This window comes from Halodesulfurarchaeum formicicum (assembly GCF_001886955.1).
Lineage (GTDB): Archaea > Halobacteriota > Halobacteria > Halobacteriales > Halobacteriaceae > Halodesulfurarchaeum > Halodesulfurarchaeum formicicum.
This window is the reverse complement of the sequence record NZ_CP016804.1, coordinates 769,945-881,120: the sequence shown is the minus strand read 5'-3', so window position 1 is coordinate 881,120 and position 111,176 is coordinate 769,945. Positions and strand designations below refer to the sequence as shown.

The 111,176-nt window shown below is 60.6% G+C and carries 110 protein-coding genes, 2 tRNA genes and 5 pseudogenes (2 of these 117 only partly in view); 53 read left to right on the top strand and 64 right to left on the bottom strand.

Features of this window, described 5'->3' with window-relative positions:
* The 4 genes in view from HSR6_RS04610 to HSR6_RS04595 are tightly spaced (at most 5 nt apart) and all read right to left on the bottom strand, a layout consistent with a single transcriptional unit that may run on beyond the window.
* Nucleotides 1-707 carry the 5' portion of an ABC transporter ATP-binding protein gene (locus HSR6_RS04610; protein ID WP_071932954.1) on the bottom strand. Its footprint begins 94 nt before the window's first position, so only the first 707 of its 801 coding nucleotides appear in the window; it begins with the start codon at nt 705-707; its stop codon lies beyond the left edge, outside the window.
* The gene (locus HSR6_RS04605; protein ID WP_083426101.1) at nt 704-1,540 is read right to left on the bottom strand and encodes an ABC transporter permease; all 837 of its coding nucleotides are present in this window, start codon (nt 1,538-1,540) and stop codon (nt 704-706) included. The genes HSR6_RS04610 and HSR6_RS04605 overlap by 4 nt, the downstream gene beginning before the upstream one ends.
* Nucleotides 1,533-1,787, bottom strand: coding sequence for a DUF2061 domain-containing protein (locus HSR6_RS04600; RefSeq protein WP_083426100.1), 255 nt, complete (start codon nt 1,785-1,787; stop codon nt 1,533-1,535). The genes HSR6_RS04605 and HSR6_RS04600 overlap by 8 nt, the downstream gene beginning before the upstream one ends.
* Before the next feature lie 5 nt (nt 1,788-1,792).
* The gene (locus HSR6_RS04595) at nt 1,793-2,821 is read right to left on the bottom strand and encodes an ABC transporter substrate-binding protein (RefSeq protein WP_071932953.1); all 1,029 of its coding nucleotides are present in this window, start codon (nt 2,819-2,821) and stop codon (nt 1,793-1,795) included.
* Between the two features lie 198 nt (nt 2,822-3,019).
* Here HSR6_RS04595 and HSR6_RS04590 point away from each other — a divergent pair, with 198 nt between their 5' ends.
* Entirely contained in the window at nt 3,020-3,787 is a 768-nt protein-coding gene (locus HSR6_RS04590; protein ID WP_070364819.1) for a GTP cyclohydrolase III, read from the top strand.
* Between the two features lie 47 nt (nt 3,788-3,834).
* Nucleotides 3,835-5,058, top strand: a complete 1,224-nt coding sequence (dinB, locus tag HSR6_RS04585) for a DNA polymerase IV (RefSeq protein ID WP_071932952.1) — start codon at nt 3,835-3,837, stop codon at nt 5,056-5,058.
* Here the strand turns inward: dinB and tpiA are convergent.
* From tpiA to hisC, 5 genes are read right to left on the bottom strand one after another with little or no spacing between them, the layout of a single operon-like run.
* A complete protein-coding gene (tpiA, locus tag HSR6_RS04580) occupies nt 5,048-5,686 on the bottom strand; it encodes a triose-phosphate isomerase (RefSeq protein ID WP_071932951.1) in 639 nt (212 codons plus the stop codon). The two genes, dinB and tpiA, sit on opposite strands and share 11 nt — an antisense overlap.
* Before the next feature lie 43 nt (nt 5,687-5,729).
* Entirely contained in the window at nt 5,730-6,251 is a 522-nt protein-coding gene (locus HSR6_RS04575) for a multiprotein bridging factor aMBF1 (protein ID WP_071932950.1), read from the bottom strand.
* 42 nt (nt 6,252-6,293) lie between these two features.
* Nucleotides 6,294-6,893: a CDP-alcohol phosphatidyltransferase family protein gene (locus HSR6_RS04570; RefSeq protein ID WP_071932949.1), complete on the bottom strand. Its 600-nt coding sequence runs from the start codon at nt 6,891-6,893 to the stop codon at nt 6,294-6,296.
* The gene (locus tag HSR6_RS04565; protein ID WP_071932948.1) at nt 6,890-7,396 is read right to left on the bottom strand and encodes an adenylate kinase family protein; all 507 of its coding nucleotides are present in this window, start codon (nt 7,394-7,396) and stop codon (nt 6,890-6,892) included. Before HSR6_RS04565 ends, HSR6_RS04570 begins: the two co-directional genes overlap by 4 nt.
* On the bottom strand, nt 7,393-8,463 hold the full coding sequence (gene hisC / locus HSR6_RS04560) for a histidinol-phosphate transaminase (RefSeq protein WP_071932947.1): 1,071 nt from the start codon (nt 8,461-8,463) through the stop codon (nt 7,393-7,395). Before hisC ends, HSR6_RS04565 begins: the two co-directional genes overlap by 4 nt.
* 426 nt (nt 8,464-8,889) lie before the next feature.
* On the opposite strand from hisC, the gene HSR6_RS04555 reads away from it, so the two are divergent.
* Nucleotides 8,890-9,492 (top strand): DUF7344 domain-containing protein, encoded by a 603-nt coding sequence (locus HSR6_RS04555; RefSeq protein ID WP_071932946.1) that lies wholly within the window; start codon nt 8,890-8,892, stop codon nt 9,490-9,492.
* 42 nt (nt 9,493-9,534) lie between these two features.
* On the opposite strand, the gene HSR6_RS10975 is transcribed toward HSR6_RS04555, so the two are convergent.
* The 6 genes from HSR6_RS10975 to HSR6_RS11105 all read right to left on the bottom strand — a co-directional run bounded on the left by HSR6_RS10975 (nt 9,535) and on the right by HSR6_RS11105 (nt 18,763).
* The gene (locus tag HSR6_RS10975) at nt 9,535-9,684 is read right to left on the bottom strand and encodes a hypothetical protein (protein WP_158514135.1); all 150 of its coding nucleotides are present in this window, start codon (nt 9,682-9,684) and stop codon (nt 9,535-9,537) included.
* A gap of 81 nt (nt 9,685-9,765) precedes the next feature.
* Nucleotides 9,766-11,133: a SipW-dependent-type signal peptide-containing protein gene (locus HSR6_RS04550; protein ID WP_071932945.1), complete on the bottom strand. Its 1,368-nt coding sequence runs from the start codon at nt 11,131-11,133 to the stop codon at nt 9,766-9,768.
* Between the two features lie 295 nt (nt 11,134-11,428).
* A complete protein-coding gene (locus HSR6_RS11115) occupies nt 11,429-13,243 on the bottom strand; it encodes a SipW-dependent-type signal peptide-containing protein (RefSeq protein WP_071932944.1) in 1,815 nt (604 codons plus the stop codon).
* Nucleotides 13,244-13,536: 293 nt separating this feature from the next.
* Entirely contained in the window at nt 13,537-15,183 is a 1,647-nt protein-coding gene (locus tag HSR6_RS11110; RefSeq protein ID WP_071932943.1) for a SipW-dependent-type signal peptide-containing protein, read from the bottom strand.
* A 344-nt stretch (nt 15,184-15,527) separates the two neighbouring features.
* Complete coding sequence (locus HSR6_RS04535; protein ID WP_071932942.1) at nt 15,528-16,907, bottom strand: SipW-dependent-type signal peptide-containing protein; 1,380 nt, start codon at nt 16,905-16,907, stop codon at nt 15,528-15,530.
* A 296-nt stretch (nt 16,908-17,203) separates the two neighbouring features.
* Nucleotides 17,204-18,763: a SipW-dependent-type signal peptide-containing protein gene (locus HSR6_RS11105; protein ID WP_071932941.1), complete on the bottom strand. Its 1,560-nt coding sequence runs from the start codon at nt 18,761-18,763 to the stop codon at nt 17,204-17,206.
* A gap of 472 nt (nt 18,764-19,235) precedes the next feature.
* On the opposite strand from HSR6_RS11105, the gene HSR6_RS04525 reads away from it, so the two are divergent.
* A complete protein-coding gene (locus HSR6_RS04525) occupies nt 19,236-19,787 on the top strand; it encodes a DUF7344 domain-containing protein (protein ID WP_071932940.1) in 552 nt (183 codons plus the stop codon).
* Here HSR6_RS04525 and HSR6_RS04520 read toward each other — a convergent pair.
* On the bottom strand, nt 19,784-20,581 hold the full coding sequence (locus HSR6_RS04520) for a hypothetical protein (protein WP_071932939.1): 798 nt from the start codon (nt 20,579-20,581) through the stop codon (nt 19,784-19,786). The two genes, HSR6_RS04525 and HSR6_RS04520, sit on opposite strands and share 4 nt — an antisense overlap.
* A gap of 193 nt (nt 20,582-20,774) precedes the next feature.
* Between HSR6_RS04520 and HSR6_RS04515 the strand changes: the two genes are divergently transcribed.
* A complete protein-coding gene (locus tag HSR6_RS04515; protein WP_148661800.1) occupies nt 20,775-21,329 on the top strand; it encodes a DUF7344 domain-containing protein in 555 nt (184 codons plus the stop codon).
* Nucleotides 21,330-21,443: 114 nt separating this feature from the next.
* Here the strand turns inward: HSR6_RS04515 and HSR6_RS10970 are convergent, their stop codons facing one another.
* From HSR6_RS10970 to HSR6_RS04495, 4 genes are all read right to left on the bottom strand, one after another.
* Nucleotides 21,444-22,766, bottom strand: coding sequence for an ICP22 family protein (locus tag HSR6_RS10970; RefSeq protein ID WP_158514134.1), 1,323 nt, complete (start codon nt 22,764-22,766; stop codon nt 21,444-21,446).
* On the bottom strand, nt 22,763-23,686 hold the full coding sequence (locus tag HSR6_RS04505) for a signal peptidase I (protein WP_071932937.1): 924 nt from the start codon (nt 23,684-23,686) through the stop codon (nt 22,763-22,765). Before HSR6_RS04505 ends, HSR6_RS10970 begins: the two co-directional genes overlap by 4 nt.
* The gene (locus HSR6_RS04500) at nt 23,683-24,654 is read right to left on the bottom strand and encodes a hypothetical protein (protein WP_071932936.1); all 972 of its coding nucleotides are present in this window, start codon (nt 24,652-24,654) and stop codon (nt 23,683-23,685) included. Before HSR6_RS04500 ends, HSR6_RS04505 begins: the two co-directional genes overlap by 4 nt.
* 332 nt (nt 24,655-24,986) lie before the next feature.
* Complete coding sequence (locus HSR6_RS04495) at nt 24,987-25,718, bottom strand: fumarylacetoacetate hydrolase family protein (RefSeq protein WP_071932935.1); 732 nt, start codon at nt 25,716-25,718, stop codon at nt 24,987-24,989.
* 107 nt (nt 25,719-25,825) lie between these two features.
* Between HSR6_RS04495 and HSR6_RS04490 the strand changes: the two genes are divergently transcribed.
* The 3 genes from HSR6_RS04490 to HSR6_RS04480 are packed head-to-tail and all read left to right on the top strand — an operon-like array spanning nt 25,826 to nt 27,593.
* Nucleotides 25,826-26,539, top strand: coding sequence for a metal-dependent hydrolase (locus HSR6_RS04490; RefSeq protein WP_071932934.1), 714 nt, complete (start codon nt 25,826-25,828; stop codon nt 26,537-26,539).
* A 42-nt stretch (nt 26,540-26,581) separates the two neighbouring features.
* Nucleotides 26,582-26,884: a DUF5779 family protein gene (locus HSR6_RS04485; protein WP_071932933.1), complete on the top strand. Its 303-nt coding sequence runs from the start codon at nt 26,582-26,584 to the stop codon at nt 26,882-26,884.
* A 49-nt stretch (nt 26,885-26,933) separates the two neighbouring features.
* Complete coding sequence (locus HSR6_RS04480; protein WP_071932932.1) at nt 26,934-27,593, top strand: hypothetical protein; 660 nt, start codon at nt 26,934-26,936, stop codon at nt 27,591-27,593.
* Here HSR6_RS04480 and aglJ read toward each other — a convergent pair.
* Together aglJ and glmU are read right to left on the bottom strand one after the other, a co-directional pair.
* Nucleotides 27,582-28,517, bottom strand: a complete 936-nt coding sequence (gene aglJ, locus HSR6_RS04475; protein ID WP_071932931.1) for an S-layer glycoprotein N-glycosyltransferase AglJ — start codon at nt 28,515-28,517, stop codon at nt 27,582-27,584. The genes HSR6_RS04480 and aglJ overlap by 12 nt on opposite strands.
* 43 nt (nt 28,518-28,560) lie before the next feature.
* Nucleotides 28,561-29,748, bottom strand: coding sequence for a bifunctional sugar-1-phosphate nucleotidylyltransferase/acetyltransferase (glmU, locus tag HSR6_RS04470; protein ID WP_071932930.1), 1,188 nt, complete (start codon nt 29,746-29,748; stop codon nt 28,561-28,563).
* A 50-nt stretch (nt 29,749-29,798) separates the two neighbouring features.
* On the opposite strand from glmU, the pseudogene HSR6_RS11410 reads away from it, so the two are divergent.
* The 4 genes and pseudogenes from HSR6_RS11410 to HSR6_RS04455 all read left to right on the top strand — a co-directional run.
* Nucleotides 29,799-29,988: pseudogene (locus tag HSR6_RS11410) on the top strand (hypothetical protein); the annotation flags it as partial.
* Between the two features lie 21 nt (nt 29,989-30,009).
* Nucleotides 30,010-31,179 (top strand): NAD-dependent epimerase/dehydratase family protein, encoded by a 1,170-nt coding sequence (locus HSR6_RS04465; protein WP_071932929.1) that lies wholly within the window; start codon nt 30,010-30,012, stop codon nt 31,177-31,179.
* A gap of 1 nt (nt 31,180) precedes the next feature.
* Nucleotides 31,181-32,122 (top strand): NAD-dependent epimerase/dehydratase family protein, encoded by a 942-nt coding sequence (locus HSR6_RS04460; protein WP_071932928.1) that lies wholly within the window; start codon nt 31,181-31,183, stop codon nt 32,120-32,122.
* Nucleotides 32,119-33,114: an NAD-dependent epimerase/dehydratase family protein gene (locus tag HSR6_RS04455; protein WP_071932927.1), complete on the top strand. Its 996-nt coding sequence runs from the start codon at nt 32,119-32,121 to the stop codon at nt 33,112-33,114. Before HSR6_RS04460 ends, HSR6_RS04455 begins: the two co-directional genes overlap by 4 nt.
* 54 nt (nt 33,115-33,168) lie before the next feature.
* Here HSR6_RS04455 and HSR6_RS04450 read toward each other — a convergent pair whose 3' ends face one another.
* Nucleotides 33,169-33,423, bottom strand: a complete 255-nt coding sequence (locus tag HSR6_RS04450; RefSeq protein WP_071932926.1) for an antitoxin VapB family protein — start codon at nt 33,421-33,423, stop codon at nt 33,169-33,171.
* A gap of 65 nt (nt 33,424-33,488) precedes the next feature.
* Nucleotides 33,489-34,328, bottom strand: a complete 840-nt coding sequence (locus HSR6_RS04445; protein WP_071932925.1) for a TrmB family transcriptional regulator — start codon at nt 34,326-34,328, stop codon at nt 33,489-33,491.
* A gap of 79 nt (nt 34,329-34,407) precedes the next feature.
* Between HSR6_RS04445 and HSR6_RS11100 the strand changes: the two genes are divergently transcribed.
* The 5 genes from HSR6_RS11100 to HSR6_RS04425 all read left to right on the top strand — a co-directional run bounded on the left by HSR6_RS11100 (nt 34,408) and on the right by HSR6_RS04425 (nt 38,299).
* Entirely contained in the window at nt 34,408-34,554 is a 147-nt protein-coding gene (locus tag HSR6_RS11100; RefSeq protein ID WP_198400438.1) for a hypothetical protein, read from the top strand.
* Nucleotides 34,555-34,624: 70 nt separating this feature from the next.
* On the top strand, nt 34,625-35,776 hold the full coding sequence (locus HSR6_RS04440; RefSeq protein ID WP_071932924.1) for a sugar phosphate nucleotidyltransferase: 1,152 nt from the start codon (nt 34,625-34,627) through the stop codon (nt 35,774-35,776).
* Nucleotides 35,776-37,575, top strand: a complete 1,800-nt coding sequence (gene glmS, locus HSR6_RS04435) for a glutamine--fructose-6-phosphate transaminase (isomerizing) (RefSeq protein WP_071932923.1) — start codon at nt 35,776-35,778, stop codon at nt 37,573-37,575. Before HSR6_RS04440 ends, glmS begins: the two co-directional genes overlap by 1 nt.
* 95 nt (nt 37,576-37,670) lie before the next feature.
* Nucleotides 37,671-37,922 carry an AbrB/MazE/SpoVT family DNA-binding domain-containing protein gene (locus tag HSR6_RS04430; RefSeq protein WP_070364788.1) on the top strand — a complete coding sequence of 84 codons (252 nt, stop codon included), beginning with the start codon at nt 37,671-37,673 and terminating at the stop codon, nt 37,920-37,922.
* Entirely contained in the window at nt 37,919-38,299 is a 381-nt protein-coding gene (locus HSR6_RS04425) for a type II toxin-antitoxin system VapC family toxin (protein WP_071932922.1), read from the top strand. Before HSR6_RS04430 ends, HSR6_RS04425 begins: the two co-directional genes overlap by 4 nt.
* Nucleotides 38,300-38,320: 21 nt before the next feature.
* On the opposite strand, the gene HSR6_RS04420 is transcribed toward HSR6_RS04425, so the two are convergent.
* The 3 genes and pseudogenes from HSR6_RS04420 to HSR6_RS11405 form a co-directional block, all read right to left on the bottom strand.
* A complete protein-coding gene (locus tag HSR6_RS04420; protein ID WP_071932921.1) occupies nt 38,321-40,114 on the bottom strand; it encodes an ABC transporter ATP-binding protein in 1,794 nt (597 codons plus the stop codon).
* 75 nt (nt 40,115-40,189) lie between these two features.
* A complete protein-coding gene (aglM, locus tag HSR6_RS04415) occupies nt 40,190-41,488 on the bottom strand; it encodes a UDP-glucose 6-dehydrogenase AglM (protein WP_071932920.1) in 1,299 nt (432 codons plus the stop codon).
* Between the two features lie 87 nt (nt 41,489-41,575).
* Nucleotides 41,576-41,848: pseudogene (locus HSR6_RS11405) on the bottom strand (hypothetical protein); the annotation flags it as partial.
* 133 nt (nt 41,849-41,981) lie between these two features.
* Here HSR6_RS11405 and HSR6_RS04410 point away from each other — a divergent pair.
* The 5 genes from HSR6_RS04410 to HSR6_RS04395 all read left to right on the top strand — a co-directional run bounded on the left by HSR6_RS04410 (nt 41,982) and on the right by HSR6_RS04395 (nt 43,984).
* A complete protein-coding gene (locus HSR6_RS04410; RefSeq protein ID WP_071932919.1) occupies nt 41,982-42,524 on the top strand; it encodes a DUF7342 family protein in 543 nt (180 codons plus the stop codon).
* A gap of 3 nt (nt 42,525-42,527) precedes the next feature.
* A complete protein-coding gene (locus tag HSR6_RS04405) occupies nt 42,528-42,968 on the top strand; it encodes a hypothetical protein (RefSeq protein WP_071932918.1) in 441 nt (146 codons plus the stop codon).
* Between the two features lie 122 nt (nt 42,969-43,090).
* Nucleotides 43,091-43,267 (top strand): PIN domain-containing protein, encoded by a 177-nt coding sequence (locus HSR6_RS10865; RefSeq protein ID WP_148661799.1) that lies wholly within the window; start codon nt 43,091-43,093, stop codon nt 43,265-43,267.
* A 31-nt stretch (nt 43,268-43,298) separates the two neighbouring features.
* Nucleotides 43,299-43,550, top strand: coding sequence for an AbrB/MazE/SpoVT family DNA-binding domain-containing protein (locus HSR6_RS04400; RefSeq protein ID WP_071932917.1), 252 nt, complete (start codon nt 43,299-43,301; stop codon nt 43,548-43,550).
* Nucleotides 43,550-43,984 (top strand): PIN domain-containing protein, encoded by a 435-nt coding sequence (locus HSR6_RS04395; RefSeq protein ID WP_071932916.1) that lies wholly within the window; start codon nt 43,550-43,552, stop codon nt 43,982-43,984. The genes HSR6_RS04400 and HSR6_RS04395 overlap by 1 nt, the downstream gene beginning before the upstream one ends.
* A 123-nt stretch (nt 43,985-44,107) precedes the next feature.
* Here the strand turns inward: HSR6_RS04395 and HSR6_RS04390 are convergent, their stop codons facing one another.
* Both HSR6_RS04390 and HSR6_RS11095 read right to left on the bottom strand, forming a co-directional pair.
* Nucleotides 44,108-44,503 carry a PIN domain-containing protein gene (locus HSR6_RS04390; RefSeq protein ID WP_070364778.1) on the bottom strand — a complete coding sequence of 132 codons (396 nt, stop codon included), beginning with the start codon at nt 44,501-44,503 and terminating at the stop codon, nt 44,108-44,110.
* A complete protein-coding gene (locus HSR6_RS11095; RefSeq protein ID WP_198400437.1) occupies nt 44,500-44,652 on the bottom strand; it encodes a hypothetical protein in 153 nt (50 codons plus the stop codon). The genes HSR6_RS04390 and HSR6_RS11095 overlap by 4 nt, the downstream gene beginning before the upstream one ends.
* 214 nt (nt 44,653-44,866) lie before the next feature.
* Between HSR6_RS11095 and HSR6_RS04385 the strand changes: the two genes are divergently transcribed.
* Complete coding sequence (locus tag HSR6_RS04385) at nt 44,867-46,138, top strand: RNA-guided endonuclease InsQ/TnpB family protein (RefSeq protein ID WP_071932915.1); 1,272 nt, start codon at nt 44,867-44,869, stop codon at nt 46,136-46,138.
* 141 nt (nt 46,139-46,279) lie between these two features.
* On the opposite strand, the pseudogene HSR6_RS11315 reads toward HSR6_RS04385, so the two are convergent.
* A pseudogene (locus HSR6_RS11315) lies at nt 46,280-46,649 on the bottom strand (hypothetical protein); the annotation flags it as partial.
* A 116-nt stretch (nt 46,650-46,765) separates the two neighbouring features.
* Between HSR6_RS11315 and mntA the strand changes: the two are divergent.
* The 3 genes from mntA to HSR6_RS04365 all read left to right on the top strand — a co-directional run bounded on the left by mntA (nt 46,766) and on the right by HSR6_RS04365 (nt 47,924).
* A complete protein-coding gene (gene mntA, locus HSR6_RS04375) occupies nt 46,766-47,197 on the top strand; it encodes a type VII toxin-antitoxin system MntA family adenylyltransferase antitoxin (protein ID WP_070364777.1) in 432 nt (143 codons plus the stop codon).
* Nucleotides 47,198-47,288: 91 nt separating this feature from the next.
* Nucleotides 47,289-47,561 carry a DUF433 domain-containing protein gene (locus HSR6_RS04370; RefSeq protein ID WP_070364776.1) on the top strand — a complete coding sequence of 91 codons (273 nt, stop codon included), beginning with the start codon at nt 47,289-47,291 and terminating at the stop codon, nt 47,559-47,561.
* Nucleotides 47,562-47,564: 3 nt separating this feature from the next.
* Nucleotides 47,565-47,924 (top strand): DUF5615 family PIN-like protein, encoded by a 360-nt coding sequence (locus tag HSR6_RS04365; protein WP_070364775.1) that lies wholly within the window; start codon nt 47,565-47,567, stop codon nt 47,922-47,924.
* Between the two features lie 17 nt (nt 47,925-47,941).
* On the opposite strand, the gene aglF is transcribed toward HSR6_RS04365, so the two are convergent.
* From aglF to HSR6_RS04315, 11 genes and pseudogenes are all read right to left on the bottom strand, one after another.
* The gene (gene aglF / locus HSR6_RS04360; protein ID WP_071932914.1) at nt 47,942-48,682 is read right to left on the bottom strand and encodes a UTP--glucose-1-phosphate uridylyltransferase AglF; all 741 of its coding nucleotides are present in this window, start codon (nt 48,680-48,682) and stop codon (nt 47,942-47,944) included.
* 288 nt (nt 48,683-48,970) lie between these two features.
* Nucleotides 48,971-49,081: pseudogene (locus HSR6_RS11200) on the bottom strand (UDP-glucose 4-epimerase); the annotation flags it as partial.
* 32 nt (nt 49,082-49,113) lie between these two features.
* On the bottom strand, nt 49,114-50,313 hold the full coding sequence (locus HSR6_RS04355) for a glycosyltransferase family 4 protein (RefSeq protein WP_071932913.1): 1,200 nt from the start codon (nt 50,311-50,313) through the stop codon (nt 49,114-49,116).
* An 85-nt stretch (nt 50,314-50,398) separates the two neighbouring features.
* Nucleotides 50,399-51,328 carry a hypothetical protein gene (locus HSR6_RS04350; RefSeq protein ID WP_071932912.1) on the bottom strand — a complete coding sequence of 310 codons (930 nt, stop codon included), beginning with the start codon at nt 51,326-51,328 and terminating at the stop codon, nt 50,399-50,401.
* A 7-nt stretch (nt 51,329-51,335) separates the two neighbouring features.
* Entirely contained in the window at nt 51,336-52,247 is a 912-nt protein-coding gene (locus HSR6_RS10860; protein WP_148661798.1) for a motility associated factor glycosyltransferase family protein, read from the bottom strand.
* Between the two features lie 52 nt (nt 52,248-52,299).
* Nucleotides 52,300-53,748, bottom strand: a complete 1,449-nt coding sequence (locus tag HSR6_RS04345; protein ID WP_071932911.1) for a sulfatase-like hydrolase/transferase — start codon at nt 53,746-53,748, stop codon at nt 52,300-52,302.
* Nucleotides 53,749-55,032 (bottom strand): polysaccharide pyruvyl transferase family protein, encoded by a 1,284-nt coding sequence (locus HSR6_RS04340; protein WP_083426098.1) that lies wholly within the window; start codon nt 55,030-55,032, stop codon nt 53,749-53,751.
* A 1-nt stretch (nt 55,033) separates the two neighbouring features.
* Nucleotides 55,034-56,026: a KpsF/GutQ family sugar-phosphate isomerase gene (locus HSR6_RS04335; RefSeq protein ID WP_071932909.1), complete on the bottom strand. Its 993-nt coding sequence runs from the start codon at nt 56,024-56,026 to the stop codon at nt 55,034-55,036.
* Nucleotides 56,016-56,834, bottom strand: a complete 819-nt coding sequence (kdsA, locus tag HSR6_RS04330; RefSeq protein ID WP_071932908.1) for a 3-deoxy-8-phosphooctulonate synthase — start codon at nt 56,832-56,834, stop codon at nt 56,016-56,018. The genes HSR6_RS04335 and kdsA overlap by 11 nt, the downstream gene beginning before the upstream one ends.
* Nucleotides 56,821-58,014 (bottom strand): 3-deoxy-manno-octulosonate cytidylyltransferase, encoded by a 1,194-nt coding sequence (gene kdsB / locus HSR6_RS10785; RefSeq protein WP_158514133.1) that lies wholly within the window; start codon nt 58,012-58,014, stop codon nt 56,821-56,823. The genes kdsA and kdsB overlap by 14 nt, the downstream gene beginning before the upstream one ends.
* A 673-nt stretch (nt 58,015-58,687) precedes the next feature.
* A complete protein-coding gene (locus HSR6_RS04315) occupies nt 58,688-59,728 on the bottom strand; it encodes a glycosyltransferase family 4 protein (RefSeq protein ID WP_071932907.1) in 1,041 nt (346 codons plus the stop codon).
* A gap of 311 nt (nt 59,729-60,039) precedes the next feature.
* Between HSR6_RS04315 and HSR6_RS04310 the strand changes: the two genes are divergently transcribed.
* The 3 genes from HSR6_RS04310 to HSR6_RS04300 all read left to right on the top strand — a co-directional run bounded on the left by HSR6_RS04310 (nt 60,040) and on the right by HSR6_RS04300 (nt 65,162).
* Entirely contained in the window at nt 60,040-60,981 is a 942-nt protein-coding gene (locus HSR6_RS04310; RefSeq protein ID WP_071932906.1) for a glycosyltransferase family 2 protein, read from the top strand.
* Between the two features lie 123 nt (nt 60,982-61,104).
* Nucleotides 61,105-64,236, top strand: coding sequence for an oligosaccharyl transferase, archaeosortase A system-associated (locus HSR6_RS04305; RefSeq protein ID WP_071932905.1), 3,132 nt, complete (start codon nt 61,105-61,107; stop codon nt 64,234-64,236).
* The gene (locus tag HSR6_RS04300; RefSeq protein WP_071932904.1) at nt 64,236-65,162 is read left to right on the top strand and encodes a DUF368 domain-containing protein; all 927 of its coding nucleotides are present in this window, start codon (nt 64,236-64,238) and stop codon (nt 65,160-65,162) included. The genes HSR6_RS04305 and HSR6_RS04300 overlap by 1 nt, the downstream gene beginning before the upstream one ends.
* A 53-nt stretch (nt 65,163-65,215) precedes the next feature.
* On the opposite strand, the gene HSR6_RS04295 is transcribed toward HSR6_RS04300, so the two are convergent.
* The 4 genes from HSR6_RS04295 to HSR6_RS04275 all read right to left on the bottom strand — a co-directional run bounded on the left by HSR6_RS04295 (nt 65,216) and on the right by HSR6_RS04275 (nt 70,547).
* Nucleotides 65,216-66,469, bottom strand: coding sequence for an anaerobic glycerol-3-phosphate dehydrogenase subunit C (locus HSR6_RS04295; protein ID WP_071932903.1), 1,254 nt, complete (start codon nt 66,467-66,469; stop codon nt 65,216-65,218).
* A complete protein-coding gene (glpA, locus tag HSR6_RS04290) occupies nt 66,466-69,444 on the bottom strand; it encodes an anaerobic glycerol-3-phosphate dehydrogenase subunit GlpA (protein WP_335589191.1) in 2,979 nt (992 codons plus the stop codon). Before glpA ends, HSR6_RS04295 begins: the two co-directional genes overlap by 4 nt.
* Nucleotides 69,445-69,730: 286 nt before the next feature.
* Nucleotides 69,731-70,036: a hypothetical protein gene (locus HSR6_RS04280; RefSeq protein ID WP_071932900.1), complete on the bottom strand. Its 306-nt coding sequence runs from the start codon at nt 70,034-70,036 to the stop codon at nt 69,731-69,733.
* A gap of 67 nt (nt 70,037-70,103) precedes the next feature.
* Nucleotides 70,104-70,547 carry an acyl-CoA thioesterase gene (locus tag HSR6_RS04275; protein WP_071932899.1) on the bottom strand — a complete coding sequence of 148 codons (444 nt, stop codon included), beginning with the start codon at nt 70,545-70,547 and terminating at the stop codon, nt 70,104-70,106.
* Between the two features lie 106 nt (nt 70,548-70,653).
* Here HSR6_RS04275 and HSR6_RS04270 point away from each other — a divergent pair, with 106 nt between their 5' ends.
* From HSR6_RS04270 to HSR6_RS04260, 3 genes are all read left to right on the top strand, one after another.
* Nucleotides 70,654-70,869 carry a DUF7557 family protein gene (locus tag HSR6_RS04270; protein WP_070364754.1) on the top strand — a complete coding sequence of 72 codons (216 nt, stop codon included), beginning with the start codon at nt 70,654-70,656 and terminating at the stop codon, nt 70,867-70,869.
* A gap of 67 nt (nt 70,870-70,936) precedes the next feature.
* Entirely contained in the window at nt 70,937-72,232 is a 1,296-nt protein-coding gene (locus HSR6_RS04265; protein ID WP_071932898.1) for a TraB/GumN family protein, read from the top strand.
* On the top strand, nt 72,229-72,819 hold the full coding sequence (locus tag HSR6_RS04260; protein WP_071932897.1) for a zinc metalloprotease: 591 nt from the start codon (nt 72,229-72,231) through the stop codon (nt 72,817-72,819). Before HSR6_RS04265 ends, HSR6_RS04260 begins: the two co-directional genes overlap by 4 nt.
* 52 nt (nt 72,820-72,871) lie before the next feature.
* On the opposite strand, the gene HSR6_RS04255 is transcribed toward HSR6_RS04260, so the two are convergent.
* Nucleotides 72,872-73,984, bottom strand: coding sequence for a glycosyltransferase (locus tag HSR6_RS04255; protein WP_071932896.1), 1,113 nt, complete (start codon nt 73,982-73,984; stop codon nt 72,872-72,874).
* Between the two features lie 135 nt (nt 73,985-74,119).
* Between HSR6_RS04255 and HSR6_RS04250 the strand changes: the two genes are divergently transcribed.
* The 8 genes from HSR6_RS04250 to purM all read left to right on the top strand — a co-directional run bounded on the left by HSR6_RS04250 (nt 74,120) and on the right by purM (nt 79,771).
* Nucleotides 74,120-74,530 (top strand): DUF7475 family protein, encoded by a 411-nt coding sequence (locus tag HSR6_RS04250; protein ID WP_233488555.1) that lies wholly within the window; start codon nt 74,120-74,122, stop codon nt 74,528-74,530.
* Nucleotides 74,531-74,596: 66 nt separating this feature from the next.
* Nucleotides 74,597-75,370: a CDP-alcohol phosphatidyltransferase family protein gene (locus tag HSR6_RS04245; protein ID WP_394327142.1), complete on the top strand. Its 774-nt coding sequence runs from the start codon at nt 74,597-74,599 to the stop codon at nt 75,368-75,370.
* Between the two features lie 60 nt (nt 75,371-75,430).
* Nucleotides 75,431-75,976: a phosphatase PAP2 family protein gene (locus tag HSR6_RS04240; RefSeq protein WP_071932895.1), complete on the top strand. Its 546-nt coding sequence runs from the start codon at nt 75,431-75,433 to the stop codon at nt 75,974-75,976.
* A gap of 240 nt (nt 75,977-76,216) precedes the next feature.
* Nucleotides 76,217-77,239 carry a zinc-dependent alcohol dehydrogenase gene (locus HSR6_RS04235; protein ID WP_071932894.1) on the top strand — a complete coding sequence of 341 codons (1,023 nt, stop codon included), beginning with the start codon at nt 76,217-76,219 and terminating at the stop codon, nt 77,237-77,239.
* Nucleotides 77,236-77,631, top strand: a complete 396-nt coding sequence (locus HSR6_RS04230; RefSeq protein WP_071932893.1) for a 6-pyruvoyl trahydropterin synthase family protein — start codon at nt 77,236-77,238, stop codon at nt 77,629-77,631. Before HSR6_RS04235 ends, HSR6_RS04230 begins: the two co-directional genes overlap by 4 nt.
* Nucleotides 77,598-78,479: a class I SAM-dependent methyltransferase gene (locus tag HSR6_RS04225; RefSeq protein ID WP_233488554.1), complete on the top strand. Its 882-nt coding sequence runs from the start codon at nt 77,598-77,600 to the stop codon at nt 78,477-78,479. The genes HSR6_RS04230 and HSR6_RS04225 overlap by 34 nt, the downstream gene beginning before the upstream one ends.
* A 76-nt stretch (nt 78,480-78,555) precedes the next feature.
* Nucleotides 78,556-78,735: an AbrB/MazE/SpoVT family DNA-binding domain-containing protein gene (locus HSR6_RS04220; RefSeq protein ID WP_071932891.1), complete on the top strand. Its 180-nt coding sequence runs from the start codon at nt 78,556-78,558 to the stop codon at nt 78,733-78,735.
* Between the two features lie 55 nt (nt 78,736-78,790).
* Complete coding sequence (gene purM / locus HSR6_RS04215; protein ID WP_071932890.1) at nt 78,791-79,771, top strand: phosphoribosylformylglycinamidine cyclo-ligase; 981 nt, start codon at nt 78,791-78,793, stop codon at nt 79,769-79,771.
* Nucleotide 79,772: 1 nt separating this feature from the next.
* On the opposite strand, the gene HSR6_RS04210 is transcribed toward purM, so the two are convergent.
* Nucleotides 79,773-80,312 (bottom strand): CBS domain-containing protein, encoded by a 540-nt coding sequence (locus HSR6_RS04210; RefSeq protein WP_071932889.1) that lies wholly within the window; start codon nt 80,310-80,312, stop codon nt 79,773-79,775.
* A gap of 39 nt (nt 80,313-80,351) precedes the next feature.
* On the bottom strand, nt 80,352-80,711 hold the full coding sequence (locus HSR6_RS04205) for a DUF555 domain-containing protein (protein WP_070364741.1): 360 nt from the start codon (nt 80,709-80,711) through the stop codon (nt 80,352-80,354).
* Between the two features lie 249 nt (nt 80,712-80,960).
* Here HSR6_RS04205 and HSR6_RS11090 point away from each other — a divergent pair, with 249 nt between their 5' ends.
* Both HSR6_RS11090 and HSR6_RS04200 read left to right on the top strand, forming a co-directional pair.
* Nucleotides 80,961-81,131, top strand: coding sequence for a hypothetical protein (locus HSR6_RS11090; RefSeq protein ID WP_198400434.1), 171 nt, complete (start codon nt 80,961-80,963; stop codon nt 81,129-81,131).
* A gap of 60 nt (nt 81,132-81,191) precedes the next feature.
* Nucleotides 81,192-81,980 carry a VOC family protein gene (locus tag HSR6_RS04200; protein ID WP_071932888.1) on the top strand — a complete coding sequence of 263 codons (789 nt, stop codon included), beginning with the start codon at nt 81,192-81,194 and terminating at the stop codon, nt 81,978-81,980.
* Here the strand turns inward: HSR6_RS04200 and HSR6_RS04195 are convergent.
* Nucleotides 81,977-83,125 (bottom strand): PAS domain S-box protein, encoded by a 1,149-nt coding sequence (locus tag HSR6_RS04195; protein WP_071932887.1) that lies wholly within the window; start codon nt 83,123-83,125, stop codon nt 81,977-81,979. The two genes, HSR6_RS04200 and HSR6_RS04195, sit on opposite strands and share 4 nt — an antisense overlap.
* A 145-nt stretch (nt 83,126-83,270) precedes the next feature.
* Between HSR6_RS04195 and psmB the strand changes: the two genes are divergently transcribed.
* Entirely contained in the window at nt 83,271-83,984 is a 714-nt protein-coding gene (gene psmB / locus HSR6_RS04190; protein WP_071933627.1) for an archaeal proteasome endopeptidase complex subunit beta, read from the top strand.
* Here psmB and HSR6_RS04185 read toward each other — a convergent pair.
* From HSR6_RS04185 to HSR6_RS04175, 3 genes are all read right to left on the bottom strand, one after another.
* The gene (locus HSR6_RS04185) at nt 83,981-85,510 is read right to left on the bottom strand and encodes a hypothetical protein (RefSeq protein WP_071932886.1); all 1,530 of its coding nucleotides are present in this window, start codon (nt 85,508-85,510) and stop codon (nt 83,981-83,983) included. The two genes, psmB and HSR6_RS04185, sit on opposite strands and share 4 nt — an antisense overlap.
* A gap of 70 nt (nt 85,511-85,580) precedes the next feature.
* Complete coding sequence (locus HSR6_RS04180; protein ID WP_070364737.1) at nt 85,581-86,663, bottom strand: DNA topoisomerase IV subunit A; 1,083 nt, start codon at nt 86,661-86,663, stop codon at nt 85,581-85,583.
* A complete protein-coding gene (locus HSR6_RS04175; RefSeq protein ID WP_071932885.1) occupies nt 86,660-89,047 on the bottom strand; it encodes a DNA topoisomerase VI subunit B in 2,388 nt (795 codons plus the stop codon). Before HSR6_RS04175 ends, HSR6_RS04180 begins: the two co-directional genes overlap by 4 nt.
* 139 nt (nt 89,048-89,186) lie before the next feature.
* Here HSR6_RS04175 and HSR6_RS11400 point away from each other — a divergent pair.
* The 4 genes and pseudogenes from HSR6_RS11400 to HSR6_RS04160 all read left to right on the top strand — a co-directional run.
* Nucleotides 89,187-90,719 (top strand): annotated as a pseudogene (locus tag HSR6_RS11400) (DNA gyrase subunit B); the annotation flags it as partial.
* The gene (locus tag HSR6_RS11395) at nt 90,714-92,813 is read left to right on the top strand and encodes an LAGLIDADG family homing endonuclease (RefSeq protein ID WP_394327101.1); all 2,100 of its coding nucleotides are present in this window, start codon (nt 90,714-90,716) and stop codon (nt 92,811-92,813) included. The pseudogene HSR6_RS11400 and the gene HSR6_RS11395, both read left to right, overlap by 6 nt.
* Nucleotides 92,813-95,275, top strand: a complete 2,463-nt coding sequence (gene gyrA, locus HSR6_RS04165; RefSeq protein ID WP_071932884.1) for a DNA gyrase subunit A — start codon at nt 92,813-92,815, stop codon at nt 95,273-95,275. Before HSR6_RS11395 ends, gyrA begins: the two co-directional genes overlap by 1 nt.
* Nucleotides 95,276-95,338: 63 nt before the next feature.
* A complete protein-coding gene (locus HSR6_RS04160) occupies nt 95,339-96,265 on the top strand; it encodes an ArsA family ATPase (RefSeq protein ID WP_071932883.1) in 927 nt (308 codons plus the stop codon).
* Between the two features lie 6 nt (nt 96,266-96,271).
* On the opposite strand, the gene HSR6_RS04155 is transcribed toward HSR6_RS04160, so the two are convergent.
* Complete coding sequence (locus HSR6_RS04155; RefSeq protein ID WP_071932882.1) at nt 96,272-97,198, bottom strand: NAD-dependent epimerase/dehydratase family protein; 927 nt, start codon at nt 97,196-97,198, stop codon at nt 96,272-96,274.
* A gap of 98 nt (nt 97,199-97,296) precedes the next feature.
* Here HSR6_RS04155 and HSR6_RS04150 point away from each other — a divergent pair, with 98 nt between their 5' ends.
* Genes HSR6_RS04150 through HSR6_RS04140 form a run of 3 tightly spaced genes read left to right on the top strand, consistent with a single transcriptional unit; the run spans nt 97,297 to nt 98,938 of the window.
* Nucleotides 97,297-97,830, top strand: coding sequence for an Rrf2 family transcriptional regulator (locus tag HSR6_RS04150; RefSeq protein WP_070364731.1), 534 nt, complete (start codon nt 97,297-97,299; stop codon nt 97,828-97,830).
* Nucleotides 97,831-97,882: 52 nt separating this feature from the next.
* Nucleotides 97,883-98,356 (top strand): SRPBCC family protein, encoded by a 474-nt coding sequence (locus HSR6_RS04145; protein ID WP_071932881.1) that lies wholly within the window; start codon nt 97,883-97,885, stop codon nt 98,354-98,356.
* Nucleotides 98,357-98,383: 27 nt separating this feature from the next.
* Complete coding sequence (locus HSR6_RS04140) at nt 98,384-98,938, top strand: FAD-dependent oxidoreductase (RefSeq protein WP_071932880.1); 555 nt, start codon at nt 98,384-98,386, stop codon at nt 98,936-98,938.
* 1 nt (nt 98,939) lies between these two features.
* Here the strand turns inward: HSR6_RS04140 and HSR6_RS04135 are convergent, their stop codons facing one another.
* From HSR6_RS04135 to HSR6_RS04110, 6 genes are all read right to left on the bottom strand, one after another.
* The gene (locus HSR6_RS04135) at nt 98,940-99,362 is read right to left on the bottom strand and encodes a CBS domain-containing protein (RefSeq protein WP_070364728.1); all 423 of its coding nucleotides are present in this window, start codon (nt 99,360-99,362) and stop codon (nt 98,940-98,942) included.
* A 50-nt stretch (nt 99,363-99,412) separates the two neighbouring features.
* Entirely contained in the window at nt 99,413-100,039 is a 627-nt protein-coding gene (locus HSR6_RS04130) for an HAD family hydrolase (protein WP_071932879.1), read from the bottom strand.
* Between the two features lie 41 nt (nt 100,040-100,080).
* On the bottom strand, nt 100,081-101,076 hold the full coding sequence (locus HSR6_RS04125) for a cytochrome d ubiquinol oxidase subunit II (RefSeq protein ID WP_071932878.1): 996 nt from the start codon (nt 101,074-101,076) through the stop codon (nt 100,081-100,083).
* A complete protein-coding gene (locus HSR6_RS04120; RefSeq protein WP_070364725.1) occupies nt 101,073-102,455 on the bottom strand; it encodes a cytochrome ubiquinol oxidase subunit I in 1,383 nt (460 codons plus the stop codon). The genes HSR6_RS04125 and HSR6_RS04120 overlap by 4 nt, the downstream gene beginning before the upstream one ends.
* Nucleotides 102,456-103,191: 736 nt before the next feature.
* Nucleotides 103,192-103,264, bottom strand: a tRNA-Arg gene (locus tag HSR6_RS04115).
* Nucleotides 103,265-103,297: 33 nt separating this feature from the next.
* Nucleotides 103,298-103,561 carry a Sec-independent protein translocase subunit TatA/TatB gene (locus tag HSR6_RS04110; RefSeq protein WP_070364724.1) on the bottom strand — a complete coding sequence of 88 codons (264 nt, stop codon included), beginning with the start codon at nt 103,559-103,561 and terminating at the stop codon, nt 103,298-103,300.
* A 97-nt stretch (nt 103,562-103,658) separates the two neighbouring features.
* Here HSR6_RS04110 and HSR6_RS04105 point away from each other — a divergent pair, with 97 nt between their 5' ends.
* A complete protein-coding gene (locus HSR6_RS04105) occupies nt 103,659-104,456 on the top strand; it encodes an HD domain-containing protein (RefSeq protein WP_071932877.1) in 798 nt (265 codons plus the stop codon).
* On the opposite strand, the gene HSR6_RS04100 is transcribed toward HSR6_RS04105, so the two are convergent.
* The 5 genes from HSR6_RS04100 to HSR6_RS04080 form a co-directional block, all read right to left on the bottom strand.
* Nucleotides 104,457-105,206 (bottom strand): hypothetical protein, encoded by a 750-nt coding sequence (locus tag HSR6_RS04100; protein ID WP_071932876.1) that lies wholly within the window; start codon nt 105,204-105,206, stop codon nt 104,457-104,459.
* A gap of 188 nt (nt 105,207-105,394) precedes the next feature.
* Nucleotides 105,395-105,465 (bottom strand) — tRNA-Gly (locus HSR6_RS04095).
* Nucleotides 105,466-105,502: 37 nt separating this feature from the next.
* Entirely contained in the window at nt 105,503-106,141 is a 639-nt protein-coding gene (locus HSR6_RS04090; RefSeq protein WP_071932875.1) for a class I SAM-dependent methyltransferase, read from the bottom strand.
* Nucleotides 106,138-108,195: a type II secretion system F family protein gene (locus HSR6_RS04085; protein WP_233488553.1), complete on the bottom strand. Its 2,058-nt coding sequence runs from the start codon at nt 108,193-108,195 to the stop codon at nt 106,138-106,140. Before HSR6_RS04085 ends, HSR6_RS04090 begins: the two co-directional genes overlap by 4 nt.
* 5 nt (nt 108,196-108,200) lie before the next feature.
* Complete coding sequence (locus HSR6_RS04080) at nt 108,201-109,868, bottom strand: type II/IV secretion system ATPase subunit (protein ID WP_071932873.1); 1,668 nt, start codon at nt 109,866-109,868, stop codon at nt 108,201-108,203.
* 100 nt (nt 109,869-109,968) lie between these two features.
* On the opposite strand from HSR6_RS04080, the gene HSR6_RS04075 reads away from it, so the two are divergent.
* Both HSR6_RS04075 and HSR6_RS04070 read left to right on the top strand, forming a co-directional pair.
* Nucleotides 109,969-110,439: a DUF5793 family protein gene (locus HSR6_RS04075; protein ID WP_070364718.1), complete on the top strand. Its 471-nt coding sequence runs from the start codon at nt 109,969-109,971 to the stop codon at nt 110,437-110,439.
* 49 nt (nt 110,440-110,488) lie between these two features.
* Nucleotides 110,489-111,176, top strand: partial view of a phosphohexomutase domain-containing protein gene (locus HSR6_RS04070; RefSeq protein ID WP_071932872.1) — the start only. 704 nt of this gene lie beyond the right edge of the window; the window shows 688 of its 1,392 coding nt (coding positions 1-688); it begins with the start codon at nt 110,489-110,491; the stop codon falls past the right edge of the window.

Here is a 111,176-nt window from a genome sequence, read left to right as displayed (position 1 = left end):
AAACTGTCCGTCTGGGGGTCTCTCGGCCGGTCGATGTCGACATCGAGGTCCGTGCCGACCTGCCCCGGTTGGCCCTGAATCACGAGGACCCGATCCGAGAGGCGAACCGCTTCGCCGACAGTGTGAGTCACCAGGACGACTGTCTTCCCGAGATCACGCCAGAGCGAGAGCAGGTCCGCCTGCAGGGACTCACGGGTCGCCACGTCGAGGTCCGAGAACGGCTCGTCGAGCAGGAGGATCTCGGGATCGGGGGCCAGTGCCCGGGCGATACCCACTCGCTTTGCCATCCCGCCACTGAGTTCGTCCGGATAGGCCGCCGCCCGGTCCGTCAACCCGACCATCTGGAGCAGGGTTTGGACCCGCCGGTCGGCCGCCGCGGAACTCGTGTCATCGACTTCCAGCGCAAAGCGGACGTTCTCCGCGACGGTCCGCCAGGGATAGAGCGTCGCCGCCTGGAAGACGAGGCCCCGATCCGGACCTGGGCCAGTGACCATCTCGCCATTCACGAGAATTCGGCCCGACGTGGGCGATTCCAGGCCGGCGATCAGTCTGAGTAGGGTCGTCTTCCCACAGCCAGAGGGGCCGACGATGCTCACGAACTCGCCATCTTCGATCGAGAGATCGACCCCCGAGAGGGCGTGCTGGACGCCGGAATCGGTCTCGTAGTGCTTCGAGACGTTCTCGACGGTGATCGAGGCCCGGCTCACGGTTCGATCACCCCTCTGAGATGCCGAAAGCCAAAATCCGAAGCCAGGTACACGAGGCCCAGTGCCAGCATGTAGGCCATGCTCACGTCCATCGAGAGACTCTGGGCCGTGTGGATGATCCGGTAGCCGATGCCGGGCGCGCCGAAGAGTTCCGCCGCGACGACGATCATCCAACTCCGCCCGATGCTCGTGCGGATACCCGTGAAAATCGACGGGGCGATCCCCGGTACGACGACTTTTCGGAGCATCGTTAGGTCACGTTCGACGCCCAGGCTCTCGCCGACTTCGACCCATTCGGTGGGCAACTCGGCGACGCCGTCGTAGGTGCTCAACAGTGTGATCCAGAACGAGCCGATGGCGACGATGAACGCCGCCCCTGCGTGACCGATGCCGACCCAGACAATTACGAAGCCCATCCACGCGAGCGGTGGGATCGGTCGCAGGAGACTCACGACGGGCGTGACATACTCGTCGAGTTGGGTGGAATACCCCAGGAGAAGCCCCAGCGGGGCCCCCAGTCCCACGCCCATAAACAGGCCGGGGACGTAATGCATCAGGCTCTGAATGAGAACGAGGAACAGCTCCGTCACCGGCACTTCGACACCCAGGGCCGTGAGCGTGGCGGGCGTGGTCAACTCGGTGAGGAAAGCGTGCAAGACGGCGACCGGGGTCGGAAGCAGGTAGCTCGGCATCGTCCCCGCGAGCAGCCACCAGCCGAAGCAAAACGCGGCTGCACCGAGGAGACCACGTCGAACCCGTCGGGGAACCGAAAGCGAGCCCAGATCCACACCGAACGCGACTGTCGGAACACCCTGGAGATCGCGACTAGCCATCGATCAGCCCTCCGATGCGCAAGCGGTCCCAGAGCCGTTCATACGCGTAGTACGTGCCGGTCTTGATCACGTTCGTGGCGATCCCGATCTGCAGGGATGCGGTCGTATCAGTGGTAACGGCGTACGCGACCAGGATCGTCAGCACGATCATGAAAAACCGATAGACGAGTGCCTTCGCGAGGGACTCCCACCAGCAGTGCTGGGGTCCGTCGTACTCGATGTCCGGAAGCCACGATCCCTCGCTCATCCTGATCACGCCACCGCCTGTTCGTAGTAGGAGGTATCGAAGAGGTCAGTCACCTCGAGAACCGAGTCGGTCTTGCCGAGACGCGATGCGTACTCGGCCAGAACCTCGGTCCCGTCCATGACTTCCCGGGGGTCAGTGAGGTACTGGGTGGCCGGTGAATCAAGGGCCTTCCGGGCCGTCGAGACATCCAGCCCATTGTCGCCGCCGTAAACATTACTCATGTACGACGCGGCCTGCTCCCGCTCGTCCCGGATGAACGCCGTCGCTTCGGCGTGTCTGGTGACGAATTCCTCGACGGCCTCGGGATTGTCTGCGGCATACTCGTCGCGCACGACGGTGACGCCGGCCGGCTCACCGGGGATGAACGAGCCGACCTGGGTGACGCGTCGATAGGGGGCGTCGGTCCGCTCCTCGATTAGCGTCGGGGTCGGTTCGGGAATCACCGAACCATCGACCTCGCCCGCGAGGAGTGCCTGTCGGTTCGCACCGGGGCCATCCAGGGGGACCAGCTCGACATCCTCCAGAGACGCCCCACGCACCTCGCTGATCCAGTACCGGGCCGTGATGTCCGAAACGGTCCCTTTGGCGTACGTGCCGAGCTTGAACTTCCGGCCCGTCTCCTGAGCGAACTCGGCGAATCCACCCGAATCGGTCTCGAACAGATCGGCCACGCTCTCCTCGATCAACACCACGAAGGCGTTTTTGGAACTCGCGGAGACGATCGACAGCGGGGTCTCCGAATCCGCAGCGACCAGAGCCGGGATGATTCCGATCATGCCGACGTCGGCCTTCCCGGAAACGAGCAACTGGACGATGCTCTTGCAACTGGCCGTCTCGCGGTCCACGGTAGCAGTCATCGCGTCGAACCAGCCCTTTTGATCCATCACGATGGCCTGGAAGTGTGGTGGGGCCGCGTCGTAGGCGAGTTTCAGGGTGGTGTCTCCCCCAGTGGTCCCACCAGATGTCGTACAGCCAGCGACGGCCGCGCTTCCCACCGCGCCGAGGCCAGCGAGAAATCCACGCCGTTTCATCATACCCGAGTTTCGGCCGTTCTCGCCATAAACGTAACGGATATACGTTCACTTGAACACGTATGTAACTACTTTCAGTAACATTAGGCCGGGGGCGCGGGCCGGTGTGAACGATACAGGGCCCTTCCGCTGGCGAACCGGCAGTTCGACGGCGATCGATATCGTACAAGTTAACCCCAATCACGAGTACGTACACGTATTGTGACGAACACGCAGGTCACCCTGATTCAGATCGACAATTACGGCCCGTGGACAGTCACCCCAGCACCCCGGCGGGAGACCGACCTCCAGACCCTTCAGTCACGCCTGTTCGCCGACCTCTCCCAGCAGATCGGGGCCCACGGCGGGTACGCCTTTTTCACCCGGTTTGACAACATCATCGCGGTGACCAACGGGATGGATGTCCCGGATCACGCACGGATCCAGGAATCCATCGGCAATCGCTATCCGGTCACGATCAGTATGGGGATCGGACTGGGCGAAACGCCGGCCGAAGCGCTCGTCGAGGCGACTACTCGCCTCCAGGAACAGGGAAGCGCCCAGGATCAGGACCGCCGCGAAGTCCTGCTGGGTAGTACCCTCAATCCAACCGAACGCACCGACGAGGACATACAGATCGCGCATTTCGACGTGATCGACGCGACGGGCAAGTACACCGACCAACTCGATGCTTTCTCCACGTTCATTCATATCGAACAGGGGTATGCCACACTCATGCGGCATCTCCACGACGAGTACGGCGGCCTGGCCTTCTTCGTCGGCGGCGACAACGTCATCGCGGTCTGTCCGGAACTCGAAACCCCCGAGTACGAGGCCATCATCGAACACGTCGAATCGACCGCCAACGTGACACTCCAGGTCGGGGTCGGCGCCGGATCGACCGCCCACGACGCCGGCATGGCCGCAAAACACGGGCTCGAAGTCTGTCGCGAAGAGGGGACCCGCGTCGAGGGGTCTCTGGCCGATTGAGTCGGTCGAAACGGCAAGTTAAGGGGCCGTAGCTCCGAGTGGCTCGTATGCCAGCGGGGCGGCTTCCAGGAACCGAACACGAGGAGCGATCCATTATCCTCCACGTAGATATGGACGCCTTCTACGCCGCCTGCGAGCGATTGCAGAATCCCGAACTGGAAGGCAAACCCGTCGTCGTCGGAATGGGCTACGAGCCGGGGGAGACGATTGGCGCAGTCGCAACCGCGAGTTACGAGGCCCGCGAGCACGGCGTCGAGAGCGCCCAGCCGATCTCGAAAGCGCTCGACTTGCTCCCCCGGACCGCCAGGAACCCCGACACGGAGCCGGTCGGGTACTACCGCCCGGTCGATCTGGAGTTTTACGAGGACGTCTCGGCCGACGTGAAGGCGATCCTTCACGAGCTGGCCGACGCCGTCCGGGAGGTCAGCATCGACGAGGCCTACCTGGACGTGACCGATCGAACCGCCTGGGAGGTCGCCGAGGGATTCGGCCGCCACGTCAAACAGCGGATCGCCCGGGAAGTCGGCGTGCCCGCGAGCGTGGGCGTCGCCCCGAATATGAGCGCCGCCAAGATCGCCTCTGATCACGACAAACCGGACGGGCTCACCGTCGTTCCGCCAGCGGAATTGCGTGAATTCCTCGATCCGCTCCCGATCGAGGATCTCCACGGTGTGGGGCCGAAAAGCGCCAGCACGTTTCACGAGATGGGGATCGACACCATCGGCGATCTGGCCGCGGCGGATCTGGAGACGATCACCGATCAGTTCGGCGAACGGGGGCGAGAACTTCACCTCCGGGCCCGGGGAATCGACGAACGAGAGGTCGAGGCCCGTGGCCGGCCCAAGAGCCTCTCCCGGGAGTCCTCGTTCAGCCAGCCAACTGCGGACATCGAGCGGGCACGAGCGCGCATCGACGAACTAGCGGGGGCGGTCGCCACCCGTGCCACCGAAAAAGGCGCGCTCTACCGCACGATCGGGATCAAAGTCATCGAGCCGCCCTACGAGTTGCACACCCGGGAGCGCTCGCTCAGTGGCCCAGTCGACGAACCGCCACTGGTCGCAGAGACCGCCCAGACGCTGTTCGACGAATTCGAAGGGAAATCCGTCCGCAAACTCGGCGTTCGTGTGTCGAATTTGAGCTTCGCGGACAACGACCAGGCCGACCTGGCATCGTGGACGGATCGGACGGCCCACGAGTCGGGGGATTCCTCGACCGAAATCCGCGGGCAGGCACGAATCGAATCCTTCGATCGATCTGAGCCTACTGAATGAGTTCCTGGAGGGCCGTCGCCGGGTCGTCGGCTTTCGCGACGCCACTCGCCAGCAAGACACCGTCAGCACCGAGGTCTGCGGCCGCCTCGACGTCCGCTGCCGTGCTGATCCCGGCCCCACAGTACACATCGATGTCGGGATCGACCGATTCGGCGGCTTCGACGGCGTCGCGGACGATCGCCGGGTCGGCCTGACTGACCGGCGTCCCGGTTCCGATGAGTTCCGGGGGCTCGATGGCGACCGCGTCCGGGCCGAGCGCGGCCACCGCCGCGATCTGATGGGGGTTGTTCGCACAGACGACCGTCTCAAGCCCGGCGCGCTCGGCAGCCGCGATCGCACCGTCGATGTCCGCCAGGGAGAGCCGGCGCTCCGAATGGTTGATGAGCGTTCCGACCGCGCCGTTTCGCGCCAGCCCCTCCGCGAGTGGCTGGCCAGTGTGACTGCCCGATTCGACGGGGCTGGTGTGCTGGGCCCAGGTCTCGGCGCCGGTGTCGGCGACGGCCGCGAGATCTGCTGTCTGGGGCGCAATGGCGACGTCGGTGTCGCTTTCGGCGTCGACGTCGGCTGCTGCGCTGGCTACCTCGACCGGGTCGGCGTCGTAGGCCTTCAGGTTGACGAGGACGAACATACCGGCGGAACTGGTTCGACCGCGAAAAAGATTGCTGGTTGGATCAGTCCTTCCGTTCGACCATGTCACCGAGAGTCAATCCGGAGTCCGCCCCGCCGGAGTCCCAGTCCTCGTCGCTTGCCTCCGCGGCGGCCGTCAGCACAATCCCCAGGTAGCCCTCGAGTTTCGACTGGACGTCGTCGCTGGGGAGGATGTCACCGTGCTCGATCTTCCGGATCAGGCTCACTTTCTCGTTGATCTCATTGGCGAGTTCCTCCTGGGTGAGATCCGCGCCCTCGCGGGCCTTCCGGATGCGGGTGTCGTAATCCTCGGCGAGTTCCTCCATCTCGTCGTAGAGGTCCCGACGGCGACCGCCAGAGCGGCCGGAACTCGTTGATCCGCCCGAACTCGACCCGCTCTTACCCGTCGAGCTGGTCGAGTACTTCGTCGAGGTGCTGCCGGCGTCCTGGGTCGTGACCTCCGTGCCGAACTCGGCACAGTCAGCACAGACCTGCAACTCGGCGCCCTCGATTTTGACCGTCTTCGGACTCGCGGTCTCGGCGCCGCACATCTCGCACTGAACCATACCGTGGCTTACTCGCCACCGGCCTTAAAGGATGCGACCCCGTCACCGGAGCGCGCGCCACGCGCCGTAGAACCGCTGGATGGCGGTCAAATGCCCCACCACGGCAAAGAGCCCGAGCAACAGCGCGACCACCGAGTAGCCCCCGAGTGTCGGCTGGATCGCTGCCAGGACCCCGACGATTCCAACCAGGGCGAGTCTGTCGGCCCGCCCGAGGAGCCCGCCGTATTCGCGTTCGAGCCCCACGGCTTCGATCTGGGTCCCCAGGTAGGAGGTGAGCAACACGCCGGTCACTGCCGCGAATCCCAGCGCGTACTGCCCGATACCACCGGCCAGGCCCGCGACGATCACCACGTCGGCGTACCGGTCCAGGACGTGATCGAGAAGGTCACCAGCCGGGGAGTCTGTCGATAGTTCCCGTGCGAGCGCGCCATCGAGGAGATCAAGCCAGCCGTTGAGCGCGACGAACAGTGCCCCGACGACGTACCAGGCCGGCCTGGCGAGGAGAAAAGCGAGGCCCGCCGCCACCGCCACGGCGAAGGCGATGGCGCTGATACCGTCGGGGGTGAGCCCCACAGCCTTCGACGTGCGAACGAATGGCTCCAGCAGCCGATCCGCGACCGGTCTGAATCGGTCGAGTGTCATAGATAGTCCGTATAATCGACCGTTCCAGCACTCGGTTCGCGGTCGCCCGCGATCACTGCTTCGATGGCCCGAGCCGTCTCCTCGGGGGTCTGGTGGGTCGTCTCGATCTCGTAGACGGCGTTCTCGCCGTGGGCGGTGACTGCCTCCGAGAGAATAACATCAAGGGCTTCGCTTTCCGCGTTCTCCCGGGCCGAGGCCGAGGACTCGCCCCGCTCGCGCAGTCGCTCTTCGAGCGTCTCCGGATCACACCGAAGGACGACGACACGCTCCGCGTCGAAGTGATGGGCCAGGTGGGACTCGACGAGCAGGTCCGTCTTCCCCGCGAGATACTCGTCGATCGCGTCGAAATCAGCCAGCAGGCTGCCACGGTCGTCGTCCGTGCCGTCGTGAAGGCCCTCGGTCCGAATGACCTCGTTGAGGTGCACGATATCGAGGTCGGTCTCGACACGCTTTGTCGCGGTCGTCTTGCCCGTGCCGGGCGTTCCAGTCACGGCCACTCTCATGTGGTTAGGACCTCGTTAAGCGCCGAGACAGCTTGTTTGGTCTCCGATTCAGTTCCAGCGGTGATCCGAACGTACTCGGGCAGGCCGAAACTCGTCAGATCGCGGATGATGATCCCGCGCTCGCGAAGCTCGTCCGCGACAGTCGTCCCGTCTCCAACTTCGACCATGACGAAGTTCCCGTGGCTCTCGTGAACTGGCGCGTCGATCTCTGCGCGCATGTACGCTCGCGCCCACTCCACAGTCTCGACCGTTCGGTCGACGTGCCGGTCGTCTTCCAGAGCCGCCAAGCCAGCGTGACAGGCGATCGAACTCGCTGCGAAGGGCGTGTTCACGCGGGCGTAGGCCGAAGCCCACGCCTCCGGAACGATAGCATAGCCGAGCCTGAGCCCTGCCAGCCCGTACGCCTTCGAGAAGGTTCGTAACACGGCGATGTCGTCCCGGTTCCCCAAAAGGGTGCGTGCACTCGTCCCGGTCGCGAACTCGCCGTACGCCTCGTCGACCACCAGCAGCGTGTCCTCGTCAGTTCGGTCCGCGATTTCCCGAATTGCCGCCACCGAGAACCGACTCCCAGTTGGGTTGTGTGGGCTCGTCAGGTAGACGATCCGTTCGCCGTCGTAGGCGTCCAGCACGGTATCGGGCGTGAGCGAGAAGTCCTCGCCGTCGATCTCGTAGCGATTGACCCGTCCATGGTGAAAGCGAGCGGACATCTCGTAGTAGGCAAATCCTGGGTCGGGAACGAGAACGGCATCTCCAGGTTCGAGCATCGCCCGCGCGAGGTAATCCAGGGCCCCGTCGCCACCAGGCGACAGCCAGATCTGCGGTGGTTCGACAGCCCACTTCTCGGCCAGCACCGCGGTGAGGTCGGTGTGGGCTGATTTGGGGTAGTGGTGGACCGCCGGCGCGAGGTCCTGGATCGCCTCGACCGCGGCCGGACTGGGTCCATGCGGGTTCTCGTTCGAGGCGAGTTTGACGAGTTCGTCGGGCTCTCTCCCCAGTTCGCGGGCGACTTCCTCGATGCCCTGTCCCGCGACGTACTCGGTGTGATCGGAGAGATCCCTGGGTTCCATGCGCGTTCGAAATCGGTCCTGACCCTTAAGAGTGCTCACATCCGGGCTCCCGAAGGCCACCGCAAAGGTAATCAATTACTGCGCTCGGTGGCGGGCGATCAAGACTGCCGAATCACATATGTACTACTGGTATAAATCAACCAAAACAAGCACCTTAGGCCGCCTATTCCTCGTAAACGCTAGAATAACCAATTGGGGAAAGAGTTATTGTGCCTCCAATAATTTGTGTAGTCGGGGGTTAACCATGAGAGGGGAGAGCAAGCAACTGGTCACACGCAGGGGGGGTTATCGAGCACAGACAGTCAGACATCCGTCGGACAGTCGGGCGGGCAATCGGACGTGGCCGGTCGCAAATCCGGCAAGGTCCCACTTACTGCATCTACCACGGACGGAGCGACACAGTTGGGGTACCCTGGTGGTCAGGAAATGACCGTCGCCGAAACAGTCACCGAGGAGACGACGGAAGCACCAGAACTCGACGATCTGACGGCGGACCAGCCACCGCGGTTGGACGAGATTTTCGGCGTGCTACAGAACCAGCGCCGACGGTTAATCCTTCGCTACCTAGACGAGGAGAAGGCACCGACCGATATCGGAACGCTCGCCGAACACGTTGCGGCGGTCGAGAACGACATTACCCGGTCGGAGTTGCACTCGAAGCAACGAAAGCGGGTCTACATCTCGCTGTACCAGAGTCACCTGCCGAAACTCGACTCCGCGGGGGCCGTGGTCTACGATCAGGACCGCGGGACTGTCGAGCAGGGGGCGGACATCGAGGAGTTCCTGTCGGTGCTCAAGCGCGAGGACTCGGTCGAACCCGATTCGAAGTTATTCAGAGCGAGTTCCTCGCTCGCCGGATCGATCCTGCTCGCGGTTATGCTCACCGTCGGGTCGGCCCCATCAGTCGTCGATCCACTCATGTTCCGGCTTCTGGCGGCGGTCTCGATTCTCGTCGTTATCGTTCTCATGGGCATCGCCGTCTTCGACGTGCCGTCCAACTCGGGACTGCTCGGGGCATTGCCCTGGTAGCGAGTTGGGACACTTCTGGCCGCTTGAAAATTGGGGGGCGACTCACCGGTCCCTGGAATCCGCTTCCCAGAGGACTTCGAGTTGCTGGAGGCTTTCCCGGATCTGGTACCGCGTCTCTGGCGCCTCGGCTTCTTCGAGTGCCTGCTCGAGCGAGGACTCGATTTCGTCGAGGGAACGTGTGGTGCTTGGCATTGGTTGGGCCGAAATTGGAATCACCGGGAACCGGTCGGGTCGAAAACCACGACCAACGAACCCGGGTTCGGGCTGGTTCGATTAGCTATTCTGGTCCGAGCTCTCTTCCTCACAGCCACACGCCACGCCGCCACAGACCAACAGCCCGACGGGGTTGTCCCAGCCGGAGCCACCAGCTTCGGCGTTTTCAACCTCGGCAACGAGCGTGTGTTCGCCGGCAGTGATCTCCTTCTCGAAGGTTTCCAGGGCCTTGAAGCCCTTGTCCGGGTCGGAACTCGGGCCAGTGATCTCGCCGAGTTCCTGGTCATCGAGGTAGAACGTTGCAGTGTTGTCCGTGGCGGCGTCGAACTTGAGCTTGCAGGGCCCATCGCCGGCCGGGGTCTCCTGCAGATCCACTTCGAAGTCCGTCTCGAAGGTGTAGGTCCCCTGTGGGTCCTGATCCCCGTTCGCGTCAGTGTTTCCGTCTTCCTCCGGCGGCGCGATCCAGGCACACTCATCGGACGGCTCGATCCATTCTGCATGAGGCGTCTGGACCATAGCCGTACCAGTCTGTGGGCCATCAGTGATCTCCCAGCCACCGTCGCCCGTGTTCAGACCGATGTCACGCGGCGCACAGCCCTGGTTGTGCCGGCATTGCTCGGTGTAAAAGCCCAGGTCGAACTCGAGGGTGTCCCCCTGGATGACGTTTCCGACCGTCTCAGGAATCCACCAGCGAACGCCGATACAGTGCTGTTCATCACCCTCGAAGCAGGTGCGGGAGGCGGCACCGGCCGGAATGTTCCAGCCGTTGAGCCCGTCCCCGCTTAGCACGATCATGCCATCCTCGTACGCGAGTTCCTCCTTCGCCTGCGCGAGGGTAACAGGATCCGTGTGGACGCCATCTCCTTCGCCGAGGATCACAGGCTCTTCATCATTGAGCTCGTTGTTGCAGTCCGATTCCTTCCAGATTTCGAGGTAGAGGTTCTCGGCAAGTTCGCCTTCATCCGGCTCCGGCTCTGGTTCCGGTGTCTCGCCAGGCCCCTGGGCAATGTTCTCCAGGGTCATCCAGAGGTACCCTGGGTTGTCACAGAGGTGCAGGCTGAAGGTGATCTCACCTTCGTCGCCAGGTTTGACGTCGTCGAGTTCGACGAGGTGCTCTTGGTCGCCAAACACACCCTCGGGAAGGTCGTCACCGCTCTCGAGGTCGCTACACTCGAAGTCCATCCCTTCACCGTTCCCCCCGGGGTAGGCGTTGACCAGCTCCGTTCCGTTCGGGCCGGTGTAGGTCTGCCGCCAATCGACTTTGAGGTCGAGTTCGCCGGCCGTGATCGTGTTACCTTCGAATGTTTCCGTATCACTGAACCAGGCGCTCGTTCCCAGTCCCGCCCCAGCGGAGGCGGCACCGATGGTACCCAGTGCGGCGAGTGTCTTTCGCCGCGAAATCTCGAACGAGTTGTTTTCCTCTGACATTGTTCTCACACCCGGGCGGTGTTCCACCCCAGGTGTCCACTCACACCTACAGCGTGGGAGTCCTTTGCAAAGTGCCGAATAACGAAGAATAACGTACCAGTAGCCAGGTTTTGAGGAGCGATAACGGTTTTCGAGATTTGAATCATGGGGAAAATTAGACAACAACGGCGAGATTTGACGTGACCGCCTTGGGTAGGGGATGGGTGGGTTCGATCACGTCCGTACCGTTGTAGTCAACCGCCCGGAAGGGAACGGGTTCGAAAACCACGCTGGGGACAGCGTGGTTTCGGATCGATCAGGCCTCGTTCTCGTTCTCCATGCCCGCACCGTCGTTGTGGCGGGCCTGTTCGGTGTAGAAGCCCAGATCGAATTCGACGGCGTCGGTCTGGATCTCGTTGCCGACTTCGGGTGGCACGTACCACGCGAATCCGACGTAGTGGTTCACACCCGGGACGAACGTGTCACGATCGTCGCTTGCCGGTTCGCCCTCGATCTCATCGAACGGCGTGGCACGATTCCCGTCCAGTGGGATGCCATTGCCGTTACTGAGCGCTGCGAGATCGCCGCCGAGGGTTCCACGGTGGAAGACTTCGCCACAGAACTTGCCCGAAGTCATGTCACCGTAGTCGTAATCGTAGGCCTCGTCCCCCACCTGCATGGGGTAGCTCTCGATGATACTCCCATCAGTCCGGTCGATGGTGACGATCGCGTCGTTCTCACGATCGGAACCGACCAGTTGACCCGTTCCACTCCCACGGATCGCGAGCCCAGTGATGGTCTCGGTGAAGTCACCAATGTTGGCCTCGTCCACTGGCTCAGCGGTCGTGTCACTTGCCGGGTCATCGACCTTGTAGAGGCCGGCTTCGTCAGTCGCAGCCGTCCAGATGTACATCGTGCCGTCCGCGGCGAACACGAGGTCCGCACCCTGGATATCGATCCCGGTGTCGCCCATCGCAGTCATCGACGGGCCAGACGGATCGATCGTGTACAGGTTGTCGTCGTCCTGAGACGCTGCCCAGAGTGTTCCGGATGGGGAATGTCCAGCGAGGACGATTCCACCAGTTGCCCCGTCGACCTCACCCAGATCCTCGAAGGTATCAGAACCGATGTTGTACCGTCCGAGGTGGTGTGAGCTCTTGTCGAAGAAGAGGATGGCATCACCATTGAGCGTCGCCGCGATTGCGTCAGTCTGGTTGAAGTTGCCCGTATCGTCCTCGTAGAGCTCAACTAGCTCGGCGTTACCCCCCGTCAGAGTGACTTCAAAGAGCCTCGTCGGGGTATCCGAACCACTGACACTGTCGGTGAGGTAGAGCGTTTCCTCGCCGCAGTCCTGAATGACGTTGTCCCCGCGCGCGTCGTACCACCAAACAGTCTTGATGGCGTCGGCCAATTCGATGTCCGCTCCGTCCGTGTTGTTTTGCATTGACCCACCAGTCTCATCGTCTGCCTCAGCCTCGGGCTCAGTCGTGCCGTTTTCCCACCATGTGACGTTCCCCGCCTGCATCCACAGGTATCCTGGGTTGTCACACAGATGAAGGCTGAAGGTGAGTTCGCCGAAGTCACCCGGCTTGACGTCGTCCAGGGCGATGAGCGGTTTGTACTCTCCTGCCCCGTCGTCGTACGTATCCCCATTATCAGTCCGAAGAGCGTTCGCAATCTTGGGGTCGAGGTCTTGGGGCGTATCCGCACCCATTGAACAGGGATCGTAGGTCCACAGACCGTCCATCCCTTCGTACTCCATTTCCTGGATCCCGTCTCCGTCTGGGTCGGGGAACGCCTCCAGGGCTGTCGCGTTCATGAACTCACCCAACTCATCACGAGGGACCCACACCTGGGGATCCTCCGGATCGGGCAGCGCAACGTGGTCTCCATCCGCAGGCTCGCTGTAGGAGACGAACTCCCGACCACTACTGCCGTCGTAGTAGTGCTCCTCCCAGTCGACCTTGAGGTCGAGTTCGCCAGCCGTGATCGTGTTACCTTCGAACGTTTCCGTATCACTAAACCAGGCGCTCGTTCCCAGTCCCGCCCCCGCGGAGGCGGCACCGATGGTACCTAACGCGGCGAGTGTCTTCCGCCGCGATATCTCGAACGTGTTGTTTTCCTCTGACATGGTTTGCATCACCCGGGGCCCAAATCGGCCACCGAGTGAACAGGTACACCATGGGAAGCCTCCACCTTTGCAAAGGGCCGAATAACGGCGAATAACGTGCTGGTAGACGCGTTTCGTGGGAGCTAACGACTCGTTAGTCGAGGTTCGAAACAATCGGGAATAGCCAAGAAAAAAGACGTGACCGCCTTGGGTAGGGGATTCGTGGGTTCGATCACGTCCGTGCCGTTGTAGTCAACCGGCCGGAAGGGAACGGGTTCGAAAACCACGCTGGCTACGGCGCAGTTTCGAGTTGATCAGACCCCAGTTCCGTTTTCGTCGGTGCCGTGGTCCCCATCCTGAGTGTCGTTCTCGTCGATGGATTGTCCCGCACCGTCGTTGTGGCGGGCCTGCTCGGTGTAGAAGCCCAGATCGAAGACGGCGCTGTCGGTCTGGATCTCGTTCCCGACCTCCTCACCCGGCAGCTCCCACTCGAAGCCGATGCACTGGGTGGTGGAGTTCTCGAAGGGATCGCGATTCTCGTCATCCGCGGCGTCCTCGAGTTCGTCGAACTCCGTACTGCGGTCGCCGTCGAGCGGAATGCCAAGGCCCCCGTTCTGCGAGAGGGCATCGAGGGCGTCCCGAAGCGGAATTCCGTCGGCGATGATCTCTTCCTCATCCCCGAGTTCGTTGTCACAGTCCGTGTCGTACCAGAGCGTGACTTCGACTTTGTCGAGGAGTTCGACGACGTCTTCCTCTTCGCCCTCTGCCGCGGCCTCGGGTTCGGTCACGCCGTTTTCGGAAGCACTGACGAGCTGGCCGTTCATCCAGATGTAGCCAGGGTTGTCACACAGGTGGAGGCTGAAGGTGACCTCGCCCTCGTCGCCTGGCTTGAGGTCGGCGAACTCGATGAGGTGTTCCTGGTCGGGGTAGAGATCGCTGGTGAAGACGTCCTCCGGAAGTTCCTCACCGCTTTCGATGCCGCATGCACTGTGAAGTGCAATGGGACCTACTGCCTCATCGCCAATCCCGTCTCTAAGGAGGATCTCGTCAGAGCCGTCTCCGAGTCCACTCCCGCCACTCAGAACGACCAGCTCTTCGATTTGGCCCGAACCGAGTTGGTCTCGGTCGGCCGCACCGTTGAAGGAAGGCGAGATTTCGATAGCGAAGTCATCTTCGAAGTAGCCAATTGCTCCCCCGTCTGTCCGATCGGGGCCCCATGCCCAGTCGATCTCCCACTCTTCGTACTGCTCGAATCCTTGATTGAGGTCGCCCTCAGTGTCATCTTTGACCTTCCATTCACCATCTCCGACCAACCAACCGGTGTCCTGGGGAGCCCCCTCTATGGTAAACGAGGCAGCGCTTCCGCCGTCCTCGTTCGTGTATGCATCGTTGACAAAGACGAGGCTGAGATTCCCATCACCATCTTCGTAAAGGAAAATGACGCTCGCATCTTCTCGCTGAATTGCATCGTTTTGGGAGGAGTACTCGACCGCACCTCCAGTCCCGACGTAGTCGTAAAAGTCTTCGACACTCCCCACCCCACTCAACGGTTCGATACAGTACGATTCGCCACCGAAGGTCAGGTAGTATTCACCCTCTTCACAGTCACAACAGCCGGGAATATCAGCCGCATCGAATACTGGATCCACGTCCCCCGCACCGGAGTACCTGACGCCGTTGAGGTCCTGGAGACCATCACCATCAGTATCCGGATACGCGTTGACAGGATGCCATCCGATCTCTCCCGTTTCCGGGTGCGGTCCGTTGTAGGTCTGCTGCCAATCAACTTTCAGGTCGAGGTCGCCGGCCGAGATCGTATTATTCTCGAATGACTCTGTATCGTTGAACCACGCACTCGTTCCCAGTCCCGCCCCCGCGGAGGCGGCACCGATGGTACCTAACGCGGCGAGTGTCTTTCGCCGCGAAATCTCGAACGTGTTGTTGCTGTCTTCCTCTGACATTGTTCTCACACCCGTGATCGTGACCGGGTGTACACACGCGAATATGGCAGGGGAGACCTTTGCAAAGACCTGCGTTAATTGGATAACAGGCGATTATTGGGAATCTGCTCGGCCGTCGCCGAATTCCTTTGACGGATGTATGGATCGAGAAGTGTCCCGTCTCAGCTGATTCAAAAATCGAAACGACGTGTCTCCGTGGTCGAGCGAGTGCGGGTCTGTTCGATGTGTGATTCAACCTTCACAGACAGGAGAAAGCCCACCGGCGGAGTCGAACCGCCGCGGACGCCGGAAGCGCCCGGCCTACCCGGATGGGTCAGAGTGCAGGTCGTGGCTTCCGGTGTCGGTCAGCGGAAGTCGATGCCGACCCAGTCCTCGGTGGTGTAGTCGCTCTGCGAACCTTCGAAGCGGATTGTCCCCTCGACGGTGGCGGTGCTGGAGGCGTCGACGTTCGTCACGGCGAGGTACTCCTTGCCGTCGTTCTCGCTAATCGACGTGGAGACGGGCGAGCCGTTGATCACGACGTCCTCGACGACCGTCGTGACGTCGTTCCCGGAGGCGCTGCTGGCGTTGATTGAGACGTCGATGTAGTCGGGAACGCCGCTCGGCCACTCGGGGTCGCCCGTCGAATCGCCGTTCGCGTCGCCGTCTGTTACGTCGTCGTCTGTCACGGTCACTTCGTTCACGGTCAGCGAAGCAGTCTGCGCTGTAGGATCAATCTCCGCGGTGAACGGAATATCGGTGTTACTCGGGTAGGTATCGCTACCGTACACGTTGGTGTCCTCAACACCGCCGCTGTCGCCGTGGACCTGTATCTCCCCGCGACCGGAGCCACCGCGGGCGAGTGCCTGCATGTTCAGCGCCTTCTCGAACGAAATGTCGCTGAACCCATCACCTGTCGAGACCGTACGCGCTGGCGCACACGGGTTCGTAGTGCCGTCGTTGTGCCGGCACTGTTCGGCGTACATCTGGAGATCGAATTCGAGTGAGTCGCCCTGGATCTCGTTACCGACCTCTTCACCCGGCACCTCCCACTCGAGACAGAGCGAAGGTGTGTCACCCTCGTCTTCGGTCCCCGCGAAGCAGGACTGATCTCCTGGCTCGAAGAAGCTACCCTCCTCAGGAACTCCCGAGCCCCCATCGAGGGGAACACCAGCCTCGATGGCCATCAGGAAGTCCGCAAGCGATCCGGTCCAAATCTCCTGTTCGGTGCTGACGTCGTTCGGTCCCAAGTCGCCACCATCCATCTGGATGTCACAATACCCAACGGTGACATCGATGCTCTGGGCGAGTTCGCCCTGCCACTCACCAGGGTCACCGCCGGTGTCGTCGACGAGTGCCTCGGGTTCGGTGAGGCCGTTCTCGTCGTTGGCGGTCAGTTCGCCACAGAGCCACAGATACGCCGGGTTGGTCTCGATCCGTGGCGAGAGGACAATGCGGCCGTTGTCACCAGGCTTGACGTCTGATAATTCGGCCGTGACCGCCTCACCATCGGCTGTGCCGGAAACCGATCCCGATCCGGCCATTCCCTGGTCCCACCAGGAGTAGTAGTTGACGATGAGGTCCAGAGTTCCCGCCGTGACGATGTTGTTATCGAACGTTTCGGTGTCGTTGAACCAAGCGCTCGTTCCCAGTCCCGCCCCCGCGGAGGCGGCACCGATGGTACCCAGTGCGGCGAGTGTCTTCCGCCGCGAAATCTCGAACGTGTTGTTGTCGTCCTTTGACATTGTTCTCACACCCGGACAGTTTTCGACCCCGGATGTCCACTCGCTCCTACAACGTGGGTGACCTTTGCAAGGAGCCGAATTACTGCAATAACGAGCCAATAGACGGGTTTGGCGGGCTCTAATTGGTCTTCGTCGGAGCTCATAACGAATCAAAAATATCGGCGCGATCTCAACGTGACCAGCTTGGGTAGGGATAGATGAGTTTGGTCACGTCCGAGCTGTTGGGTTCAATCGGTCGAAACGAAAACAGGTTTGAAACCCACGCTGGTTACAGCGTGGTCCGAGATGGGGGAAATCTAGCTGCTATTTCCCTCTGAGACTTGCGTCCCCGACCCGTCGTTGTGGCGGCACTGCTCGGTGTAGAAGCCCAGGTCGAAGACGGCACGATCCGACTGGATCTCGTTGCCCGTATCGGCCGGGACCCACCACTCGAAGCCGATGCACTGGGTCGTGGAGTTCTCGAAGCACTCGCCGTTCTCCTCTTCCCCATTCCCACCGTTCCCGTTGGAGCCGGTGTACTCGGGATCGACACAGAAGCTAATGTGACTGATGTCCTGACCGGTCGGCGTTTCGAGCCATTCTTCGGTCTCCCCACTGCTTAGTTCGGCCTCGGCATCGTCGTCGAAGTTGTCGTTCCCGTTGTCGTTGTCGTAGCTGTAGACGTTGCCGCCAGACTGACCGCCCTTGACAGCGACCTTGCTCATACAGAAGCCGTCCTCCGCTTCGTTGAACTCGCCGTCCGGTGAGGAGTCGGTCCGCCACTGGATCGTCTGGCCCTTCTGGGTGATCTCGATGTCGCCGTAGGTTGTGGTGTAGACGTCCGTGTTGCCGTCACCCGGCAGGTCCTCGGATTCGACCTTGATTACTTCTTCGAGCCCGAATTCCCCACACTTGGGGTTCCCGGAAATCTCGACTTCCTCTTCGTCCACGGTGACCACGTCGCCAGTAGTGTGCTCGGTGTCGAATGTGGATTCCGTGCTGCAGGTTCCCGGACCCACAAGTGGGTTGTCAACCTCACCGTTGGGTTCCGAATCGACGAACTGGGGCTTCAGCGGGAGTCCGGGGTCGGTCCCTGAGAGCAGGTCCAGCGCGGAGCGCAAGGAGAGATTCTCGAAAATGACCGTCTCCTCGCCGTCCGCCTGGTTGTCACAGTCCTCGTCGTACCAGAGGGACGTCTGAACGACGTCGAGCAGTTCGACGAGGTCGTCGATCTCAGCCGGGTCAGCGCCTTCGGGTTCGGTGACGCCGTTCTCATCGGCCTCCAGGAGTTCACCGGTCATCCAGACGTAGCCCGGGTTGTCACACAGGTGGAGACTGAAGGTGACCTCGCCGAAGTCCCCCGGCTTGAGGTCCTCGATCTCGATCATCGGGCGTTCCAGTGCGTCCGGGTCCGGGTAATCCTCACACGCGATGACGTCCCATTGCCCGTCCGTTTCGTCGTTCACTTCATCGTAGGGGCCACCATCGACGAGGTTGTCGCCGTCTTCGTCAGGGTTGGCCTCGACGGCCGTCGCCTGCATGAACGCCGTGACATCCCCCTCAGAAACGGTCGCCCGAGGAAGGGCTCCGGTTGCGGTCATGGGGAAGGCCTGTGACCCATCGGGAACCCGTTCCGCTGCCCCGATCCAGCTGACGAAATCCTCGCCAGCGGACCCATCGTAGTAGTGCTCCTCCCAGTCGACCTTCAGATCGAGTGAGCCAGCGGTCAGTGTGTTGCCCTCGAAGTTCTCCGTGTCGTTGAACCAGGCCGATGTTCCCAGTCCCGCCCCCGCGGAGGCGGCACCGATGGTACCCAGTGCGGCGAGTGTCTTCCGCCGCGAGATCTCGAACGTGTTGGTATCCTCGTTTTCGGTCATGAGTTTCTCCGCTCGGCGGACCCGCCTGCCGAGCAAGCAACTGAATGGTCTCCCCGGAAGACCTTTGCAAAGAACTGGATAAGTCGACTAACGGCCCGGTATTCGGGGTTTGGTGATTGCTAACCCAAAACATGTAACGGGTTGCCGGGTCATCCGAATTGTTCCGTGCCCATCAGCGCGAGGGATTCCAACGCCATCCGTATGACGCGCCTGAATGCTGAGGAGTCACCGAGAGGGAACTCAACAGGGTCGTTCTAGACTTCGTTCGCGCACACGAACCCAGCCACCACAGGGCTTGAAGTTACTGAACTGGTAAAGCGGGAGGTAACCCAAAGCGAAAAGGAGTCATTTCACAGGTAAACGAAGCGATACCAAAGGCCATCCCCGTTGAGGGTAGACACATGCTACGGAGACGGACCAGCGAATCCTGGAGACACGTGGGCCGAATCACCAGTCGCTGGGGGTGGGAGTCGTGAGCGTCGTCGATCACGTCCCCGCGTTCTCGCGGGGCGATGGCCTGCCCGAGCCGGAGATCCACGACGTCCTCAGGAACGAGCGCCGTCGGGCAGCCCTGCAGTTTCTGCGCGAGCGGGCCGGAGAGGCCCACATCAACGAATTGACGACCGCGATCGTGCATCGGGAGGCCGATCAAGAATCCGACACCAAGAGCCTTCGACAGAGTGTCTATAGCTCGTTACACCAGACCCATATTCCGAAACTCGAAGGGGCCGACGTGGTCGCCTACGACGAGGACTCGAACGTCGTTCGACTGACGACGAACTCCAGAGCGGTCGATCGATACCTCCACCTCCGACCGGCCCATGGAGTTTCCTGGGGAGAGTATTATCAGCTATTCGCCGTGACGAGTCTGCTCGTAACACTGCTCGTCGAAATGGAGGTCGCCGTCTTCGCCGCGATCGACCCGCTTCCGGTCCTCACAGTTGCGCTCGTTGTGCTGGCCCTCTCGGTTGGCTATCAGCTCTGGACCCGGCGCTGGATCTACGTCCGAAGTCTCTTCTCCTAGGCCGCCAGTTGGGCACCCGACGCCCGGAGTTCGAACAGCCGCCGATTGCAATCCTCACAGGCACCAACGACGACCTCGATAGTGTCACAGCAGGTTTCGACGGTCTCCTGGCCGAGCGTGACACGGCCATCGCAGTACGGACACCATTCGAGCCAGAGCCGAAGCCCGCCCAGGACGGCTGTGCGCTCGTCGAAGCTGAGGGTTTCCCAGGAACCATAGCGCTGTTCGAGTTCCTGAGCGGCGGCCACGTCGGCGAGAAATACCCCACGAGAATCCCACCGAGCGATCTGCACGTCACTCACGGCTGCAGCCACTCCGTCTTCGCTCGACTCCACGTTGGCCTGGTCGAGTTGCTCGGCTTCGAGCCCACCGATTTGTCCCAACAGCTGGTCGTCCGCCGCTCCGCGGCGTTCCTGAACCCGGGTCCGCCAGGCCTGCTGAAAGTCGGGATCGATGTAGAGATCCTGTGCACCCTCGTGAAGAACACCGGCTTCGAGGAGGACAGATTCGATCGACGGCCCGCGGCCGTCCGTGGCTGTCGGCTCGTGGCCGAACCACCTGAGCACGTTCAAGGGGAGATATCGCTTCGTGAGCGTCGGCGTCCCGGGGATCAGATACCCCCGAAAGTAGATTGAGGCCAACCCGATCACGAATACGAAGGCACCCACCAGTAAATTCGCCGTCGCGATCAGCCCTGCCGCCAGCACGGTTGCGACGAGGTTGAAGACGGTACATTTCGCACAGCGATTCGCTCCCGTATACTGCGAGTTCTGATACTGCGAGTGGAGCGCCATTGAGAAGGCCTACCCCACGATTTACCTTTGTAATCGAGCTACTAAATCAGCAGTCAGTTTGCAGAATCAGGTACAACCGGTCGTTAGGAAAGGACAACCGTCCCGATCGAACGAACGGTCGGACTCCCATAGGTCGCCGTTAACCTGGACAGGAGATCGTTTACTAACAAATTGGGAGCCATACGCCTGGGTAATGCCAACAATTAGGTCCGGTGCCATGGACCCCGACACCGCGTTCTCGCTTCTCAGCAACCAGCGGCGTCGGCACGTGTTGTGTCTCCTGGCCGAGCGCGGCGAGGCGGTCCCACTGAGTGATGTCGCCACCGAGATCGCCTCCAGAATGAACGACGTCGACCCGGACAAGGTCGAGGACGCGGACTATCGAAGTGTCTACGTGGCACTATATCAAAACCACGTGCCACGTCTGGCTGAGGCCGGGGTGGTGGAGTACGACGACACAGCGCGGACGGCCCGGATCGCCAGAAACCAGCGGACATGGGAGCTATTACAGTACGCCGGCGTCGACACCGAGAAAACCTGGGAGTGCGAGTATCTCCTCGCTGGTGTCCTGGCAGTCCTCGCAGCTCCCTTGGGAATGCTTCTTGCGGAGGGGATCGTTCCGGCGTGGTGGATGTATCCCGTCCTCGTGCTGATCGCTGCGCTGGCACTGATCGGCACCGCACAGGCCACCGCCTCCCATCAACCGTCAGTATCGGACTGCCACTCGCTGGTGAACTCGGGTACTTAGCTATTTGGGAAACCGTCAGTTGCGTGGCAATTGCTCGGGCTAGTCGGCGTGTGGGCGTGGCCGATTTGCATTTCGCTTGCGACGGTTATCCTGGTCGGCGGTTGCTGGGCCGACTCAGTTTTCGTCTTCTTCGTCGTCGGAATCGCCCTCTTCGTCCTCTTCTTCGTCGTCGGAGTCGTCCTCTTCTTCGTCTTCTTCGTCGTCGGAGTCGTCCTCTTCTTCGTCTTCTTCGTCGTCGGAGTCGTCCTCTTCTTCGTCTTCTTCGTCGTCGGAGTCGTCCTCTTCTTCGTCTTCTTCGTCGTCGGAGTCGTCCTCTTCTTCGTCTTCTTCGTCGTCGGAGTCGTCCTCTTCTTCGTCTTCCTCATCATCAGCGTCGGCATCGCCGCTTTCCTCACCATCACCATCATCGTCAGTCTCGTCTTCATCGTCATCTGTCTGTGACAGGTCCTGCTCTTCATCCTCGCTGTCCGCAGTCGTCGTGTCATTCTCGTCCGACTCCTGCTCGGACTCCGTACTTTCTGTGGTGGTCTCGTTCTCCACCACATCGGTGTCGTTTTCGACAACGTCGGATTCAGTTGTGGTCTCGTTCTCGACAGTTTCGTTGGTGTCGCTACCGCTCACGTTCGAGTCCTCGACGGTTTCGTTCTCCTGATCGGGCATCTCAGTCGTCACGTTCCCGTCGTCAGTCGATTCATTTGCGAACTCGTCGTCTGTGACGTTCGTCGAGGGCGTCGTGTTCGTCTCGTTTCTGTCGTCAGTTGGCGAGGTTTCGTTTTCAGCCTCGCCATCGGACTCCTGTTGCCCCTCATCGGATCCACCTGCGTCGCCCTGTGAACGCGGCTCAGTTTCGTTGTCCGCAGTCTCGTTCTGGACGGTTCCGTTCGAGACCGCCGGTGAATCCGTTTCGTTGCTGTTGGTGGCGTTCGATTCACCATCTTGGGTCGGCTCCTCGTCACCCCCACTCTCCTCCGGACCCTGAACGTCGACGGTCAGGAGCGCGGACTCGTTCATCGCCGAGGCATTTTCCGTGGTAACATTCGAGTCGAAGACCCCGAACGGACTGAACCCGGAGACCGTCGCCCGCAACACTGGACGGTCAGACTCGTTCCCGGACTCGACCACGGTCGTCTCCAGGAGTTTCCAGGTCCCGTCCGTCCGATGGCCGATCTCTAACGTCTCCGGGTTATCGAATCCCGGTGGCAGTTTCACGAACAGGGTAAACCCATCGCCACGGCGTTCGGTCCAGGTCTCCACCGTGCCGTCGATTTCGCTCTGTTGGACTGTCAAGGTCGCGTTCACGCTATCGTCGTCGCTGAACAGGGCGACCGTTTGGCCCGATTGGTCATCCAGAGCCGTACTCGCGGCGAACGGCGCACCGACGAGCGCGATCACGACGATCACCGTGCCGACGATCGAGGTCCAGGCAGTGCGGGTCATTGTTTCACCTCCCCATCAGGCTGGGGTTGGGTCGCAGGCTCGCCGGCGTCACGCTCCTGGTTCGCCGGTTCGGCCTGCACGACGAGCATCGCAGCTAGTAGTATTCCAGCCACCAGCGCGCCCACTGCGACCGTTGCGATCAGCGGGTTCTGGGTCTGATACGCGTAGTGTGCGCCAAACCCGCCCGCCCCAGCCAGGACAGCCACGGCGACGAAGATCCAGGTCTGTGGAACGCTGTAGGTCGGCTGCTCCTCCGGATCGGCGGCCGGTTCCGTTTCCCGCTCTTCAGCCTCCGCACGACTCAGCGAAATGAATCGCCAGAACTCCGAGATCGCCAGTAGGGAAAGTGGAATTCCCACGAAGAGCAGGAATCCTAACTGGGTCTGGGCAAACTGCGCGACGAAACCGATGAACGGCATCACGAACAGGTTGTGCTTGTTTCCGGGGATCCCGACCGGGAGTTCCATCACTTTCCCCCGGAGCGACGAGGCCGCCGTCAGCGCGATATCGGCGTTCTCGTTGTTGTCACCTTTCGTCTCGAAGACCAGCTCCCCGTCCTGTTGCTGAATGTCGATCACGCGGTGGGTCGTCGGGGGACTCGTCTGACTCCCCCCGTAGGTGATTACATCACCCACTTCGACGGCCGAGGCCGGCACCGCGTTCACGATGACGACATCTCCCGGGCTGATGGCCGGCTCCATGCTGCCACTCAGCACCACGTAACTCTGCTCGGCCCCGACGACCTGTGGAATGGCGAAGATGACAAAGGGGATGACGATGGCCAATAGGACTGCCAACGCGAGCAGGTGAACTGCTTCGCGGGGCGTCGACGGAACGAGTTTGGCACGGAGGAATGCACCCAGCCGGGTGAGCCGTCCCGGCTCCGTCCCGTCCGCGGATTCCGTCTCTGACTCGCTCATTGGTCACACCCCGAGATGGATTCGAAACTGTCGGAACCCGCTTCGAGCTTGGCTGTCCAGCAGAAATTCGGGAAGGGCTCGCTGTTGGTGTGGTCGGTCCCCTCGAACCCGTTCCCCTGTTGCTGGAAGGTCTCATCGCCCTCGCCAACGGTGAGCGGTCCCGTATCCGGAACGTCAGCGAACACCTCCAGCGTCTGTCCGTACTTGAGTGCGATCGACTTGACGGCAGCAGCCGAATCGTCGAGATCGTACTCGAGTGTCGGGCCATCGATTTCCACAGAAAGGTCCTCGACCGTCGCATTCGTTTCGCCGGCAAAGGCGACCCAGCTAATGTCTTTTCGCTCCGTGTCCCCCCCGGAGTCGTCCGAACAGCTCTCACACTCCCAATTCGGCGCGCTTGCGTCCGGATTCTGGAAGTGGCGGTGTTGCACGGCATGGAAGTCGAATCCGAACTCGATCCCGTGTTCGCCCGCGACCGGCTCCTCGAGCTCCCAGGCGATCGTGAGTATCCAGGTCTCGCCGGAGTTGAGCACCTGCTCGAATCGATGTCCGGGGCCGTATCGCTCGCGCGCCTCACGAAGGGTTCCTGGTGGGAACGCTTCGAGAAGTGTTCCGTCTTCGCTTCGGAGCGTGAACTCGACCTGTATCTGTTCCTCGACGGGGAGACACCGGGGACATCCCGTCCGGAACCACAGCCACGCGGGATTGGAGTCCTCGGAGAGGTCGATGACGATCCGTCGCTCGCCGCCATCGCCGGGGTCGCTGACGACCCCCAGGTGAGTCTCGCTTCCTTCGCCCTCCCAGGAGACATCGAGGTCGAGTTCACCAGTCCCCAGCGTCACCCCCAGTTGCTCGCTATCGGAGTACTGAGCCAGGGTCCGCCCGCCACCAGAGACGACTGCGCCAGAGGTTGCTGCGGCCAGCAGGAACGTCCGGCGGGAGACCCGAAGCCCGTCAGGCTCTGTCATACTCACCCCCCGTCAGTGCCCAGGCCCGCACCGGTGGTCCCGACTGGTTGCCGTGGCTCCCGTGGCCCCCACCGCTGATCGTCGTGCCAAGATGGAACATGTCCTTGGTCTGAGATCCCAGGGAACGGCCATTGCTATGGTTCCCTTTATTCCGATACCAGCCGCTAAACGGCCCGATAACTTGAGACAGGATTCGGGGCTGTCCCGAGGTTTGCACGGTTAGGAGTCTGGTAACCAGATCAGCAGCGATTTCGAGAGGGCGAAATTGACACTCGAAAACGGGGCGAACGTTCCGGGCCTAACGGTTCACTAGGACAGGTTTTTCGCCTGATTCAACCCTGGACGACGTCGTGTTCGAGGGTTCCCACGCCCTCGATCTCGATTTCGACGTGGTCTCCATCTGAGAGCGGGCCGACACCTGCCGGCGTCCCGGTGCTGATGACATCACCCGGTTCGAGGGTCATGTAGGACGTGATCTCAGCCACGAGTTCGGGCACGGAGAAGATGAACTCGGCGCGAGAGGAGGACTGTTTTACCTCGCCGTTGACCCGAAGCTCGATCGACGCGTCTGCGGGCACATCCTGGGGGTCGGCCACAACCGGCCCCATCGGGGCTGCGCCGTCGAAGGCTTTCCCCCGGATCCAGTTCTGCTCGCGGTCCTGATCGTCGCGATTCGACACGTCGTTGACGGCCGTAAAGCCCGCGACAACGTCCCAGACATCGGCTTCGCTCACGTTGCGAGCCTGCTCGCCGATCACTACCCCGAACTCGGCCTCGTAATCGACTCGCTCTTTCGCGGCCGGAAGTGTGATGGTATCACCATGACTCGCCACGGTGTTTGGGGTCTTGAGGAAGAGCAGGGGCCGATCGGGGATCTCCGAATCACGCTCGGCGGCGTGATCGGCGTAGTTCAACCCGATCGCGATGATCTTCGTGGGTTCGGCCGGCGGGAGCACCTCCACAGTCTCGGGATCGTAGACCTGCCCGGCAGCCTCGATACCCGTACTCGTCCACTCGCCGGTCCGTGTCGCTCCGGCCGGATCTCGAAAGCGAACTGTTCGCATGCCACCGGGTTCGACCCCCCGTGGCCTAAGGGTTGCGAGGGCGGAAAGGGCTGCCAACCGGTCGAAGCGCCATCATACTTATGGGATGTTTGACCGAACATTCGTCCATGCGTCTCACCTGGCACGGCCATTCGACCTGGGCAGTGACCGTCGACGACACAGACCTGCTGATCGACCCGTTCTTCGACAATCCCCACACCGCACTCGAACCGATCGACGTACGCACTCCCGATTACGTGCTTCTCACTCACGGACACGCCGACCACATCGCGCACGTCCCCGAGTTCACGGAGAGTACGATCGTGGCGACACCCGAACTGGCTGCCTACGTCGCTGACGAATACGGGATTCAGGACACCATCGGGATGAACCTGGGAGGGACAGTCGAACTCGGTGATGCCGCCGTGACCATGCACCGGGCCGACCACTCGAACGGCATCGAGACCGATTATGCTAGCTCCGGCGGCATGCCGGCCGGGTTCGCGATCAGCGACGCGACGCCTACACCCGAGGACGCCGCGGAGTGTACGACCTTCTATCACGCTGGGGACACCGCGCTCATGACCGAGATGCGGGAGGTCATCGGACCGTACCTGGACCCGGACGCGGCCGCGGTCCCGATCGGCGATCACTACACCATGGGCCCCGAGCAGGCCGCCATCGCGGTCGACTGGCTCGGGGTCGAGCGGGCCTTCCCGATGCACTATGACACCTTCCCCGCCATCGAACAGGACCCGGCGGATTTCGAGCGAGCCGTGAAGAAAACGGGCAGTTCGGCGACCGTCGACGTTTTGGACGGCGACGAGACGGTCGAGATCTGACCGGGACGAACGTTTTTATCCGCTGGCGCGTTCGGTTCGCGCATGAGCGACTTCAGCCTGGACCTCCGCAACGCCGAAGAAGAACTCGACATCTCGGCCGCCGAAGAGGGAGATTTCGGCGGTCGAGTCGTCCTGGGGACCCTCGACGGCACCACCCCCGACGAGGAGTGGCTGGCCGAAATCGAGGGGGGCAACGTCCTCTTCCTCGCCATCGAAGGGGATCTCAACGAACTCGCGTCCGGGTTCGCCCGGGACGTGAAGGAAAACGGCGGGTCGCTCACGCACTTCCGGCGGTTTCTGGTCGTGGGCCCACCCGGCGTGCAGGTCGACACCGAGCGACTCTGAGGATTTCCGAGGCCAACAACGGTTAACACCCACCGCTCGTACCTTGGGTATGCCTATCAGAGACGACGGCTCAGCGACCGACCCGGCGATCGTCGACCAGTTCGACGGCGGATTCGGCTGGCTTCCGCATCCCGAGGAGGCAATGGAACGGGCCAGTCACGCCGTCGATTTCGGTGACGGCGTCTGGATCATCGATCCCATCGACGCACCTGGAATCGACGACCGAATCGAGGCGCTTGGCGAGGTCCGTGGTGTCATCGTCCTCCTCGACCGGCACGAACGGGACGCCGCGGCGTTCGCAAATCGGTTCGACGTCCCCGTCTTTCGACCGCCCTACGTGGATCGGGAGTTCGACGCACCCGTCGAGTGGCTCGGGTCTCATCTCCCCGACTCGGACGTGCGGGTGCTCCAAACGGTCGACCTGCCGTTCTGGAAAGAGGGGGCGCTCTACGACGGAGAGACACTCGTACTTGCTGACGCCCTGGGGGCGGCCGGCTACTTCGCCGTTGGACCGGAACGCCTCGGCGTGCACCCTATGCTCCGACTCTCCCCACCCACCCAGTTACGCGGACTCACGCCCGAGCGGATCTTCGTTGGCCACGGCGAAGGCGTAGATTATCGTGCCGCAGAAGCACTGGACGTAGCACTCACTGGCGCCCGGCGACGGTTGCCCCAGGCCTGGCTGGCCGGCCTTCGATCACTCTTCTAGCTCCTCGAGCCGGTCTGCAATTTCGTCCAGCCGCCGCAGTCGTTCCCGATGCAGGCTCGCGAGCATGTCAGCGAGAAAGCCAAAGAGGATTAGCTGTCCGCCGAGCAGAATGGCGAGGGTCGCGAGTACGGCGATAATCTCGTGTGAAACGTTCTGCGTGAAGTACTCCACACCGACGTAACCGCCGAAGAGCAATCCCGCGCCGAAGATGAGCCCACCGACGCTCCCGAAGTAAAAGAGCGGGTTCGTCGTCTTCGCCAGGCTGTAGAGGGTCAAAAGGATTCGGCCGCCGTCCGCAATCGGGTTCAGGTTCGGGTCGGAACCTGCGGGTCGGGCGCGGTACGTGATCGGAACGACCGACACCTCGAGTCCACGTTTGACACACTCCACTGCCATCTCGGTCTCGATGCCAAAGCCAGTCGCCGAGAGATGCATGCGCTCGAAGGAGTCGCGGGTGAACGCCCGGTAGCCGCTGAGAATGTCGCCGTGATCTTCGCCGTGGACGCCTCGAAAGACCCGGTTGAAGAGTCGATTGCCCACCTTGTTGAGCCGGGTCATCGCGCCCGATTCCATGTCGGCAAATCGGTTGCCGACGACGTGGTCCGCCTCGCCCGCCCGGAGGGGTTCCAGCAGGCGGTCGGCCTGACTCGGGACGTACGTGCCATCGCCGTCGAGCATGAGGACGAACTCGGCTTCGACCTGCTCGATCGCTTCCCTGACCGCCTGGCCCTTGCCGCTGCCGGACTGGGTTATCACCCGCGCACCCGCGTTCGCCGCGATCTCGACGGTGTCGTCCGTCGAGTGACCGTCGACGACCAGCACGTTCTCCAGCCCGGCCTCGTGAAGCCCGGCGATGACGTCGCCGATCGTCTCGGCCTCGTCGAGAGTCGGAATCAACACACAGACCTCGCCGTCCTCACCCATTACCACCCTCTCGCGAGGCCATCGCCAAAAGCGTATCCTTCGCTCAGTCTCGCCGGACGACCGCACCCGGGTTGGTAGTCGCCCCGGCGTCGAGAGTCACACCGACGTTGAGACTCGTGTTGATGCCCGTCTTCGCGCCCGGGCCACAGACACAGCCGAATTTCCGGCGACCCGTATCCACCGATTCGCCTTTGACCGTCACCCGAACGCTCTGGTCATCGTGTCGCAGATTCGCGACGACGGTCCCCGCCCCGAAGTTGACGTCCGGCCCGATCACGCTGTCTCCGACATAGGAGAGGTGTGCGATACTCGCCCCGGCCATCACCACACTGTTTTTGACTTCGACGGCATGACCGATCTGGGCGTTCCGATCGACCAGGGTAGTCCCTCGAATGTAGGCGTTCGGCCCGACTGTCGCCCCCTCGCGGATCATCGCCGGCCCCTCGATGACGACCCCGTGGCGGACAGTCGCGCCGGGTTCGACTACCACACGTCCCTGGAGGTCGGCCCCCGGGTGGACGTTCCCCGCGACGGCCCGGGACCGCTCCCCGATCAACCACTCGTTCGCGTCGAGAAGTTCCCAGGGCCGACCCACGTCGAGCCACCGGTCCATCTCGACGGGTGCCACCGTGGTCGATTCACAGGCCCGATCTAGCACGTCGGTGAGTTCCCGCTCGCCGCGCTCGCTTTCGGCCACGTCGAGCCAATCGACGGCCTCGCCCGGGAACACGTAGGCCCCGGTGTTCACCAGATCCGAGGGCGGGTCCGACGGCTTCTCGATGACGCCGGTCACGCGACTCTCGTCTTCGGAGAGTTCGAGCACGCCGTACTGACTCGGGTTCGGAACGCGCATCGCGCCGACCGCGGGCCCAGCCTCGAAGACTGCGCGAAGCGATTGCGGGTCGTAGAGTCCATCGCCGTTGAGCACGGCGAACGGCTCGTCGTCGAGTTCCTGGCTCGCTACTTGCAAGGCGTCGGCGGTTCCATCCTGTGTGGACTGTTCGACGTACTCGATGGGCAGGCCGTCCCAGACATCGCCGAAGTGCTCACGGATAGCCGCCCCTTCGTAGCCGATCACGAGAATGATCCGGTCCGCCCCCGCAGACCGAGCCGCCTCGATCGTGTGCTCCAGAAGCGGCCGATCCGCTACCGGGAGCATCGGTTTCGGGCGATCCGCCGTGAGCGGGCGCATTCGAGTGCCCTCGCCCGCGGCGAGAATGACGGTGTCCATGGCTCTATTGGCTGGGCGACGGGGGAAAGATGTAACGAGTTGGTCCGAAAGAAAACCAAGATCTCAGTTTCACGGACAACGATCGTTTCACTCTGTGAATCCCGCGACATCGATGCGGTACTCAGTTTCAATTCGGACTTCGACGGGCTCGTCGAACGAGTCGAGCCAGGCGGCTGTAGTTCCTCGCCAACAGTTCTCACACCCGGTTTCGCAGTAGGTACGCTTATGGGGATTGGCTAGTAACTCGCGAACTGAGTAACTATGACCATTCTGCTCACCGGCGGCGACGGCTACCTCGGGTGGCCGACCGCCCTGCGGATCGCCAGTCGCACCGACGACCGAGTCGTGCTCGTCGACAATTTCGCCCGCCGCGAGTGGGTCGAGAACGTCGGCTCACGCAGCGCGACACCCGTCGCCCCGATCTCCGAGCGACTGGACGCCGCCGAGGAAGTCCTGGGGATCACGAACCTCTCCTTCGTCGAGGGCGACCTGGCGGACAAGGAGTTCACGGACGAACTGCTCGGAATCCACGAACCCGAGGTCATCGTTCACGCCGCGGCCCAGCCTTCCGCGCCCTACTCCCAGATCAACGGCGAGCGGGCGAATTACACCCAGCACAACAACATGCAGGCCACGCGGAACCTGCTCTGGGGGCTGGAGGAACAGGACCTCACCGATACCCACTTCATCGAGACCACGACGACCGGTGTCTACGGTGCCCCCGAGTTCCCGATCCCCGAGGGCGGCGCGACGATGGAGAACCAGGGCGAGGCGGATGCGGTTCCGTTCCCCGCGATGGCTGGTAGCTGGTATCATCTGACAAAGAGCCACGACGCCGCGAACATGCGGCTGGCCCACCAGCAGTTCGACATCCCGATCTCTGACGTCCGAACGTCGATCATCTACGGTGCAGGCACGGACGAGACCCAGGCCGACGACCGGCTGGCCACCCGGTTTGACTTCGATTACTACTTCGGCGTGGTCGCTCACCGCTTCGCGGCGCAGGCCGTCGCGGGCTATCCGATGACCGTCTACGGCAAGGGCGAACAGCGAAAGCCCTTCGGTAGCCTCGAAGACGCCGTCGAGGGGCTGGCGCGACTGGCACTCATGGACCCCGCGGAGCGCGAGTCGGGACACACCGTCTACAACCAGGTGACCCGGCCGATCAGCATCGTCGAGGTGGCAGAGACCATCGCCGACGTGGCCGGGGAGTTCGGCTACGACGTCGCCGTCGAGCACTTCGAGAACCCACGTGACGAGGACGAGACCCACGAGATGGAGATCGAGAACGACCGCTACCTGGATCTGATCGACGAACAGCGTGTGACCTTCGAGGAGGGCATGCGCGAGACTATCGGGACCATCAGCGAGTACGAGGAGATCATCACGGCCCACGAGGACCGGTTCCTCCCCGGCGTCCTCGAAGACTGAGATGGAGGTCCTGGTCACCGGCGGTCTGGGATACATCGGCAGCGCACTGGTCCCATACCTGCTGGACCAGGAGTCAGTAACTGGCGTCAGGCTTCTCGACGATCAGTCGACCGGCAGCCCGCGGAACCTGTTGGGTTCGGGACTGAGCAATGGCCAGCCCCTCGACGTCCGAGCCGGCGATGTCCGGGAGTATGGCACCGTCGAGAGTGCGACCCGAGGCGTCGATGCAGTCATCCACCTCGCGGCAATCACCGGCGCGGAGAGCACGCACGACCGCCGCGAGGAGACCTTCGCGGTGAACTACGAGGGCACCGAGAACGTCCTCCAGGCTGCCGAGAAACACGCCGTCGAGACCGTAGTCTTTGCCTCCTCGTGTAATCTCTACGGCCGGGCGGCGGCGACGGAGCTGTCAGAGGACGCCGACCCGGACCCGCTGAACCCCTACGCCGAATCCAAGTACGAGTCCGAGCAACTCCTTCGGGAGACAGCGGCAGAGAGTGACCTGTCGACGACTGCGCTGCGGATGAGCACCAACTTCGGGTACGCCCCCGGAATCCGGTTCAATCTCGTGGTGAACCATTTCGTGTTCCAGGCACTGACCGGCCGGCCACTGACTGTCTACGGCGACGGCACCAACTGGCGGCCGTTCATTCACGTCCGAGACGCTGCACGGGCCTTTGCCCACGCGGCGCTCAATCCCGAGCAGTACGACCAGCCCGTCTACAACGTGGGCGCGAACGATCAGAACTATCAGATCAAGGAGATCGCGGCGGTGGTCCGTTCGGAGCTGGATCGTGAGCTGGAGATCACCTATCTGGAAGATCGCAAACCGGGGCCGTCCTATCACGTGAACTTCGATCGACTCGCTACGGAGACGGATTTCGAGCCGGAAGAAACACTTCGGTCGGGTATTCGAGATCTGGCAGCCCAGTTCGAATCATGAGCAATACAGACAATCCACCGACGATCGCGATTACTGGCGCAGCGGGATACATCGGCAGTCGTGTCGTGAAAGACCTGCAGGAAACACACCCTGACTGGGAACTCATCGCGCTAGATAACTTCTACCTCGGTGACGTGAAACAGATCGGGGACCTCGTCGTCGAGGCAGTCGACATCCGGGATCGAGATGCCCTGGAGGCAACTCTCTCGGGCGCCGACGTCGTCTTGCACCTGGCGGCGATTAGCGGCGTGGACGACGCCATCGAGAACCCGGATTTGACCTACGAGGTCAACGTCCAGGGGACGAACAACGTCGCCTGGTTCTGCCGAAAGACCGGTGCGGGGATGGTCTTCCCGTTGAGCATGGCCACCACGCTGGGCAATCCAGATGAGTTCCCCATCACGACGGACCACGAACGGGACCCGATGAACTGGTACGGCCGGAGCAAGGTCCTGGGCGAGCAGGCCGTCGAGACCTACGCCGAGGGGGCGTTTCCGGCCCACCTGTTCATGAAGTCGAACCTCTACGGGGAGCACGAGATCGGCGATCAGGTGGTCTCGAAGGGGACGGTGATCAACTTCTTCGTTGATCGCGTGTTTACCGAGGATCCGCTCACAGTCTACGAGCCGGGAACCCAGGCCCGCAACTACGTTCACGTCAATGACGTGGCCCGTGCCTACGTCAAGAGCGCCGAGAAACTCCTAGAGCAACGCGAGGCCGGCGAGACCGGAGCCACCGCCTACGAGATCGCGAGCGACGAGGACCCTAGTGTGATGTCCGTGGCGAAGACCGTCCAGGAGATCGCCGCCGAGAGGGGGATCGAGACCGAGGTCACACTGGTCGAGAACCCACGCGAGAGCGAGTCCATGGTGAGCGAATTTGGGATCGATACGTCGAAAGCAAAGCGGGAACTTGGCTGGGAGCCCGAGTTGACCATCGAAGCGAGCGTCCGGCGCTTGTTGGAGAAGCGGACCGCACAACTGGTGAATTGAATTCGCGTCGGTTGGGAATTCTGCAACCCGACCAGAAAAATTTCGTATCGAAAATTACGAAGTGTCTCCGCTTTGGTCCATTAATCGTCCCTGTCGGTCCTTGTGTTGTGTCGCGTGCTCGCTTCGCCGTGAATCGACTGCTTCAGAGATCGCTTCGGCGGTGTCCTCGGCAAGCACCCCGTGAGAATCCTGCAGTTTGACACCGGCTATCAGCCGGTTCACGACGTCACTGAAGCTCTCGTTCTCCCGTTTTTTGGCCTTCAAGCGCTTGTAGGCGTCTTCGGTGAGGGAAACCGTCTTCCTCGACACATGCCAGAGTAGTATCTGTAAATAGTTAGTGATTGCGTCCAGACAAAATCCGAAACCCAAACCGATCAGCCCTCCAGGGATTCGTACTCCCAGGTCAGTTCGAACAGCCGGTTCATCCCGGCCACGAAGGATGCGTTCTCGGTGACTGCTGCCTGTCGAAGCGCCAGCGGGATGTCCTCCTCCTCGACCAGGAACAGGGCCTTGCCGGACTCGTACTCCATACTCGGATCGGCCAGCGTGCCTCTGACGGGGAGTTTCGACTCGCTGATTCGATACTCGACACCCGCGATAGCATCGAGTGTGTCCATTCGCGCAGCCTGGACGGCCTGGTTGTCGGGTTCGAGATGCTGCTCGTGGACGAAAAGGACTCGCACGTCAACCCCACGATCCGCGGCGGCAGACAGCGCCTCCTCGACAGCAGGGAGATACTCGAAACTCTTCGTGAAGACTCGAATCCGCTCATCGGCCGTGGCGTAGAGCTGTCGGGTCTCCCGCTCGGAAACCTCGCCCACGTCGACCACCCAGAAGAGTTCCTCCGTTGGCGTGATGTCCTGGCTGGCCGCCTCGAAGCGGCTCCGGAAGGTTTCAAGGAACTCCTCGCGCATCGACTGGATCGACTGACGCTCGGATTCGAAGGTCTGACGACGGTTCTCGATGGCCCGATCGAGGATCTCCGCGGGAGGCTTTGGCTGGTACTCCTTCGGCCGGCCCGGGATGACTTTGAGAAAGCCACGATCACTCAGTTCGGAGAGGACGTCGTAGATGCGAGCCTTGGGAATACCCGTGGCCTCAGAGAGTGTGGGAGCGGTCGTCCGGCCGATAGTGAGCAACTCCGTGAGGGCTCGGACCTCGTACTCACCGAGATCGAGCTGTTCGAGCAGCCACTCGGGATCCGGTTCGTCCATTCGTCCCGTGGATGGCGGGGCGCAGGCAAAAAGGGGTCGGTACCTTTTTGCCGCGGGCTCACGATGAGTGACTAAGAAAATGAGTAACCAGTTGTCGGAGCCGGATCCCGACGGGGAAGACCCCGATCGGGCCCATCTGGCGGACGTCGAGAGCGGAGCCGGGTGCACGGAGATCTGGGAGACACTCAGCGAACAGCGAGCCGAAGCTGAAACGGCCGATGACTGATGAGTACTTGTGTTTCGAGGCGGTTTGAATACGTAACCCGAGCGATTCCCAATATGCGAATCCACCAGCCATGAAGGCAGTCATCCTGGCCGCTGGCGAGGGCCAGCGGCTCTCCCCCCTGACGAACGTCCGCCCGAAACCGATGCTTCCAGTCGCGAACGAACCGATCCTGGCACGGGTCATCGAGGCCGTCGCCGCGGCCGGCATCGAGGAGATCCTCCTCGTGGTCGGCTACAAGTCCGATCGCATCCAGCAGGCGATCGGCGACGGCGACGACTGGGGTGTCGATGTCACCTACGTAAAGCAGGCAAAACAGCTCGGTACTGGTGACGCCGTCCTGCAGGCCGAGCCCCACGTTGCGGAGGACTTCCTGGTGCTGAACGGTGATCGGGTCACCGACAGCCAGGTCCTCACTGACGTCATCGAGCGTCGCGAGGCGACCGGCGAGACGGTCATGGCTGTCACACGGGCCGAAGAGCGCTCGCTCTATGGCGTGGTCGAGTTGGACGGCGATCGAGTCATCGACATCATCGAGAAGCCAGAGCCCCACGAGATAGACTCGGATCTGATCAATGCCGGGGTGTACGCTTTCGGGCCTGAGATCTTCGAGGCCATCCGGGCAACTTCGACACACGGTGAACTCGCACTGACCGACGTGCTTTCGACCCACCTGGATGCCCGGCCGATTCAGGCTGTTCCCGACCGCCAGCAGTGGTTCGACGTAACTCGCCCCTGGGATCTGCTCACGGTCAATGCAGCGTTACTGGAAGGTGAACCGGTCCCGGATCGGGCATCGGTCGATCAGACGGCTGCCCTCTCTGCTGCCGTCGCAGTGGGCTCGAACGCCCAGGTCTACCCGAACGCCACCGTGTTGAACGGGACAGCGATCGGTGACAACGTCACGATCGGGCCGAACGCCACGGTCTCGAATTCGATTCTGATGGCCGACGTGACAGTCGAGGCTGGCGCAGTCGTCCGGGACGCCATCGTCGCGGAGAACGTCACGATCGGACCGAACGCGACCATCGTGGGCGGGAAAGCAGACGTGATCCTGCAGGATTCAGTGCATCGGGACGTGACCCTTGGGGGCGTGATCGGGGACAACGCGGTCATTGGGGGTGCGGTGACGGTCCATCCCGGGAGTTTCGTCGGGAACGGAGCGACAGTGGCACACGGCGCACAGATCGACGGCCGCATCGAACCGAACGGAACGGTCCAATAATGTGTGGCATTACCGGCTACGTCGGCGATAGCGACGCGCTCCCGATCGTTTCCTCGACACTGGCAAACCTGGAGTACCGAGGGTATGATTCTGCGGGTGTCGCCCTGGGGAACGCCGAACTGGAGATCTACAAAGCCGAGGGGAAGATCGGCGAATTGACGCTTCCGGATAGTTCCACGGCGCGAAGCGGGATCGGTCACACACGGTGGTCGACTCACGGACCGCCTACGGACGAGAACGCCCACCCCCACACGGACTGTACGGGGGAAATCGCAGTCGTCCACAACGGCATCATCGAGAACCACGCCGAGTTGCGGGCCGAACTGGGAGCGGAACACACCTTCACGAGCGACACGGACACGGAGGTCGTCCCGCACCTGATCGAGGAACACTGGGATGGCGAGGACTTGCTCGACGCCGTGTCGGCGGTCGTCGATCGGCTTGCAGGAAGTTTCGCCATCGCGGTCCTCGTCGAAGGACGAAACGAGATCGTGGCCGCTCGCCAGGACAGTCCACTCGTGATCGGTCACGGGGACGGCGAGACCTTCCTGGCGAGTGACGTGCCGGCCTTCGTCGAGCACTCTCGGGACGTGACCTTCCTCGAAGACGGGGACGTGGCCCGAATCGAGCCGGATGGGGTGGAGATCTATCACGACGGCGAGCGAATCGAGCGGGAACGGACGGCCGTCGAGTGGGAGGCCGAGGCCGCGGAGAAGGGCGGCTACGAGCACTTCATGCTCAAGGAGATCCACGAGCAGCCCCGGGCGCTGCGCCAGGCGCTGACCGGCCGGGTTGACGCGCTTTCCGGAGACGTGGATCTCGATCTGGGACTGCCCGAGGAGTACCTGCAATCCCTGGAAGAGATCCAGATCGTCGCAGCAGGGACCTCCTATCACGCCGGCTTGTACGCCGAACAGTTACTGGAGGAGCTGGCGGACGTCCGCGTGACCACGCACGTCGCGAGCGAATACGACGTCGGCGGGGGTCGAGACCCCTGGCAGACGCTGGTCGTGGCGATCACACAGAGCGGGGAGACTGCAGACACGCTCGAAGCCCTGCGCAGTGCCAAAGCCAGCGGTGCCCGCACGCTCGCCGTGACGAACACGGTCGGGAGCACGGTCACTCGCGAGGCCGACGAGACCGTCTACATCCACGCCGGCCCGGAGATCGGCGTGGCAGCGACGAAGACCTTCGTCTCGCAAGTGGCGACGGCGACGATGCTGGCAGTCGCACTCGGGCGGACTCGGGGAGCGTTGAGTCGAGACGAGGCGAGCGCGGTGCTCGACTCGCTCCGGGGGTTGCCCGGCGCGATCCAGCAGGTACTCGATCGGGAGGCAGAGATCGAGGCGATCGCCCAGGAGTACGCCGACCGCGAGGCTTTCTTCTTCCTCGGGCGACGGCTAGGGTATCCAGTTGCACTGGAGGGTGCATTGAAGCTGAAGGAAATCTCCTACGATCACGCGGAGGGATTCGCGGCCGGCGAGTTGAAACACGGGCCGCTCGCGCTGGTGACTGACGACGTGTTGGTGCTATCGGTGTTGACCCAAGGGTCTAATCCAGAAGCGACGCTGCACAACGTGGCCGAAGTGGACACCCGTGGGGCGGCGACAGTTGGATTCGGCGAGGCCAAAGGCGATGGAAGTGTGCTCGATCACTCCTTCTCGGTGCCCGAGGCCGGGTTGTTAGAGCCCGTCGTGGCAAACGTCTACATGCAGTTGTTCGCGTATCACGTCGCCCGGTCGAAGGGCCGGGCGATCGACAAGCCACGGAACCTGGCGAAAAGCGTTACTGTGCAGTGAAAGTTAAGTCGGATTCCCAGGTAACGCAAGTTTTGTGGGAGTGATTTCAGTATCGGGGACAAGATTATTGCGTCGCCCACGCGTAGGATGTCCTAATGAGTGGAACAGCAAAGACGGACGATCGTGGGCGGATCGTCATCCCCCGTGAGGTACGGGAGAAACACGGCGACCGCTACCGCATCGTCGAACTCGACGATCGCGTGGAACTCATTCCCCTCCGATCCGACCCGATCGAGGGGCTTCAGGACGCGGTCGGGGACGCGTTCGAGGGGAAGACGATCGCAGAAATCAAAGCCGAGGCCCGGCAGGCCGCTCGTGAAGCGGCCCTCTCCGAGGACACGACATGATTTATGCGGACACAGACTTTTTCATCGCACTGGTCAAAGACGACGACTGGCTCCAATCGCGGGCCGCGGAGATCGCCCGTGAATACGAGGGCGAAATATACACGTCCCGCAGTACGCTCCTCGAACTACTCGTCATCTCGGACCGATTCGAGTTCGATCGACTGGCAGCTCTCAGCTACGCTCTGGATATCGCTCACGTCGAAGAAGACGAATCGGTGCTCTTCCGGGCGGCCGATTACATGGACCAGCATGGGCTCACTGCCTTCGACGCCTATCACGTCGCCTATGCCGATTCCGATCCGATCGTCTCCTCGGACAAACAGATCGAAGCGGTCACTGACCGGCGGATCGCGATCGAATCCGGAGCAGAGGACTGAGTTTCCAGTCGCCAGTGTGGGTTACTCTTTTGACTGAATCGCGTACAGTTCTGCGTACTCCCCATCCGCATCGAGTAACTCCCGGTGGGTGCCGGACTCGATAATCTCGCCGGCGTCGACAGTGTGAATCCGATCGGCGTTTTGCACCGTCGAAAGGCGGTGGGCGATCGCGATCATCCCGTAATCCCGGTCCATCGACTCGATCGAGCGCTGGACCTGTCGTTCGAGATTGGAATCAAGGTCGCTGGTGGCCTCATCGAGCACGAGGAAATCCGCGTCTTTCAGGAGGGCCCTGGCGAGGGCGACCCGTTGGCGCTGGCCGCCGGAGAGCCGAACGCCGTCGTCACCCAGTTGGGAGTCATACCCCCGCGGGAGTTCGTTCAGGAATTCGTCCACCTTGGCGATCTCACAGACTTCTTTTACTTCCTCGCGAGTCGCGTCCCGATTGCCGATCGTGACGTTGGCTTCGAGGGTGTCGTTGAAGATGTATGGCTGCTGGCGCACCACGGCGATGCGTTCGCGCCACTGATCGATGTCGTACTCCTCGATCGGGGTGCCGTCAGCACGAATCTCGCCCGCGTCGGGGTCGTACATCCGGGCCAAAAGCGAGACGATGGTGGACTTGCCAGCACCGGACTGGCCCACGAAGGCCACGAACTCGCCGCGCTCAACCTCGAAGGAGATGCCCTGCAGGACTGGTTCGTCTGCCTCGTAGGCGAAGTGAACGTCCTCGAACTCGATTTCGTCGACGGACTCGACTGGTTTGTCCCCGTCCGGCTCCTCGTTTTCGTTGAGCCGGTCGAGGAACTCCTGGGTGCGGACGAGATGGGAGATATTGCCCTCCAGATTGTAGAAGAAGCTATTGAGCGTGCTCACTCGCGGGGCGAGCTGGAACATCGCGATGAGGAAGATCCCGAGTTCGCCAAGGGAGAGCCCGGAGTAAGTAAACCCGACGTAGATGAGGACGAAAATCGTCAGCGCGGCGGCGAGCTGGTAGTAGTTCTGGATCGCAGCTTTGTTCCGGGTAAGATCGACACTCGAATCGGCGTACTGCTCGATCGACTCGCGAAAGGAGGAAAAGACCTCCTCGGAGAGGCCGAAGAGTTTGACATCCCGCACGCCCTGGGTGCCGGCCTGGACGGCCTCCTGGACTTCTTCGTTGGCCTGGGCGACCCGATTGCCCACTGTGACAGCCGGTTCGATGACGAAGCGCAAAAGGACGGTAATCCCGCCCAGGAGGACGATCGCCAGGCCAGTCATCGTCGGCGTGATGTAGAGCATGACCCCCATGTAGACGGCGACCAGGAAGACGTACTCCATCGTCCGGACCCCATCACGGATGACCCGGCCGGAATAGCGGGTCTCGGTGATGATAGCGTTGAGGACGTCATCCGAACCCTCCTCGTCGAAGTAGCTGATTCGGGCCCCGAGTGCACCCTCGAAGGCACGCGTGCGAAGTGACTTCTCGTAGTGTTTCGCGAGGATCGCTCGCAACCAGGCCACCAGGAAAGAGAAGGTGTACCGGACGATCATCACGAGTGCGACGCCGACGATCAGATAGCCCAGCGTGAACGGCAGGCCGATGAAGTCATAGAAGGCGAGGAAGGTTTCGAGTACCGGGCCGCCACCCTCAACTGGGCCCTCGGTCTGGGCGACTTCCAGGATGGGATAGATAAACCCCAGGCCGACGCCCTCGAGGACTGCAGCCAGGCCGCCAAAGAGAACGAGACCGAACGTGAATTTTGGGCGATAGGCGGCCACCCGACGGAGGGCCGCGATCTTTTCCACCCACGAGAGCTCATCTGCAGCAGTCATCGAATTGGCGGGAGTTTCAAGCGGACGGGCATAAGGGTGGTGAATGCTGTCGGGATCGAGGGATTCCGCCGACGCCTACCAGGTGAGGCCTTCGTACACGATACCCTCGCGACGCTCGATGATTCGGCGACCGTCGATGACAACTGGCTCGGCCATCGACTCGAACTCCGTGTCGAGGGCGGCGAACTCGTCCCAGTCGGTAACGACCAGCGCCGCGGAGGCATCTTCGAGGGCCCTGGCGGCTGAATCGGCGTACTCGATATCGGGGAAGTGAGTCTGCATGTTCGCGGTCGCGACGGGGTCGTAAGCGACCACGGTTGCATCGCGGTCCAGCAGGCCCTGGATGATCGGGATCGCTCGGGAGTTCCGCGTGTCGTCCGTCCCGGGTTTGAACGCCAGGCCGAGCACGGCGACTCGTTTGTCTGTGCTGTCGACGTGTCCGTCCAGCAGTTCGAGCATGCGTGTCGGCTGGTGGTCATTGACCTCCCGGGCGGCTTCGAGCATCGGTGGCTCGTAGCCGGCCTGTGTCGCGGCGGCGATGATGGCATCCACGTCTTTCGGGAAGCAACTGCCGCCCCAGCCGACCCCGCTGCGGAGGAACTGCTCGCTGATGCGATCGTCCAGGCCGATCGCCTCGGCCACCTCGTAGGCGTCCACGTCGAACTCCTTGCAGATGTTCCCGATGTCGTTGATGAGACTGATCTTGCTCGCGAGGAAGGCGTTGTTCGCGTACTTGATCATCTCGGCCTCGCGAATTCCCGTGGCGAAGACCGGTGGATCGCCTGGGGCTTGCTCGCGGAGCGGGTCGTACACGGCTTCGAGTGTTTCGCGAGCCGACGCGTCCTGGGTGCCCAAGACGATCTTGTGCGGTTCGAGGAAGTCAGTGACCGCAGAGCCCTCACGGAGGAATTCGGGGTTCATCGCGACATGGAAGTCCTCGCCGGCACGCTTTCCGGCGGTGGATTCGATGGCGTTGGCGACCAACTCCTCGGTCGTTCCGGGGATGACAGTACTCTTCACGACGACGAGGTGTGGGGTTTCTTTCTCGGCGAGGACCTCGCCCACCGACTGAGCGGCGGCCTCGATGTAACCCGTGTCGATGCTGCCGTCCTCGTTGGAGGGGGTGGGGAGTGCGAGGAACGTGACATCAGTTTCGTGGATAGCCTCGTAATCGGTCGTGGCACTGAGTGTCTCCCCGGCGTGGGTTGCGATTAGTTCCTCGAGGCCGGGTTCGTGGATCGGGGACTCGCCGGCGTTGATCGTCTCGACGATTTCCTCGTCGATGTCCACGTTGACGACCTCGTGGCCCAGATCGGCGAAACAGCCCGCAATCGTGGTTCCCACGTAACCCGAACCGACGATACTGAGTTTCATTGCACGCGGGTTTGGCGGGAAGGGGTTAAGGCGTTCTGGAAGACCGGTCGGCTGTCTGTCGTCTGCGCTCTCTTTCTGACGATTTTCCTGCAATCGCTTTTCGACTGTATCGCGGTCCTCAGGATACCCCACGTCGATACGCCGAGGGACTTCGTCCCCTCGAGGTCCCTCACTACACTCGCGGGATCGCCAGCCGTCCATGCGAATCGCGGGTCGGTTCCTCCCCGCTCGCTTGTACCGTGGTCGCTACGTTGCCACGCTAATCGCGTCGATGGTGTGTCCGGATTAGATGAGCAGGTCGATGGCGTCACTCAGTTCGTATTCGCCGCGGTCGGAGGGCTGAATCAGTTTGTCCACGTGTCGGCGCGCCATGTAGTCAGCGATGGTACCACCGTGTTGCTCCCCCACTCGTGTCACGATTGAGAACGCCCAGCGTTTCAATATAGAACGAATCGCCCCAACCTATATGGATGCAGAGCAGGGATTAGTAGGTATGGATGAGGACGAACCGCATACAGATCGAGGATATCTAACACGCCAAACGACGGGAGAAGATCGCGTTCGGATGGTCGCACTGCAGCTTTCAGAGCCGCGAACGGTCAACTGGATCGCCGACGAAGCGGGATGGTCCCACGAGCCGACCAAGCGTGTCCTCGAACGACTCGTCGACGACGGGATCGTCCGACGTGACGAATCCGGGACGCACACGACGTATTATCCCGACTATCGCCGTCAGGCGATGCAAGAGGCAATGCGTCTCCGGGACAGCGGTCACACCGTCGAGGAACTAACAGACCGACTCGCGGATATGAAGGCACAGATCCGTGAGTGGGAAGACGAATTCGACGTCGAGTCGCCGAACCAGCTCCGCGGAACGCTTACAGACGACACACTCGACGTCGACGAGGAGGATCGGCGTCGTGAAATCGCTCGGGAGTGGGCGCATCTCGATCGGCGCATCCACATCGTCGGGTTCGTTATTCGTGAATGGGACTTCCTCGCTCCTACGACGGACCCCGCCGAGGCAAGCGGGTAACGAATGTCGGTCCCACATCCCGGCGGCGATCCGAATGCGAATCTGTACGCCCAACTGAAACGGGACGTACTGGACCGCGTTCCGCAGATCACGCTCGTCGAGTACGAACCGGATCCCATCGAGGCCAGACAATTGCGGGCCGTGTTCGACCCTGATCGGCTTCCGCCTGCCACCGGCCCCGAATCACCGGAACTGACTATCAGGTGGTATCGACAGGACCCACACGATTGGTTCCGTGTCGATTACACCGACCCGAACACGGGCATTCACGCTGGCTGGCACCAGGACGAAGATCACCCGGATCTCGGCCGAGCGCATTTCCAGTACACGATCGATGACGAAACGAATCGACGCGCTTTCTCGTTCGAACACGAGACACCCTCGCTGATCCTGTGGGACATCGTCTCGGATCTCTTCGAACGCGTTCTACCGAAACATCAGTGAAGCGGTCGGTAACGGCGAGGGCGCAGGACGTGCACGAGTCGCTGTCGACGCTTCGCAAGCGGACTGTGACAGATTTCACTTTCAGAACCGGTCGATCGCGATCGTGACGAGCGGATCGAGTGATGGCGCACTACTTTTTCGATACCTCTGCACTCGCGAAACGATATGCCCAGGAACCAGGGACGGATGTCGTCGACGACCTCGTCGAACGCGACGACGACACGATCCAACTCACCTCATTACCCGTCGTCGTACTCGGGGGATCTCTTCTGTTCGTAGCTAGTGTGATGGAACACTAGCCTTTTCAGGGCCCGCAACCTACAGACCGACATGAGCAGCGACAGGGTCGACGCCGAGAGTAAAGTGTCGGGGAACCAGGCGAACATCCCCGCACGGATTCGCCAAGAACTCGACATCGACGACGGAGATCACCTTCGCTGGCGGCTCGAAGCGGACGGGACGGTACGCGTCCAGGTCGTCCAGCAACGGGCCGGAACGTTCGCCGGCTTCGAGGGCTACGACGGAACGGCGTCGACGGACGTGACCAGCGAGCACGACGACTGGGGCGTCCACGTCGAGTGATGCCTCGAGCACTCCTCGACACGACGGTTCTCTTCGCGGCGGCCTACCGCCGTGATGATGCCCACGAGGTGGCATTGCCGATACTCCAGGGCATCGACGACGGCTCGTTACCGGAGGCGGTGGTGCTGGATTACGTGCTCGCGGAAACGCTCAACGGCCTCCTCACGCACGCCGGGCACGAGTCGGCCGTCGATCTGCTGGACCGGCTCGAGGAGAACGCTCGATTCCACGTCGATTCGCTCGCCACGGACGCCCTCGCCACCGGAAAGGCACTGTTCCGTCGACACGAGCCACTCTCCTTCGTCGACGCCAACATCGTCGCCTACATGCAGACCGAGGGATTGGGCTACCTCTACGCCTTCGACGACGATTTCGATGCGGCCGATGGTGTGTATCGACTCGATAGGGCGACGGACCCCTACGAACCGAACTAATTCCTGCGTTGGCTGGATTCACGTCGGACTACGGGTACCACGGTGGCAGGGTACTCCGTCGCTTCCTGACGTGCCTCCTGCAGTCGCTTTTCGGCCAATTCACGACCGACGAACCAGTTCGCGTTACTCGGCCAGATACACACTCGGAGTCAGAGCGCCATGCTCGACCAACTCGGTATCGAACGAAACGAGTTCGGTTTCAGACGCGTCTGCAGCAGCGAGAACGAGTGCGTCCATCGGGTACAGGAGTGTTTCCGACTGCAGGTCATTCGCCGCGATGATGTCCGACGCATCCGGGAACGTGACGGTCGTGCGTGACGCGATCCGTGCCTCGATCCTGTCGACGCGGTCTCGCTCGAACCCCTTCTTTTTCGAGAGTACACTGCGAAGCTCCATCAAACAGAGTATTGAGGTATATGGCTCATCCGCACGATTGAGAACAGTTACTGCAACCGACGAACGGTCGGTGTCGTCGGTAACGGCTGCGACGAGAATATTCGTGTCGAGAAACGGTCTCATACGTCCTCGCGGGATTCGCGGACGGCCTCGACGGCATCTGTTTCGACGTCCATCGCCAGCTCGGCAAGTGCATCACCGAGTGGTATCGAATCGTCGTCGGACGGGTCTCCGCCCCCCACACTGCGGAAATCATCCGCTGTAAGACTCATAGATGGTATTTGGCCGTTATCGACAATAAGCCTGGGGGACGCCGATGAGAGACGCCCCCTCAACACGGTTCACAGGCGGTACGAGGCGGATGCCCCGATCCTTGAGGTCGGGGAGGAAGCCGACACTCGATGAAACTCACCACGCTCGATAACAGGGCCGACTCTCCCTACACGTAAATTTTTATTAAGCAACAGGCGTTAATGTGAACCACAGATGGACGACGCCCCACGGCGCACCGTGCCCATCAAACTCGATGTGCCCGAAGAGCGTCGTGGCGACCTCCAACAAACCAAAACCCAATTTCTGCACTGCGCCAACCGAACGAGTGAGTGGGCGTGGCGCTACGATGACTACTGTGTCACCAGTAAGAACAAAGCTGAAAACGCCCTATACGACGAATTGCGCGAAGAAACCAACCTCACCGCCAACCTCGTCCAGAAAGGCATCCGCCGCGCAATCGAAGCCGTCGATGCAGGCGTTGAGAAACTCAAGGACGGCGAGAAGACCAGTCAACCCGATTTCGACTCGTGGAGCGTCGTCTACGACAAACGCTCCGCTTCGTTCAACGATGACCACGCCACGCTCTCCACGCCAAACGGCAGAGTCACCGCTGAATACGTCCTCCCACCTGAGGACGAACGCGAAGATACCCCGTTCGGAAGGTACTACGAGAGTGAAGCGTGGGATGCCTCCAGCGCCACGCTCCAGTACGACGATCAGGACGACACGTTCTACCTGCACGTCACGCTGAAGAACCCCGACTACACGGTTGACGCAAGCGGACGCCAAGAAGCTGGTCACGATGATGATGGTGCCGAGAACGGAGTGGTTCTCGGTGTTGACCTGAACGTGACTGGCACGTTCGCCGTCACCTCAACGGGCGAGTTCATCGGGAGTGCGGACTACCTCACCCACAAGCGCAACCAATACGAACAACGCCGCGCCAAACTGCAACAGGCTGGCACTCGTTCCGCGCACCTCACCATCCAGTCCATCGGTAGCCGCTTTTCGGATTGGTCGCTGGACTGGTTGCACAACCGCGCCAACGACCTCATCGCGGAAGCCCAAGACGCGGATGTAGATGGCATCATTTTTGAGAACCTTGACCATATCCGTGAGAAAATCGCTAATGGGTCGAAGTTCCAGCAGTGGGCTTACGCGAAGTTCGTGGAACTCGTGGAGTACAAGGTTGAATCCACGGCGCTGTTCGTGGACACGGTGAATCCCGCGTACACGAGTCAGCGGTGTTCGCACTGTGGGTTTACCCACGTGGACAATCGTGAGGACAAGGCGTTCGAGTGCCAATCATGTGGGTATGAGGTGAACGCGGATTACAACGCGGCGAAGAACATCGCCAACCGATACTGCGGGTATATCCATCGCGGGCAGAAGTCTCGCGGTGGATGGGCCACCAGTCAACTGGCCCTCAAGTCAGGGACGTTGAACGTGAATGGTGACTACACACCTGCCGAATTACTCGGTTAGAACGGGAGTCCACTGACAAGCCTCGGGGTCGTTCGGAAGATCGAAGATCTTCCGTGATGACGAGACGCCTTCAGCGTCTCGAACCACTTGACCCCGAGGCGGTTGACGTACGATGGCAAGCGACGATTTCGAAGGTTCCAGTCACTCCACTGTTGCTTCTTTCTGTTCGGCTTGCAGTCGCTGTTCGGCTTCGTCTCTGTCCTCAGGGTAGCCGACGTCGATATACCGAGGGACTTCGTCCCCTCAAGGCCTCACTGCGTTCGCGGGATCGCCAGCCGTCCATGCGAATCGCGGGTCGGTTCCGCCCCGCTCGCTTGTAACGTGGCCTCACTACGTTCAGCCACGCTAATCGCGTCGATGGTGCGCCCGGATTCGAGGAGTAAGTCAATAGCGTCACTCATCCCTATTCGCCGCGGTCGGAGGGCTGGACGAGATGAGAGGCGAAGAAGTTGGCCGGCGTGAATGTGTCGAAGCCCGTCATGACGTGCTCCGAGGGTGGGTCTTTGGGTTCAACGAAACAGCGGTCGGGCAGATCAGGTACACCATTTGCCCGAGATTACACCGACAGCACTGACACCCAGCACTCCGGCAGAAACACTATTACACAAACGCCGATAACTTTTCATCATGAACGACGAAACCGGGAGCGAACAGTCTCGGGAGGCCGTACTTGAGGACCTTCGAGACGTCCTCGCAGATCATCCGGTTTCGTTCGCGCTGGTGTTCGGATCGACAGCCCGTGGAACGGCGACGGGCGAAAGCGACCTCGACGTAGCCGTCGAATTTCGGGACGTTCGACCGGGTGACGACGGGTACAGTGACACATACCTCAGGACGCACGTCGCCGTCGCCGAGGCCATCTCCGGCGACGTGGACGTCGTCGACGTCCACTCCATGTCGCCGGAGTTCGCCAGTATCGCGTTCGGCGAAGGGACGGTCGTCGTCGGTTCCGAATCGCGTCGCGACGAGCTGGAAGCCGAACTGGCACGAGAACCGTCGCTAAAGCGTGCTCGCGAACGCGTGACAGGCGCGGCACGGCGACTCCGAGAAGGGGGTTGAATGACTGACGAGCATACGGCACACGTACACGCCGGAGCCGTGACCATTCACCAACCGATTCCTTAAGTTCTATCGGCGGTAATGAGTACGTATGCCCATTCGGTCGGACGACGACATACTCGGTGGTGAACCGCGACTCGCTGGCACGCGGATCGGAGTCCGGCACGTCGCCGAGATGGTGGTCGACGGGAACACCTCGCCAGCCCACGTCGCAGACCAACTGGACGTTTCGCTGTCCGACGTTTACGAGGCCCTCGCCTACTACTACGCACACAGCACGGAGATCCGCGAGTTCGAACGAGCGAACGAAACCGCTCGAAATCGAGTCCGTGAGCAGACCCTGCACCCAAAAGACGCGGCCTGATCGATGGACTTCCTCCTCGACGAACACATCACGCGGGTCTTCGAACGGGTGTTACGTGAACGGGGACACGCCGTGGTGCAAGCGAAGGACGAATTTGGTGAGCAGACGACCGATTCCGAGCTCCTTCGGTGGTGTGGCGAGACCGAGACGGTGCTCGTGACGAACAACGCGAAGGACTTCATCGAACTTCACGAACCCATCGAGCACGCTGGACTCCTGGTCGTCTTCGATCAACGACTTCCCGACAGCGACCCCGAGGGGCTCGCCCGGACGGTCGACGTGGTACTCCAGCAGTACGGAGCGGGCGGTCTCGCAGACGAAATCGTCGACCTGGATCACTGGTACAGCTGGCTGCAATCCTGAGGGACTTCGCGCGGATCTCAAGCGATCTCCCCCGTCGCGTCCTGGCGTTCTTCCTGCAGCCGTTCTTCGGCTTTATCGCGGTCCTCGGGATAGCCCACGTCGATACGCCAGCCGTCCATGCGAATCGCGTCGATGGTACGGCCGGATTCGATCAGCAAGTCAATAGCGTCGCTCAGTTCGTATTCGCCGCGGTCGGAGGGCTGGACGAGATGGCAGGCGTGGAAGATCGCGGGCGTGAAGGTGTAGAAGCCGGTCATCACGAGGTTCGAGGGCGGGTCCGCGGGTTTCTCGATCACGTTAACGATCTCGCCGTAGCCATTGGTATCACAGACGCCATAGCGGGAGGCCTCCTCGGAGGGGACTTCCTCGACCAGGAAGGCCGCGTCGGTGCGGTTCTCTCGTTGTCTGTTGATCACGTCCTCGAGGTTGGCCTGGAAGATGTTGTCCCCGAGCATGAGCATGAAGTCATCGTCGATGTGTTCCTCGGCGGTGAGGAGGGCATGCGCGAGGCCGTTCTGTTCGCGCTGGTGGGCGTAGGTGATTGGCGTGTCGCGGTACTCGTCGCCGAAGTGGCTGATGATATCCTCCTTCTGGTAGCCGACGATTACTATTAATTCGGAGGCATCGAGTTCGACGAGGCGGTCGAAGACGTGGGCGACGAGTGGTTGGCCGTCGACATCCACCATGGCCTTTGGTTTGTCGTCGGTGAGGGGGCGAAGGCGGGTGCCCTTGCCGGCGGCGAGAACGACTGCTTGCATTGGGTGTGTATTCGTCAGTTGTGGGTTAAGTAATTTGTTGGATGGGGGAGCGGTGGCGAGTGTGGCGTTTGTGCTTTCTCAACCACCGAAAGCCCCCGCTCGCTGGACGGCTGCGACGCTCGCGCCGCTCGCGCACCGAGACTCACTTCGTTCGTCTCGGGCTCGCTGCGGTCCTCGCGACGCTGCGGTCCTTGCGTCGTCTCGCTCGCCCAGCGAGCGGCCCCTTTCAGAGTCCCACCCGGTTTGGTTGTCGAGATATAGTAACTGGGTTGGTGGGCTCTGCCGGTGTTAGGAGTTGAGGACGAGCGGTTCGTACCAGTCGCGGTTCTGGCGATACCAGTCGATGAACTTCTCGACACCCTCGCGAATCGTGTGTTTTGGTTCGTAGGTGATTAAATCCTACGAGAAAAATTGGTGGAACCCGGTTATATTCAGTTCTGCAAGGACTGAAATACCTCGACTAATGTATCTACAGACTTAGAAATATCAAACTTATTATGGACGGTTTCTCGCCCATTCGTTGCTATGGCTTTCCGTTTTTCCGGATTATCAAGGAGTTCTTGGATTGCAGACGCTAACTCATTAGGTTCTTTCTCTGGAACCAACAACCCGTTATGGGCGTCAGTAATGAGTTCCGGAATCGCAGAGACGGTTGTCGAGACGCACGCGGTTTCTGACGCCATCGCTTCCTTGAGAACGACCGGCATTGCATCTCGATCGCCGTCCTCAGCAATAACGCAAGGCAATACAAAGACAGCGGCTTCACTCAGTTCTTTCTGGAGTCGTTCATCGGAGACGTGACCCAAGAACTCGACGTGACCTTCAATGCCGTACTCTTTCACCTGTTGCTGTAAGCGGTCTTTCCTATCACCAGTTCCAACGATGTGATATTCGACATCGTACCCTTGTTCAATGAGCTTATTCACGGCCTCAATACCATACGGATAGCCTTTCTTTTCAACCAACCGAGCAACAGTTAACAGTCGGTTCTCAACGGTAAGGGCTGTCGGTTCGAACTTCTCAACCTGTGTCGTCGCTGGAACAACCGTTATATCGTTTGCAATCCCGATCTCTTCGCGAAGATAGTTCCGATTGTATTCAGATGGGACAACCACGTGATCCATACTATCGCAGATATACTTTATCTGAGGAACAATCGGAGAAGAGAATATTTCGTATGCATGGGCGGTAACCGTACATGGAATACCGTAATAGCGTGCAGCGAGCATCGCACCAATTCTGGAGGGACTCGCAAAGTGAGCAGTAACGATATCAATGTCGAAATCAAGTGATTCGATGAACTCAGCACTTTGCTTGCCTAAGAGTAAGTTGTGGCCAATTCGCTTTGGTGAGAAATGCTTGAAAAGCCCGTCTGTTGCATGGCCTAGTGCCATTTGAGCGGATTTCTTAGAGAGTAATTGGGGGAAATCAGTATACGAGGCATCCACATAGTAAATCGGAACGTCAATGTCTTCGTATTCCTCATGCGTAATATTTTCTCCTGGGTCGTTTTGGGCAAAGACTGCGATATTATGCCCCCGGTGGTGAAGTTCGGTGATTTCATTTAGTATGAAACTCTCAGAGAGCTTCGGAAACGAACTAACGTAGTACAGAATTCCTAATTGTTCCATAATAATAGCTCTCGCATACATTTACTAAACGTAATTGGTCTATTAGCATCACAGAGGATCTTGTCGCTGGAGTAGAATTTAATCGTTACTCTCCATCCTCAACAACGCTTGTAATATCTGTTCTTGGGTAAACTTCCAGATGCCCGCCCACAGTTGCGTTATAGATGTCGAATCCAAGTTCATCAGAGACTGATTTGGCCAGTTCGTGGGCAAGAATATGTCTACGGTTCTTTTCTGGCGTTATGATTTCCCCATTGGAATAGTCTTCTGAGAAGTAATTATCCTGGTCAATTAATTCGATATGGTTTGAAAGCTGCGGATACAGTTTGCTGAATACTTTAGATTTAATCGTTTTATACGATAACGCATTGGCAAACGACTTCAGGAGGTAATTACTATCATGTAGAAATTCGATTCCATTCTGGAGTATCGATTCACCATCTCCATGGAATACAGCTGGGTCTGCAGCTTCTGGAAACAGCAAATACCCATCAAAAACGTCGTAGAGGTCGTTTCCCACGAGATGGATTTCATCGAACCCCATGTAAAGCGATATTTGCATCATCTGGTACATCACTGTGTTATATCCATACACGACCTCTGTGATGTCCTCAGACCAAACGTCATGATAGCTCGTTATTGAGTCAGAATTCAACTGGAACGTGGATATATCCAAGTCGGCGCGATCTCGGAGATCGATATTTTCGAAAAACAGAGTGTTATCCTTGGTTGGGACAGATTCGATTAGTGCGGTTCCTCGGGTAGTCTTTTCCGGAAAAAAGCATGGTATCCCGAGTTCTATTGCTTCTTCACAGTAACTTGTGTCAACTCCGTCGTCAACGCAGGCGTAAAATGACGGTCGCCACTCCGTTTCACTGAATATATCCGAAATGCTATTCGCGGCAAATGTATATTCATCCTGGAGTAACTCAAGCGGTGTCTCTTTGAGACTTGGCCCGCTCCCGATTAAGAAAATTCTGCCCGAGTATTCGTTTCTAATTTCAATAAGATCCATATTATTATCAATCTACTACATTTTCCAGTGATACACGGGGATATACTTCTAGCTCTCCCCCAATTGTTGCATTATAAATATCAACTCCTTGATCAGAAGCAATTCGTTGAGCCGCAATATGACTTTTCGTTATTTCGTCGTTCACATGTGTGAGGTCTTCGGGTTGAAGCTGTGTATGCGAACCGAACCGGTTTGCGTCATCTAATTCATTCACATAATCTAAGACCTGACCAGCAAGTTCTCCAATCGGAGAGGAGAGAATCTTGAAAATGATCTCATTTATAACTGATTTTATTAGTATATCTTCTCGATAGCTTTCTAGCAAGTAGGCGTTCTTACCCTCCTTCCAGCCGTGAGGGTTTAATCCCTCGTTAAATATCATATGTGGATCATAGGTACTATAGCCCAAATCACAGCCAAGAAGGTAGATTTCTTTGAAACCCATATATATGGCGATTTGAATAATTGCATACATCGAGTGATATGTGTATAGACATTTAGAGATATCATTAGGCCAGAACTCATATAGATCACAGAGCCTCATAGATTGAATTTCCTCTTTACTTAATTCGTGGAAGTTTTTACCGGATTCCACCGGATTGCATTTGAGCTTCTTCTTTTTGACATAATGAATGTCTTCCCTATCACCAAATTTCCCTTTATGTTGGCGTAATGTTATACATTCTACGCCTGACCTAAAATTATTAATGAAATAGGTATCATAGTTCTTCTCAAATTCCTCAAGTAAGAGAACGTAAAAAGAAGGCCTCCATGTAGTTTCCGAATATATGTCATTTATCCCATTCAAAGCTATACTGTATTCACTATTTAGCCGATCAAGCGGCGTTTTATCCAAACTTGGACCATTACCAATCAAAAAAACCCTCTCTCCCTCATATCTGTTCTGTAACATTTTCATTGACATAGTGGAAATTAACTACGGAAACAGATCTATTTGCCTATTTAGTTGTTCAAACATATCCCAGGTCGGATAGCCTTGATTGTACATCATCGGAGAGATCTTGATTACCTGATGATAATCTATCCCTTAGAGCCTTTCGTTTCATCTCCTTTATCGAGACCTCAAACAAAATATCGTCATCTTCGGGAGTCATGTTTTCAATAATGTCTATTTCATTTTGTACGTTCGGTATACTTTCATCTATGTCATAAATTTTTGTCGTTTCTAAACCATCCCAGAGTACTTTTTTTGTTTCATCTTTATACGAACAGCGGATAGGGCGATCCCAATACGTAAGGTTATTTTTGTGACTTTTTATTGTTCCGACAACCTCACTAGTGACACTGTTATTGCTGAATTTGTACATGTCTTCGTTCGCCAAGTGGGTAATCAGCGAACCAATCTCTAAATGACTAATCAATCTGTCCACTTGTTCCTGATAGCCATCTGGTGGGTTAATGATGAGTAAAGGAACATGGAGAATCCCTTCGCTAAGACTCGATTGATGTCCAAACAACTCCTCTTCTGATGGATTTCCCAAATTTTGACCATGGTCTGAGGTGACTACTATTGTGGTTTCATTTTCGGTGAGTGTATTGATTCTTTCTATCCAATCACTTATGACTCTGTCAAGGTAGTCAATAGATGCACTATAAATATCTGTCCAATTATTAATATATTCTCGGTAGCTATCAGCGTCAAACGAAACTTCCCTGTTTTTTGGGCCATTTGCGGATGTCCATGAATTTGGAACGGTATGAATTGTACTGTCGTAATTATAATGTGCATACATCGGGGAATGGGACTCCATTAAATTCAAAAAGACAAATACAGGATTTTCTGCTGACTCAGTATTCGTTATATGAGACTCAGCCAATTGGAGTGAACGGGCTGTTCCATTGTCGTTGATTTCGGGCCATGGTCTACCTGAAAATATGCGCTCATACATACCGAACTTCGATATTATACCATTTATCAGACTGTAAATAGTGTCATTGTCCCTTATTGATTCTTTCAAGTATTCAAACTTATTTATTTTCCCAAAATCTTCAGGAGAAACTCCTTTAGAAAGTTGGAACGAATTATGAGGTACTTCTGAGAAAACGTCAAAGTATTTATCAAATCCATAAGCCTCACCCGCAAATGTATTTGTGCTCACTCCTAGTATAGAATGGTTTGGCAGGTCAGATAAAAAGGTGTCCGTTATACTTATGGGTTCAAATCCATCTGAGTGAGCATGAGCACCATGCGAATGCGGGAGTTCTCCAGTGAACATGCTGGCGTGACTCGGTAAGCTCCACCCACTAGCCGCACGCGCACCGTTATACACCACGTCAGATTGTTCGTTCAACCTCTTTGCGTATCTGTCGAAGTAGTCTTTACGAACCGAGTCTAGGCATAATAGTACTACATTCCTTATGCTGCTTGAGCTGTCGGACTTTGGGTTATTATTCACCATTTAAACATCCTCGCGTACGCCATCTAAATTTTTCCTACTCATACTTTGAAGTGATTTTATCATCTTTTCCTGACCATCTCCAATACTCTTGTCTAATCCACTTATAACAGATTTAGCTATTTCGTCTGCTTTGTTACCAGCTTGTTGAGAAGGATAGATTTGGTATGGGTGGTTTGTCATATCTTTCAGCCCCCTCATTTTAAATGTGTTTGCCTTAAAGTTAACCAACCTAGCACCGTTTAGTAATGCAAATATACTTCCATGCCATCTACCACCTAAGTACAGTTCGGAATTTCCGATTATTGATGCGCCAACAAGAGAGTTATTGCTAACCTTTGCTAAAGGTAGATTGAAGCCTTCAGCCACTCTAAGAAGAATATGCTCATCGTGTTGTGCAGGAGCTACAAGGAGTATATTAGCGTCAATATTGTTATCTAATAGTGACCGTATTATTTCGGCTATTTTTTCTGAATCCTCTTTCCCGTGGCCAAACCCTGAACCCCCACTAACACATACATATCGATCAGTGAAATCAAAACTAGGTTGGATTTCTGTAGGATGCCAGACCGACATTCCACCTTGACGCAAAATGGTGTTCAGATCGGTCTTTGTTAAGCAGTCGTCTAACAGCCAAGCGGTGTCAGCTGCCTGAATAGTATTATTTGTATCACCAATCTTAGAGTGATATTCTAATTTTGAGATTGGCTCTCTAAAAGCGATAGAATTCAATTGCGGGTATATTACCTTAATCATCTCCTTCAATTCAGGTGTGTCAATTTGCAGAGTATGATTGACAATGTGTGTGGGCTTGTCTAGCTTCACCCGCCATATGTAGGCAAAGAACAATAATATTCGAGATTTAATCCGGTTACCATGGATGCTCCCTTCACCATTAATAACGACCTGGTCGATATTGCCAGGGTCTGGGAAATACTTGCCGAACAATTTTGATTTGAGAAACAGTTCGGACTTGTTTTCAAATTGGTCCATAACTCTAGGATAAATATCAAATACGTGTTTTGCTGGTCGTAACCCATGATCAAGAAATCGCCTATATATTGGGGAAGAACTTTCGAATATCTTCGAAGACTCTCCGATTAAATACTGAACATCAGATAATGACGGGGGAACGGTAGTGCGGATTGGGTCCCTGATTTCGTTCAAAAAAACTGTATATTGTATGTCCACTGACTCCAATAGAAGGTTTCTCAACTGTCTACTGGTTTCGTAACAGCCCCAGTTCTGCCCATCCGAGGTATCTGAGATAAATAGAATATCGTCCATATTATGCCGTCAACCCTCTCTCCATAATGTCATGGATGTGAACGACACCTAAGAACTGGTCAGAATCATCAGTCACCACAAGCTGTGAAATATTTTTCTCCTCAATAACTTCTAAAGCCCGTATTGCGGCCATATCAACGGAAGTCGTAATCGGATCCGTAATCATCACTTCTTCGGCTACCACATCATGGAAGTCAGTACCAGATTCAATAAATCGGCGTATATCACCGTCCGTTAAGACCCCTTTCACATAGTCATCATCGTCCTGAACCACAGCAATCCCTTTACCGCCCTCACTTATTTTCAGAGCAACTTTAGCTAGTGTGTCTGCTGGCCGAGTTTTTGGAATATTCTTGTGTAGTAAATCCTCAACGGTAAGCAACAAACGCTTCCCAATTGTTCCCCCAGGATGGAAGTGTCCGTAATCCTGTTCGCTGAAATCCCGATTTGCCATCAGTGCATTAGCGATACAGTCTCCGATGACCATCGTGGAAGTAGCACTGGCCATCGGGACTAACTCCACGACCGCTCCTTCCTCTTCTATTTTCGTGTTGATATGATAATCCGCCCTTGTGCCTAATTTCGATTCAGGATCGGACGTGATCGATACAGTCGTCGCATCGAACGAGCGAAGAAATTGCAGTAGCTCTACCATCTCGTCCGTGTTTCCGCTATTCGAGATAAGAACAACAACGTCTTCCGCTGAAAGAGCCCCCAAGTCTCCGTGGAGAGCCTCGACAGGATGAATGAAGTGCGAAGACACCCCTATACTATTGAAGGTCGATGAGACCTTCTTGCCCACGTCCCCGGACTTTCCAATTCCGGAAAATACCACCCGACCATCTTCTTCGCTAATCACTTCCGCCACACGGGTTATCTCCGCGACCGTCTCCGTATCCTGTAGCGTGGAAATTGAACTTTCTTGAACCGATAGCGTGTGATAGACGGCATCACGAACATCTGTCTTGGCCAGCCCGTCCTGATCACTTGCCATGTTTCACCGCTTTATCAATCGCTTTCCATTGTTTTAGGAGCGATTCGAAATCATCGAGCGGAAGTTGTGTCGCCGCGTCGGATTTGGCTGACGACGGATCAGGGTGCACTTCGGCAAAAATACCAGCCACCCCAACACCAAGTGCGGCCCGCGCTAACGTCGGCGCAAACCGACGATCCCCCCCACTGGAGTCGCCCTGTGCGCCCGGCCGTTGCACCGAGTGTGTCGTGTCGAACACAACCGGCTTGTCTAGTCCCTTCATAATATCTAAATTCCGCATATCAGCGACGAGGTTATTGTATCCAAACATCGCCCCGCGTTCACAGAGCATCACCCGTTCGTTCCCCGTCGATTCAATCTTGTTCACGACGTTATCCATACCGTCCGCAGCAAGAAACTGCCCCTTCTTGACGTTGATCGGGAGTCCCGTCTCTCCAGCCGCAGTGAGCATATCGGTTTGCCGTGAGAGGAACGCTGGCACCTGGAGAGCGTCAACGACGTCTGCAGCGGGCTCTGCCTGTTCAGGGACGTGGAAGTCAGTTATAACCGGAAGGTCGTACTCGTCTTTGACCCGCTGTAAGATTTCGAGTCCCCGTTCCATCCCGGGACCACGATACGAACTGATCGACGACCGGTTAGCTTTGTCGAACGAACTCTTGAAAATCAGGTCGATGTCGTGGCGGTCAGTGATGTCTTTCAGTTCCCGTGCTGTCTTCAGCACTTGTTCCTCTGATTCGATCGCACACGGACCCGCGATCAAGAAAAAATCGTCTTCGTTAGAAACGGAAATGTTGTTACTGAGTTCCATGGGTGTGTATCTGTTCTATTTCTTTTTCCACCCTCATTATATCACTTTCCACGTTAACCTCTTTTGAGTTGTAGTCTGTCTCAACAGTTTGTATTTCGTACCCATTTTCAAGCAGCCGAAGTTGTTCGAGGTCTTCAACGGATTCGAGTTCTGACTCCATATTGATGTATTTGAGTAGGAGCTCTGTCTCGAATCCATACAGCCCGATATGTTTGTACGTCGTTCCTGTTTCTCCACCTGATGGTATTTTCGACCGCGAAAAGTAAAGCGCCCTTCCGTCGGCGTCGGTTACAACCTTGACCGTGTTTTCGTCGTTAAGGAGTGATTCATCTTCAATTGGGGAGATCGGCGTTGCGACTTTCGGAGAGTTCTCTCTAAGAGCCGTCACAATTGCGTCGATGAGATCAGGGTTAATTAGCGGCTCGTCGCCCTGGATATTGATCGTAAAGTCCGCGCCGACATTCGCAGCCACTTCTGCCACCCGATCCGTTCCTGTCGGGTGATCAGCTTCGGTCATCATTGCGGTGCCGCCGACCGCCTCGACCGCCTCAACAATGCGTTCATCGTCTGTTGCAACGATGAGGTCGTCAAGCAAGTTCGCTCTGCTCGCACGCTCGTATACATGCTGAATCATCGGCTTGCCAGCTATCTCGACTAATGGTTTACCGGGCAGACGCGTTGACCCATATCGAGCGGGAATAACGCCAAGTGCTATTTGAGAAGCTGTTTCTAAGTGGTTCAGGATGTCCCGAACGGCTCCGTCGCCACCGTTGTACTGGCTGACGTACGAACACTCGTTTTTTACTTTTTGAGCCGCGTCTGCGGGACAACAAGCCGTCCCAACAGTTTTCATAGCCTGTAGGTCCGTCAGATCGTCGCCAATGTAAACCGAATCCGCGAGATCGAATCCGAGACGAAGTGTGATCTCCTCGATTTTTTGTTTTTTATTTTCCACCCCTTGGTGGACCTCGTCCACACCAAGTTCCGACGCCCGATTAGCAACAGCTTGGGATTCCCTTGAGGTGACGATCGCGAAGTCGCGGCCGTCCTGTTCCCGCCACTGGACGATTCCGTATCCGTCTTTTACGTCAAACGATTTGAAGACCTCGCCATCCCGGCCGATATTGATTTTCGAGTCTGTGAGGACGCCATCGACATCTGAAAAAACTAATTGACTCATTTTAACCCTTCTAGACCATGTTAACCATGGAGGACAAGTAAGTTTTAGCATGTTCCCCCGAGCCCGGGGCCTGTATTTTGCCTGTGCCGCGGAGTCAGAGTACTTCTGTGGGTCAAGTACCAACCATAGTGGTAGATGCGTCTTCGCACGGGTACACTCATATCTGATTCGGAAAACAACATTGTCGCCCATCGGCGGAATGTCGACGCGCTTCTCGATACAACGAGACAGTCATATTCTCGGATTGACATATTAGCTCTATCAGGACTTCGTGGACGCCACAGATCAGTTCAGGGACTCTCGCATCAAACTTCGTCGTAACGAAAAAGGGATTAATAACTTCTACAACCTCGGGTCGCCATCTTCGTGTTCATCCTCATCTACCTTGAGCTAATATTGGCTAACTTATCGGTTACATCACTCGACGTGTTTCTGATCGATATGTTCAAACTTGGGCCGAACATATGAGATAATGTCCAATTGATCGAGACATTTTCATCCAGTGAATTTTTTGGTTATACAACTGATGTGCTTACGTTCAGTAACGTACCTGTCACCTGTTCATATTTACTGTTGTCCCTCATAGAGTTAACAAAAACTCCGGAAATAGTCTAACATTATTCGGTTCGTTGTAACAATTTCTTTTGTCCCGGTTTTAAGTCTATTTGGGTGCTTAAAGCAGTTCAGAATGGGAAACTAAATCTTGGAATTTGTCCTCAAAAATTCGAATATAACCTTCTGCAATCTCCTCCCAGCTCCATTCACTCCCAATCTCACGTCCTGCCTCGCTGTAAGTCGCGTACATTTCTTGATTACTCCCCAATTCATCTAACCGATCAACAATGGCTTCGGGATCTGGCTCTAAAAACGCCAACTCATTATCATCGTACCATTTCGACAACTCCCCAGGCCGAACGATAGTAGGAAGCCCTGCCGCGCCGTACTCCTTGAGCTTCAACGGCTGTTCAGCATCCTTGAAACAGAAACCGACGTCTGCATGTGCAAGAAATCCAGGCATGAGTCGGTATTCGAACGCACCCGGATAGTGGACGTTGTCCTGTGACTGTGCTTCCTGCCGAACAGTATCAGCCAGATCGCCTTCCCCAATAAAGACAAACTCCCACTCCGGTGCGTGTTGGGCCGTCTCGAGAATCGCTTCGATCTTGTAACTCGGTGTCAGAACCCCGAGATATATCGCGATCGGATTATCAAGATCAACGCCTTCCTCCCGTAAAATCGACTCCGCATCTCGCACTGCTTCCGGATTGGGATCGGCAAAGGCCTCGTAATCCACGGCGTTCGGAAGTCGAACTGCGTCGTCTATCCCACGGTCAAGTGCTTCTTGATAGCTCGATTTGTAGACAAACACCGTCGCATCAGCTCGTTCCAACACCCACCATTCGTACCGTTCGAAGAACCGGAACAGCGGTTCAGGAAGATAGTCGATATCCGAAATCGGGTCGCTCACGTCGCCCAAGAACGGAGTCCGAAGAAGTCGAGCAATCGGATATCCAAGATAGAGCCCAACTCGAACGTTACCCGCAATAATATCATAGGAACCGGTCAACGCCTTCCAGATGGCCTTTGGGGCATCCCATCCAGAAGCATCGACGATGTCGACGGTGTAACCTCGTTCCCGTAACTCGGAGGCGATCCGCTCCCGCCGAACACTGATATTATCTCCTTTGGACGGGCGAAGCCACAGTATCTTCATTAAAAATTCTATTACGGACTCTCCGGTATGTCGTCTTCGAATTCCACAGAGAGCCCGAAGTTTCCTACTGACTAACTGGATGAAGTTACCTCCGCCACCACACATTACAGCAGATTGGTACCAGTCGTCCCAAATCAACGGAAACAGCTACAGCCGTGGATGAGCTCCCTACTTCGACAACTGCCCGATTCAGGTCAAAGGTTGACTTCCCATTAGATCGATCCCAAAACAAACACTCTATAGATTTATCAGAAACTCACCGCCCAATTCGTAGCACAAAAGATTTTGCCAACGAAAGAAAATCCAATCGCGTGTCAACGAACAAGGAACCGCACGTCACGGTCATTGTGACGGCTTATGACCCTGAACGATTTCCTGATATCAACGAAGGGGTCCAAAGTATACTTGACGGGAACTATTCTGAGAGAGATGTCATTGTAGTCGTAGATGGGCGAGAGGAACTCGGCAAACGCCTTCGTGATCGTTGGGAGGACAAATCGGCAGTCTCCATTCTCGTAAACGAGACCAACGTTGGCGCTGCAAGCAGCCGTAACCGAGCAGTAGCAAAAGCTGAAGGGGAGATCGTGGCGTTTTTCGACGACGATGCTGTCGCGGATGAAGATTGGTTACAAGAATTAGTCCGCTGCTATACTGAATACGATGCGGTCGCTGCAGGGGGAAAGATGGTTCCAATTTGGATTGCTGGACACCCCCAGTTTCTCCCACCGGAGTTTTACTGGCTCATTGGTGTCACATATGCCGGCCACCCGGAGGAAATGACGGAGGTTCGAAACACGTTCGCGTCTAACCTCTCGGTCAAAAAGTCAGTTTTTGACGAAATCGGGGGCTTCAACTCAGAGATCGGTCCGAAAGGTGGGTCCCTCCTTCAAAGTGCGGAGACAGACCTATGTGGCCGTATTGCAGAAGAAACGGGACACGGTGTTTTGTATAATCCGGACGCGGAGGTCGGTCACAAGGTGTACGAATTCCGGACAGATCCTGTTTTTCTCCTCAAACGCGCGTTCTGGCAAGGAGTTTCGAAACGCGGGATGCAGGTATACAGTGAAACTGAGTTAGAATCGGAATCAGACTTTTTGAAAAACCTAGTTACGAGCGCAGTTCCCAGCCGGTTAAAGCAGCTGGTCAGAGGGGAGCGTCTCAAAAACCTCCAGCAGCTTGGGTTTTTGCTATTCGCCACTGTGAGTGTTGGTCTCGGCTACGTGTATGGTTTTTCAAAATTTAGAAATGCATAAGGCCAGATTTGCATTCTGTTCGCGGTTCTGAAATTACATACATTCAGAGATAACCCCCGTTTGGGCAGCCGTTTTCGGCAACATTCACAAGGCTTATTCGCCTCGTCAAAGTCCCTCATTCCAATGAGCGACGACTCGACAGCGAGTGGCTCCACTATCGACATGGAGGCACTCACGGACACGTTCCGGCGCTGGTACCACGTGCCGGCGCTGGTACTGGCCGTCGTGACGATGTTCTTCATCCGGATCCAATCCGCGGATCGATTCCTCCAGCCCGGAAAAACGTACCTCGCGGGGAACGACGCCTGGTATCACCTTCGCCAGGTCCAGTACTCCGTTGAGAACGGGCTCGCGACGATGCCATTTGACGTCTGGACTGGATTCGCCGCAGGAAACAATTCCGGCCAGTTCGGCACACTCTTCGACCAGCTGATCGCCACAGCAGCCCTCATTGTCGGCCTGGGTGACCCATCGAGCCAGCAAGTTGCCACTGTCGTGGCCTTCGCCCCCGCAATCTTCGGTGCGCTGGTTGCGATCCCGACCTTCCTCATCGCTCGAAGATTCGGCGGCAACATCGTCGGCGTAATCGCTGCCTTCGTTCTCGCACTTCTCCCTGGTCTCTTCCTCCAGCGTGGCACCATCGGTTCAGCGGACCACAACGTCGCCGAACCGCTCTTCATGTCCCTGGCGATCCTGGGCCTCTTGGTCGCCTTTGCCGTCGCCGACCGCGAACGCCCGGTCTGGGAGCAACTCCTCGAACTCGATATCGCCGGCCTGCGAAACGTCATCGGCTGGGGCGTCCTCGCGGGCGTGGCCATGGCCGCGTACATGTGGATGTGGCCGCCCGGCGTCTTCCTCGTGGGTATCGTCGGCATCTTCCTGCTCGTCTCACTCTCCAGTGACGTCACGAGTGGCGTCAGCCCGGATCACACCGCCATCCCAGCCACTATCGCAATGGTCACAACCGGGATTCTCATGCTCGTCCCGCTGCGTTACCTTGAATTTTCCGCGACGGGCTACACACTACTCCAAGTTATCGCCCCACTGGTGGTCGCCGCCGGAGCAGTCTTCCTCTCGTGGCTGGCTCGCGAGTGGGAGGCACGGAACCTCGAACCGACCTATTACCCACCTGCAGTGCTGGGTATCCTGGTAGTCAGCACAGGCGCGGGACTGCTCGTCGTCCCCGATCTGGTCGGAATGATCCTCAATGAACTCATCCGCATCGTCGGCCTCTCCACGGGTGCAACCACCCGCACCATCAGCGAGGCCCAGCCCTTCCTCCAGTCCCGCGCCGACCGACTCGGCCTGGGGGCCTGGCAGGCCTTCTTCTACGAGTACGGCGCGGCCTTCTTCCTCGCCCTGCTGGGCGGGCTCTGGATGATCCTCCGGCCACACCTCCTGAGTTCTGACTCCCGCCGCATCAGCATGGCCGCGGGCGTGCTCCTGCTGGGTGGGCTCTTCGTCGGCTTCCCGGCCATTCCCACGGCCCTCGGGGGCATCATCGGCCTCAGCGGGGACCTCTTCGGCCTGCTGGTGCTCAGCCTGGCCGTCGCCGCCGCACTGATCGCCGGGGACTACCCCACCGAGCAAATCCTGCTCGTGGTCTGGGCGGCGTTCATGCTCGCCGCGGCACTCACCCAGGTCCGGTTCAACTACTACCTCGTCGTCCCGGTCGCCATCCTCGCGGCCTACGCGGTCGGGCGCGTGATCGACGTCTTCGGCGTCAGCCTGGCGACTCTCTCCCCGCGCTCGATCGACTGGAGTCACGTCATGCTCGTCGTGACCATCGTGCTCCTGCTCTTTGCACCCATGGTCGCCCCGATCAGCTTCGCGAACCAGGACGGCCGGCAGGTCCAGATGCAAACCGCCGTCCAGACCGGCGCGAACGCCGGGCCTGGGGCCGTCACCGAGTGGGACAGCACCCTGGGCTGGATGCAGAACAACACCCCCGAAGTGGGGAACTACGGGGGTGCGGGCAACGCTGATCAACTCGATTACGACGGCACCTACGCCATTCCCGAGGGTGATGATTATGACTACCCCGAAGGGGCCTACGGCGTGATGAGCTGGTGGGACTACGGCCACTGGATCACGGTGCTGGGCGAGCGCATCCCGGTCGCGAACCCGTTCCAGCAGCACGCCACCCAGGCCGCGAACTACCTGCTCGCCGGTGACGAGGAGACCGCCAACGAGCGGCTTGCGGCCACCGACGAGGACGACGCCGAAACCCAGTACGTGGCCGTCGACTACAAGATGGTCGACACCCAGGGCAAGTTCAGCGCGCCCACGGTCTTCTACAACGCGAACGACAGCCTGAGTTACGACAACATGACCGACGGGCAGATCCTGGGCCCGAACGCCGGGACCTACCTCAACTCGGGCTTCCGGCCACCCGTGACCACGCTGAAAACCCAGCGCTACTACGAGAGCCAGATGGTCCGGCTCTATCACCACCACGGGAGCGCGGTCGAGGCGAACACCGTCGTCCAGTACGAGAACCGCGAGTACGAGCAGTACCAGAACCCGGTTCCGACCTACGCCACCTCCCGGACCTTCCGGTCCAGTGAGGCCGCCCAGGAGTTCGCCGCAAACGACAGCAACGCGATCGTCGGCGGGGTGGCCGACTTCCCGCGTGAGGACCTCAAAGCCCTGGAGCACTATCGCCTGGTCCGGGTCTCCGAGGACGCCACCGTCCGCCAGCAGAAACTCGCGAATCTCGAGTTCCGCGAGGGCGAACAGCCCACCTGGGTCAAGCTCTTCGAGCGTGTCCCCGGCGCGACCATCGAGGGTGAGGGCCCGGCAGACTCGACTGTGACCGCCACGGTCGAGCTGGAGTCGAACGCTCCCTACAACGACAGCACGTTCACCTACACCCAGCACGCCGAGACGGACGCGAACGGCGACTTCGAGATGACCCTGCCCTACGCCTCGACCGACTACGATGCGTGGGGCCCCGAGGACGGGTACACCAACACGAGTGTGCGGGCCACCGGCCCCTACGAGTTCAGCACGCCGACGACTGTGGACCGGGCGAACGAGACGATGACGACCCACAGCGCCACCGTCGACGTGCCTGAAGGGACCGTGATCGGAGCGAGCGACGAGCCCATCACGGTGACCCTCGACGAACAGGTGATCGACACGGGCCAGGAGGACACCCAGACCGACACGAACACGACTGACACCACGAACGAGACCGTCGAGTCCGTCGGCACGAGTGGCCTCCCCGAAGTCACGGCCCAGCCCACCGAGTAATGGCCGCCCGAGACTGGCTCGCGGTCTACCTCAAGGGCTTCGCGATGGGCACCGCTGACGCCATCCCCGGCGTCTCTGGCGGCACGATCGCGCTCATCGCGGGCATCTACGACCGCCTGGTGACCGCCATTGCCGGCCTCGACGTCGAGGGCGGGCTGGCGCTCCTCGGTGCACTGCTGGGGAGCCACGAGGCCCAGGGTCGCCGCGAGGCCGTCGACCGGTTCGTCGAACTGGACCTGCACTTCCTGGCGGTGCTCGGGATCGGGATCGTGACTGCAGCCGTCACCGCGGCGAACGTGATCCATCTCGCCGTGGGGTCCTACCCCGGCCCGACCTACGCCTTCTTCTTCGGGCTGATCGCCGCCTCGGTGGTCGTGCTCCGCGTGGCCATGGCGATCGACACCCCGCGAGGCATCGCCATCGCGGTGGCCGGCTTCGCCGTCGCCTGGGTGCTCACCGGCGTGACCAGCACCTCGATCGGCGACGGGCTCGGCCTGGTCTTTCTCTCGGGCGCGGTCGCCATCTGCGCGATGATCCTGCCAGGGATCTCCGGCTCGCTCATCCTGCTCGCACTCGGCCAGTACGAGCGGATCGTGGGGACGGTCCGAGAGCTCACGACCGCGCTGGTCGGCGGTGGGGACCTCCTCGGGCCGGCAACAGTGCTTGCAGTCTTCGCCCTGGGAGCGGGCCTTGGTGTGTTGGCCTTCGCCCGCGTGGTCGCCTGGGCGCTCGAAACCGACCGTAGCGCCACGCTGACCTTCCTCGTGGCGCTCATGGCTGGCGCGCTCAGGGCCCCAGGGAGCGAGATTCTTGAGGCCACTGAGACTTGGACGCCAGGGGCGACCGCCGCTCTGCTGGGGATGGGGATCCTCGGGGGCGGCCTGGTACTCGTCCTCGACCGTGTGACCGCCGGCGTCGAGTACTGATCGGAGCCGAGGTCATTCGTAGGACGTCAATATCGCGATAATGGCCAGAGAAATTACTGCCCGTCGAGGCCCGCCGAAAGCACCTCGATCGGATGGACTGCCTCCTCGTCGGTCCCGTGTTCCAGTTGCATCCCGCAGGTCGGGCACTCGGTGAGCGAGGCCTCGGCCTCGACTGCCTCGGCCGCCGCGAAGAGGTCTTCGCCGATCGCCATCGAGTCTTCGTAGCGCTCCTCCTTCCAGCCGTACGTGCCGCTCATGCCCGAGCAGTCGTCGCCGAGGTGGGCGACCTCGACACCGGCCGCTCTCAGCGCCGGTAGTGCCGCCCCATCGACGCCCTGATCGCGGGCGTGACAGGGGGCGTGATAGGAGAGGGCGTCCGGGAGCGCGGCCGAATCGAGTTCGAGGTCGGCCAGTTCGTCCTGCATCCGCAGGTACTCGACGGCGTCGTAGGTGTTGGCCGCGAGACGATCCACACCATCGAGGTCGAACTCGCGGGGGTTGGTCTCGCGGAGGGTCAGCGAGCAGGAAGTACAGGTGGCGATGACGTCATAGCCCGCCTCGATGTAGGGGTCGAATGACTCGACGTTTTTCCGGGTGACCCGCTCGGCGTCCTCGAGGTGCCCGTTGGCGACCATCGGCGCACCCGAGCAGCGCTGTTCTGGCACCCGGACCTCGTAGCCCAGGTGCTCGTAGACCCGCACCAGCGATTTACCGACCGCTGGCTGGTGGTAGTTGGCGTGATCGCCGTGGAAGTACGCCACGCGTTTGGTCTCGCTTTCGACCTGCGGCCCGCCGCGGTCGGCCCACCACTCCCGGAACGTCTCGTTGGCGAATTCCGGGGCCTCCCGTTCGGCCGTGATGCCCAGGACCGACTCGGCCAGCGAGCGCAGCCAACGGTTGTCCATCGCCCAGTTCGCGAGCCGGGGCACCCGACTCCCCAGCCGAGCCAGCAGGCCGTAGTTCGCCAGGAGACGATCCCGGAGCGCGTGCAGACTCCACCCTCGCTCTTCGACGTGTTCGGCCCGGGCCTCGGTGTGCAGGGCCATGAGATCCACGTCCGCGGGACAGGCAGCGTGACACTGCAGGCAGTTCGTGCAGGCCGCGATGGAGTGATCGACCGAAACGTCACCATCTCGGAGTCGCCACTCCTGTGGCCCCTGTGATTTCGGGCCCTGAAAGTCCGCGTTGACCGGCGTGACCGGACAGACCTCGTCGCAGATGTGACAGGAGTGACACGGGTCAGTGCGGGTCCGCTCCGGCGGACCACCTGTCTTCTCGGGGAGATCCGGCACGCGAGGCGCACTCATCGCGTCACCTCCCGGGCCGCGGCCAGCCCGGCCTGCACGCCGGTGACGATTTCGACGCCGGCCCGGGAGTGCTCGGTGGCCGGGTCGAAACCACCCAGAATCGAGCCCGCGGCCCGGAGGTTGGGATGGCAGATCACGCCGTTTGCTCCGGGCCGCCAGTCCGGATCGACCGCCAGTCCCGCCTGGTGGTCGGTCTGGTGCTCGACTGGCAGGCCAAACGTGGGTTCCTGGACGCCCGATCGGTCCATGGTCAGCCCCCCGGCGGCCACCCCACCGGTCGCGAGGACGACCTGGCTGGCTTCGTATCGGGGACCATTTTGCACGTCGACGGCCTCGATCCGGGCCTGGCCCGCGAGGGCCAGGTCCTCGACGCGTTGTCTGACCTCGACCCCGTGTGCGCGCAGTTGCGCGTCGAGCCGGTCGCTCAGTCTGATCGCGGCCGCGCTGGGGGCCGGGACCGGGAGCTCGAAGACCTCGGCCCCGAGCTGTGTGGAGAGTTCGCTCCGAATTTCGAAGGTTGCCTCGATCCCGAGCATCGACGGCAGTCCAATTCGGCTCTCGCCCTCGTGGACCCGGTCGAGTACCTGTGCCAGGGTCGAGCGAATCGGCTCGTCACTCGGCCAGCGTTCATTCCGGTCCAGGGCCCGGGCGAGTCGTCTGACAGGCCGCTCGGGTGCCGTCGCGCAGAGTTCGATAGTGGCCCCCCGGACCGCGTACGGGACGCGATTCGAGAGCGTCTCGGCCGCGAATTTCGCCGGGAAATCGGGAATCGATTCGAAGCCGACGAGCAGGGTATCCGATCGCCTGGACAACAGTCCGGGCTCGAAACTCGGCGGATAGCGGGCCACAGGTAGCGGCGTTCCGACTGGGGAGGAAACCAGGCCGTTCCGCTCCGTGGCGCTCCCAGCGAGGGTCGATCCCACCACCGCGTCGAAGCGGTCGAGCGCCTCGCGAACCCCCGCAGCGCCTGCCCTCCGCAACGGATGAGAATCGGGGAGCGAGTCGACGGCGGGGATGGGGTCGGCCACCAATCCGGTATCCCCGGGAAGCGAGCCCAGGAGGTCCACCATTCCAGTGAACCCATCCGGCGTGAGCGAGTCGGGAGTCAGCAACGCGACCGACACCCCTTCCTGGGCAGCCGCGAGCGCGGCCAGCCGCGCCGCGAGCCCGCCACCGTAGACGATCACGTCCTGCGGGCCAGTCGTGGGGCTGGACTGGCCGTACTCCTTGGAGGAGTGGCCTGCGGCCGACGCCGTCCCCGTCGCGAAGTCCCCGAGAGGGAGCCCGTCGCTGGCCTTTCCTGCCGCCAGGTTCAGGAGCCGGCCGCGTCGGAGTCGGTTGCGCTCGATCTGGGCCCGCTGGGCGGGAGAATCGAGATGGCGCTGGCCCCGGTCGCGTTCGGCCACCAACGAGGAGAGTTCCGACCAAGCCGGGTCCGATCCGACCGCCTCGGCGAGCACGCCGGCGATTCGATGGGCACAGACCCCGCCCTGGCAGGGCCCCATGGTCGCCCGGGTGCGCGAGCGCACGCCGTCGAGGTCGGCACCCACGTCCCGAATCGCGTCACGGATCTCGGCGTCCGTGACGCCTTCACACTCACAGACGACGGGATTGGGCTGGGCATCGTCGAGAACTGGCTCCGTGCGGTCCCCCAACCGGGTTGCGGTCCGGTGGGCGACTGGATTGCGGAGGTCGTACCGCGAGGCGACGGCTTCCCAGCCAGGCCGGTCGCCACTGCCTGGCAAGGGTTCCTCGGCCGTTCGGCAGGGGGCGTCGAGGCCCAACTTCTCCGCGACCGCGTCCGAGACGGCCTCGGCCATCAGTCGATAGGTGGTCAGCTTGCCCCCGACCACCGTCGTCACTCCGGGCAAGTCGTCCCGCTCGCCGTGATCGAGGACCGCGAAATCCCGCCCCGACTCACCCCCGTCGTCGGGATCGTAGAGCGGGCGCACGCCCCAGTAGGTCCGGATGAGTCGCGTGTCTGCCAGTTCCGGCACCAGCTTTGCCAGTTCCTCGCGAAGCAGTTCGATCTCCTCACCCGTCTCGCTGATCGCATCCGGCCCGTCGATCGCTCTGTCGGTGGTGCCCAGAATCGCCGTCGTCTCGTGGGGGACGAGGATATCGCCCTCGTCGGTGGGTCGGCAGCGGTTGATCACCGTCTCGACTGGGCGAGCGTTCGTCACCGCCATCGCCCCCTGGGCCGGCGCGAGCGGAACGTCGACCGCGAGGTCGGCGAAGAGTTGCCCCGCCCAGGGGCCAGCAGCGTTGACGACGTGGTTGGCCCGAATGGTGCGCTCATCCCCGGTTCGCACCCCAACAACCTGGCCGTCTTCGACCAGCAATCCGGTGACCGGGGTGTCGGTCTCGATTTTCGCACCGTGATTCGCCGCGCTCTTCGCGTTCGCGACGATCAGCCGGAAGGGATCGATCGCGCCGTCCGGAACGCGAAAGGCACGGTCGAGGTCGTTACTCAGTGCGGGCTCGAGTTTTTGAGCCGCCGTGGGTGTCAGTTCCTCGGTCGGGATCCCAATCTCCTCGCAGGCGGCCAGCTTCGAGTCGTAATAGTCGGGGTCGTCCGCGGGGAGCGAGACGAAGAGGCCGCCAGTGTCCTCGATGCAGTGACTCGCAATCTCTCGGAGGATGGCGTTCTCGTGGAGACACTCCTCGGCGGCAGCCGGATCGGAGAGCGCGTAGCGAGCCCCGCTGTGGAGCAGCCCGTGCATCCGACCCGAGGTGCCGGCCGCCAGTCGATCCCGCTCCAGAAGAGTTACGTCCGCGCCACGCATCGCCAGGTCGCGAGCGACGCCAACCCCGGTGACCCCGCCGCCGACGACCACGACCCGTTGTCCCATTGGCCGTGAGTGGTCGGGGTAGTTCCTTGACTGTACCGCACTTCGAGTATGGAGTTTGCATGGACCGCCCCGGTCTGTTCCACCTGTAGATTTTTCTGCTGTGGGAAACCCACCATGAGTAATGCCGTCGAGAAGCGCATCTTGGTTTCACGGCTACGTCGCTTGGTATCTCCGGGGCGCTATTTGGTTCGTCCAGACAGGCGTCGTTGGGCTTGCTCTCCTCGTCATTCTCGGTACGAGAGGGGCCTCCGGGACGGCCGGCAAGATTTTGACGGGGCTTTTCGCTGCACTCCTTCTGTTCAGGCAGGTGGACATGCACGTTCAACAGGAGTTAGAACGGTGAAATCGAAATAGAGTGGCCAAAACGAACGTTCAACGGTCAGCGATTTCGAACGATAATCACTGTGACTCACTCCGAATCAACTACAGTGTCGACAAACTCTGCGGAGAGCTGCTGTTTCAGGACACGATGATTTTTGGCTTCCTTCGTCCCGAGGAGCCCTTCGAGTTCTTCGAAAGAGATCTCGTCATCGTAGTACGATCCAGCAATCTCCTGAACAATTTCTTCATCATCGCTGATGCGCTTCAGGTAGTCCTGGATTGCACGGACCAGAATCGCCGACTGGTCCTCTCCAAGGACAGAAGCTAACACCACAACCCGCTCGATCAATTGTTCCGATGCACGGATCTCAACTCGAGAGGGTTCCGAGCTCATACTTCCATACTCAGAACGGAGGTGCAAGTCGTTTTGGGCGGAGTAAGAGCTAGCTAACTCTCTTTCGTCAATCTGCTTTCGAGTCGCTTTCCGCCGCCTGTTTCAGTCGTTCACCCTCCTCCGAGTCGATTTGCAGTTCCGGAACGGGAGACGGCTCACCGTCCTCGTCGACCGCCACGTAGACGATATCCGCCTCGCTCGCGAGTTCGCCCTCCCCGGTCCGCATGTCCTCCTTGAATGCCTCGACGTGCACCTGGACAGAGGTCTCGCCGGCCTCGTAAACATAGCCCTCCACCCGGACCGCATCATCGACCTCGATCGGCTGGACGAAGTCCACGCTGTCCATGTGGGCAGTCACACACCACTGGCCCGCAAACCGGACTGCAGCCATCCCGCCGACCTCGTCCATCCACTTGACGATCGACCCGCCGTGTGCGGTCCCGAGGTGGTTCGCATGCGAGGAGCGGACGACCCAGCGGTTCGTGATTCGAGTCGAGAGTAAGTCGGGCATGCAGTCCCGTTTTCTCGGGGGCGAATTGAGTGTGTCGACCTGCGCACTCCGCAAATACTTACGCGATCCCGAAACAAATCTCAGATGGCAATCTGGTCCGTTGACAATGAAACGTATCGAGATTAGCGAGAAAGCCTGGGAGAGACTCGAAACACAGAAAAGAGAGGGAGAAAGCCCAAGCGAGACGATTCTCCGGCTCATCCGCGATCAGCTGTTTATGGACGGGTTTGGGGCCATGTCGGACGTCGAGGGATTTGAGAAATCCGTCAAAAACACTCGCGAGGAACTGGATAACGACCTCAAAGGGCGGTCAAGTAGATGAACTTGACCAGACGGTTTCGAACCATCCCTCGTCATCCCTTTAAGCGCCGACCCCCTCACCCCGTACAATGAGTGTCGGGAGCCCGGAGACGGACACAAGCGAACAGGGCTCCGTTCGTGTCGTCGGGACGGCCCACGTCTCCGAGGAGAGCGCCGCGGAAGTCGAGTCGGTGATCGAGGCCGAACAGCCCGATGTCGTGGCTGTCGAACTCGACGAGAACCGCTACCGGCAGTTCAAGGGCAAAGACCCCGAGGACATCGACCCCAAAGAGTTGCTCCGGGGCAGTGCAGCCTACCAGTTCCTGGCCTACTGGCTGCTCTCCTACGTGCAGAAGCGACTGGGCGATCAGTTCGACGTCGAACCCGGCGCGGACATGCGGGCCGGGATCGACGCCGCTGAACGAATCGGAGCCGACGTGGCCCTGGTCGATCGGGACATCCAGCTGACGATTCAGCGCTTCTGGGCCGGCATCGGCCTGCGAGAGAAACTGGGCCTGCTCTGGGAGTTGACCCTGGCGATCGCCGGAGTTGGCGGACAGGAGGCCGAGGAGTTCGAACTCGAGGAACTGACGGACAACGACGTGGTCACGGCGATGATCGAGGAGTTCCGGCAGTTCAGCCCCACGGCGGCCGAAACGTTGATCGACGAGCGGGACGCCTACATCGCCCATAACCTGCACGACCTTCGAGCCGCGGGCCTCGACGTGGTAGCAGTCGTCGGAGCCGGTCACGAGGCGGGGATTCTGAAATACCTCGAATCACCCGAGACTCTGCCCCCGAAGGACGCCCTGGAGCAGCGCCAGTCGAAGCGATTCTCGCTCAGGAAGGCCTTCGGCTACGTGCTCACCCTGGGATTCCTGCTCTTTTTCGCCCTGCTTGCGCTCTCCGGGGCCGACCAGCCCACGCTGCTCGCCGTCTTTGGTGCGTGGTTCCTGTTCAACGGGATCTTCGCGTTCACGCTGGCGAAACTGGCGGGTGCCCACTGGACCTCGGCCGGCGTGGGCGGGCTAGTGGCCTGGCTCACGAGTATCAACCCGCTGCTTGCGCCTGGCTGGTTCGCCGGCTACGTCGAACTGCGCCACACCACCGTCAACGTCTCGGACATCGGCCGGCTCAACGAAATTCTCGATGACGAAGAGTCCCCAATTGGCGATCTGGTCTCGAACATGCTCGACGTGGGGCTCTTTCGGCTGATCGTCATCGTCGCATTGACCAACGTCGGTAGCATGATCGCCTCGGTGCTCTTTCCCTTCCTCGTCCTGCCACACATGGGCGAGGAGTTCGAGAGTGTCGGCGCCATCTCGAACGCGATGCTCGCGGGGGCCAGAAACGGCGCGGACATCCTCGTCCAGGCGTTACTATGAGACTCGATCGTCGGGAAATCCGTGATCTGCTCGTGGCCTGGCTGGCTCTCGGCCTGGCCTTTGCGTTTTTCTTCGAACGTGTGCGCCCCAACACGATCGTCCCCTTCCTCCTCAGCCCCGCGTTTGTCTCGGCGATGGTCGTAAGCCTGCTCACCGTCGGCGTGGGGTTTCTCCTGCACGAACTCGCCCACAAGGTCGTCGCGATCCACTTCGACCAGTGGGCCCGGTTTCAGGCCGATTACGGCATGCTCCTGGTCGCGATCGCTGGTGGGCTTGCCGGGATCGTCTTTGCGGCCCCGGGTGCCGTCTATCACCGCGGGCAGCTCACGAATCGCCAGCACGGCCTCATCGCACTCGCGGGCCCGGTGACGAACCTGGCGCTCGCGGCGCTGTTCGTTCCGGTGAGCCTGTTCGCCCCGCTGCTGGGGAGTCGTGGTGTGACGATCAACCTCCTGCTCGCGGCCTTCAACCTCCTCCCGATCGGCGCACTCGATGGGGCGACTGTCCGGGACTGGAACACCGCCGTCTACGTGCTCGCCTTCGTGCCGAGTCTCCTGCTCGCCATCTGGGCGATCTTCGGCTTCTAAACAGCCTTCTTTCAACGGTTAGCAGGCTCCCGCTCCCGAAATACAGAACCGATCACTGGTTCAGCGTCGCGTTGACGTGCTCTCTCATCTCCTTTTTGAACCGGTCCCGACCGAATCGATCCCGGGGGAGCGAGGGCCGGGCCCCGGTTTCGATCGCCCGTTCGATCAGGTCAACGGCGCCAGCAATCGAATCGAACAATCGATCGGAGCGGTCGTCCAGGATCTCCCGCTGGCCGCCGTGATTCGGTGCAAAGGCAATCATGCCGGCTGTGACGTACTCTGCAACGGACATGCCGAAGTGTTCGTCCCGTTTGAGGTTGAGCCCGTATCGGTGTGCGCCAAGCAGGGACTCGAGTCGATCTCGCGAGAGGTTTCGTTCAACAGTTACGAAGGACCGGTTTCTCGCTTCCGTCTCGACTCTCTTCACATACGATCGATAGGTCGGTGGTGCCGAGCCGGCAATGTGCAAGTGGATATCGATCCCGCGCTCGCGGAGCCGATCGACGATTTCGATCCCCTGGAGGACGTTTTTATCCGGGGCGATTCGTCCCACGACGACGATTCCTTGCTCCCGGTTTTCCCACGGACGCGTGCTATCGATGGCGTCGACCGGTGGGTGAACCACCTGTGGTCGGACACCGTATATCTCGGCCATTCGGTCGGCAGTGTACGAAGAATTCGCGAGTACGGTCGCTTCTTGCAGCGATTCCGTGTCAGGGCTACCGAACCAACTCCACAACGGGTTTAGTCGCCCTTCAGTAGTCCCATCGAGTCTGTTGCGGTGGTACTGCGGGTCGTGAACGTACTGGATCGAGGGCTCGGGAAGTGCCATCTCGTTGGCGGTGCTCACCGCGAGATCGAACTCATCGGCGTGGGACTGATAGTACCAGCTGACGAGCACGCTCCGGAATGCCAATTGGGGGCCGATACGTGGACCGAGTGCCGTAACGGCCGTCCCGATCACCGAGTTCAGCGGTGGCCGCTGAACGTCGAGACCGGTTACGTCCGCGTCAAATCGAGCAGCGAGGACGGCCGGGTCCGTTTCACCAATGGTGAACAGGGCGACCTCGTGATCGCGGAGGATCGCTTCACAGGTGGCAAGGCAGACGGCATCGGCCCCACCCTGAAAGTCGAGCGTGTTGTGAACCACGGCGACCCGAGCCATACGATTTCTAGTGGGTTCGAGCGGTATATTGTTCCTTCCCTCACCTGCCGGTAGCCACCGTGCCAATCGAGCAGCCGTTTTCGACGTACCGTCGAAGCTGGCCGCGGCAGGGAGGACCGACGACAGCACGACTATATGATTGCCAACCAATGTGTGTCACATGGCAACAAGTACATCGGAAGAGGGGGACTTCAGACAGCATCGTTGACCGGGCTCCACTGGGTCGGGATCGGTGCCGCCCTCGTGACCGGCGCGATTCACCTCCTGCTCGGACTCAGGTTCTTTCCGTCCGGGTTAGGCATCAGCTTCCTGCTCGCAGGACTCGGATTTCTCGGTGCAATTGTGCTCGTGTTGCGTGGATATCGACGCCGGTTGGTCTATGGAGTCGGCATTCCCTTCGTGCTGGTCCAACTCGTGCTGTGGTACGTCATCAACTTTGCCAGTGGGCCAAAGAGTTTCCCGGCCGATGTCGGCACCTTCGGGGCCATCGACAAAATCGCCCAGCTCGTGTTGGTCGGGGTTCTCATCGCCCTCTTGCGTTCGTAATTCGATGCACCGCACCCCGATGTTGATCCGGTCGAAACGGTAACGATGTGGGGGCCTGAAGTGAAACTGATGGAACAGTCCCCGAAACGGTCACTCCCCGTCAGTATTGAAGTGGGGATACCGCTCGTGGGTGCCATTCTACTCACCCTCACGCTCCGGACGCTCTATCCACTGGAGCGTGTTGACACCGGCGTTTTGGACCCGGCGATCCTCGCCGGGCTCTTCCTGGCTGCACAATGGACGTACGTCAATCACTCCCTCGTTCCGGCGGCGGCTACTGACCGACTGTTGGGCGGGGTACTCGGGATCGCGAACACGTTGACGTTGCTCCGTGGGGCGCTGTATGCAGTCGTCGCGGGGTTCATCGTCGTTCCACCCGAGCCGCCCCTCGTCTGGGTGCCAGCAGTGGCATACGGGAGCGGTGTCGTCCTCGATAAACTCGACGGCCTGATCGCCCGGTCGGTCGGCGAGGAGACGCCCCTCGGGGCGCGACTCGACATGGCATTCGACACGTTCGGATTCGTGGCCGCACCGCTCGTGGCCGTCCGCTGGGAGTTCTTGCCGGTGTGGTATCTCCTTCTTTCGGCCGCCAAATACGTGTATCGTGGCGGGTTGGCCTGGCGAGGACAGCGTGACCAGCCGGTTTACGATCTGCCCGAAAGCGTGATTCGAAGGTATCTGGCCGGGATGCAGATGGTATTTCTCACCATTGCGCTCGTGCCGGTGGCACCGAGGAGATACGTCTTGGCTGTCGCGCCGTTCGCATTGGCCGCTTCACTGCTGGTTTTCGCGCGGGACTACCTCGTCGTTACCGGTCGGCTCTCCCGAGAGGTCACATAGCAGATTCGGTGTGTCCGGCAGCAAAACCATGTACCTCCAGCCTGAATCAGCGGGTAGCCAATGGTGCAGGTCGTCCACGAACTCGTTGAACTCGTGGTGTGGTTCGACTCGCTCGCCGTCGACTTCGTCGTGGGAGTCCGACGTCCGGTCGTGACGAAAGTGATGACTTCGGTGACGGGACTCGGGTCGGCGTCCGCCGGGATCGTTTTTCTGGGCCTGTTCTATCTAGCCGACTGGGAACGGGAGTTCGAATTGACGCTGGTCTCACTGGCACTCAGCGGGCTAATCGTCGCCACGCTAATGGGGACCGTTCAGCGACCATTTCCGCCACACCCGGTCTGTCTGACTGGTGGTGGCGAGACGGTTGCCCATTCGTTTCCGTCCGGGCATGCAGCAGCGGTCACAGTCTACGCGATGGTCGCATCCCGGTCGAACGTCCTCCCGACACTCATCACCACGGTGTTTGCCGTGACCGTCGCCATCTCCCGTGTGTATCTCGGGACACATTTCCTGTCGGATACGGTGGCCGGGGTCATGATCGGAATTGGCACCGTCCTACTCGCCGACCGAATAGTGGCTTCCGACCGAGTGTCCCTGTTTGACTGACCGATCCACCCTTCGGTACGTCTCCCGATCGAATTCCTCAACAATCCGAACTGTGATTAGGGATCCCGACACATAGTGTAATGGTGCAACGTTGATGCAGGGAAACCGGGGACAGATCGCCCATGGGGCGTGGCCTGGGTGCATGATAGAGCAGCGCACTGCTGACAGGACCTGTCCGAGGGTCACACCGAATCGACCAACCGACGGTCCGATCCTCGGGGCCGGGGTGCCCCCGAACTGATGGACCGAACCTCGCTTTACTTTACCGGCCCCGAATCCGTCGAACTCCGGGAGACATCGACGACCCTCTCGGATTCGGAAGTCGTAGTCGAGACGCAAGTGTCGGCGATCAGCCCGGGGACAGAGTTGCTGATCTACCGCGGCGAGGCCCCGACGGATCTCCCGGCCGATGAATCACTCGACGCCCTCGATGGCGATCTCTCCTATCCGTTACGCTACGGCTATGCATCGGTCGGAGAGGTGATCGAGACGGGTTCGGCCGTCGACGAGGAGTGGCTGGGACAGACGGTCATGGCATTCAACCCCCACGAGACCCGGTTCTGTGCTCGCCCCTCGGAGCTCATACCGGTCCCGGAGGACGTCGGCCCCGTGGAAATGGCCATGTATCCAACCGTCGAGACGGCGACGAATTTGATTCTCGACGGCGCCCCGAAGATGGGCGAACGGGTCGCCGTTTTCGGTGCTGGCGTCGTGGGCCTGAGTACGATCGGGATTCTGGCCGGGTTTCCGCTGTCGGAACTGCTCGTGGTCGACCCGCTCTCTTCGCGTCGTGACCGGGCAAAAGAGATGGGGGCTGACACCACCGTCGCCCCGGCCGAACTCTCGACGAATCGGTGGAGTGACTTGCCGGGTCCCGATGGGGCCGATATCGTCTACGAGATCTCGGGGAACCCCTCGGCGCTGGACCAGGCCCGGGCACTTGCGGGCTATGACAGTCGCATTATCGTGGGGTCCTGGTACGGGACCAAACCCACCACGCTTGCACTCGGTGGAGAGTTCCATCGGGACCGCATCTCGATCGAATCGAGCCAGGTGAGCACGCTGTCACCGGATCTTCGCGGCCGGTGGACCTACGACCGCCGCACGGCGGTGACACTGGACAACCTCGAATCGTTGCCGGTCGAGTCGCTCATCACCCACCACATTCCATTCGAGGAGGCCCCGGAGGCGTATCGGCTCCTCGACCAGCACCCGGCAAAAGCCCTCCAGGTCCTGCTCACGTATTCACAGTCAAACCAATGACCGACCATTCATACGAACTGACCGTCAGGCGATCGTTCATCGCACAGCATTTCCTCACCGTCCCGGATCCCGGCGCGGAGGGGGACCCACATAGCCACCAGTACACCGTCGAGGTCCGGTTTGGCGGTTCTGAGTTGGGAGAGTACGGCTATCTCGTCGACATCGACGCGGTCGAGGCGATTCTCGATGATCTCGAGGGGCGCTATCGGGATCAGTTGCTCAACGAACTTCCGGAATTCGACGGGCAGAATCCGAGCGTCGAGCGTTTCGCGCGGCTGTTCGGTGATCGCGTCGAGCAGGCGCTGACGGATCCAACCCCCGATCACCTGCAGATACGGATGTGGGAGGACGAGGTTTCGTGGGCGAGCCATTCTCGATCCCTCGGGACATGAATCACGCGGACCCCCGGTATCTAGAAGCCAAACGGTCACTCGATTCGCGGGCCCGATCCCGTCGTATCCGCGAGAAACTGCTTGCCGCACTGCCCGAGAAGCCGACCATTGTCGAGATCGGTTGTGGCACGGGAACCATCCTGCCACAGTTGGTCGAGTGGGGTGTCGATCGCGGCAGGTATCGGGGTGTCGACACGGCTGAACATCTCATCGCGTTCGCCCAAGACGCCCGAACGGCCGAATTTCGTCACGAGGGAATTCCGGTTACAGAACAGGAACAAGGGTTCACCGTCGGCGAACTTTCAGTTACCTTCGAGCAGGCCGATGGACTCGAAGTCTTGGAAACCACACCGGATGTCGACCTCGTCATCGGGCAAGCGTTTGGTGATCTCGTGGGGGTGTCGAAGTTAGTCACAGGACTCGAATCGGCGCTTGCACCCGGAGGACTTGCCTACCTCCCCATTACGTTCGACGGCGGGACGATCTTTCAGCCCGATCATCCCGCAGATCGGGCAGTCGAACAGGCGTACCACGAGTTCATCGACGCGGAGCCCGGACGGGACTCCCAGGCCGGGCGCCATCTCGCCGAGGCGTTTCGCCGGCGAAAGGGAGACCTGCTCGGGATGGCTGGCTCGGACTGGATCCTCAGACCGCACGGCGGGACCTATCCCGTCGACGAAGGGTACGTCCTCCGGACGATTCTCGATTTCATCGAATCCGCACTCTCCGAGAGAACGGGTAGTGACAGAACGGACTGGCTCGCCACCCGCCGTGGGCAACTCGCTGCCCGAGAGCTGACATACGTGGCCCATCAATACGATCTGCTGTATCAACTGCCGGGTTCGTGATTGTCGATTTTCACAGCCGGAGCCCCGACACAGCCTTCGAAAACTTATCATCTATTGCGGAATTCAGTACGGACAAATGAGCGACCCTGTCTGTGCCGTGAGCAGCGTGCTGGGGACGAAAATCCCGATTCCGGCCCGAATCAGGGCGGCACTCGACCTCGAAGACGGCGACCAGCTGCGCTGGGAGGTCGAGGACGAAAAGACAGTTCGGCTAACAGTCGTGCCGGAGCCGGATGGAACAGTCGACCTGGACTGAGCCAGCCACCGCTCGGACCGTAGCGCTTTTCGCCCCCGGACACCCCGCTCAGAGCATGACCGAGGACGAGGAGATGACCTACGCCGAGGCGGGCGTCGACATCGAGGAGAGCGAGGCCGCGGTCGGGGCACTCGTGGGGGCGATGACAGACGTCGAGGACACGACCGCCTACGCGGGCCTGATCGACATCGGGGATCGCTATCTCGCGATGACCACCGACGGGGTGGGAACGAAACTCCTGGTCGCCGAGGCCCTCCAAGACTATTCGACCATCGGCATCGACTGCATCGCGATGAACGTGAACGACCTCGTGGCCGCCGGCGTCACGCCGGTCGCCTTCGTCGATTATCTCGCCGTCGAGGAACCCGCCGAAACGATGAGCGCGGAAATCGGCAACGGACTGGCCGAAGGGGCGAGTCGCGGGGGCGTGAGCCTCGTCGGCGGGGAGACAGCAGTCCTCCCCGAAGTCATCTCCGGGTTCGACCTGGCCGGGGCCGCGGCCGGCCTGGCGACCCCGGACCAGTTGCTCGACGGCGAGGCCCAGGTCGGTGACAAACTCGTGGGCATTCCCTCCAGCGGGGTGCACTCGAACGGACTCACGCTGGCTCGAAAAGCCGCCACGACCGATCACGAGTACAACGACCCCCTCCCAGGTGAAGATCGAACCATCGGCGAGGCACTCCTGGAGCCCACACGGATCTACACCTACCTGCTGGATTCGATTCACGCCCACGACGTGCACGCGGCGGCCCACGTCACCGGCGGGGGCTGGACGAACCTCTTTCGCATGGGCGAGTTCGGTTACGAGATCACCGATCCCCACCCAGTCCAGCCAGTCTTCGAGTTCATCCAGGACGCGGGGAACGTCTCCGACGAGGAGATGCACCGGACCTTCAACATGGGCACGGGCTTCGTGGTCGCCGTCGATCCGGCCGACGCCGAGGCGTTCGTCGCAGAGACTGACGGGCAGATCATCGGCGACGTGACCGAAGGCTCGACAGTCGAGATTCGCGGGTGTCGCTTCGACCCCGAGTGAGTTAGCTGACGCGAGCGGCGACGTCGGCCTGGGTGATGATCCCCACCGTCGTCCCGTCCTCGGTGACCATCACGGCCTTGTAGTACTCCAGCAGACTCCGGATCTCCGAGAGGACAGCATCGGGGGAGACCGTCGGAAAACTCTCGCTCATGATCTCACGGACCTGTTTCTCGCCGACGGCCTCGCCGGCCTGAATGACGTCGGAATCGCTGATTGATCCGACTGGCACTCCCTCCTCGATGACCGGCAACTGGGAGTAGCCCGCCTCCTGCATCCGCTCGACTGCGAGACTGACCGGATCGCCGGGGCCCACGCTCACCACGGTCTCGTGCATCAGACTCTCGGCCCGAATCACCTCGCCCGCGGCCGCTTCGAGGGCCTCGACGATGCGCCGGAGCGTCGAGAGCCGCGGGTCGACGTCACCGCCCTCGATCCGGGCGATCAGCGGCTGGGAGACCTCAGCCCGGTCGGCCAGTTCCCGCTGGGTCAACCCGAGCGTGGTGCGACGTTCCCGCAGGTCCTGGGGGGTCGGTAGGTGCATACCGGGCTATAACTGGGAGTTATTGATAAAGGTTCGGGCTCACTCCTCGTCGTCTTCGGCCTCCTCGATGACCTCGATGACCTTCAGCGGGACGTCCCGCAGGGCCCCGCCGACCTCGCTTTTGGCGATGCGGGAGGCGTGTTCGTCGCTCTCGGCGTTGAAGATCGTCATCTCAAGCTCCAGTCCGACCAGGGCCGTATCGGCGGCCAGGAAGGCCGCGTCGAGGGGTTCGCCACAGGCGGGACAACTCGTGAGCCCCGGCTGGACCTCGACGTACTCCAGATCGGCTTCGTTGAGTCGCTTGCCGGCCTCGCTGACGGCCACGCCGATCGCGTCGTCGGAGTTCTCCACGTCTCGCACCAACCATGCCGCTTCCATCGCGACCACGAAATTTGCCATGTCGAAGGCATTGAGACGGAGCAAAAGGTGTTTTGCGGTTTGATTCGGTGGCGCACCTTCGCCGAAAGTTCCCGATAAGTAATGGAATGTTTTCAGATGACCCCGGCGAAGGCCACCCCAGTAATCGGCAATTTGCGAATCTAGTTTACCTTGGTCCAAGTGCACTTGAACCCGCAGACTGCGTCGGGGTGACGGGCCGAGCGAGGGCCGAACACTTATATACACCCGCAGCGGATCGCCGGGTATCCGATGATCCAACGGGTCACCCGGTTCGCGACGTTGACCGCCTACCAATCGTCCCTCGCCGTGGGAATCGGTCTCATGCCGATCGCCCTGCTGGCGCGGAAACTTGGCGTAACACTCCCCGTCCACCGCCTCGTCGAGCGCACGGAGGCGGCCTACGAAGCGAAAACGGAGTAGCGAGACCCAATCACCGCCGCAGACCCCGACGTTTTCCCCGTCCAAACCCTGCGGACAGGCATGGATGGCACACTCGATCACGTGATGGTTCGCGTGTCGGATCTCGCTGCGTCTGTCGACTGGTATCAGACTCACCTCGACTACGAGGAGAAGGGCCGCCACGAGGGGGACGGGTTCACCATCGTGTACCTGGGGCCAGCGGACATGCACCAGGAGGGCGCGATGCTCGAACTGACCCACAACGAGGGCGAGACGCCCACGGTGGGTGACGCCTGGGGACACGTTGCCGTCCGGGTTCCCGAGGGCGAACTCGAGTCGGCCTACGAGCAGCTACTGGACGGCGGCGTCTCGGACTACCGCGATCCCGAATCGTGCGGTGGGAAGTACGCCTTCGTCAAAGACCCGGACGGCCACGAGATCGAACTCGTCGAGCGGGACCACGGCCGGCTGTGGAGTCTCGATCACACCATGCTCCGGGTCGAGGACGCCGATCGAGCCATCGGGTTCTGGGGCCGGAAATTCGAGTACGAACTGGCCGGCCGCTGGGAGGCCAGTACCTTCGCGAACTACTTCCTCGAACCGGCGGGGGCAGCCCCGGAAGCCATGTCCGTGGAGTTGACCTACAACTACGACGGTCGGACCTACGAACATGGCGACGCGTGGGGTCACCTAGCGGTCCGAGCCCACGACCTCCAGGAAGATTGGGCACAGTTGTTGACTCGCGAGGCACCGGCGTACCGACCGCCGTCGGAGAACGAGAATCGCTATGGGTTTACCAAGACCCCGAGCGGTCACGAGATCGAACTTCTCGAACGAGATCCCGACGCTGATTCGCTGTTCCCCTTCTAGCGGGGAAGCCAAATGCGAACGAGGGCCCCCTCGGCCTGATTTTCGAAGGTCAAATCCCCGCCCAGTTGATCGACGAGCCAGGTCGCCTCCCACAATCCAAGGCCCATCCCGTGTTCGAGTTGTTCTTCCTGGGGCTGTTCGAGGGCCTCCAGTTCCGTCTCCGGGATGCCGGGACCGTCGTCCTCGATTTCGATCCGATACGCGGAGTCGGTCCGGGCGGTCCGAACAGTCACGGTTGGCTGCTCGACCTCTGCATGCCGGATGGCGTTGGTCAACAGTTCGTCGAGCGCGATCTGGACGAACTGCGGGTTCGATGACAGTTCGGCGTCGGCGATCGACTCGACCTCGATCTGTGCGTGTTCATATCGGGATCGAACGTCCGCGATCGCCTCCATGATAGTCGTTCGAATCGGTTGGGCGCCCGTTTGCTCGTGATCGGCGTGTATCGCCTCCTCCAGGCGTCTGGCGCGGTCCGCCAGATCCAGTAGATCCAGGCCCGAGGCCTCGATGGTCTGGAGCCGTTCGCGGGCCGCCGTCGGGAACTCCCGCCAGGCAGCATAGAGCGTGCGGAGTTCCTCGGGAAGCATCGATGCATCGAACGAGCCGTCGGCCGACCGCTCACGGAGCCGTTGATCGACCGCATCGAGTTCCGACTCCAATTCGACCATGCGTTCGAGGACGAGATCCACGTTGCCCTGGATGATGTTGAGCCGGTTGCGGATGTTGTGTCGCAGGATTCGGTTCAGGACGCTGGCCTGTTGCTGATACTGTACCCGCTCGGAGATATCACGGACGCTTGCAAGCACCAGAGTCCGATTGCCGTGTTCGATCGGGGCCAGACTCACCTGGATCGGGAACGTCGATCCGTCAGCCCGCTGGCCCTGCAGTATCAGTTCGGTTCCCATGGGCCGTCGCTTGGGAGCCTCGAGATAGGAGTTACGAAGCCCGACGTGTTCCTCCTCGTACCGGTCCGGGACCAGAATCTCGATCGGCTCGCCCAACAACCCCTCGGGCGCGTAGCCAAACATCTCCTCGATCCGTTCGTTGAGGTCTGTCACCTGGCCGGATCCATCGACCAGCAGCAAGCCGTCGGGGATCTCGTCGATAAACGCGGAGAAAGAGAGGGCAGACTGAAACGATTTCATGAGGGCTCATTCGTCCCCAGTAATCTTTGTTCTTTGGACGACGGAATCCGCGTCGGGACAACGGATCCCGGCGGGATCGCCCGAAAGAGTGCATTTATCTGTCGCCCGAGGGTACACGGGAGTAATGTTTGACCAGCAGGAGCAGATGACAGCTGGGCCTCGCGGCGAGGTCCCGGACCTGGAGGTCGGCGATCCGTACGCACCGGAACTCGGTTCGTTCCCCGAGAGTGACGTCTCCGAAGCCGATCTGGAGAACGTGACGAAGACCGGCACCACCATCGTCGGCGTGACCACCCCCGAGGGGGTCGTCATGGGTTCGGACATGCGTGCGAGCCTGGGCGGCCGGATCGTCTCGAACAAAGACGTGCAGAAGGTCGAAGAGATCCAGCAGAACGCCGCGCTGTCGATGTCCGGTTCGGTGGGCGGGGCCCAGTCCTACATCCGCTCTTTGCGTGCCGAGGCGAGTCTCTACGAGGCGCGTCGAGGCGAGAACATGTCCATTCACGCCCTGGCGACGATGGCGAGCAACCTCCTTCGTGGCGGTCCCTTCTTCAGAGTCGTCCCGCTGCTGGCCGGGATGGACGAGAAGGGTGCACACGTCTACAGCCTCGATCCCACGGGGAGTTCCCTCGCCGACGATTATTCGGCCCAGGGCAGCGGCATGCCTTACGCGCTGGGGGTCCTCGAACAGGAGTACACGGACGACCTCACGATGGACGAGGCCGTCACAGTCGCCGCTCGTGCGATCGACTCGGCCACGGAACGTGACACGGCCAGCGGCAACGGCATCCACATCACGAAGATCAGCCGCGAAGCCGTCGATATCGTCGGCCACAAAGACGTCAGCGACCTGCTCTAGGGACGGGCTGAGCCGTCAGTGTCGAACCAATCGGAGAAACTCCCCGAAAGCAGCGACCGGCGCTGGGTCTGAACGTAAGTCTCCTGCATTTTCCTCACGGCCGTCTGGAGGTCGGCCCCGTCCTGGAGGTGTTCACGGACCCGGTTTCGCTTCCAGCTGGCCGGCGTGATCTCCTGTCTGACCCGACGACGAAGCGGCCAGAGATATCGAGCGGCCGTCTCGCCCGTGAGCCCCCGGCGACGGAGTCCCGCCTGGGCCTGCTCCAGGAGGTCACCGAAGATGGTGTCGATCTCCGTGGTCTCGGTCCCGTCGGCCGTTAGGTAGGTAAGATCAGCCCGGAGTCCATCCCGCATCGCGGCATAGAAGTTCTCCCGGGCGACGTCCCACGGGAGGTCATAGAGCGGGTGTTCGTACTGGCGCATCTGTTCGAGCAGCCCCGCAAAGGCCGCCTGGAAGGCCACGCTGTCCCGGACTGTCGGTTGGGCGGGGATCGGCCGGAACTCGATGCGGGCGTTGGCGTCGGTTCGGGAGGCCCCCTCGAAGACCGGTCGAACCCACCGCCAGAAGGTGCCGTGTTTCATCCGGAAGTGGGCGAACTCGTCGTCGAACCGACCCGTCTTCTCGACGGCCATCGGGACGAGCACGTCGTCTTCCGCGATGGTCATAATGGCGTCTTCGACGGTTCCGACGTCCTCCGGGAACCGAACCTTGCCGTCCCGGCCGGGGACGTTGAGCACGCTCTCGAAGATGTCGATCCGGTGTTCGTCATAGCCGTCTTCCAGCACGGCATAGGGGTCCACGTCCTCGTAGAGGTCCGGCGGCAGAAACGGCGAGTTAACACCCAATGCCAAAAGCGGCCCGGCAACCCGGACCGCATAGCGGAAGTACTCGGGGAGGTCAGTCGCCCGGGGGACCTGGTAGTGTGGCTGGATGGAGGTGATGAGACTCTCCGGCATCACCGTCTCGGCTTCGAGAGAGACGTGGGGAACATCGATGGTCATCCCCGGTTCGATCGCCGTATTCGCCATCGCGTGATACCGGGCCGTATCCGACATGTTCGTCGCCAGCGTGAGCCCCTCCCGTTCCACCTTCCCCGTGAGGTACTCCCGGGTCGACTCCCCGGCCGGCGGCCTGGTCCAGATGCCGTCGCTCACCAGGTGGAGGCCCTCGGCGTCCATCGGTCGGGCCGCGGCGTCGATTCGCGAACGGACACTTGCCTCCTGGGCCTGGAGGCCGGCGTCGTTCAGCGGGTCAGGGAAGGTCTGCATCTCGGCGTTGTGCAGCCCCAGTTCCTTCTCGAAGCCCACGTATTCGAGGAGGCGTCGGGGAATCCGTGCCAGTGCCCCGTCGTCGTCCACGGCGTAGAACTCGTACTCCAGGCCGACGATCGCCTGGGGATTGTCGAAGGTTCCGGCCTCGACTTCGGCCATGATGGTCTCTGCGTCCTCGTGGACCCGATCCTGGAACGTTTCCGGGTCGACGGCGAGCACGTCGTCGACCGCCGTGGCGAGGTCCGGTTCGGCCATGGCCGCCCTCTTGGAGCAGGGGGTAAAAGTATTCGGCGGCTAAACGCCCGTTCGCCAACCGCCACCACACTCAGATGACGCCCATTTCGTCGAGCCGCTCGGGCAGGTAGGTGTCGGTCACGAAGTCAAGCCCCCGCGAGGCCAGCGCCTGCTGTTCGGCCTTCTTCTCGATGTCGAGCTGGAGTTCGATCTGTTCCGTCCAGAAGTCGGTACTAAAGCGGGGGTCCTCCAGTTCGCTCTCCAGAGCGTTCACGTCCGAATCCGAGAGCGGGTCGGTCGGCAGGTCGTACTCCACGATGTCGACCGGACGGATGCCCACGAAATCAGCCTGTGGCGTCGCGAGGTACTCCGAGAGATGTGCACTCTTGATGGAGCCGTAAGCCACCGAGCCGTAGATCCGGTAGGACCACGGGTCACCGTCAGTGAAGACCGTGACCGGAAGGTCGAGGTCGTCGTGCAACCGTTTGGTGATCCGGCGGGTCGCCCGGGCCGGCTGGCCCTTGAGGTGGACGATGATGGCGTTGTACTCGTCATCAAACCCGTTCTCGATCAGGCGGTCCCGCATCCCGCCGGTCTCCACGGCCATCACGAAGTCCGCGTCGTTGTCCAGGAACTCGATCGTGTCGGGGTTGTTCGGGATCTGATAGCCCCCTTCACCGACGTCCTCCTGGCAGTGGATCTCCCGGTCGCCACGGCGAGTCTGCTCACGGAGGAGAAGCGGGCCCATCAGGGTCGCCCCCGATTCCTCGGGGCGCATGTGGAAGTCCTCACGTTTCACGCCGGAGACGATCTCCAGGTCCTCGACCAGGGAGTTCGACTGGTCCTGTGAGTTGAACTGGGCCTCCTCCTCGTCCCAGGACTCACTGAGGTAGTACAGCTCCCGCAGGGTCGAGGAGCGGTCCTCGTCGAGCTGGTTGGCGAGGAACTCGATGGTGTAGACCGCCTTGAGGAGCTTCCGTGCGCCGCGGACCGAGTTCGCGCTCCGCGAACTGCTACGGTCGCCGTAGACCCACACGCCGGCATCTTCGTCGAAGATGATGTTGGACTTCGACCGGGTCGGCACGTCCATGTGGGGGATTTCGCCCAGTTCGAACTGGTCGTAGAACTGTGCCGCCAGGTCGATCAACTTCTCGCGGGCCGCTGTCTCACTCATTGTATCACCGTCAGTTTGGCCTCTTCGATGCCAGACACCTGCACGTCGAATTCAGCATCGGTTTCGATCTCGTACTTCAGGGTCGCTTCGCCACCGCTCTCGACCGCCGGCTTCCAGGTGAGGTAGTACTCCCCGTCCATCTCGACGACCTCACCGGCACTGCAGTTCTGGGGTTCGTCGGTGACGATCTCGGTAATTTCGAGGTCAGCGGTGGCCGAATCGTGGTTCTCGACCTGGAGCCGGACCACGTTGCCCTCCCGCTCCCGCTCGACGAGAACGTTGTTCATGATCCGGGCCAGCGAGTCCGAGACGTCGACGGGTTCGCGTCCGGTAATGCTCGAGACCTTCGCAGCCATCGTGGGGAGGATATCCGCGATGACGTTCTGTTTCTGCCGGCGCTTGCGCATCGACTTGCGCTTGTTGAGATGGGATTTGAGATCGCGGGCCGCCTCGCGCAACGCGAGTTCGAGTTCGTCCTCGATCTCCGGGACGTTCGCCACGGCGTCCTTGGACTCGCTCGTGAACGGCACGTTCGTGGACGCGACGTGGATCATAATGACGACTGGGCCCTTGGGAATGCCCGATCCCCCCGGCTGGTCGAGCCCGTAATTGCGCCAGTTGATTCCCTTCACGACGTCGGTCATCGCACAGGCGCCACGCTGGTAGACCAGCGGCACCCGATTCGCAAACCGCATGAGTTCGGCCATTTCGCCACCGTTCTCGATGTCACCGCCGTAGGCGATCCCGGCCTCGGCGATGAAAGGATCGCCACCGTGGACCCCTGCATCCCGGGTGGCGGCGGTGTAGAAGTCGGCGTCGAACTCGCTTCGAAGCCCGGCCTCGATCTGGTCTTCCGTGATCGGCGAGAGACAGTCCGAGGGCGGGGCCATCACGTCGACCGAGCCCATCCCGTCGAGCAAGTTACTGGCCGCATCTCGGTCCCCGGCGATCGTCGCGGGCGAGGGCAACTCCGCGTCGACGGCGGCCATGCCCTCCCAGAGCGCCACGAGAATGTTCTCGCGGGCCGTCTCGCCGAAGGTTTCGTCGTCCATCTCCTCGGTGAGATCCGCGGCGCGGTCGATGGCCGACCGCAACCCGGCCTGGGTGAACCGGTCCCGGTCAGCGTCGGCGATCTGGCTCGCGAGACGCTCCGCCAGCGCGTCGATCGCGGCGTCGTCCTTCCGGGTCGTGGTCACCTCGTCGATCGTGCGATAGAGCGCGCCTCGACGGTCGTTGGTCAGGGCCGTCCAGGCCGCTTCTTCGACGTTCGTCCGGACCGTCTCACCGAAGGCCCGACCAGACTCCGCGGCCAGGTCGTCGGCGACCTGATCGACGATTTCAGCAAGTTCGGTCCGGCTCACTGGTCGGTCTTCCTCGATGGCCCCCGCTAGCTGATCGCCGAATCGCCGTTCGAGGTCCTGACCCTTGTTCGAAATGGCGTCGACGACAGCCCGGGCCAGGTTGACGTCCTCGTGGTCCTGTGGCGGGTGCCAGCGGAACTCGCGACCGAACTCCCGGTCCCTGAACGCGGCGATGATCGAGTCGGCGGTCTTCTGGCCGACCCGGGTGAACGCCGTCTGGAGGAAGCCCCGAATCGTCCGGGAGTCAGTACTCTCGAGCATCTTGAGCAGCGTCCCGATCTCGACGCCGTGGGGATGGGGCCGGATCTCCTCGGTTTCGGCCGGCAGCGAGGCTCCCTCGGCTCGCTCGGACTTGATGTGGGCATTCGGCTCCCGGAGTTCGATGCGGGCGTGGGGGTTGACGACCGCAGTATGACGGATGTAATCGTGAAGCTGTGAGCGGGCCCGCATGTTCGCCTCCATGTCGAGTTCGATGCGGGTGCCGTGACTGCGATCCCAGGTCGTGGTGGTCTCGGTCCGAATCTCGGGCTCGTTGCTGTCGGTGTCGATGACCAGCTCGAAGTAGTGGGCCTCATCCTGGCTGGAGGTTCGGCTCGTGACCTTCGCCGGTTTTCCGGAAGTCAACTGAGAGTACAGTACAGCCGCTGAAATGCCGATTCCTTGCTGGCCCCTACTCTGCTCACGCTTGTGAAACCGGGAGCCATAGAGCAGTTTACCAAAGACCTTGGGCAGTTCTTCGGCCGTGATGCCCGGACCGTTGTCCTCGATGATCAGTCGGTAGTGATCGTCGACCTCCCGGATTTCGACGTAGATGTCCGGGAGATAGCCCGCCTCCTCGGCGGCGTCAAGCGAGTTGTCGACCCCCTCCTTGACGGCGGTCACCAGCGCCCGGGCTTCGCTGTCGAAGCCCAGCATGTGCTTGTTCTTCTCGAAGAACTCCGCGATCGAGATCGATCGCTGGTCCGCCGCCAGGTCATCGGCGATCGCGCCCCCTCCGGATGGTGTCGAATCGAAAGCCGTCATTCGCTTGGTTGGGGTTCCGCGCCCCCACTCAAAAACATCCCGATACGGGGGACCCGAAAACGGGAGGCGTGGGGCTTCTACGCGCGCACGCGCATGGGGAGCTTTTTAAGTTAGCACCGACTACCTGGCAGTAGCATTCATGGTAGCGGAATCAAACTACGGAGCCGGGCAGATCCAGGTCCTCGAGGGGCTCGAGGCCGTCCGCAAGCGACCCGCGATGTACATCGGGTCGACCGACGGCCGTGGGCTCCACCATCTCGTCTACGAGGTCGTGGACAACGCCATCGACGAGGCGCTGGCCGGATACTGTTCGCACATCGAAGTCGAGTTACACGACGACGGTTCCGTCAGCGTGCGGGACGACGGCCGGGGAATCCCAGTCGATACCCACGAGGAGTACGACCGCCCCGCGGTGGAGGTCATTCTGACGGTCCTGCACGCCGGCGGCAAGTTCGACAAGGAGTCCTATCAGGTCTCGGGCGGGCTCCACGGCGTCGGTGTGTCGGTCGTCAACGCCCTCTCGGAGTGGCTCACCGTCGAAGTCGACCGGAACGGAAAGCGATACGAGCAGCGCTTCGAGCGGGGTGAGCCGGCCACGGAGCTGGAGACGGTCAGTGAGGTCCCCGAGGACCAGACCGGGACCCGGATCCAGTTCAAACCCGACACGGACATCTTCGAGGTCGAGAACTTTAGTTTCTCCACGCTCGAATCCCGGCTTCGGGAACTTGCCTTCCTGAACTCCGGCGTGCGGATCTCCCTGATCGACGACCGGGATCCCGACGCCGAGACCGCGACCTTCGAGTACGAGGGCGGCATCAGGGAGTTCGTCGAGTACCTCAACGAGACGAGGACGCCGCTCCACGGGGACGTGATCTATCTAGAGGACGAGTCCGCGGGCGTCCAGGTCGAGATCGCGATGCAGGCCACCGAGGATCTCCAGTCCTCGACACATGCCTTTGCCAACAACATCAACACCCGCGAAGGCGGCACCCACCTCACGGGCTTCAAGACGGCACTCACCAGGGTCGTGAACGGCTACGCGAAAGACCACGACCTCCTGAAAGCGATCGACGGGGAGAACCTCAAGGGCGAGGACATCCGCGAGGGGCTGACCGCCGTCATCTCGGTGAAACACCCCGACCCACAGTTCGAGGGCCAGACCAAGACCAAACTGGGCAACAGCGACGTACGGGGCATCGTCGAGTCGGCCCTCCATGACGGGCTCAACACCTACTTCGAGGAACACCCGGACACGGCCGAGGCGATCATCTCGAAGGCCATCGAAGCGGCGAAAGCCCGGAAAGCCGCCCAGAAGGCCGAGGAGCTGACCCGGCGGAAGAGCGCCCTGGAGAGTACCTCACTCCCTGGCAAACTCGCCGACTGCCAGACCAAAGATCCCGAGGACTCGGAGCTGTTCATCGTGGAAGGAGACAGCGCTGGCGGCTCGACAAAGCAGGCCCGAGATCGGAAGTTCCAGGCCGTGCTGCCGATTCGCGGCAAGATCCTCAACGTCGAGAAACACCGCCTCGATCGGATCCTCGAAAACGAGGAGATCCGGGCGATGATCCGGGCGATCGGGACCGGCATCGGCGAGGAGTTCGACATCGATGATCTCCGGTACGGCCGCGTGATCTTGGCGAGCGTCGATGGAAAGGACCACGGCTTCATTCGGGATGAAAGTGGTCAAACGAGGTTTGTAGAAATTGGGGAGTACATCGACGAAGTCATTGAAGAGGACGGCAACGGATATGAGAATCACGAAGTTCTCTGTTTCGGCCTCGACGATCAGGAAACGAAGTTCCAGCCGATCGATCAGGTCATTCGACACGAAGTCGATGAGCCGTTGTACGAAATCGAAACGAGCTATGGGCGAAACCTCAGAGCCACTGCCTCCCATAGCGTGTTTGTCCATCGTGAAGGACAGGTCGAACTGGCTGCGGGGGAAGACATTGAGGCGGGCGATCAGGTCGTCGCACCTCGATCCGTTCCCCTGCATGGAGACCGTGAGGGAGAGCGTATCGACGTGCTTGCAGAACTCGTTCAGAAATCCGACGAATTTGACGAAGAGATATTTGCACGCGGGCCAGGCATTGAGGAACTGTTCAAGAAGATAGTTCGGGCCGAATACACCGATGGTGGGGCCGACTCGGTCGATCGAGTCCAGGCGAGAGTCGAAGCGCCGGAGGACGTTCGAACAACACTGAAAGAGCAACGTCTCGAAGCCGGGCTCACCCAGCAAGAAGTTTGTAACGAGGTTGGAATTGCCCAACCGATTACGATCTCCCAGTGGGAACGAGGGCAATCACGTCCAACGGTTTCGAACTTCCAGGCGTACTGTGATGCCGTTGGAGTTTCTGCCGGTGCTGTAATGCAGAACGTCTCGACGACTGATTCGCTTCTCGATCAGCGATGGAATAATCAGTATTCTGGTACCCAGACCAATCGAGTCAGAGATTACGTCCGTGTGAGCGAATTGGACGAATCGGACCTCGAACTCATTCCGGACGAAGCGGAGGTGGAATTGACACCCCAGCACCATGCCGATCAGGCAATAGACCGATACATTACCGTCGACGAAACGTTACTCGATCTGTTCGGGTTCTACGCAGCTGAAGGGTCCAAATCGCGCAGAAATGGGGTCCGGTTGGCGATGGGGGCCAACAACGAACCACTGATCGAGAAGTATCAGCAAGCGTTCGAGCATGTGTTCGGGATTCGGGGGAAGTTAAGCGAATACGAAAGCAGGATTGACGAAGTAAAATTGGTCAATAGAGTTGCAGCGGTGGTCTGGGAACAGGTATTCGGGATTACTGGTGAAAGTGCAACTGAAAAGTCCGTCCCCGACATCGTATTCGACGTTTCTAAGCAGGGACAACAGGCCTTCCTTCGAGGGTATTTGCTCGGTGATGGAACGGTTACAGCGGATAAAGTCAGCTGGACGACGACCTCTCGAGATCTGGCGAGTGCGATCATGTATCTCCTCTCCGCTCAAGGGGTCGTCGGCTCTCACTCGAAGAGAACACCGGATAAAATCCCCAACACCGACGAATGGGGGATCGAATCAAAGTCCGAACGCCATACGGTCACAGTCAGTGCGAAATCGGATCTCGAAAAACTCCGAGAGGTATGGAAGGTCCATCCAAATTCGGCGAAATTGGCAGAATATCTCGCCGATGGCGTAACGAACGAGAAGAATAGACGGTTCGAAGAAGTCTCGGATGATCTGATTGCGCTTCCGGTGAAAGGTGTCAAAAGAGTCGATCCCTCGAGCAACTACGTCTATGATTTCTCCGTCGAAGCCGACGAGAACTTCATCGCCGGAATGGGCGGCATTTGCGCCCATAATACCGACGCCGACGTGGACGGCGCCCACATCAGAACGCTGCTGCTGACCTTTTTCTACCGGCACATGCGCCCGCTGCTGGAGAACGGCCACGTGTATGCCATCAAACCGCCGCTCTATCGGATCCGGTATCGCGGGAAGACCTACGACGCCATGACCGAAGCCGACCGTGAGCGGATCGTCGAGGAGGAGTGCAACGGCAATCCGACCCAGATCCAGCGGTTCAAGGGGCTGGGCGAGATGAACCCCGAACAGCTCTGGGAGTCGGCGATGAACCCGGAGAACCGCATTCTCAAGCGGATCACCATCGAGGACGCCGCCGAGGCCGACCGGATGTTCTCGGTGCTGATGGGCGATGCGGTGGGCCCGCGAAAACAGTTCATCAAGGAACACGCCACGGACGCCGAATGGGTTGATATCTGATGAGTTCGGAACTGCCAACGCCGGCCGGACAGGTCGGCGACGAGATCGAGACCGTGCGGGTCGAAGACGAGATGGAACAGTCCTACATCGATTACGCGATGAGCGTGATCGCCGGGCGCGCGCTCCCGGACGTGCGGGACGGCCTGAAGCCGGTTCACCGGCGCATCCTCTATGCCATGCACGAGGCCGGCATCACGAGCAACTCCGGCCACCGGAAGTCCTCCTCGATCGTCGGGGACACGATGGGGAACTTCCACCCCCACGGCGACAGCGCCATTTACGACACCCTCGTGCGGATGGCCCAGGACTTCTCGATGCGCTATCCGCTGGTCGACGGGCAGGGGAACTTCGGCTCGGTCGACGGCGACCCGGCAGCGGCCATGCGGTACACCGAGAGTCGGATGGCTCCCATCGCCGAGGAGTTGCTCGCGGACATCGAGAAGGACACCGTCGACTTCGAGCCCAACTACGACGACCGCCTGGAGGAACCAGCCGTGCTCCCCTCGGCCATCCCAAATCTGCTCGTCAACGGTTCCTCAGGTATCGCCGTCGGGATGAGCACGAACGTCCCGCCACACAATCTGAGCGAGGTCATCGATGCAGCGATCCACCTGCTCGAAAACCCCGATGCGACAGTCACGGACCTGATGGAGTTCGTTCCGGGCCCGGACTTCCCGACCGGAGCCACCATCGTGGGCAAGAACGCCATCAAGCAGGCCTACGAGACGGGCCGCGGCCGACTCAGGGTTCGGGCGAATTACGAGATCGAGGAGCGGCCGAAAGGCGATCGGATCATCCTCACCGCACTCCCCTACCAGCAGAACAAGTCCAAGCTGGTCGAGCGGATCGCGGACATGGTCAACGAGGGCGACCTGGAGGGAGTGCGAGACCTCCGGGACGAGTCCGACCGCGACGGGATTCGTGTGGTCATCGAGTTGAAGCGGGGCGCAAACACCGACATCGTCGAGAACCGCCTGCTGGAGAGCGTGCTCGAACGGACCTTCGGCGTCATCAATCTCGCACTCGTGGATGGGAACCCCGAGGTACTCACGCTGAAGGAGATGCTCGATCACTATCTCGATCACCGCCGGGAGGTCGTCCGCCGACGCTCGGAACACGACCTCGCGGAGGCCGAGGATCGGGCCCACATTCTGGAAGGCCGGCTTCTGGCCCTGGAACACGCCGAGGACGTGGTCGAGTTGATCAGGAACTCAGCAGACCGGGACGCCGCCAAAGCCGCGTTGCAGGCGGAGTATGACTTCTCGCAGGCCCAGGCCCAGCACGTCGTGCGCATGCAACTCGGGAGCCTGACCTCCCTTGAGCGCAGCGAGATCGAGTCGGAGTACGAGGACGTCAAAGCCCGGATCGAGCGACTCCAGACGATCCTGGAGGACGAATCGGAGCTTCGAGAGGTCATCAAATCCGAGCTCCAGGCCCAGAAGGAGACCTACGGGGACGAACGCCGGACCTCGATTATCGAGGCCGACGGCGAGGTGACCGACGAGGATCTGATCCCCCAGGAGGACGTGCTCATCACGCTCTCCGAGGAGGATTACATCAAGCGGGTCCCGATGGACGAGTTCTCGGCCCAGCACCGGGGCGGGAAGGGGATCATCGGAGCCGACCTCAAAGAGGGTGATCAGATCGCGACGGCCTTCCCCGCCCGGACCCACGACACCCTGCTCTGTTTCACCGACGCGGGCCAGGTCTATCGACTCAAGGCCTACCAGGTGCCGGAGATGTCCCGAACCGCCCGGGGCACCTCGGCGATCAACCTGCTCGAACTCGACGGGGACGAGGACATCACCGCCGTCGTGGCGACCCGGGACATCGACGAGGACCAGTATCTCACGATGGTCACCCGCGATGGCTACGTCAAGCGAACGCCAGCAGCGGACTTCGAGAACATCCTCTCGACCGGCATCATCGCCACCCGGCTGGAAGACGGCGACGAACTGGTCGACGTGGTGATCACCGACGACGAGTCACAGATCGTCATCGGCACGCGAGGCGGGCGAGCGATCCGCTTCCCGGAGACCGACGTTCGAGCGATGGGACGAACCGCCAGAGGAGTTCGGGGGATCAACCTCGAACCGGGAGACGCAGTCGCTGGCGTGACTGCAGTCCGACCTACCGACGACCGATATCTGCTCACCGTCACCGAGAACGGGTACGGCAAGCGCACCCGGCTCTCGGAGTACCGGGCCCAGTCCCGGAACGGGAAGGGCCTGATGGACATCAAGACCGGCGAGCGAAACGGTCCCGTGGCGACACTGCGGACAGTTTCGGAGGGCGATCACGTCATCGCCATGAGCGAGGCCGGCCAGATCACCCGGATGCCAGTCGAAGAGATCTCCGCCATCGGACGCAACACCAAAGGCGTGCTCGTCATGCGTGTCGAAGCGACGGACCGCCTGGCTGGCGTCAGCATCTTCCGGCCGATGACGGAGACTGAAGCCTAGGTCAGCCGGACGTGACCGAGGCCCACACGGGTTCTTTGGTCCGTGAGCCCCTACCGGAAACTAATGGAGTCACTCTCCCCGCTCGTCGAGTCCCACGACCTGATCGCATTCACCGGCAAGGGCGGCGTCGGAAAGACCACGAGTGCGGCCGCGACCGCGGTGCACCTGGCCGAACAGGGCGAACGAACCCTCCTGCTGTCGACCGATCGGTCCCCATCGCTGTCGGACATTCTGGGCACTGACGTCGGTGGCGAGGTGACCGCCGTCCCGGGCGTCGAAAATCTCGATGCGATCGAGATGGACTTCGACACGGTCGCCGAGCGCTGGAAAGAAGCCTACGGCGAGGAGGTGTATGCCGTGGTCTCCTCCTTTATGCCCGTCGATCGGTGGGTGATCGACTACTTCGCCGAGGCGCCGGGCATCGCCACCCAATTTGCGCTGAGCTACCTGCTCGAGTTCTACGAGGGCGACACCTACGACCGAATCGTCTGGGACACCGCCCCTGCGGGGGCGACCATCGGGTTAATCGAACTCGAAGAGAAACTCTACGAACACCTGGGGACCGCCCCGAAGTTCTACGCCAAACTCCGGGCCGCAATCAGCCGCGACACCAAAGCCGACCCGAGCAAACTCCTCGATGAGTGGCGCGAGTTGGCCCAGGACTGTCTGGCCATGGTTCAAAGCGACCGAACGACCTTCCTCGTCGTGACAAATCCCGAAAAGCTGGCGGTCAACGAGACCCAGCGCATCACGGCGGAACTCGAAGACCGGGGCATTGCAGTTGGTGGGATCGTCGCGAACGGCCTCCTCTCGGAATCGCTCTGTGACTGCTCGTTCCATCAGGACCGGGTCGCAATGCAGCGAGAACACCTCGCAGAGCTGGAATCAGTCTACGGCCAGGACCCGGGGCTGGTGTCGGTCCCACAGTTCTCGACCGAAGTGGCCGGCGTCGAGTCCCTTCGCGAGGTCGGGACCCACCTGTTCACCTGAACTGAGTCAGTCCAGATACGGCTCACAGACTCGCTCGATTCCCGCCTCGAAGGAGATGGACGGCTCCCAGCCGGTCGCCTCCTGCATGCGAGTCGCGTCGGCTAGCGTGTCGTGGACGTAGATGTCTTCAGGGATCGGGTTCTCGACGTACTCCGGCGCGACCTCGGTCCCGAGCGCGTCGTTGAGCATCTCGACGACCGTGTCAAAAGAGTGCTGTGTCCCGGTCCCCACGTTGAAGATGCCCGAGAGGTCGTTTTCGGCGGCCCGGATCGTCGCGTCGACCACGTCTTCGACGTGGGTGAAATCCCGAGTCTGGGTTCCATCACCGTAGATCTTCGGCGAATTGCCGTTCGCGATATCGTCGGCGAACTGCGCGATGATGTTCGCGAACTCGCCTTTATGGCCCTCCGCGCCGCCGGCCATGCCCTGGTAGACCGAGAAGTATCGCAGTCCGGCCATCGTCACGTCCTCGTAGTAGTTGTCGTAGTACTCGGCGTAGCGTTCACGAGCGAGTTTCGACGCCTCGTAGCCGGTCCGGGCTTCGACGGACATCGATTCGGGGGAGGGTTCGGTTCGATCGCCGTAGATCGAGGAAGTCGTTGCATAGACCACAGTCTCGCCGCCGTCCTGGACGAACTGTTCGACGGTGTTCACGAACCCCTCGACGTTGACCCGCGCGCCGCGCTGTGGGTCGTCCTCGTGCATCTGCATCGAGGAGAGAGCCGCCAGATGGAAGAGCACGTCCACGTCGGTCGGAAGATCGTCTTCCAGCACGCTCCGCTCGCGGAAGTCGACCTGATCGATGAGATTCTCCGCAGTCCCGAGGAAAAGATCGTCGACGACGATGACTTCGTTGTCCGCGGCGAGCGTGTTGGCGAGATTCGACCCGATGAAACCGGCCCCGCCGGTGACGAGCACGCGTTGTCCCTGCATACCCGGAGCAAGTCGTGTCCCCCGATTAAGACTCCCGGTTTCGGCGGGGAGACCCAGGCCATGGGGTTTTATGAAACGAACCGGTCTATCACGATTTAATGTCCTCTATCGAACTGACCGCGAGTCAAAAGACGATTCTCCGGGCACTCGTCGACCGGTACAGGCAAGAAGAGACGGCGATCAAAGGAGAAACCATCGCCGAGGAGGTCGATCGCAATCCGGGTACCATTCGAAATCAGATGCAGAGCCTGAAGGCCCTGCAGTTAGTCGAAGGGGTCCCGGGCCCGAAAGGCGGCTATCGACCCACGACGAATGCCTTCGAGGCTCTGGAAATCGAACAGATCGATTCGCCGGCCGCAGTGCCCGTACGTCGGAACGGCGACCCGGTCGAGGACGTGAACGTGCAGAACATCGACCTGACGACGGTTTTCAATCCGGATCTCTGCCGGGCCGAGATCGAGGTTCGGGGCTCGATCAAGGACTTCCACGAGGGCGACAGTGTCGCCGTCGGCCCGACCCCGATCTCGAAGCTCCGGGTCGACGGAACCGTGGACGCCAAAGACGAGGCCAAAAACGTGGTTATCCTCAAGATCGAGGACATGATCGCACCGGCCGAGGACCCGGCTCACTGACTCCCGGTCAGTTGGGGGCCTTCCTTTTGCGGATGCAGGCTGTATAACTTGTATGGCAATCTTCACCCGTCGGAGTACCGTCGATGCGCCCCTCGAAACAGTGTGGGCGTTTCACTCCACGATCGACGGCCTGCTCGAACTCACACCAGCAGTGGCCAACCTCCAGGTCGAAGCGATTCGTGTGCCGGACGGGGGCGACGTGCTACGCGAGGGCTCAGAGATCGACCTCTCGGTGGGGCCCATTCCGGGCGGCCCGCGCCAACGCTTTACCTCGGTCATCGTGGCGCGTGAGGAACTGGCAGACGAGGCGTACTTCGTCGACGAGATGGAGACGGGACCGATGGCGACCTGGCGGCACACCCATCGGTTCCGCAGGGTGGGAGATCGGACCCAACTCATCGACCACGTCGAGTACGAAAGTGGCTACGGCGACCTCGTGGATCGAGCCCTCCAGCCCGGGTTCGCGCTGGCGTTTGCCTATCGCCACCGAAAAACCCGCGAGAAACTCGACGGGGACGAGACTTAACTGCGAACTGCTCCTGGGTGTAGATGCATGACAGACGTTATCGTCGTCGGCGGCGGCCCTGCCGGCCTCGGGGCAGCACTCTACACCGCGAAAAACGGCCTGGAAACCACGGTCTTTGACACCGATGGGACCTGGATGCACAAGGCCCACCTCTTCAACTACCTCGGGATCGAGAGCGTGGATGGCACCGAGTTCATGGACCGATCCCGCGAACAGGTTGAGGACTTCGGCGCCGACCTCCGCGAAGAGGAGGTAATCACAGCCGAAGAAACCGACGACGGGTTCGCCGTCGAGACCGACGCTGGCGAGTACGAAGCCGACTATCTGGTGCTCGCGACTGGCACGGACCGAAGCCTCGCGAAGGAGTTAGGCTGTAAGTTGACCGACAGGGCAGTCGTCGACGTCGACGTGACCATGGAGACGAGCGTCGAGAACGTCTACGCGACAGGGGCGATGGGCCGAGTCGAGGAGTGGCAGGCCCAGATCGCGGCCGGTGACGGCGTGGCCGCTGCGCTGAACATCCTTTCAACCGAGGAAGGCGAGAAGTTCCACGACTTCGACACGCCCGAAGACGCGGCCTGAGTTAGAGACTCGGATAGGACTGGGTCCGGTCGATGTCGGTCACTTCCTCGACCAGGTCACTCTGATGGCGAACCAGATCCGTCGTTGTGACGATCCCGAGTAGCTCCTCGTCCTCGGTCACGACGACCTTCTTGATGCCGTAGTTCTGCATTTTCTCCAGGGCGTCCTGTGGGCGCTTCTCGGGACCGATCGTCACCAGATTCGGGCTCATCGCCCGGGAGACGGGAATGTCTCCGAAGGGACGTTCGGTTCCGCTGCCAGCAGCCAGAACGTCCGTTTCGGTGATGATGCCCACCGGCCGTTCACCGTCCGTAACGAGCACGCTTCCAACCCGGTTTCCGAGCATTTCGCCCACGGCCGCTTCGAGGGTCGCTCCGAGTGGCACCGTCACCAGGTCCGTCGTCATGAGATCCCTGACAGACATACATCCCCCTACGCAGTCAGGGGATTCAAAACTTGTGCCAATGTCTCACGTCAATTACCCCCACGGATCAGCTCGATCGCTCCGGCCAGGGAAGACACCTGTCCGCCAGAGCGGTCCAGATGAACGAAATCCATTCCGGTCCGCTGCGCGAAAAGCGCATCCGAGGACGTATCGCCGACGTAAACGTACTCGTCAGGGCCAGCCCGATCGACGAGGTCCTCGTAGAACGCGGGATCGGGCTTCATCCGTTCGATCGTTTCCAGATCGTCCCCCCGGCCGATCCAGTGGGCCACCACGGCGTCGAGATCGGCTACCGCCACGAACGTCTCGACGATCGACTCCGGCGAGTTGCTGATGATCGAAACCGGATGCTCCTGGGCTAACGTGTGGACCTGCTGGATATCCGGAAACGGGACGATTTGCCCGGTCTTCAACGCTCGCTCTTTCTCTTGCACGTAGTGTCGATGGCGGACCGGCCAGAGCTCCGCGGGCGGAACGCCAAGGTCCTTAGCAGCCTGCTCGAAATTCCGGAGATTTGGGGGATAAAGCAGTTCTCGGCGCTCCGGCGTCGGCTCGATGTCGAAGGCCTGCAGGGTCTCGTCCAGAGCGCGGTCGAGCCACCCCAGTTCAGCCTGTGAATCGAGCAAGACGCCATCCATATCGAAGACGACGTGCATACACCGGGTAGGCGACCCGTCGGGTTGAGGGCTCCGATCGGTTAGTAGCCCTCACCCGCCTGCACCGGTCCGGCAAAGGCACTGTAAAGGACCGCAAAGTAGAGCAGCACGAGCGGGAGGAAGATGGCCAGGACCACGGTCATCATCTTCAGTTGCAGGGTCGAGACGGCGGCTTCGAACACCGTCAGCCCGGTCACCGGGTAGATGACCGGGAAGAGGAGGACGGCGACGAGGGCCACAAGCCCGAAGAGCTGTATTCCGGCTGCAAGGAAAGCGGGTCGGTACTGACCGTCCCGAAGCAGCCAGAGGTATGCAATCCCGAGAATCGCCGTGATCGCCACGAGCGCGAGCACAACCGGGTGGACTACTTTCGCCGCCATGCCCTCGACGGCCACGTAAAGATAGCCGACCGTGACCACCGCGAGCACGAGGTAAGCGACCTGGGAGAGCAGCCCGTACCGGGTGACGGTCTCGTCGAGGCCGGCCGCCGTCTTCATGCCCAGGAAACCGGCCCCCTGGGCAGTCGAGATGGCGACCAGCGCGAGACCGACCACGATACCCGGGACCGAAATGATCCCGGATGCGCCCACGAGCCAGTTAGCGGCGAACATCCCCAGGAAGAACGGGGCGAGCGTGCTCCCGAGAATGAACGTGCTACTCCAGAGCCGTCGCCAGCCAGCGTCCTCGCGTTGCTCCAGGAATTCGGGAGAGACCCCCCGGATGATGAGCGCGCCGAGGATGGCGAACATCAACAGGTAGTAGCCGCTGAACAGGCCGCCGTAGACGTCCGGGAAGACGGCAAAGAGCGCCCCACCGAAGACAACGAGCCAGACTTCGGCTCCGTCCCAGAGAGGGGCCAGCGCGGTCAGGATCGTCTCTTTGGTCTCGTGGTCGTCCACCAGCCCGTAGAGCACACCCATCCCGAAGTTCGTCCCGTCGAGCCAGAGGAACATGGCCAGTGTCAGGAACAGGGCCACGAACCAGAGCTCGATTAGTGGAATCCCGAACCAGCTCGGGCCAGCTTGCAGGGGCATCATTCAGCGACCACCTCCTCGGTCGATTCTTTCGGCCCACGGATCACCAGCCGGCGGACGAGATACGCCCAGATGGCCAGGAGGGCCGTGTAGGCCCCCACGAAGCCAAGCAGCGTCAGGAGTGCCTCGCCACCGGTCAGATTCTGGGAGACGCCCTCGGCGACCGTGAGGACCTCCTGAATAGCCCAGGGCTGACGGCCCACCTCGGTGACCATCCACCCGAATTCGATCGCCAACAGACCAAGCGGGATGGACAGCATGAGCGCGCCGCTCAGATACTTGTCTTTGAGAAGCCGTCCCTGGTACCACCGGAACCCGGCCCAGAGCGAGAGGAGGATGAACCACATCCCCAATCCGACCATCGCGCGGAAGGACCAGAAGACGATGGCGACCGGCGGTTCACCTTCGACACCCTGCAGGCTCTCCATGTCGTCCAAGCCTTGGATGGTGGCACCAGGATCACCCCCGCTCGCGAGGAAGGACGCACCGCCTGGGATTCCGATCGCGAAGAGATCCCGGGCACTCGGGTCGGTGAACCCTTCGAGACTGGTCGGAATCGCAAAGAGGTACTCCGGCACGTTAGAATCGGTCTCGTAGACCGCCTCCATCGCCGCGAACTTCTGGGGCTGGGTCTCGTAGACGTGCCGACCGTAGGAGTCGCCCTGAATCGCCATGAACGGCGCGGTCAGGAGCATCGCGACGATGGCGAGTTTCAGACTCGTCTTCCAGAACTGACGCCGCGTTTCGGTCGTCGTGAGCTTGTACATCGCGATCCCGGCCATGAAGAGCGCGGCGGCGAGCACGGCCGAGGCCTGCATATGCGTGAACATGAAGAAGAATCGTGGGTTGAGATAGGCCGCGATCGGGTCGACGATCACCGCGACCTCCTGGCCGGCACGGGTCCCCATCTCGTAGCCACGAGGGAGGTGCATCCAGGAGTTCGCGATCAGAATCCAGACAGCAGAGAGCCAGGAGCCAAGCGCGACCAGGAACGCGGAAAGGAAGTAGAGCCGATCGCTCACCCGCTCACGCCCGAAGAGCAGAATACCGAGGAACGTCGATTCGAGCATGAACGCCATCAGGCCCTCGGTCGCCAGCGGCCCGCCGAAGATGCCACCCACGGCAGAGGCATAGGCCGCGAAATTCGTCCCGAACTCGAATTCGAGAACGATGCCAGTCACGGTGCCGATGACGAAGGTCAGGGCGAATATCTTCACCCAGAACCGTCGCAACGACACCCACGGTTCGCCCGCCCCGCGGATCTCCTTCCAGGTGAAATACACCAGGAAGGGGGCCAGGCCCATCGAGATCGCGGGGAAAATGATGTGTATGGCCGTCGTCCACGCGAACTGGAGACGGCTCAGGATTACGGGGTCTAACATGTGTTTTTGAGGTTGCCTACGTGTTGAATCGTTCTCACGTCACCCACATATTGTCTTCGCAAGGGGTCATGAGTTGCCGGACTATCCATCCTGACCTTGCAGTTCACCCACTATAATTTGCGTGGATGATTCCGACCGCCAGAAAACAAACCCCACACTGTTCGGCCGGCCGCTTCGGCACCGGCACCTGAAATCAAATACCCACGCAACCCGCGTTCTGGGCGAAATAACCTCCAAATAATGGGACACTCATCTTCCGGGCCCGAATCCAGCATGCCGGTTCGCTCGTGTTACTCGCTGCACGGGCGCGACGGGAGTCCCGCGAGGCGGGCGGCGAAGCCGCCAGCTGAGCGAACGGCGTCGTCGTGAGCCAACGAGTGGGACTACGTCGCGACCGCGACGTGTTTCGAAGAAACCAAAGAGAGCGACGGGATTCGAACCGGAGGAAGACTCGCTCCCACAGGTCGCTCTTCTTCCAGGGCCCGAATCCCGCGTGCCGGTTCGCTCGTGTTACTCGCTGCACGGGCGCGACGGGAGTCCCGCGAGGCGGGCGGCGAAGCCGCCAGCTGAGCGAACGGCGTCGTCGTGAGCCAACGAGTGGGACTACGTCGCGACCGCGACGTGTTTCGAAGAAACCGGAGCGGGCGCGACGGGATTCGAACCACCTGAAGACTCGCGTTGCTCGTCTTCCGTAATTCGAATCCCGCGTGCCGGTTCGCTCGTGTTACTCGCTGCACGGGCGCGACGGGATTCGAACCCGCGATCTAGAGGTTAGGAACCTCTCGCCGTATCCTCTTGGCCACGCGCCCCGAAAATCGGTTCGGGTGGGCGGGGAAAAACGGTTACTCTTCGGTCCGCTCTGACTCGGACTCGGATTCGCTCTCCGCGACGGCCCGGTCGGACTCCTCGGGGCCTTCTTTGATCTCTTCGAGTTCCTGTTCGATCTCTTCGCGACCGCGCTGGAATTCACCCATGGCCTGTCCCGTCGACCGGGCCAGCTTGGGGATTTTGTTCGCCCCGAACAGGAGGACGGCAATCAACAGAATGATGGCCAGCTCCATCCCGCCTGCTGGGAGCCCGAATGCGGGTAGCACCTCGATTGTCATTAAAGAGTTGTAACTCAGTAGCGATTATAGGCTTTATGCTCCGATCCGGTACTCCCAGACATTGGGAACTATCTGCCGGGCCGGCGTCGGGGCCTGCATGAGCAACGGGACATTGCCGTACGATCCCGAGGCCGATCACTCGTTTCCAGACGAGCGACTCAACGAGATCCTGGAAGCCGTCCTCGGGGATCCCGAGGTCCGGGCCTACCTCGAAGCACAGAACGTCAACCCGGTCACGCGGAAGGGCTACAACGACCACGGGGAGAAACACATCGAGATCGTCCGGAACCGGGCGCTTCGGCTCTACGAGCTACTCAAGCGAGCCGACGTCCCGTTCAACGGGGCGACTGACCAGGGCCTCCAGGAGGCCGACGAACCTGTCATCGTCGCGCTCGCCGCGACGCTCCACGACATCGGGCACGTCGTCCACCGGGACGATCACACCTACTACTCGATTATCATCGCCGCGGACCTCCTCGATCGGCTCCTCGAGCCGTATTACGACATCGGCGAGCGAGTCCGAATGAAAGGCGAGATCCTCCATGCGATCCTCTGTCACCACTCCGCAGAGGAGCCCCTGACGACCGAGGCGGGGGTGATCCGCGTCGCGGACGCGTTGGACATGGAGCGCGGTCGCTCACGCATCCCCTACGAACGGGGTGGGCGCGGGATCAACACCATCTCCAGCCAGGCCATCGACCGGGTCGAACTCCTGGAAGGAGACACCAAGCCGGTGCTGGTCGAGATCACGATGCGAAACGCGGCCGGCGTCTACCAGGTCGACGGACTGCTCAAGAACAAATTGGAGGGATCGGGGCTGGAGGAACTGGTCAGGATCGTCGCGGTGAACACCACTGGCGGCGACGATCGCCTCGTCGAACGAATCGAACTGTAGTCAGTCCAAAAACGCCGACAGCGATGATTCGGTCCGGGGTCGTGTCTCCGAGATCCGCAGCGCATACACACCCTGCAAATCGGTCGCCCTGGCCCAGTCCCGAAGTTGACCCTCCCGCTCGGGATCGAGTGCCAGAGCCTGTTGATCCTCGCCCACTCGACTGACGCCCACGAAGCCTTCGGCCAGTTCCTCGACGAACCGACCCAGCGAGCGCCCGTAGAGGTGTTGCTCGATCGACTGAGTACTGATCGGCTCCGAGAGGGCCAACAGGCTCTGGGCCGGAATCGCGCGGGTACCCGCATCGTCCACGACCAGCAGAAAGGCCGCCGACGTCCGCTCAGCGAGGGACGCCATCCGATCACGTATCGGACCTGGCTCACTGGCGGCGCTCTCGGCCGGAATCTGTGAGGTATGGACGACCGTCGCGAGAACCACGTTCGTTGCCTCGTAGCTGGGAAGATCGACGTGTACGGAGACGCCGAGATCGAGCCCGATCGGGTCCGTCCCCGGTGACGAATCGTCGGTCACGCGAACCCCCCGTGCCTCGAACTCGGCTCGTTCGAGACTGAGCCCCGCGGTCTCACGAGCCATCTGACGGAGGAGTTCCTCGCTGACCCGGATCCCCACTCGAGCAGCCGAATCACTCAGGCCGCCTCGGTGGGCCGAGGTTACGTCCGCTGCGTCTGCCACCTCCCGGCCGGCGGTCTCGACGGCCGATCCAAGCGCGTTTACGAACCGATACGCCCGCATGTCACGCTGTCGAACGGGGACGACCTTGAAGGGTGCGGTCGGGCGGACGGATTGAGAGTCGGCAGGAAAGAATTTGGGAGACCCGTGCTGCAGCGGTCGGAGTTGCCCTCAATTCAACAGCCGCTAGCGGTCTTTTTCCCCAAGTTTTTGCGAGGGGCTGCTGCGCAGCCCCTCGGAAAAAGTGGGAGTGCGCCGGCCGGGATTCGAACCCGGGCCATGAGCTTGGAAGGCTCAGGTCCTACCACTAGACCACCGGCGCGCAGTCGCGTCTATGGAGCCCCCGAATAAGGACGTTTTCATCTGGATCCCCCAACCCGGGCATAGCAATTCCCCTTCGAAACCCACTCACGCTCCAATTCGAGGCCACTGGCCCGGATATCCGCCACGAACTCCTCGCGGTCGTAGATGTGATAGTATCGTGGAACGATCTCGCCGTCGGGCAGCGTCCAGTCGATAGTCGTATCGAAGCCCGTCTCCCGGTCGAAACGATCGTGGGCCGTACACCAACTGCTGACCAGGCCGACGCCATCCGGTCGAAGTACCCGTGCTAACTCGTCCAGGCTCTCGATACGGGCGTCCCGATCCCGGAGATGATGGATGGCCGCGATGTAGACAGCCACGTCGACCGTCGAGTCACTGAGAGGCAGGATCGTCGCCGTCCCCTGGAGAAAGGTTGCCTCGATCCCCGACTCGGTGACACGCGACCGGGCTTCTTCGAGGAGCGAGCGGCTCAAATCAACACCGATCGGGGACTCGACTACCGACGCCATGGCCTCCGTATGGCGGCCGTTGCCACAGCCCACATCTAAACCCACAGTTCCCGAGACGGTGTCCAGAAAGTCCGTCACGTCGGTCCAAGGATACTGGCGCGTCTTCGAGAAGTGGGGCCCGATGCGGTCGTAGACCTCCCGGATCGGCGGGGACTCTTCGGTCATACGAACACCAGGAAAACCACGTAGGCGATGGCGAGCATCGCCGTCGCGTGTTTGGCGCCTGCCGCGAGGCGGCCGTCGCTCATCTGTCCGGCCACGAAGCCGGAGACGTACCCCTGGATGATCCCGGCGTGGAAGAAGACCAGCCCGTAGGCCTCTTTTTTCGCGGGCGTTAGCTCTCCCAGGCTGCCACCGAAACCGACGCCGCCGGCCGCGCCACCGGTCTCAAGTCCCGTCGGGATACTGGGGATGAACACCTGATCCAGGGCGAGGACGATCCCCAGGAAGACGAAAAAGGCGACGTAGATGACGACCACGTAGGTCAGCAATTCGTTGTGACGATCCCGTTCTAGCCGCCGAGCCGACTTCGCCTCGTCGGCGGCGATTCGCAAGACTGGACCGACGTCGTTCGTCGCACCCATCGCGTTCGTGGTGAGGGTCACGACCCTGGTTATCGCCGGAGTCTTGACCCGCGCCTGAAAGCGACGGAGGGCCCGCGCCATTGGAGCGCCGGTCTGCACGTCGGCCCAGGTTCGTTGCATCTCCGTCGACAGCGCACCCAGATCGGACCGGGCGACCCGACCGAAACTCTCGACCAGCGACATCCCCGCCTCGTTCGTCGCCGCAAGCCGATCGAGGAAGTCCGGGATCGCGGCCTCGATCCGTTTGACTCGTCGGTGACCGATCTCGTAGGTGATCGCGTAGGTGCCGGTTACGAACAGCGTGGCCCGAATCAACGGGTCATCGAGCGCACTCGGTGTGAGCGTTCCAGTCGAGAGTGCCGGCCACCAGCCGCCGAGGACCCAGAGGAGACCGATCGGAACGGTTACCCAGAGAATCGCCGCCGGGCGCTCGGTCAAGAGACGACGGGGATTCATAAGCGAACTGAGGATCGGTCTGAGCTGTCGGGCGATCGCGAGCCGATCGCGGTTTTTCGTCTCGGTCTCGTCGGCTGAGCCCGTCGTGGACGCCACTGGCACGTCCGGGAATTGCAGTTCGGTGGCCGCACTGGAATCATCCGCGTCCGCATCCACGAGGTCCTCCGTGATAGTATCCAGATAGACGATAAAGCCGATATTCGCCAGTCCCAAAACGAGATAGACCAGCGCGTGGAGGAAGGTCAGTGTCCCACCCAGGAGCAGGCCGACCACGACCAGAATGGTGATGAGAAAGAGCATCCCGGCGACGAACACGGTCACGTACGCCTCGGCGAGCACGCCTAGCAGTTCGATGAACCGTTCCTGCTGGGCGGACTCCTCCTCGCGGAAGTACTCGTACTGCTCCTGGAGAAACCCCGTCAGCGAGCCGCCACTCCGGAGTACGCTCGCCAGGTTCTCGGTGAACTCGGAGAGCTCGTCGCTCGGAGTTCGCCTGCTGGTCCGCTCGACGCCGGTGATGAGGTCCGCACCGAGGAGATCAATGTCCTTGACCGTCACCGCAAACTCCCGGGCGGTCTCGCCGTAGACCGTGGCATGATCACTCAAGGTCCGGAGAACCTGAGTGAACGGCATCCCGCTCCGGGAAAGTGCAAAGAGGAAGGCCACGTTTCGCTTCAGTGTCGAGTCGATCCGTCGGGCACGCTCACCGGCCTCGTACTGGGGGAGATACCACCGAAGTCGGTAGGTGCCAAAGGCCCCGATCACCCCGACAGTTCCACTGCTTCCCAGAAGGAGCCCAAAGAGCCCGACAATCCCCATTTCGGCGGGCGGCGTCTGAAGCAGGCCGGACAACCAGGGAAGCAGCGAGGGGAGCCCGAGAGCGACGAGGACCGACCGGGTGCCCAGAAACCCATAGACACCAACCACGCTCCCGACCAGTGCCGCGATTGTCGCATAGAGGAACGTCTTGGCCGCGTAGGCCCGATAGGTCGCGGGGCGGTGAGCGGCTTCGAGGAGCCCGACCTGCCGGGTGTTCACGGACCGACGCTCCCCAACGAACTCACCGAAGATGGCCAGGGCGACTCGCGTGACCATTCGGTCGAGTCGGGACGAAACCGGGACCAGCGCGACCCCCAGCAGCAACACCGCGATCAGTCCCAGCGGAAGCAGTTCCAGCACCAATATCACCCCTGGGTACTGTCAGTGGTGTGGCCCTCGGCCAGGTTCGTGTCGCCGACCGACGTTTCGAGTTGTGCCTCGATCCGGCCCATCACGGTGTCCCGATCGGCGTAGTAATCGTTGATCACGGCGGTGAAGCGACGGTAGTCCCGAACGTCCTGTTCCAGCAGATACTGGAGGACCCGCTTTCGATCCCGGAATTCCCGCAGCAGTTCCGAGCGCGACCAGCCCCGATCCTGGCGGATCTCCTCGAGAACGACACTGTCGAACTGGTTGAAGGAGTCGGTCTCGGGGTCGTACTCGAAGGCCATCGAGTAGTCCAGATCACCGGTCCGCTGGTCGATACCCTCGATCTCCGCGATGGTGTTGGTCCGCCGAACTCGCTGTTCGCCGACGTAGGTCAGCGTCTGGACGGACAGGACGTCCAGGGACTGGATCATCGCCCGGGGAACGTTGATCGGCTCGTTCTCTAGACGATTGATCACCGTCTGGACGCTGTCAGCGTGCATCGTCGAGAAGGTGGTATGACCGGTGTTCATCGCCTGGAAGAGCGTCATCGCCTCCCGGCCCCGGACCTCGCCGACCACGATGTACTCGGGACGGTGGCGCAGTGAACTGCGCAACAGGTCGTACATCGAGATGTCCTCGCCCTCTCCCAGGCTCTCCCGGGTCACGGAGGAGAGCCAGTTATCGTGATGCAGCGTGAGTTCCCGGGTGTCCTCGATCGTCACCACCTTCGCGTTCGGCGGGACGAACATCGAGACCGCGTTCATCGAGGTGGTCTTCCCCGAGGCGGTTCCCCCGGCAAAGATGAGGGATTTGTTGCTCTCGATGGCCAGCCAGAGGTACGCCATCTGATCGAGGCTGAAGGTGTCATATTCGATCAGCGTGGCCGGCGTGAACGGCTCCTCGGCGTACTTGCGGATCGTAAACGCCGAGCCGCGAGGTGTGACTTCCCGACCGAGTGCGAGTTCTCCGCGGCTGCCGTCCGCGAGCGTGGCATTGGTAATCGGGTCGCCGATCGAGATGTGCTGGCCGGAGTTCTGGGCCAGTCGGACGACGAAGTCGTCCAGTTCCGCCTCGCCGAACGAGCGGTTGGTCTGAATGTCCGTGTAGGTATCGTGATAGACGAAAAGCGGCAGGTCATAGCCGTCACAGGAAATGTCCTCGATGTGGGGGTCCTTCATCAGGGGGTCGAGCTTGTCAAAGCCCTCGAAGGACCGGTAGAGGTAGTAAAACAGGCGATATATCGTGGTCGTATCCACCTCGACACCGTACTGCCCGAGGAGTTCGAGGAGGTGTTCGGTGATGACTGCCTCGGCGTCTTTCGGGTCGTACTCCGCGCGGAAGATCAGCGACTCGCGGCTGTCCGTGAAGACCTGTTCGAGGAGATCGTGTTCGAACTCCGAGAGGGTCGGCTCCACGACGAGATACCGATACGCGTTTTCGGCCGCGTTATGCGCGATCACGACGAACGCGAAGGGCGCGTTCACCCAGTACCGGTCGACTTCCTCGAAATCCTCGAGCCCAGCGAATTGAACGAGCGGCCCGTCTCGAGCCGGATCGTAGGGGTCGACATCGAGTGCCGAACCACGGAGAACCGCCGCGATCTGCGAGAGTCGATAGCGAATCGACTCGACGGCAGACTCCGACTGGGCTGTGTTCCGGGACATCGATCTGTACGACCACCCTCGAAGGGGGTCTGCTTAAATCCCCACGCACCCACCTCGACTGCCGTCACGTTCTTTTCGGAGGAACCCGAACCATCAGTTGATGGAACGGGAGGACTTCACGCTGGAGACCCGCTATGTCGAGACCGACACGGGAGGTGAGACCCAGCCCCTCCCGACGCTTCGACTCCGGTATGACGGACCAGAGGCGGAACTCAAGTCGGCTCTCGAAGGGGCCGACGGGTCGATTCTCCAGGCCGAGAACATCGACGTGAGCGTCCGGCTGCAGGGTGAGATCGACGAGCGGAACCCGGACGGCGTGGTCGCGGTCAGCGACCGACTGACTGGCGATTACGTGTGTGAATTCAACGTCGAGGGCCGGGACATCTTCGAGTTCCTCGCGGCAGCCAAGCGGCGGGCCGAAAGCGTCGACGGCACGCCCAAGTACCGCATCCAGTTGTGCGCGGGCGACACGCCCGTGCGGACCTACGAAACCGACACATTCCTCGTGTACACGAGCGACGGAACCCTCAGGGAATCGGAGAGTCTGATTCCCGCGGGCGTCGAACTGTAACCCACGTCGGATTCGACACTATATACTGTCCGCGACGGCAAGAGCGGATATGGACCTCTTCGGAACGGCGGGTATCCGGGGCCGGGTTGCGGACGAAGTGACCCCGGAGCTCGCACTACGTGTCGGACAGGCCGTCGGAAAGCCGGACCGGGAGTTCGTGGTGGGCCGCGACGGCCGTGTGACTGGCGAGACGCTGGTCGCAGCGCTCCGCGCGGGCTTACAGAGCGCGGGGGCGAGTGTGCGCACCGTCGGCATCGTGCCGACACCTACCCTCGCGTTCGCCTCGCAGGGCCGGTACGGAGTGCAGGTGACCGCCTCTCACAACCCGCCAGCGGACAACGGGATCAAACTTTTCGAGGACGGCACCGAGTTCGATCGCCAGGCCGAGCAGGCGGTCTCGGATCGGGTGGCCGATGGCTCTGAGCAGGCCCCCTGGGACCAATGGGGCGAGACCGAGCGGATCGACGTGCTCGACGCGTACCAGGAGACAGTCACCGAGTACGTCCGTGGACGGGGACTCCCCGAATCCCATCCGGTCGACGCTGGAGCCGAGATGGATTCGGAAACGCCGCTGGCGGGGACGACCATCGCCGTTGACTGTGGCAACGGCATGGGGGCGCTCGGAACGCCACAGCTCCTCGAAGCCCTCGGTGCGAACGTCGTCACGATCAACGGCACCGTCGACGGCCACTTCCCCGGCCGGGCGAGCAAACCCACCCCGGAGACGCTGGCCGAGT

What these genes read in the sequence shown, in the direction of transcription:
- HSR6_RS04515 (WP_148661800.1), top strand. Translation starts at nt 20,775, where the DNA reads ATGCCAACAATTAGGTCCGGTGCCATGGACCCCGACACCGCGTTCTCG.
- HSR6_RS04575 (WP_071932950.1), bottom strand. Translation starts at nt 6,251, where the DNA reads ATGGTTCAGTGCGAGATGTGCGGCGCCGAGACCGCGAGTCCGAAGACG.
- HSR6_RS04315 (WP_071932907.1), bottom strand. Translation starts at nt 59,728, where the DNA reads ATGAAGATACTGTGGCTTCGCCCGTCCAAAGGAGATAATATCAGTGTT.
- HSR6_RS04075 (WP_070364718.1), top strand. Translation starts at nt 109,969, where the DNA reads ATGGAACGGGAGGACTTCACGCTGGAGACCCGCTATGTCGAGACCGAC.
- HSR6_RS04385 (WP_071932915.1), top strand. Translation starts at nt 44,867, where the DNA reads ATGGACGACGCCCCACGGCGCACCGTGCCCATCAAACTCGATGTGCCC.
- HSR6_RS04295 (WP_071932903.1), bottom strand. Translation starts at nt 66,469, where the DNA reads ATGAGTGCGCCTCGCGTGCCGGATCTCCCCGAGAAGACAGGTGGTCCG.
- HSR6_RS04420 (WP_071932921.1), bottom strand. Translation starts at nt 40,114, where the DNA reads ATGACTGCTGCAGATGAGCTCTCGTGGGTGGAAAAGATCGCGGCCCTC.
- HSR6_RS04340 (WP_083426098.1), bottom strand. Translation starts at nt 55,032, where the DNA reads ATGGACGATATTCTATTTATCTCAGATACCTCGGATGGGCAGAACTGG.
- HSR6_RS04205 (WP_070364741.1), bottom strand. Translation starts at nt 80,711, where the DNA reads ATGGCAAATTTCGTGGTCGCGATGGAAGCGGCATGGTTGGTGCGAGAC.
- gyrA (WP_071932884.1), top strand. Translation starts at nt 92,813, where the DNA reads ATGAGTTCGGAACTGCCAACGCCGGCCGGACAGGTCGGCGACGAGATC.
- HSR6_RS04430 (WP_070364788.1), top strand. Translation starts at nt 37,671, where the DNA reads ATGAGTGGAACAGCAAAGACGGACGATCGTGGGCGGATCGTCATCCCC.
- HSR6_RS04140 (WP_071932880.1), top strand. Translation starts at nt 98,384, where the DNA reads ATGACAGACGTTATCGTCGTCGGCGGCGGCCCTGCCGGCCTCGGGGCA.
- HSR6_RS04390 (WP_070364778.1), bottom strand. Translation starts at nt 44,503, where the DNA reads ATGAGACCGTTTCTCGACACGAATATTCTCGTCGCAGCCGTTACCGAC.
- HSR6_RS10860 (WP_148661798.1), bottom strand. Translation starts at nt 52,247, where the DNA reads ATGAAAATGTTACAGAACAGATATGAGGGAGAGAGGGTTTTTTTGATT.
- HSR6_RS04400 (WP_071932917.1), top strand. Translation starts at nt 43,299, where the DNA reads ATGAGCAGCGACAGGGTCGACGCCGAGAGTAAAGTGTCGGGGAACCAG.
- HSR6_RS04605 (WP_083426101.1), bottom strand. Translation starts at nt 1,540, where the DNA reads ATGGCTAGTCGCGATCTCCAGGGTGTTCCGACAGTCGCGTTCGGTGTG.
- HSR6_RS04200 (WP_071932888.1), top strand. Translation starts at nt 81,192, where the DNA reads ATGGATGGCACACTCGATCACGTGATGGTTCGCGTGTCGGATCTCGCT.
- HSR6_RS11105 (WP_071932941.1), bottom strand. Translation starts at nt 18,763, where the DNA reads ATGACCGAAAACGAGGATACCAACACGTTCGAGATCTCGCGGCGGAAG.
- HSR6_RS04260 (WP_071932897.1), top strand. Translation starts at nt 72,229, where the DNA reads ATGAGACTCGATCGTCGGGAAATCCGTGATCTGCTCGTGGCCTGGCTG.
- aglF (WP_071932914.1), bottom strand. Translation starts at nt 48,682, where the DNA reads ATGCAAGCAGTCGTTCTCGCCGCCGGCAAGGGCACCCGCCTTCGCCCC.
- HSR6_RS04365 (WP_070364775.1), top strand. Translation starts at nt 47,565, where the DNA reads ATGGACTTCCTCCTCGACGAACACATCACGCGGGTCTTCGAACGGGTG.
- kdsA (WP_071932908.1), bottom strand. Translation starts at nt 56,834, where the DNA reads ATGGAACTCAGTAACAACATTTCCGTTTCTAACGAAGACGATTTTTTC.
- HSR6_RS10865 (WP_148661799.1), top strand. Translation starts at nt 43,091, where the DNA reads ATGGCGCACTACTTTTTCGATACCTCTGCACTCGCGAAACGATATGCC.
- HSR6_RS10970 (WP_158514134.1), bottom strand. Translation starts at nt 22,766, where the DNA reads ATGACCCGCACTGCCTGGACCTCGATCGTCGGCACGGTGATCGTCGTG.
- HSR6_RS11100 (WP_198400438.1), top strand. Translation starts at nt 34,408, where the DNA reads ATGAGTAACCAGTTGTCGGAGCCGGATCCCGACGGGGAAGACCCCGAT.
- HSR6_RS04445 (WP_071932925.1), bottom strand. Translation starts at nt 34,328, where the DNA reads ATGGACGAACCGGATCCCGAGTGGCTGCTCGAACAGCTCGATCTCGGT.
- HSR6_RS04195 (WP_071932887.1), bottom strand. Translation starts at nt 83,125, where the DNA reads ATGAAATCGTTTCAGTCTGCCCTCTCTTTCTCCGCGTTTATCGACGAG.
- HSR6_RS04480 (WP_071932932.1), top strand. Translation starts at nt 26,934, where the DNA reads ATGCCTATCAGAGACGACGGCTCAGCGACCGACCCGGCGATCGTCGAC.
- HSR6_RS04175 (WP_071932885.1), bottom strand. Translation starts at nt 89,047, where the DNA reads ATGACGGCTTTCGATTCGACACCATCCGGAGGGGGCGCGATCGCCGAT.
- HSR6_RS04155 (WP_071932882.1), bottom strand. Translation starts at nt 97,198, where the DNA reads ATGCAGGGACAACGCGTGCTCGTCACCGGCGGGGCCGGTTTCATCGGG.
- psmB (WP_071933627.1), top strand. Translation starts at nt 83,271, where the DNA reads ATGACAGCTGGGCCTCGCGGCGAGGTCCCGGACCTGGAGGTCGGCGAT.
- HSR6_RS11115 (WP_071932944.1), bottom strand. Translation starts at nt 13,243, where the DNA reads ATGTCAGAGGAAAACAACACGTTCGAGATATCGCGGCGGAAGACACTC.
- HSR6_RS04180 (WP_070364737.1), bottom strand. Translation starts at nt 86,663, where the DNA reads ATGAGTGAGACAGCGGCCCGCGAGAAGTTGATCGACCTGGCGGCACAG.
- HSR6_RS04455 (WP_071932927.1), top strand. Translation starts at nt 32,119, where the DNA reads ATGAGCAATACAGACAATCCACCGACGATCGCGATTACTGGCGCAGCG.
- HSR6_RS04300 (WP_071932904.1), top strand. Translation starts at nt 64,236, where the DNA reads ATGGCCGCCCGAGACTGGCTCGCGGTCTACCTCAAGGGCTTCGCGATG.
- HSR6_RS04135 (WP_070364728.1), bottom strand. Translation starts at nt 99,362, where the DNA reads ATGTCTGTCAGGGATCTCATGACGACGGACCTGGTGACGGTGCCACTC.
- tpiA (WP_071932951.1), bottom strand. Translation starts at nt 5,686, where the DNA reads ATGTTCGTCCTCGTCAACCTGAAGGCCTACGACGCCGACCCGGTCGAG.
- HSR6_RS04555 (WP_071932946.1), top strand. Translation starts at nt 8,890, where the DNA reads ATGACCGTCGCCGAAACAGTCACCGAGGAGACGACGGAAGCACCAGAA.
- HSR6_RS04265 (WP_071932898.1), top strand. Translation starts at nt 70,937, where the DNA reads ATGAGTGTCGGGAGCCCGGAGACGGACACAAGCGAACAGGGCTCCGTT.
- HSR6_RS04395 (WP_071932916.1), top strand. Translation starts at nt 43,550, where the DNA reads ATGCCTCGAGCACTCCTCGACACGACGGTTCTCTTCGCGGCGGCCTAC.
- dinB (WP_071932952.1), top strand. Translation starts at nt 3,835, where the DNA reads ATGCCAGCGGGGCGGCTTCCAGGAACCGAACACGAGGAGCGATCCATT.
- HSR6_RS04280 (WP_071932900.1), bottom strand. Translation starts at nt 70,036, where the DNA reads ATGAGCTCGGAACCCTCTCGAGTTGAGATCCGTGCATCGGAACAATTG.
- HSR6_RS04185 (WP_071932886.1), bottom strand. Translation starts at nt 85,510, where the DNA reads ATGGCCGAACCGGACCTCGCCACGGCGGTCGACGACGTGCTCGCCGTC.
- HSR6_RS04160 (WP_071932883.1), top strand. Translation starts at nt 95,339, where the DNA reads ATGGAGTCACTCTCCCCGCTCGTCGAGTCCCACGACCTGATCGCATTC.
- HSR6_RS04305 (WP_071932905.1), top strand. Translation starts at nt 61,105, where the DNA reads ATGAGCGACGACTCGACAGCGAGTGGCTCCACTATCGACATGGAGGCA.
- aglM (WP_071932920.1), bottom strand. Translation starts at nt 41,488, where the DNA reads ATGAAACTCAGTATCGTCGGTTCGGGTTACGTGGGAACCACGATTGCG.
- HSR6_RS04485 (WP_071932933.1), top strand. Translation starts at nt 26,582, where the DNA reads ATGAGCGACTTCAGCCTGGACCTCCGCAACGCCGAAGAAGAACTCGAC.
- HSR6_RS04405 (WP_071932918.1), top strand. Translation starts at nt 42,528, where the DNA reads ATGTCGGTCCCACATCCCGGCGGCGATCCGAATGCGAATCTGTACGCC.
- HSR6_RS04240 (WP_071932895.1), top strand. Translation starts at nt 75,431, where the DNA reads ATGGTGCAGGTCGTCCACGAACTCGTTGAACTCGTGGTGTGGTTCGAC.
- HSR6_RS04465 (WP_071932929.1), top strand. Translation starts at nt 30,010, where the DNA reads ATGACCATTCTGCTCACCGGCGGCGACGGCTACCTCGGGTGGCCGACC.
- HSR6_RS04535 (WP_071932942.1), bottom strand. Translation starts at nt 16,907, where the DNA reads ATGTCAAAGGACGACAACAACACGTTCGAGATTTCGCGGCGGAAGACA.
- HSR6_RS04425 (WP_071932922.1), top strand. Translation starts at nt 37,919, where the DNA reads ATGATTTATGCGGACACAGACTTTTTCATCGCACTGGTCAAAGACGAC.
- HSR6_RS04145 (WP_071932881.1), top strand. Translation starts at nt 97,883, where the DNA reads ATGGCAATCTTCACCCGTCGGAGTACCGTCGATGCGCCCCTCGAAACA.
- HSR6_RS04255 (WP_071932896.1), bottom strand. Translation starts at nt 73,984, where the DNA reads ATGGCTCGGGTCGCCGTGGTTCACAACACGCTCGACTTTCAGGGTGGG.
- HSR6_RS04370 (WP_070364776.1), top strand. Translation starts at nt 47,289, where the DNA reads ATGCCCATTCGGTCGGACGACGACATACTCGGTGGTGAACCGCGACTC.
- glmS (WP_071932923.1), top strand. Translation starts at nt 35,776, where the DNA reads ATGTGTGGCATTACCGGCTACGTCGGCGATAGCGACGCGCTCCCGATC.
- HSR6_RS04275 (WP_071932899.1), bottom strand. Translation starts at nt 70,547, where the DNA reads ATGCCCGACTTACTCTCGACTCGAATCACGAACCGCTGGGTCGTCCGC.
- HSR6_RS04100 (WP_071932876.1), bottom strand. Translation starts at nt 105,206, where the DNA reads ATGCGGGCGTATCGGTTCGTAAACGCGCTTGGATCGGCCGTCGAGACC.
- HSR6_RS04600 (WP_083426100.1), bottom strand. Translation starts at nt 1,787, where the DNA reads ATGAGCGAGGGATCGTGGCTTCCGGACATCGAGTACGACGGACCCCAG.
- HSR6_RS04520 (WP_071932939.1), bottom strand. Translation starts at nt 20,581, where the DNA reads ATGGCGCTCCACTCGCAGTATCAGAACTCGCAGTATACGGGAGCGAAT.
- hisC (WP_071932947.1), bottom strand. Translation starts at nt 8,463, where the DNA reads ATGGAACCCAGGGATCTCTCCGATCACACCGAGTACGTCGCGGGACAG.
- HSR6_RS04270 (WP_070364754.1), top strand. Translation starts at nt 70,654, where the DNA reads ATGAAACGTATCGAGATTAGCGAGAAAGCCTGGGAGAGACTCGAAACA.
- HSR6_RS04120 (WP_070364725.1), bottom strand. Translation starts at nt 102,455, where the DNA reads ATGTTAGACCCCGTAATCCTGAGCCGTCTCCAGTTCGCGTGGACGACG.
- HSR6_RS04460 (WP_071932928.1), top strand. Translation starts at nt 31,181, where the DNA reads ATGGAGGTCCTGGTCACCGGCGGTCTGGGATACATCGGCAGCGCACTG.
- HSR6_RS04150 (WP_070364731.1), top strand. Translation starts at nt 97,297, where the DNA reads ATGTCCTCTATCGAACTGACCGCGAGTCAAAAGACGATTCTCCGGGCA.
- HSR6_RS04410 (WP_071932919.1), top strand. Translation starts at nt 41,982, where the DNA reads ATGGATGAGGACGAACCGCATACAGATCGAGGATATCTAACACGCCAA.
- glmU (WP_071932930.1), bottom strand. Translation starts at nt 29,748, where the DNA reads ATGGACACCGTCATTCTCGCCGCGGGCGAGGGCACTCGAATGCGCCCG.
- aglJ (WP_071932931.1), bottom strand. Translation starts at nt 28,517, where the DNA reads ATGGGTGAGGACGGCGAGGTCTGTGTGTTGATTCCGACTCTCGACGAG.
- HSR6_RS04550 (WP_071932945.1), bottom strand. Translation starts at nt 11,133, where the DNA reads ATGTCAGAGGAAAACAACTCGTTCGAGATTTCGCGGCGAAAGACACTC.
- HSR6_RS04220 (WP_071932891.1), top strand. Translation starts at nt 78,556, where the DNA reads ATGAGCGACCCTGTCTGTGCCGTGAGCAGCGTGCTGGGGACGAAAATC.
- HSR6_RS04500 (WP_071932936.1), bottom strand. Translation starts at nt 24,654, where the DNA reads ATGACAGAGCCTGACGGGCTTCGGGTCTCCCGCCGGACGTTCCTGCTG.
- HSR6_RS04235 (WP_071932894.1), top strand. Translation starts at nt 76,217, where the DNA reads ATGGACCGAACCTCGCTTTACTTTACCGGCCCCGAATCCGTCGAACTC.
- HSR6_RS11090 (WP_198400434.1), top strand. Translation starts at nt 80,961, where the DNA reads ATGATCCAACGGGTCACCCGGTTCGCGACGTTGACCGCCTACCAATCG.
- HSR6_RS04335 (WP_071932909.1), bottom strand. Translation starts at nt 56,026, where the DNA reads ATGGCAAGTGATCAGGACGGGCTGGCCAAGACAGATGTTCGTGATGCC.
- HSR6_RS04110 (WP_070364724.1), bottom strand. Translation starts at nt 103,561, where the DNA reads ATGACAATCGAGGTGCTACCCGCATTCGGGCTCCCAGCAGGCGGGATG.
- HSR6_RS11095 (WP_198400437.1), bottom strand. Translation starts at nt 44,652, where the DNA reads ATGAGTCTTACAGCGGATGATTTCCGCAGTGTGGGGGGCGGAGACCCG.
- HSR6_RS04105 (WP_071932877.1), top strand. Translation starts at nt 103,659, where the DNA reads ATGAGCAACGGGACATTGCCGTACGATCCCGAGGCCGATCACTCGTTT.
- HSR6_RS11110 (WP_071932943.1), bottom strand. Translation starts at nt 15,183, where the DNA reads ATGTCAGAGGAAGACAGCAACAACACGTTCGAGATTTCGCGGCGAAAG.
- HSR6_RS10975 (WP_158514135.1), bottom strand. Translation starts at nt 9,684, where the DNA reads ATGCCAAGCACCACACGTTCCCTCGACGAAATCGAGTCCTCGCTCGAG.
- HSR6_RS04490 (WP_071932934.1), top strand. Translation starts at nt 25,826, where the DNA reads ATGCGTCTCACCTGGCACGGCCATTCGACCTGGGCAGTGACCGTCGAC.
- HSR6_RS04440 (WP_071932924.1), top strand. Translation starts at nt 34,625, where the DNA reads ATGAAGGCAGTCATCCTGGCCGCTGGCGAGGGCCAGCGGCTCTCCCCC.
- mntA (WP_070364777.1), top strand. Translation starts at nt 46,766, where the DNA reads ATGAACGACGAAACCGGGAGCGAACAGTCTCGGGAGGCCGTACTTGAG.
- HSR6_RS04130 (WP_071932879.1), bottom strand. Translation starts at nt 100,039, where the DNA reads ATGCACGTCGTCTTCGATATGGATGGCGTCTTGCTCGATTCACAGGCT.
- HSR6_RS04345 (WP_071932911.1), bottom strand. Translation starts at nt 53,748, where the DNA reads ATGGTGAATAATAACCCAAAGTCCGACAGCTCAAGCAGCATAAGGAAT.
- HSR6_RS04090 (WP_071932875.1), bottom strand. Translation starts at nt 106,141, where the DNA reads ATGACCGAAGAGTCCCCGCCGATCCGGGAGGTCTACGACCGCATCGGG.
- HSR6_RS04595 (WP_071932953.1), bottom strand. Translation starts at nt 2,821, where the DNA reads ATGATGAAACGGCGTGGATTTCTCGCTGGCCTCGGCGCGGTGGGAAGC.
- HSR6_RS04250 (WP_233488555.1), top strand. Translation starts at nt 74,120, where the DNA reads ATGATTGCCAACCAATGTGTGTCACATGGCAACAAGTACATCGGAAGA.
- HSR6_RS04355 (WP_071932913.1), bottom strand. Translation starts at nt 50,313, where the DNA reads ATGGAACAATTAGGAATTCTGTACTACGTTAGTTCGTTTCCGAAGCTC.
- HSR6_RS04125 (WP_071932878.1), bottom strand. Translation starts at nt 101,076, where the DNA reads ATGATGCCCCTGCAAGCTGGCCCGAGCTGGTTCGGGATTCCACTAATC.
- HSR6_RS04565 (WP_071932948.1), bottom strand. Translation starts at nt 7,396, where the DNA reads ATGAGAGTGGCCGTGACTGGAACGCCCGGCACGGGCAAGACGACCGCG.
- HSR6_RS04080 (WP_071932873.1), bottom strand. Translation starts at nt 109,868, where the DNA reads ATGTCCCGGAACACAGCCCAGTCGGAGTCTGCCGTCGAGTCGATTCGC.
- kdsB (WP_158514133.1), bottom strand. Translation starts at nt 58,014, where the DNA reads ATGAGTCAATTAGTTTTTTCAGATGTCGATGGCGTCCTCACAGACTCG.
- HSR6_RS04210 (WP_071932889.1), bottom strand. Translation starts at nt 80,312, where the DNA reads ATGCACCTACCGACCCCCCAGGACCTGCGGGAACGTCGCACCACGCTC.
- HSR6_RS04495 (WP_071932935.1), bottom strand. Translation starts at nt 25,718, where the DNA reads ATGCGAACAGTTCGCTTTCGAGATCCGGCCGGAGCGACACGGACCGGC.
- HSR6_RS04230 (WP_071932893.1), top strand. Translation starts at nt 77,236, where the DNA reads ATGACCGACCATTCATACGAACTGACCGTCAGGCGATCGTTCATCGCA.
- purM (WP_071932890.1), top strand. Translation starts at nt 78,791, where the DNA reads ATGACCGAGGACGAGGAGATGACCTACGCCGAGGCGGGCGTCGACATC.
- HSR6_RS04350 (WP_071932912.1), bottom strand. Translation starts at nt 51,328, where the DNA reads ATGGATCTTATTGAAATTAGAAACGAATACTCGGGCAGAATTTTCTTA.
- HSR6_RS04505 (WP_071932937.1), bottom strand. Translation starts at nt 23,686, where the DNA reads ATGAGCGAGTCAGAGACGGAATCCGCGGACGGGACGGAGCCGGGACGG.
- HSR6_RS04570 (WP_071932949.1), bottom strand. Translation starts at nt 6,893, where the DNA reads ATGACACTCGACCGATTCAGACCGGTCGCGGATCGGCTGCTGGAGCCA.